The organism is Shinella granuli (genome assembly GCF_004341885.1).
GTDB lineage: Bacteria > Pseudomonadota > Alphaproteobacteria > Rhizobiales > Rhizobiaceae > Shinella > Shinella granuli.
The window spans coordinates 55,521-170,863 of the sequence record NZ_SLVX01000012.1 but is presented as its reverse complement, the minus strand read 5'-3'; the positions used below and the strand labels follow the sequence as shown (position 1 = coordinate 170,863).

Sequence of the window (115,343 nt, the reverse complement as noted above, 5' to 3'; positions counted from 1 at the left end):
GACGACAACCTGGCCGGCGATTGCGATGGTGGCTGCCGGCGGGTCGATGTGGACCGCGATGTCGGACGGGGGAACATCCTCGCGGAATAGGAGGTCCGCAACTGCCTGATCGAACCGCGTGCCTTCGCCGTCGGCCAATGCGGCGAAGGTCGACGTAGTTGTCGCGGCTGCGCCGAGGCTCGTTTCGGTGATGGCCGCGACAAACAAAATGACGATCTCGTCGTGGCTGATGTCGTCCGGATATCGCCGGCTACCCTCGGTTTTCGAAAGAAGCCCGGCATCCTGCAGGCGGGCGGCTATGGTCTGTATGCGGCCAGGGCCGCGGCGAAGATGATGCGTGATGAGTTGCGCGGCTTCGTGAAGGCGCATTGTTGCTCCTGAATATTTGAAGGTTGGGGAATGGACCGGTAAAAAAAAGACCGCTCTGCCTGCGGCCAAGTGCGGGCAGAGCGGTCAGATGATCGCGGCCTGTCTGAGAAACCGCGATCCACGGAGATCGGCCCGGTGCGCGGTGACGCGCACACGGGGAGATCGCGCCGGGGAGAAGAGGCCCGGCGCGATTGGAATAAGAAGGGCCGCTGGGGGCGGCAAAGAGCTCGAGGGCTTGGCGCCTGCTGTGTCCGTGTGGAGGCTGCGCGTTCTGCCCTCTACCTGTATTGCCGCCCAGATGCATTTTGGGGACTAGGCGGCAGCAAGTTTTTTAAGATTGTCGTTGGCGGCCTTCAAGATGCGCTTGCCGAACCGTTCGGCCGTCTTCTCTTTCTTGCCGAACACCTCCCCGACTTCCTGCAGATTCGCCGCAGTGGTGGCGAGGTTTAGAGCCTTCCGCTCGTTCGCCGGAAGGGCTGCTGCCCAGCGCTTGAATTCGCCCTGCCGAGCCAACTCGTCGGAGATGTCCTCCCAACGTTCGGCTGGTTGCTTGCCTTTCGGGTTGGAAATCCATCCGCCAACGAAGGAGGCACTGATGTCCTCTGACCCGAGAGGCAGGCCGTCCGGGTAGCGCGTGACCGGCGGTCGCGGACCAGCCAGAAGTACGGCATGGTCCTCTGCCGTGAATCGAACCTTCCGGCGCATCTTGCCGCGCGGGAGGAATCGTAATTTCTCGCTGCCGTCTTCGCCGGTCTCGACCACGGACGAACGGTCGACCTTGTAAAGAGATGACCAGTACGACGCAGCGCGCACCTTCTCGGCGGGGTTCGGCTCAGGGCCTAGCATCTCGCCAAACTTGTCGTCCTGCCACAGGATGGTTCCGGCCTCGGCGCGCACCATCTTGATTTTAGTCTTGCCCGCCTCGATGCTCTTAGTTTGAATTTTAGTGTTGCCGTTTGCAATCCTGAGCTTGCCGGCACGCACGACGGTTCGGTGGAGCTTGCCGGCATCGTCCGGCACCGTTTGCATGGTGACGTCGGTCGGCTCGACCTCCCAGGCGCCCCCACCGCCGAGGCGAGCGTGCTTCCGAACTCCCAACGGCCCGGCCTTCTCGATGTAAGATTTCAATTCGGCATCGCTGGAGCCGGGGCGCATTCGCCGCTGAAGATTCGAAGCAGGCCGGTCTTCACCTTCGGCGTAGTTGTCGTTGTCGTGCCGCATCCAGTTAGTGCCGTCGAGATCGAGGGGCTTCCGCATCCTGGCCCACGTCAACAGCATGCCTAAGTCACTCGCGAGGTGGCCGTTCTTCGGCTTTTCCGTCGAAGCAGCGCGGTCGAAGATATCGGAATCGTTTGCCGGCAGGGTGGCCCAAATAGCCATAGCGCGAGCGAGCCATGCGGTTGTCGGCCCGTCGTTCTCCATGGGCACGGGGGAGCCTTGAAGGCGAACGTACCGTGAAGGCACTATGAGGCCGTCGCGGATGGCAGTAAAATGGAGGGCGATGCCGAAAAGGCGGCGCAGGCGTTCGGATATGGAAACATACCGACCGGACTCGGCGACGTTGTCTCCGTCGACGAGCAGGTCCAAAAATCGCTCTGGAATCCATGGCGCGTTCTCGGCTTCCGGGGAGAGTGGAAGCGGCTTTTCAAGTTTGGCAAGAGGCTGCTTGCCGGCCAGCCAAAGAGCTGTGGCGCGGTCGCTGTAAAGGCGTTGCCCCGGAAGAATATGGTCGCGACGGTTCCAGCGGTCCGCGGCAGTGCCGCGGGCGGTCGAAGATGTCATATGGATTTTCCCCAGTGTGCCCAAACGGGCGAAGTTGGCCTCAAGGCCATGGTGACGCGCCGCCGGTTCTCGGTCTTGCGCAATGCCGTCGAAGCGGCGAGCTTGATGTGGAATCGCGGCCATCAAACCGCTATTCTAAATGTAGTACCGTTTTACAAATTTGTCAAGATTTTTCTATTGACATCTGCGGAAAAGTATGATCGCGATCATCGGTCGATGCTTTGGAACCAAAATCACAACAAGACGTTTTCGGCCGCGGAGGTGCCCATGGACAACAGGGAAGATCGAATTCGACGTCGCGCGTACGAGCTGTGGCAAGCCGCAGGATCGCCCCGAGGAGATGGCGAGGAGTTTTGGCTCCAAGCTGAAGCGGAGGTCGCGCAAACCGATCCGATTATAGATCAGAATGCCCCGGACGCCGCTGCACGCCGCGAGATCGAGCGCGAGAAGCCGGAGACGGTGGTGAAGGTTGGCGATGGCAAGCGGAAGGTGGGTGGGCGATGATGCGGGTGTAGGCGAGGAGGTCCAGCCACTATCCGACCGCTCAAAGGCGGAGCTAGTCTTTATCTTTTCGGACTACTTTGTTGGATATGTAAACCTGCTGACCTCGTTCCGTCAGGGTGAGAAATTCTGCCATCTTGCCGTCTGTCGTCTTTGAGACTCGCGCGGAGATTAAGCCCAGCGCAATGAATTGAATCTTGATCGTCGCCCTATCTGTTGAATTTATTCGAAACGGAGTCCGCTCCCCCTTTTGTTCTGTCGCCATCGTCAAAGCATCGAGTATGATTCCCTCAGTGCGCGGCGTCGAGAGATTGCTGGCGAGACCTAAGAACAATTCTCTCCAGGTAAATTTCGCATTAGTATCAGGATACCGAATGCCTGAAGAGCTCTTATATTTGTAAGAATATCTGATCACTACCTCATCATCTAAGTCCGCTATGTCCGGAAATCTCTCTGTCGGTTCTGCTCTCATTTTTGCCAGTTCAGCTCTGAGACGGACGTTCTCCTGGAGAGCGGCGTTGGCCTGTTCCAGAGTTTCTTGATTGGCTGCGGCATTACCACGGATCCAGCCAGTTTGCGGATATGCGGTGAACGAATGCATGAGGGATTTGAGTACGGCGAGCTGCAAATCCTGCCGGTTGGTCCACTGACGAACTAGCCGTCCGCTCATCACCTTCTCCCTGAACGCGTTCAGGGAAGCGGCGAGCTTGGGCTTCACATCACTATTCTGGACCGAAATCGCACCAGGTTCGCCATGCACAAACGCGATGACAAACTTGCCCGTTTCGACTGCGTAGTCGTATTCTCTTTCCGTAAAGCTGATGCCCTCGGCATCAAGTGAGCCATATCTTCCACCCACGATAAGCAAGTAATAGTCACATTCATCGATAACTTTCTTGATGTACGTAAGTTGCTCGACGTCAGCGGCCGGAAACAGCTCCATTCCCGCGGGGATATGGTTTAGGTCGAGAATGTTCCTGATTGTATCCTGCCGCTCCTCAACGAGATCCCGGAACGTCGACGAGACGAAAACCTGATACTTCTTGTCAACCATGTCCAACCCTGCATTGCGTGAAATGCGATGTAAACTCGCGAGCACAGATGATGCAAGTCAGGGCGTGGAATTCCACCCCGGTCCCAGCCGGGGGTGGGTGTTCCACCCCCCAGGGGGTTATAGGGGGTGGAAGGAACAGGGGGGTGGTATAGGGGTGGTAGTAGGGTGGAACAGGGGGTGGTAGACTACGCGGCATGCCTATCGGAACCGAAGTCTTCCGATGCCAGTACGAGCCGCTGACGTGACTTCGAAGGCGGACCTTCCATCACGACCTTTACCTCACCGGACGAAAGCATCGCGTGCATGGCGGCTTCGAGCGCTTTCACAGTTACGCCGGCGCCCTCTGGCCGCGCTGCGATAATCTTTGGCGCATAGTTCACTCCCTTGGTTCGGGCAACGCGGTCGCCGGTCCGATTGATGGCGGAGAGAGCGTCGCGAAACACGCGTTCAGCTTGCGCTTGAACCATCACCGACGCCGCCGTTGGTTTCCCGTCATCCAACACGAATGCCCCATCCTTCCAGCGCAGCTTGATCTCGCCGCCCTTCCGGCCATAGTTTGCCTTCATCGTGGACAGGACGCGGAGGTCCGGGTCGTCCTTGTCGGCCGTGAGGTAGAGGCGGCTGCGGACACTGTTGTTCCACGCCGTCGATCCCGATGACCCCGTGCCAGATTGCATCCCCTGAAGCGACGGGTGAGCCAGAAGCACCACGGCGCAATCAAACCCAATTGCGATCTGCCGAAGGGCGCTGATGAACTGCCGGACCTGGCCGCGTTTGATTTCGTCGCCGCCGTAAAGGTCGGCCGCCGTGTCGAGCACGATGAGCCGCGGCCGGAAGTCGGCGGCGGCCTCGATGACTTTCTCCATCAACGGCGTCGGCTTCATATTGCCCGCCCGGTCCGGAACGAAGAGAAGCGCATCACGATCGGCAAGCGGAACGAGTCGAAATTCGGACAGGTCTCGAAGGCTTCTGCCGTGGGCCACGGTGATGTCCTCGAGCCGGCGCCAGAACTCCTCTTCCTCGTCTTCCGCGCCGACATAGAGCACGCGGCCGGCAACTGGACCTATGTCGAGCGTATCGACACCCATTGAACCAGCCGCCGCAATCTGAAGCGACAAAAGCGATTTCCCGACGCCGCCGTCCCCATTGACAATCGTGACTTGGCGGCTCGGGATGAGGTCCTCAGCGTACCATTCCCGTGTCGGAACGGGGCGGCCGAACCAGTCGGCGGGGTTGACCAGACGGAGCGCGCCCGGCACGTTGTCATTCGCCGGGATGGGCGGGAATAGTTCTTCCCGCAGCTTAGCCATCGATTCCGACAACGGCGTGGGTGCGCTTGCGATTGCGGGCGCGGCGCCGATATCGCGGCCGATGATGCGCATGGCGATGTCACCGTCGACCTCTGGGCCTGCGATCTGCTCCATGAAGGGATCCCCGAAGTCGCTGAAGAATACCAGCATGGACGTTGCTGGATCGCAGCCGTCGATTTCGTCAACTACGATACTGACGCGCTTCGCGTCCTGCGGATTGTCTGGCCAGATGTCGCCCGGCAGCATCTCCAGATTGGTGGGGTCGGCGTGTCCAAAGTCCGGTGATCCGTCCGGCAGCGCCGGCGCCAGAACGACGTTCACCGTAGCATGGCCGTGGTCGAGCAGACGGTCATAAACGCCGAAAACAATCTTCTCATGGCTGTCTGGGGCCGGGTTACTAAGCGGGGGAGGCATTCCCCGCAGTTCTTCGATGTTGGTATCAAGCTGCTTGGTAATTGGTGCCATTACGGTCTAACTCTCCCATGGCCAGCGCGATCAGCGCCGCTGATGTTTCGTGGGTGAAGGTAGCGACGGCGCTACCAAACGCGGACGGCGCGAACACACGCAGGCCGCAACCGGTCTGTTTCAGGGAGAGATTGTAGAGCCGCAGGCCGTCCATCTGGACATCTAGGCGAGCGACAAGCTTCCCGCTGCCTGGCGGCGCGGGTCTGAGCGATAAGATTTTCATGATGGTCCTTGTGTTAGGCGGCTTCGGAGCGCAACAACGAAACCCGGTCGCGCAGTCGTTCGAGCTTTGCGGTCGCTTGAAGTTGAGCCTCATTCAGGTATGCGTCAGGCGAGCCATCCGGATCGAGGCCGATCCGGCGCCACAGCTCTGCCTCGAAGGCGTCGAGGTCGGCTTCGGCTTGCACAAGTTCTTCTGTCATTTCTTCCTCCTAGATTGCGCACGAGGGCGCTACCGCCGAATGGGGCGGTGGGGGCGGTGGTGGTGATAGGGCGGGGTTAGATGGATGGTTAGGCGGCTTCCGGCTCGTCGGTCTTTATCTGCGCGATGCGCTTCAAGATGGAGGTGACGTCGTGCTCAGGCCTGTGCCGACGTAGTGGTCCCCGCTTCTCCTCGGGGAACATCTCTATCATTTCATCCTCTAACAGAAGAGCGGCCTCCAGCTCTGCCGTCCCGTACCCGCCCGACAAAACGCTCGCGAGGGCCTCGTCAAAGTGCCTTGCCGCCTTCGCCCTTCTTGTCAGAAACTCCAGCGCACCACGGATACCTCCGAAACCCGACACCGCGGACGGTTTCAACCCGGACGCCGAAAGCTTCATCAACCGCTGTGCCTTACGCTCGCCGACACCAGCGCGCTTAAGAAAAGGAAGCCATTCGCCGTGGCGGCATTCGGCTTTCGCGGCGATCAGCAGATGGCCGGCTTCGAGCGCTTTCTCGATGGACTGGCTGGCGAGGAGATCGGAGGCCTCGACAAGCTCGCGGACGGATTCGGCGGAGACGGATAGGGCGTTTGATGCGAGCTGGGTCATGCCACCGCCCTCGCGCCGGCTTCTTGCTCATCCAGCCACCGAGCAAGCGTTGACCGCCGGGCGGCGACGGTGCCCCCCAACTTGAAGTGTGGCAGCCCACATTCGTACACCAGCCGATACGCCTGGCGCTGCGTCACGCCGAGGTAGGTAGCGATGGCTTTTGCCCCCATCAGGATTGTCGGGTCATTATCGTTATCGTGCTTCATGTCGTCCCTCCATTTGGCGTGGGGAACCGCTCCCCACATTGAATATGTGCTACCATTAATCCACCTTTTATACATTAAACTTCTCTAATCTAATGGTACTCGCATGTTTCCATTAGCGAAATTAATTTGCGAGGCTTTCCTTGTTTTTCATCATGCTCCACGATATGGTGTGCGCCATATTATCAGTATAGAGTCAGGGCGATGGCGACAATCACTAAAAGGCGATGGACCACCAGCAAGGGAGAGGAGCGTGAGGCTTGGACACTGGCGTATACCGACCGGTCCGGAAAGCGACACAAAGAGCAGTTCCCCAAGAAGCGCGAAGCCGAAGCACGGCGCGTCGAGGTCGAGGGACAGATCAGCACTGGGGCGTTCCGCGCAGAAGCGGCAACCAAGACTGTCAAGGAGGCGATTGACGCCTACGTCATCCACCTCGAGAAGCGCCATGGTCGGGGCGAGCAGGTTACGACGATGTACCTGCGCAACACGAAGGGGCAGTTACGCACGCACGTCGAAACCGAGATCGGCGACACCAAGCTGGCCGAACTGACGGCCCGTACCGTCACCGATCTCGTCGACAGGTTGAAGGACAATGGCGTCGGTCTTCCGACGGTGCGCCGGGTTATCGGTGCACTGTCCCGTACCCTTCAGTTCGCCGTTGGGCAGGATCTCGTCGCATCAAACGTTGCAAAAGGTGTGCGCGTACTCGGCAAGCGTGGCGAGGGGTCTGAGAAGGTCGTCCCGCCATCCAAAGCCGTGCTTGCGAAGGTAATCAAAGCGGCAGCCGAGTACATGCCAGACGCCCCCAGAGGTTTTGGGCCGGAGGCCGAAGCGCGGTTTAGGAAGCGCGCGGCCGAGGCAAACGACTATGCTCTCCGCATAAAGTTCGCGGCGGCAACCGGCCTGCGGGCGAGCGAGCAATGGGCGCTTCGATGGAAGCATCTCGATCTGTCTGGCCGATCCGTGACCGTAGAAACCCGCCTCGACGCATTCGGGGAGTTCGACACTACCAAGTCTGGTGCCGGGCGGCGAACCGTCCCCCTCAGCCAAGCATTGTCCGATGAACTTGCGGCCCGTCGTAAGGTATCAAAATTCAACGGGGATGACGATTTTGTCTTTCCGGATTCCAACGGCGGCTTCACGCGGCATACGCAGTTCATGACGCGTCGCTTCAAGCCGATCCTTGCAAAGGCAGAAGCCCCTGCCCTCGGGTGGCACGCGCTGAGGCACTTCGCGGTTTCAACCTGGATCGAAGCTGGCCTGCAGCCCAAGGCCGTGCAGACACTTGCTGGACACGCGACATTCCAAATCACTATGTCGCGATACGGGCACATGTTTCCGTCCGATGATCACGGCGCGGCCATGGACAAGATCGCGTCACAGCTTTACGGCATTTGACAGGTCTTACGAGAATTCAATGGCGCATAAATGGCGCATGAAGCAATAAAGCGACTGATATTCCGGCATTCTCATAAAGCCTTTTAATCAGTAGGTCCAGGGTTCGAATCCCTGCGCGCTCACCACAGACGTCTCAATAAATTCGATGCGGTAAGCTGTAATACCAGGGACACGTTACCTGAATTTGCCGTCGCTTGCCGCGTTTTTGCGAGCATTTGCGGCACATGGCGCACGCATGAGAAACCGCCTGCCCCTCAAGTCAGGCGGTTTGATATTTCCTGTCCTCCGGTTGCGGTTCAATGCGTCGGATTCGCCGCAGCGGCCAAGCCGACCACCCCTGCCTGATCCCGACTCGCGGCTTCCGCCTCTTCTTCCTGGATTTCCCGTTCCGCCTGAAGCCAATGGCCCAGTGTGCGCCCGTCAGGCGACCCTTCCTGCTGCCATAGCTCGAAGGCGCGCGCCTTGATCCGCCTTTCGCGTTCGTCGTTCATGGCCGCTTACCTCAAGCCGAAGAAGGACAGGACGATCAGGACGATGACGACTAGTCCGACGATATAGATGATCCGGTTCATGGGAGCTCTCCTTTGCTGGGAGCGGAACTCTCACTGAAAACAGATGTTCCAACCGGATGCCGCCCACTCGGACCCTGAAGGCTAGAAATCCTCTGTTCCATCCATTGGGCTAGTGGGCCGGATCGGTCGGATCAAAGCGTCCGCACCAGATGCACGATGGTGATGCCGGCGCAGTATGCGGAAAACAGAACCACTTTTCATCAGATCACGACATGCGAGCCGAGTTCCACCACGCGGTTGGTCGGCAGGCGGAAATAGTCGGAGGGGTCGGTCGCGAGATTGGCGAGCCCGATGAACAGCCGGTCCTGCCACATGGGCATGCCCGACTGCGCATCGGGCACCAGCTTGCGGCGGCCGAGATAGAAGGAGGTGGACATGATGTCGAACTTGTGCCCCGCCTTGCGCATCAGGCCGAGCGCCTGGGAGACGTTCTGCATCTCCATGAAGCCGAAGCGCATCTCGATGCAGGAAAAGCGCTCCGAGATCTTCTCGACCGAGAAGCGCTCGGCCGGCATGACCCTCGGCGTGTTGGCGGTCCGCACCGTCAGGATGAAGTTCCGCTCGTGAAGCACATGATTGTGCTTGATGTTGTGCAGCAGCGCGGCGGGGGCGAAGTCCGGATCGCTGGTCAGGAAGATCGCGGTGCCGGATACCTGCACGGGCGCATGCGCCCCCTGCTTCTCCACGGATTTCACGAAGGCCGGCAGCGGCACTTCGATACGGCGCGTCTTCTCGCGCAGGATGCGCGTGCCGCGCGTCCAGGTCCACATGACGAGGACGACGGCGGCTGCGATCGCCACCGGCACATAGCCGCCGTCATGCACCTTCAGGAGGTTCGCGCCGAGGAAGGTGAGCTCCAGAAGGAAGAGCGGCAGCAGCACGGCGCCGGCGGCAAGCGGCGTCCAGCGCCAGCGCATGCGCAGGAACTCGAAGGCGAGCACGGTCGTCACCACCATCGCGCCCGTGACGGAAATGCCGTAGGCGGTCGCCAGCGCCTCCGAGGAGCCGAACAGGAAGACCAGCAGCATCACGCCGAAGAGCAGCACCGTGTTGACGGCCGGCAGATAGATCTGCCCGGTCTGGGTTTCCGACGTGTGATAGATCTCCATGCGCGGCAGGAAGCCGAGATGGATCGCCTGGCGCGTCAGCGAGAAGGCGCCGGTGATGACGGCCTGGCTGGCGATGATCGTCGCGGCGGTGGCAAGGATGACGACCGGCAGCAGCGCCCATTTCGGGAACATCAGGAAGAACGGATTGCCGATCGTCTCCGGATGGGCGAGCACCAGCGCGCCCTGGCCGAGATAGTTCAGCGTCAGCGCCGGAAAGACCAGGCAGAACCAGGCCCACTGGATCGGCCGGCGGCCGAAATGGCCGAGGTCGGCGTAAAGCGCCTCCGCGCCGGTGACCGTCAGGAAAACCGCGCCCAGCACGACGAGGCCGAGATAGCCCTCGTTATACATGAACATGATGGCGTAGTAGGGATTGAAGGCGGCGAGGATGCCGAGGTCGTCGCTGATATGGTTGAGGCCGGCAAGGCCCATGACGATGAACCAGATGGCGGTGATCGGTCCGAAGAACTTCGACACCGCTGCCGTGCCCCAGGACTGCACGGCAAACATCGCGACGAGGATGACGACGGAGATCGGCACCACGTAGTCGGCGAGTGTCGGCGTCACCAGCTTGGCACCCTCGACGGCCGAAAGCACCGAGAGCGCAGGCGTGATCATCGCATCGCCGATGAAGAGCGCGGCCCCGGCCGCCCCCAGGAAGAACAAGAGCGCCGTGCGGCCTTTCGTGGCTTTTGTCAGCAGGGCGAGGAGCGAGAGCGTGCCGCCCTCACCGTGGTTATCGGCGCGCAGCAGGAAGAGGACGTATTTGATCGTCACGATGACCGTCAGCGTCCAGATCATCAGCGAGATGAGGCCGACAACCTCCGTGCGCACGAGGCCGTTCTGCGAGATGGGGCGCAGCGCCTCGCGAAAAGCATAGAGCGGGCTCGTGCCGATGTCGCCATAGACGACGCCGACGGATCCGAGGGCGAGAAGGAACAGCGTGCGCGACCTGCTGCGGGAATGCGAGGCACTTGCGGCATGTGCTTGCATGGGCGTTCGGGCTCTAAAGCCAGCCTTTCAGCGGAAAAAGAAGAACGGGAGGATTGCCGACATCACGACAGCCCCCAGCGTGCGGGGGTGAGCGCAGGCGTTCTGCAGGACTCGAGCATCGACAGGCCCGGCAGGAAGTGCGCAAGCGCGAATGCGACATGAGGCTGTCGCAGGTCCTGGCGAGGAAAAACGGTGATCACCGGCGAATGGCTCCGCGGCGGACCATCGCTGACACTCCTGTTGGACGCCGCCCTTGAGCGGCCGGCCGCGCATATTGCGCGCCGCAACATAAAAAGCAAGGACCAGCTCTCCTTGTCCGCCATGGAAATGGAGACAGGACGCTCGTGGAAGCCGCCGGCAACCGGGGTGCCGTCTCAGCCGAAAGCGTCGATGACGACTTGAACATGGACAATCCGCCCCCCCCGAGCCGGGGTCTTTGCCCATGTACCGCTTCAGCGTGATTGAACAGACGTCGGCCGCGGCAGCGATGCCGTCGAGCGACTCCCGCCTGGCGAGCGCCTCTGGACAACCAGGTCTAGCGGTGAGAAGTTATTGCAATCAGAGGGAGGAAGAAATGTCGAACTACGTGGACGATATCGAGAGGGCGCTGGATCGCCTTGTTGAGGTACGACGCACACTCATTCCAAAGCTCGGAGACGACAAGGACGCATATGCCGAGCTGGCCGCCATCCAAAGTAGCCTGGTCCATTTGGTCAAGGCGCGTGACCAAGAGCGGAGCATCGCGAAGGGTTCGTCCGTGGCGCAGTCCATCGGGGTCGTGGCTTAGAAGCGGCGCCCGACGACATCGCCAGTCCGCACGCATTGCTGCGGGGTTGGATCGACTATGGTCGAAGAGCGCAACGAGGCCGTCATGGACAGGGAACGGTTCATTCTTCTGGTTCCGGTTGTCGCTTTCGCACGCGGCGCAGGCCTCGTGATCGGCGGCGCTGTCAGTAGACCGCGTATTTCAAAAGCCCGAGCGACCAGTTGACGCTGCGGTTTTCCGTGTCGCGGGTCCAGGTCTGCTGCAAGGTGCCGGCGATGTCCGCGATGGTGGTGCGGGCGTCGAGTTCCTTGGTCAGGCCGTAGTCGTTGGGGGCGACCTTGGTGAGGTCGACGTCGTCGGCGATGACGATGGCGACCAGCACGTTTTCGCTCGGGCCTTCCGCCTCGAAATCGAAGCCGTAATAATCGTCCGGAATGGTGAGCGGGGCATTGGCGGAGAGCGGCGTGATCTTGCGGGCCGCTTCGTTCGGGAAGATCTGGGTTGCCTTGCCCTCCTTGTCGACGTCGTAGAGGATGAGGTGCCCGCCCGTGCTGCTGGTCACGGTGATGCGGAAGACGTCGCCGGTCTTCAGGTACCCGGAGGAGAGCGCCACCTTGACGTCGCCGGTCTCGGCCTTGCCGAGGATATCGCCGACGGCATCCACCGGGTCGGCGGCGACATAGGCGGTCTGCTGGGTGTTCTCGACCTTCACCTCCTCGACCTTGCCGTAGTCGGGCGTCTGCTGCTGGGTGTCGCCGCCCGTCTGCGGCTGCTGGTATTGCTGGGCGTCGGCGGTCGGGGTGACGGCGCTGGCGCCGAGCAGGGCGTAGTTAACCTCCAGTTGCGGGTCGAGAGCCTGGCACTGGGTCTGCGCGGCGCAATAGGTCTGCGACTGCTTCTTCACATATTCGAGCAGTTCGGCATTGGAGACGATGCCGTTGCCGTTGCTGTCGCCCGCGGTGATCTCGTGGCCGTTCACATAGGAAAGCGTGAAGACGCCGTGGCGCTCGTCCGGCGGCAGGCGCGTGTCGTCCCAGGCGACCTGGTAGGAGGAGGCGGCGCTCCAGGCCTCCACCCCGTTCTGCTTGGCGATTTCGGGCTTGTCGACCACCGCGACGTCGATGCGCAGGCCGCGCGTCTTGACCGCCTCCACCGGCTTGGCGAAGGGGCGCGGCAGGAAGCGCGCGCTTTCCAGCACTTCGCCGACCTTGGGCGAGAGCGAGCGCGAGATCGTGCCCGAATGGCAGGCATCGATGACGATGGAGACGGCGCGGTCCTTGAGCTTGGCGAGCATCGCGTCGATCTCGTCGTCGAGGATGACATTGGTCCAGTCGCCGTCGCCGGCGGCGATGTCGAAGGTGGAGAGCGCCTCGTCCAGCCCGTCCTCCTCGTCGCCGCTCTGGTCCTTCACCTGCAGACCATGGCCGGAGAAGTAGAAGTAGACGCGGTCGCCGGGCTGGGTTCCGGCGATCAGCCATTCGTCGATGCTGGCGAGAATGGCGGCCCGGGTCGCATCCGCGTCACGCAGGATGCGGATCGATTCGGGGGCGAAACCCTGCTTCTCCTTGAGCAGCTTCTCGATCAGCGGCACGTCGTTCTTCGGGCCTTCGAGGAACATCTTCTCGGGCAGCGTGGCATAGGTGCCGATGCCGATCAGAAGCGCCCGGTCGGCCGCCTTGGCGCCGGAAACGAGGCAGAGCGAGAGGAGAAGAGCGGCGGCATAACGGATCATCAGAGCGTTTCCCGCGTATAGAGGGGCTGGATGGCGACGCTCGCCTCCTTGCCGTCGAGCCGGGTCAGGAGCGCCTTCAGCAGGGTTTCGGATGTCACGGCCTTGTCGGCGAGCACCGCGCCGATCGCGTCGACCGGTTCCGCGGTCCAGATCGTGATCAGGTGATCGGCGCCGAAGGGCTTGACCACCTCGACATCGGTCAGCTTGAACTGCGCGCTGGCGGTGCCGGCCACCTGCATGTCGAGGAACTGCACCTCGCCCGTATTGGCAAGGTTGAAGACCAGCATGTTGGGATAGCGGCCGGGCGGAGCGTCGAAGCGCAGGCGGTTTCCGGCAGCGTAGATGTCTTTCACCGGCGTCAGCGAGACGGAGCCGGGGTTCTGGCTGGCGAGCGCCTTCAGGAAGTCGAGCAGGACATATTTGTCGACCACCGCCTGGATGCGGTCCGCCCCGACATTTTCCGCCGCCACGTCGCCGTTCGGGGTGTAGAAGACGCCGCTCGCCACATCCCAGCGATAGGGCGTGCCGGCGCCGTCCGCGTTCTTCGGCCTGTCGGCGGTGCCGTCGATCTGGAGCGCGATGCTGCCCGTCCAGCCGAGGTCCTTGGCCGGCTTGATGGTTTTCTGCGTGACGGTTGCGGTGCTGCCGGTATCGGTGGTTGTGTCGGTCGTGTTGGCCGCAACGGGAATGCCGCGTGTCAGGGTGACGACGACCTCGCTCTCCGAGCGGGCGACCTGCGGCATGAAGTTCGGCACCTGCAGGGCTTCCGAGCGGTTCTTCACGTTGGAGAAGATGTAGTCCTCCAGCTCGATGCGGGTGATGACGCCGTTGCCGTCGCGGTCGGCGCTGCCTTCCACGGCGCGGGCGAAACTCCAGCTTAGCGCGCCGCGTGGCTCGCCGTCGATGATGACCTCCGGCGTCGGCTGGCTTTCCAGCGAGGCGGCCAGCACCGTTACCTGCTTGAAATCGATCTCCTTGAGGTTGGCGCCGGCCAGCGCCTCCTGCGAGGGCGGCGCGAGCTTGACCGTGACGGCGGGCGCAAGCCGGCTCTTGCCGGTGACGGAACGGCTCATGCCGCCGGAAAAGCAACTGTCGGACACGAAGAGCACATGCACGCCCTTGCTTTCCGCCTCGCCGAACCAGGCGTTCATCTCGTTGTCGACGATGATCTCGTTCGAGGTCTCCGCATAACGGTTGCGATCGAAGCCCGGCAGCTGGAGGAATTCGTCGAGCCCGTCGGCCTCGTCGCCGGCGACGAGCTCGGGCATCTGCGCGCCGTGGCCGGCATAGGTGAAGATGATCGTATCACCCGCCGCCGCCGCCGCGACCATATCGATCCAGGCCTTGCGGATATCGTCCTTGCGCGCCTCGGCATTGGTGAATTTCCGGACGGTGAAGCCCGCCGCGCTCATCGCGCGAGAGACGTCCTCCGCATCGCGCACCGCGCCGTCGAGGCTGACATCGTTGGGATACTGGTCGACCCCGACGACGAGCGCGTGGGTCTGCGCGGCAAAGGCCGGCACCGGCAGCGCGGCGGCAAGGGAAAGCGCAAAGGCGGCTCCGGCAAGGATGCAGCGCGGTCTTGCGCCCGGCCATGCGGGGAGCCGGGCGGTCAAGGCGCTCTCGCTCTTCGAGGAAAAGCGGGCATGCTCCGGCAGGGGAGGCAGCATCCTCATCACTCCACGTCCACTTCCACCCGGCGGTGCAACTGGTTCAGCGTTTCCGTGTCATAGGCACTGGCGTCGTCCGGCGTGAAGGGCTGGTCCTCGCCCTTGCCCACCACGGTGATCGCGCCGGCATAGCCGTTGCTGGAAAGATAGCCCTTCAGCGTCTCGGCGCGGGCGACGGACAGCCTGTAGTTGGCCTCCGCCGAGCCGACGGAGTCGGTATGGCCGATCAGCGTGATCGATGCGGGCTTGACCGCCTTCAGGCATTCCGCGAGGTCCTTCGCGGCCTCGACACCCTCCGGCGTGAAATCCGCCGTGCCGAAGACATAGCGCACGGGCGTCGACTTCTTCTTGATCTTCACGCCGCGGAAGGAGACCTTGCAGCCGCCGCGCATGGCAAGCTGCACGGGCCGCGGCGCGGCAAGGCGCATTTCGCTGGCGAGCTTGTCGAGGCGCAGGATGTACTGCTCGTCCGGCGCCATCCAGTCCGGCGTCATCGTCTCGTTCGAGCCGTCCTCCAAAGCGAGTTGGTAGAAGCGGGCGGCCTGTTCGTAATCCTTGCGCTCGCGCGCGAGATCGCCCAGCGCATCCAACACCTGCCAGGGACCGCCATACTGGCGCTGCAGCTCTTCCAGCGCCTGCTGGTGGTCGGAAAGCTTTCCGCCGGCGCCGACAGCGGCGACGATGCGGTTGAAGGTGACGAGCGACGCGACGCGGCCGGTGAGCGCGCGCTCGTTGGCGCTGCAATTGGCCGTGCTGGCCGTTTCGGCGAGCGCATGCGCCTTCTGTTCGTCCCCTGCATTGAGCGCCTCGACCACGCCGGTAAAGGAGTCGCAGGCCGCGGCAGCCGGAGCCGCTCCGGCCAGTACGAAAAGTGTCGCTGCAAGGGATCGCTTCAGCATTGTCGGTCCAGCCCTCATGTCCTCATGGAAGAAACGGACAGGGGCCCGAAGGCCCCTGCCCCATGCATCATTTGATCTCGAACGTCACCATCTGGACGCCGCTTGCCCCGTTGTCCTTCTCGGCCTGCTTGGCGAGATTGATGGCAAGACCCCGCGTCACCGGCTGCTTCGTGCTTGCGGCCAGTTCCTTGGCCTTCTCGGCCGTCAGCTTCTGGTCGCCAAGGCCGCCGATGCGGCAATAGGCGATCATCGTTTCGCCGGGCGACGGCGAATCGAAGGTGAGGTTGCCCGTGCCCGGCTGCGGGATCAGGCGGCGTTCCCCGGCATTCAGCGTCGTATTGCCGATCATCACGTCCGGAATGATCTCCACGTTGCCGGTATCCTCCACATACATCACCTGCAGCTCGCAGGCATGGTTGGTGCTCAGTTCGAAGGCAAGGTAATCCCCAACCTTCGCACTTGTCGATGCCACATGCACGGCAAGCTTCACCTTCTCGGCCTGCGCCTTGTCGTCCTGCTTGTAGGCCGGGACATAGGCCTTCTCCTCGGGCTTGGCATACTGGTCGCCGCCCGCAGCCTGGTCGGCCGGCTTCTGCTGGTAGTCGGTGCCGGAGGCCTGTTCCTGCTTCTGTTCCGGCTGCTGCTGGTAGGCATCGTTGCCGGCCGCCTGCTCCTGCTTCTGCTCCGGCTGCTGGTAGCCGGACTGCTGCTGTTGCTGCTGGTAGGCCGAATTGTCGGCCGACTGCTGGCCGGCATAGGCATCCGAATTGACGCCGCGCTTCAGCGGTTCGAGCTGGAGCAGCGGCTGCAGCATGTAGGCATATTGCTCTTCCACCTCGACGCGCGGGATGGTGGCGCCTGCTTCAAGCGTCGCGACCCAGTCGAGGCCGATGCGCAGCGCATTGACGTCGGTGAGGCGGCGGATGTCAGACGAGAACTCCTCCGGCGTCATGTCGAACTCGGCTGCAAGCTGCTCGAAATTCAGCTCGTCCTCGTACTTGTCGGCGAAGTAGGTGAAGATCTCCGCGCCGCCGGGGGCCTTCAGGCTGGTCTTGCCGCCGCCGGCCGTCGGTTCCGTGATGCCGAGGCGGTCGAGCGCGGCGACGAAGCGATCCGTGTCGCGCTTGTAGACCTCGTTCAGCTCCTCCTGCGGCACGTAGACGGCGAGCAGCTCGTCCTGCTGGTCCTTGGAGAACAGCGTCGACGTCTCGATATGCTCACGGATCTGATCCCGCTTGGAGAGAATGCCGTCGAAATGGCAGTCGAAGCACGAGCGCGCATTGATGATCTCGACGCCCTTGCCGATCGGCCGCTTGCGGAAGGAGACGATCGACGTCGGACCGACATCGAGCTGGTCGCCCTTGTTGGTCGACAGGTAGTAGCCCTGCATGCCGTTCGGGAGCGAGAAGATCATTTCGCCGCCGTCATGCTCGAAGGCCTGGAGGCCGGCCTTGAGGCGAACACCCTCCGGTCCTGCCGGGAAGCGCTTCAGCACCTGCCGGCCGACATCGCCGGCGAAGTCGTAGGACTTCCAGTAATAGCCGCCGAAGGGCATGTCGTGCCGTTCCAGCATGCGGTTGTGGTCGGAAACGCCGGACGAACCGTCGGCAAAGCCGGCGCGGACGATGCGGCGGCGCTCGATGTTCTGCTCGACGGGCACGCCGAAGCGCTTTTCCAGCTCGGCAATGTTCGTCGGCAGCTTCATGAGGCGGTTATAGACCTTCGGCCGGGCGCCGTTGCTCATGAACCAGTCGACGCGCATGATCGGCAGTTGCGTCTGCGTCGCCTTGGCAAGCGAGTGCAACTGGGCGTCGCTCACCGGATCGACGCCGTAGAAATACTCGTTGATCAGGAAGTCGTAGTCCTCCTGGCTCCATTCGAGATCGCGCAGGTCGACGCGCACGAGCAGGCCATCGGAGCCTGCCACCTCTTCCGGAAGCACCAGGTCCGGCCCGTAGGAGAGCGAGTTGAGCAGCTTCTTGAAACCGCCTGCCAGCACCCTCATGCGCTTCAGGAAGGTCTCGTGGCTCTCGCAGCTCATCATGCCGTTGTACTGGTCGCGATAGCTGAAGTAACGCATGAAGGGCTGGTCGTGCTCGTCGACCTTGGAGATGTCGCGCAGCGCCAGCTCGACGAAATCGAGATATTTCAGCATCGGCCGCGAGCGCTCGGTCTTCGTGGCGGAGACGGCCGTCGGGATGGCTTCCTTGTTCAGCGAGTTGATCCAGTTGGCAAGGCTCTGCACCTCCGCATCGTCCGGGCGCTTGCCGAGCGGCATGCGCCCGCTCGTGACGCTGGTGTAGAGCAGCGACTTGGCGGCATCGCCCGGCGTCACGAAGGCCGGATTGGCGGCGATCGAGGCAAGGTCACCCGCCGGGAACGAGCCCTGCGAGCTTTCGCCCGGGCCATGGCAGTTGCGGCAATATTTGCCGATGAAGGCATCGGCCGCCGAGGCGAATTCGGCGCTGCCGCCGCCGGCGGTCAGGGCGCTTTCGGCGGTCGCTTCACTGCAGACCGGCGCGGTGCTGGTCTCGACCGGCGTCACCTTCACCTCGCGGTCGGCGAGGAAGGCGTACATCGCTTGCTTGTCCTCGTCGGAGAGCGTCGAAAGGCCCTGCGCGATGCGGCGCATGACCGGGTCGGACAGCGGCGAACCGGAGAGCTTCTTGCCCTCGTTGATCAGGCCCCTGGTAAAGACCTCATGCGAGGCAAGGCCGCTCATGCGCGCCTTGGTGATATCGGGTGCGACGGCGCCGGTCAGGCCCTTCTCGCCCTCATAGGCGCGGGCGAGATCGAGGCCGTAGGTCGTGGTGCGCGGCGTGTGGCAATCGCCGCAGCCGCCGACATTCTCGATCAGGTAGCGGCCGCGCTCCATCTGCGTCTCCTCGCGCGGCTGGTAGGCCGGCACGGTGAAATGGCTGCGCTTCCAGAGCGTGATCGTCGTCTGGCGGCTGAACGGGAAGGCGATCTCGTGTTCCTTCGAGGCGGCGTCGGATTGCGGCAGCGTCTCGATATAGGCCTTGATATCCAGCACGTCCTCCGGCTTCATGCCGCCATAGGACGTGTAGGGCATGACCGGGTAGAGATTGTCGCCGTTCCTCTTGAGGCCGACCATCACGGCATTCAGGAAGTCCGCATTCGACCAGCCGCCGATGCCGTTCGGATGGGCGGAAATGTTCGGCGCGAAGAACTTGCCGATCGCCGTCTGCATCTCCATGCCGCCGGAGAGCAGCTCGATATTGTCGCCCGAGCCGTGGCAGGCGCCGCAGCCGGCGGCGTTGAACAGGAGCTTGCCGTTTTCCGCATCCGCCTTGTAGGTGCCGAAGGCATCCGGCGCGAACTGGTCGACGGCGAGCGCCCCGGTCGGACAGAATGCCGCCACGGCAAGGCCGAAGGCAGCGGCAAGCCGGGCGCCGGGGCTGAAGAATGATGTCCTGAACATGCGCATGGCTTGTTCCTTTCGCTCCATGGAGCCGGCGCACCGGCTGGAAATGCAATCCTTGAGACACAATTCCGAATGAGAAACCGCCTTGCAGTTTCCTCGGAAACTGTCCTAGCGAAATTCGAAACGCTCGAACTCGACACGGCGCGGTGCCTTGCCGAGTTCCTTCAAACCCTTTTCGATCGCCAGCCTGAGCGGCGGCGGACCGCAGAACCACAGATCGGCCTCGGCCGGGTTCATGCTGGTGCCGGAGACGAGCTTGGTCGCGTCGAAGCGCCCGTCCGTCGCCGAATTGTGCAGCACGAAGTTGAAGTTCTCGAGCTTTTCCGCCTGCGCCCGGAACGTGTCGAGGCCGATCGCCTCGGCCCCGTCGCGCACGCAGTAGACCATGTGGATGTCCTGCCCCTCGTCGCCCTTCAGCCGGCTCGCCATGGCGAGGAACGGCGTGACGCCGATGCCGCCGGCAAGCCAGATCTGCTTTTTGCCGCCGCGCCTGTGGTTGAAATGCCCGTAGCCGCCCTCCAGCGTCAGCGCATCGCCGATCGCCACCGCCTCGCGCAGCGCCTTGGTGTAGTCGCCGAGCGGCTTGATGGCGAAGCGCACCGAACCGTCGTCCTCGATGCCGGCGATGGTGAAGGGATGCGGCTCGCGCAGGCCCGGCTTGTCGACGCGGAAGAAACCGAACTGGCCGGGCATGGCCCTGAGCTTGCGGCCCGTCGGCTTCGCCGAGATGATCGTCGCCCCGTCATGGCGCTCGACATTCACCACCTCGTATTTGCGCGTGCGCAGCCAGGGCAGGAGCTGGGTATAGGCGTAGCTGAGGATGCCGAGCGCGGCGAAGAGGTTGAGATAGACCGCCAGCAGCACCGTGCCGTCATAGGGACGCTTGATGAGCATCTGGTGGAAGGCGACGAGCACGAAGAGCAGGCCGATGAAGCGGTGCGTGATGCGCCAGTACTGGTAGGGGATCTGGAAGCGCGTCTTGGGAATCACCTTCACCAGGCTGAGGACGAGCAGGAAGACGAAGCCGTAAAAGGCCCATTCGCCCGCCGTCCTGGCGAGCACGTTGAGGCCGCTCGTCACCGACAGGCCCTGGAAATCCGGCGCCACGAAATAGTGCACGAGGATGAGACAGAGCACCGCGATGCCGATCTTGCGATGGAACTGGTAGATGCGGTCGAGCCCGCCGAACAGCCTTTCGATGAAGGGCGGACGCGTCGCCATGAACTGCGCGATGCCCATGGCGACGAAGGCCATGGAGGAGGCCATCAGGGAGAAGGTGGTTCCCGCATTGGTATGGCTGACGGCCGGCACGGCCAGCAGCCCGGCAAAAATGATCAAGATCGTCGCGACGATGGAACCCGCAGTCAACGTATGCCCCCACAAATTCAACTGGCCCGGTCCGAAATCCAGGGGCATGCTGGCAAGGCCCATGACGTTCGTCAACCGCATTCCTCCTATCGACGGGCGGGCGCACGGCTTTATTCGGGATGGTTTATTAGGAAGGGGAAACATCTGGAAAGGGCGCATGGCGAATGCGCAAAGGGCGCCTTGCGGCGCCCCTTTTTCGGTCGGTCTTGCCGGTGCGGCTACCGGGCGATCCCTTTGATCTCCTCGCGCGCCCGGTCGGCAAGCGGATGGTCGGGATGGCGCCCGATGAACAGTTCCAGCGCCTCGCGCGTGCCCTTCGACTTCAGGTTTTCATATTCCGCCTGTACGGCCTTCTCGGGGTCCGAGGGTCTCGCCATGATGCCGCCGGTGCCCGCGGGCGCTTCGCCGGCCGCTGCCAGGACAAGACTTATGGTCGCCACCATGGATATCTTTGACAACAATTTTAACCTCCGGTCGAGTAGCATTCGGCAACAATCCATCCTGCGCCACGGGGCTTTCATTGCATCACGGAATGCGGACATGTTTCAAGCATTCACAGAATCAACCTGAATTGCGGTCTATCCAAGGCACGCATCCAAGACATCCAGCATACGAGGACAATGCGACATGACAGGCATCGGCAAGACCACCAAGACGATCAGCAAGACGGGCATAGCGATGATTGACGGCGTCCTGTCGGGAACCGCCTGGTCGGGTGCGGTGACCTATGCGTTTCCCACCTCCTCATCCGCCTACACCTATGCAGGCGAAAAGGACAACGGCTTCGGCACGATCTCCTCGATGCAGCAATCGGCCGCCCGCTTCGCGCTCGACACGAGCTTCGGCAACAAGGCCAATGACGGCTTTTCGGTGGAAGGCTTCACCGGCCTTTCCATTTCGCAGGGAAGCACCACGAGCGCCAACCTGCGCTTTGCCGAATCGAACGATCCGGACACGGCCTGGGCCTATTATCCCGGAAGGACCGACGGCGACGGCGACCTCTGGTTCGGCCGCGAGTACGACTACCGTTCTCCCGTCGCCGGCAACTATGCCTGGACGACCATGCTGCACGAGATCGGCCACGCGCTCGGCCTCAAGCACGGCCATGAATCCGAAAACGGCTTCTCCAGCCTGCCGGGCAACAAGGATTCGATGGAATATTCCCTCATGACCTACCGCTCAGAGGTGGGCGGCTCGGCGAGCGACGGCTACATGAACGGCGAGTTCGACTATGCCCAGAGCTTCATGATGGCCGATATCGCCGCCCTGCAGCGCATGTATGGCGCCGACTTCTCGACCAATTCCGGCAACACCGTCTACAAATGGACGCCGGGCAGCGGCGATACGCTCGTCAACGGCAAGGTCGCCATCGATGCCGGCGGCAACCGCATCTTCGCCACCATCTGGGACGGCGGCGGGAAGGACACCTATGACCTCTCCGCCTACAAGACCGGCGTCAGCGTCGACCTTCGCCCCGGACAGCATTCGAAATTCAGCGACGTCCAGCTTGCCCTCCTGAACTACGAGACGGACGCCTATGCCCGCGGCAACATCTTCAACGCGCTCCTCTTCAAGGGCGATGTGCGCTCGCTGATCGAGAACGCCAAGGGCGGCAGCGGCAACGACCTGCTGCGCGGCAACCAGGCGAACAACACGCTGCAGGGCAATGCCGGCAACGACAAGCTCTTCGGCATGGCCGGTAACGACAAGCTCGATGGCGGCGCTGGCAACGACGTGCTCACCGGTGGCGCGGGCGCTGACGACTTCGTCTTCAAGAAGGGCTACGGCCACGACACGATCACCGACTTCAAGGACAATGTCGACGATATCGACCTGCGCTCCTACAATTTCTCCACGGTGAGCAGCGTGCTCGGCAAGGCCTCGCAGGTCGGCGACGATGTGCATATCAAGCTCTCGGCCACCGACATCCTGATCCTCGACGACTTCAGGCTGAAGGATCTCGACGCGCGCGACTTCCTGCTCTGATTGCCAGCAGAATCCACGGACAGCACAGGCCGGAACCCCGGGTTCCGGCCTTTTTCATGTCATCTCCTCGCCCGTGCCATTCCTGATATATCAGGATAATGGACAAGCGCATCATGGCGTGCCACGGTGTGATATATCAATCAGGGACCTGACATGACGGAAAGCGCGGCCTCGCAAGCCCACCTCGCCTATCTCGCCCTCGAAGGGCTGATCGTCACGCTCAAGCTGAAGCCCGGTTCGCTCGTCACGGAACGCCAGCTCATCGCGCTTGCCGGCCATGGCCGCACGCCGGTGCGCGAGGCGATCCAGAAGCTGGAATGGCAGGGCCTGATCGCCGTGCGCCCGCGCGCCGGCCTGCAGATCACCGCGATCAGGCCCGAGGACCATGCCGAGGTGATGGCAACGCGCCGCCAGCTCGAACCGCTTGCCGCCGATCTCGTCGCCCGCCATGCCGGCGGGGCGCATCGCGAACAGCTCGTCGCCTGCGCGCAGGCGATGACCGCCTGCTCGATCCATTCCGACATGGAAGGCTTCCTGGCCGCCGACAAGGCATTCGACGAGATCATGGAGGCAGCCTGCCCTAACCGCTTCCTGACGGCCGCCCTCGCCCCGCTGCAGACCCATGCCCGCCGCCTCTGGTTCGCGCGCGCCGACAACCGGCAGATGGACCGCTCGGTGGACCTGCATGTGAAGGTGATCCGCGCCATCCGCAACGCCGACGGCCCGGCCGCCGCCGCAGCCATGGCGACCCTCATCGACGACCTCACCGGCTGAAACGAAAAGGGCGGCCCTGGGGCCGCCCGTCAATCCTCAAGGAACCGTTCGCTCAATCGACGAAGGCGCGCTCGATGACGAATTCGCCGGGCTTGTTGTTCGCGCCCTCGATGAGGCCTGCCTCTTCCAGCAGCGCCTTGGTTTCCTTCAGCATCGCCGATGAGCCGCAGATCATGCCGCGGTCGACCGCCGGGTCGAAATGCGGCACGCCGAGATCGGAAAACATCTTGCCGTTGCGGATGAGGTCGGTGATGCGGCCCTGGAACGGATAGTCCTCGCGCGTCACGGTCGCATAATGGCGCAGCTTGTTGCCGACGACTTCCGCCAGGAACTCGTGGTTGCGGATCTCCTCGACGAGGTCGAAGCCGTATTTCAGCTCGGCGACCTCGCGGCAGGTATGCGTCAGGATGACCTCGTCGAACTTCTCGTAGGTTTCCGGATCGCGGATGAGGCTGGCGAAGGGCGCGATGCCCGTGCCGGTCGAGAACATGTAGAGCCGCTTGCCCGGCGTCAGCGCGTCGAGCACCAGCGTGCCGGTCGGCTTCTTGCGCATCAGCACCGTGTCGCCCGGCTTGATCTGCTGGAGATGGGAGGTCAGCGGACCGTCCGGCACCTTGATCGAGAAGAACTCCAGTTCCTCGTCCCAGGAGGGGCTGGCGATCGAATAGGCGCGGTAGACGGGCTTGTCGCCGACCATCAGGCCGATCATCGCGAACTCGCCCGAGCGGAAGCGGAAGCTTTCCGGACGCGTCATGCGGAAGCGGAACAGGCGATCCGTATAGTGCTGCACGCTCGTCACCGTCTCGGCGAAAACGCCGGCGGGGATTGCGGAAGCGACAAAATCTTCGGTCTTGGCAGGTGCGTTCATTTCGGGATCGGTCCTGGCTTCGCGTCGAGAAAATTTGACGATAGGCAGATATTACAAGTCGAGCGGCAAAGGAAGGTATTCCGTTCCAATGCGCTGATTGGCCGCGCAATAGTTTGCCGTTCGCGCCGATTTTGCGCAAGGCCGGCCGCCCGGCCTTGATCTTGCGCAAACCTGCCACGAAATTGCGGCTATTCGCCGACCGGTCCCTGCCTTCAGGCCCGGCGGCGCCAGCTATAGGAGCCGACGTCCTCGGAAGGACGGGCGGTCGGCTGGTAGTGGTTGTCGATGCCCGGCAGGCGGTTTTCCGCAAGCCGCTTCAGCGCCGTCGCATTGGTGACGGCAAAGCTGTCGATGCCACAGCGCAGCATGAGCGGGATCTGGTCGATCAGCACGTCGCCGACCGCCCTCACCTCGCCCTTGAAGCCGAGGCGCGCGCGCAGCAGCGAGGCATGGCTGAAGGCCCGCCCGTCGTTGAAGGCCGGGAAGGCGACCGCGACCAGCGCGATGCGGCCCTGATGGCCTTCGAGCTTGCGCACGTCGTCCGCCGGATTGATCAGCACGCCGAGGCCGGTCTCGTCGGTCTCGGAGACCTTGGCAAGGAAGTCGCCGAGGCCGAGGATCGCCTTCTCGTTCGAGCCCGCCTTGGTCTCTTCGCTTTCGATCACCCAGGGATCGTCGGTCACGAAACCGGTTTCGTTCCAGATTTTCGTCATCACCGGTCTCCTCAGGCTGCCGCGGCGGTCTTGTCGCCGTAGAGCGCATCCTTGAACGGCTGCGGCCCGACGCGGCGATAGGCCGTCAGGAAGGTCTCGGAGGGATCGAGGCGGAGGCCGAGATAGGTATCGACAATCACCTCGATCGCGTCCGTCACCTTCTCCGGCTCGAAGCCGCGGCCGATGATCTCGCCGATCGACGTGTTCTCGTCGCCGGAGCCGCCGAGGGTGATCTGGTAAAGCTCCTCGCCCTTCTTCTCCACGCCGAGCAGGCCGATATGGCCGACATGATGGTGGCCGCAGGCATTGATGCAGCCGGAGATCTTGATCTTCAGCTCGCCGATCTCGGCCTGGCGCTCGGGCGAGCCGAAGCGGGTGGAGATCTCCTGCGCGACCGGGATCGAGCGGGCATTGGCCAGCGCGCAGTAGTCCAGCCCCGGACAGGCGATGATATCCGTGATGAGGCCGGCATTGGCGGTTTCGAGCCCGGCGGCGACGAGGCCGCGATAGATCGGTTCGAGGTCGGCCAGCGCCACATGCGGCAGGATGAGGTTCTGCTCGTGGCTGACGCGGATCTCGTCGAAGGCGTATTCCTCCGCGATATCGGCGACGGCCTCCATCTGCGCATCCGTCGCATCGCCCGGAATGCCGCCGATCGGCTTCAGCGAGATCGTCACGCTGGCATAGTCGGGGTGCTTGTGCGGATGCACGTTGTGCTGCACCCAGCGGGCGAAGTCGGCATCGGCCTTCTTCCACTGCGCAAGGCTCGCCCAGCCTTCGGCGCGGGCGGCAAGCGCCGGCGGCGCGAAATAGGCGGTGATGGCGGCGATGTCCTTTTCCGGCAGCTTCAGCTCGGTGTTCCTGAGCTCGGCGAACTCGACCTCCACCTGCCGCGCAAGTTCCTCCGCGCCCGTCTCGTGCACGAGGATCTTGATGCGCGCCTTGTACTTGTTGTCGCGCCGGCCGTGCAGGTTATACACGCGCATGATCGCGGTCGTGTAGGACAAGAGGTCCTCTTCCGGCAGGAAGTCGCGGATCTTCTTGGCGACCATCGGCGTGCGGCCCTGCCCGCCGCCGACATAGACGGCAAAGCCGATCTCGCCGTTGTCGTTCTTCTTCAGATGCAGGCCGATGTCGTGCACCTGGATCGCCGCGCGGTCGCGCTCGGCGCCGGTGACGGCGATCTTGAACTTGCGCGGCAGGAAGGAGAATTCCGGATGCACGGAGGACCACTGGCGCAGGATTTCCGCATAGGGACGCGGATCGGCGACCTCATCGGCCGCAGCGCCGGCGAAGTGGTCGGCCGTGACGTTGCGGATGCAGTTGCCCGAGGTCTGCAGCGCATGCATCTCGACCGTCGCGAGATCGGCCAGCGCGTCCGGCAGTTCCGACAGCTTCGGCCAGTTGTACTGGATGTTCTGGCGCGTGGTGAAATGGCCGTAGCCGCGATCGTACTTGCGGGCGATATAGGCGAGCATGCGCATCTGGCGCGCATTCAGCGTGCCATAGGGAATGGCGACGCGCAGCATGTAGGCATGAAGCTGCAGATAGACGCCGTTCATCAGGCGCAGCGGCTTGAAGGCATCCTCGGCCAGCTCGCCGGAGAGGCGACGGCCGACCTGATCGCGGAACTGCTCCACCCGGCTGGAAACAAAGGCGTGATCGAATTCGTCGTAGCGATACATAAGCGTTCCTCAGGCGGCCGGTACGGCCGTCGCAGTCAGGCCGGCATAACCGGCGGCATAGGCAATGGTCGGGCCGGCGGCGCGGATGCGCTCGCGCATGCGCAGCGGCCGCAGCACGCCATCCACTTCTTCGACGTCGACGACGTTGACGTCAACCACCTTGTTGTCGGCAAAAGCCTGCTTGCCGGTGGCTTCCAACGCGTCGACGGCTTCCTTGTGGCGCGCGACGAAGGCGGCCTGGAGGGATTCGTTCCAGTTGCCGGCGGCGTCCAGCCAGACGGAGATGCCGTCGGAAAGGCGGTTGGCTGTCAGAACCTTGTCGGCCATGTCATGCTCCCAATGCTGCTGTGTCGCGAACCGGCTCGTGCACGGCGAGCGGTTCGGAATGTTCGAAATTGGCGCCGGCGACGGCATCGCCGATGATCACCATGACGGGACCGGTCAGTTCGTCGCGATGCTCCAGGCCCGGCAGGTCCTTCAGCGTGCCGTGCAGCAGCCGCTTTTCCCGCCGGCTGGCATTCTCCACGACGGCCACCGTCGTCTCGGCCGGCAGGCCCGCCTCCATCAGCCCGGCGGCGACGGAGGCCGCGACCGTGCGCCCCATATAGACGGCGACGGTGGCGCCGGAAATCGCAAGCCGCGCCCAATCCGGCAGGACCGAGCCCGTCAGGTCGTGGCCCGTCGTGAAGACGAGCGAGGAGGCGACGCCGCGCAGCGTCAGCGGCAGTTCGAAATCGGCGGCCGCGGCGAAGGCGGAGGTGATGCCGGGCACGACCTCGTAGGTGACGCCCGCCTGGCGGAGCGCCGCCATTTCCTCGCCGGCGCGGCCGTAGACCAAGGGATCGCCGGATTTCAGGCGCACGACGCGCTTTCCCGCCTTGCCGAGTTCGACGATGAGGTCGTTGATCTCTTCCTGCGACTTGGAGTGACAGCCCTTGCGCTTGCCGACGGAAAGGCGCTCGGCATCGCGGCGCCCCATGTCGACGATGGCCTGCGGCACGAGCGCATCGAAGACGATGACATCGGCTTCCATCATCACGCGCTGGGCGCGCAGCGTCAGGAGATCCTCCGCGCCCGGGCCGGCGCCGACCAGCCAGACATGGCCGGCGGCCCTGCCCTGCGAGGTCAGGAGCGAATCGGCGGTGCGGTGCGCGAGATCGATATCGCCATTGTTGACGGCATCGGCCACGGCGCCCTGGAAGAAGCGGCGCCAGAAGACGCGGCGCGTCACGCCGCGCGGCAGGAGGCGATCGACGGCCTCGCGGTAGCCGTTGGCAAGGCTGGCGAGCCGGCCGAGCGAGGGCGAAAGGATCTGGTCGACCTGCGCGCGGATCATCTGCGCCAGAACGGGGCCTGCGCCCTCCGTGCCGATGGCGACGGCGACGGGCGCCCGGTTGACGAGCGCCGGCGTGAAGAAATCGCAATGGTCCGGCTGGTCGACGGCATTGACCGGAATGCGCAGCGCCCGGGCCGCGGCGGAGATCGCACGGTCGGCGGCGGCATCCCCCGTCGCGGCGAAGACGAGCGCCGCATCGGCGATGGCATCGCTGGAAAAGGGCGCACGCACCAGCTCCAGCCCCTTGTCAGCGATGAAGCGGGCGAAATCGGCCTCCGGCGCCTCGGCGAGCACGACGATCCGGGCATCCGTGTTGAACAGCAGCCGGGCCTTGGCGAAAGCCTCGTCGCCCTCGCCCACGACAACGACCGTCCGGCCGCTGACGCGGAAGAACGCCGGGAATGTCGAAAGCTTCTGGTTTGCTGCGGTCATGGTGTGGTCCGGTTGAAGTGTGCGCACTATCGCGAAAAATAGCCAGGAACAAAAGAAACAGAAATTCCAATGGCTCCGGGGGCGCGTATTGTTTTGCTCGCACCTCCCGCATTTTGAGCATAAGTCACCGGCCGCCCTTGCCTGCCCACCGCGGCGACCGCTAAGGAGGCATCATCACGCCAAAGGGGATTCCCATCATGGACCAGTCCGCCCTCGCAAAGCGCCTCCTCGACGTCATCGAAGCCGATATCCTGCCGCTGACGCGCGACGGCGTCGCCGCCGGCAACAAGGTTTTCGGCGCGGCGATCCTCAACAAGTCCGACCTTTCGCTGGTCCTCGCCGAAACGAACAACGAGACGGAAAACCCGCTCTGGCACGGCGAGGTGCACACGCTGAAACGCCTCTACGAACGCATCGAGAAGCCGGATACCAGGGATTACGTCTTCCTCTCCACGCACGAGCCCTGCTCCATGTGCCTTTCGGCCATCACCTGGGCCGGCTTCGACAACTTCTACTACTTGTTCAGCCACGAGGATTCGCGCGACAGTTTCGCGATCCCGCACGATCTGCGCATCCTCAAGGAGGTCTTCCGGCTCGATCCGGGCGGCTATGCCAGGACGAACGCCTTCTGGCACTCCGCCGCCATCGCCGATCTGATCGCCACGTCCGACGAACCCGCGAAGGCGACATTGAGGGCGCAGGACACGAGGATCCGCGCCGCCTATGACGACCTGTCGGGCGCCTACCAGTCCGGCAAGACCGGCAACAACATCCCGCTCAACTGAGAACCGCGATGGAACCGAGCCGCGACATCGAACGCCTGATCGAGATCATGGCCGCCCTGCGCCAGCCCGAGACCGGCTGCCCCTGGGACGTCGTCCAGACCTTCGAGACGATCAAGCCCTACACGATCGAGGAAGCCTACGAGGTCGCCGACGCCATCGAGCGCAACGACATGGACGACCTGTGCGAGGAGCTGGGCGACCTCCTCCTCCAGGTGGTCTTCCATGCCCGCATGGCGCAGGAGCGCGGCGAATTCGACTTCGGCAACGTGGTCGAAGCCGTCACGCGCAAGATGATCCGCCGCCATCCGCATGTCTTCGCCCGCTCGGATGCGGAAACGCCCGAGGCGGTGAAGCTGCAATGGGATGCGATCAAGCAGGCGGAAAAGCGCGAGCGCAAGGAGCGCCGCGCCAGGCGCGGCCTGCCGGAGGATCCGCTCCGCGGCCATCTCGGCTCCGTGCAGCGCTCCTTCCCGGCCCTCGTCGAGGCGCTGAAGCTCCAGGAACGCGCCGCCAAGGTGGGCTTCGACTGGTCCGAGCCGGCGCCGATCCTCGACAAGATCGAGGAGGAGGTCGGCGAGCTGCGCGAGGCGCTGCGCAACGACGACCAAAAGGCCGTCGCCGACGAGCTCGGCGACCTCATCTTCGCGCTGGTCAATATCGGCCGCCATGTCGGCGCCGACCCGGAAATGGCCCTGCGCGGCACGAATACGAAATTCCGCAACCGATTCTTGCATATCGAGGACAGCCTTGCCGCGAATGGCGAAAGCCTCGAAGGGGCAACGCTGGAGCGCATGGAGGCGCTTTGGCAGGCGGCAAAGCGGATCGAGCGGCAGCTGGAGACGTAAAGGGTCTCAAAGCCCCTCATCCCGCTGCCGCGACCTTCTCCCCGCAAGCGGGGAGAAGGGGCAAGACGAAAGGCCTTCTCTTCATCCGAGACGTTTCCGTTTGGGGAAACCGGCGCTGCATCCCCTTCGTCCCGCTTGCGGGGAGAAGGTGCCGGCAGGCGGATGAGGGGCTTTTCTGCAGACTTGCCGCCCCTTACCGCTCCCAATCCTCCCGCACCGCCTTCTGCCCGATGCCGAGCCGGCGGTCGAGTTCGGCGGCTTCCGTTTCGGTCAGCCGCAGGTCCAGCCGCACGGTGCCGTCCTCCAGGTCCTCGCGTCCATCGACGATCGAATGGTCGTAGACCCAGGGCAGAAGCTGCAGCAGCGTGACCGGCAGAATGACGTCGCGGTCGACCAGCACACCGGAAAGCCGCTGGTTGATCTCGGAAAGCAGCCTGTCGACGCCCTCGCCGGAGATGGCGGAGACGGCGATGACGTTCGGCTGGCCCTCGGCCTTCTGCACCAGCGCCGCGCGCGCTTCGGGCTCCAGCCGGTCGATCTTGTTCCAGACCTCGAGGATGCGCTCGGCGCCGTCCTTCTCGTCGATGCCGAGATCGGCGAGGATGCGCAGAACGTCCGAGGACTGCGCGCCGTTGTCAGGGTCTGACATGTCGCGCACATGCAGGATCAGGTCCGCCTCCAGCACCTCTTCCAGCGTCGCGCGGAAGGCGGCGACGAGGTGGGTCGGCAGGTCCGAGATGAAGCCCACGGTGTCGGACAGGATGACGGTGCGGCCCTGCGGCAGCTTCATGCGGCGCAGCGTCGGGTCGAGCGTGGCGAAGAGCATGTCCTCGGCCAGAACCCCTGCCCCGGTGATGCGGTTGAACAGCGTCGACTTGCCGGCGTTCGTATAGCCGACGAGCGCAACGATCGGATGCGGCACCTTCTTGCGCTTGGAGCGGTGCAACTGGCGGGTGCGGCGCACCTGCTCCAGCTCGCGCTCCAGCTTGACGATCTTGTCCTGCAGGAGCCGGCGGTCGGCCTCGATCTGCGTTTCGCCCGGGCCGCCCATGAAGCCGGCGCCGCCGCGCTGGCGCTCGAGGTGGGTCCAGCTGCGGACCAGCCGGCCCTTCTGGTAGTTGAGATGGGCGAGCTCGACCTGCAGCGTGCCTTCCTTGGTGGAGGCGCGCCGGCCGAAGATTTCGAGGATGAGGCCCGTGCGGTCGATGACCTTGGCGCCCCACTCCCTTTCGAGGTTGCGCTGCTGCACCGGCGTCAGCGGATGATCGACGATGACGAGGCCGGCATCGTGTTCGTCGAGCGCCGCCTTGATCTCCGCGATCTTGCCGGTGCCGAGCAGCGTGCCGGGCTTCGGCTGGCTGACGGGCACGATGGCCGAATGGGCGACGGTGAGGTCGATGGCGCGCGCAAGGCCGACGGCCTCTTCCAGCCGCGCCTCGTCGGACCGCGTGGTCACCGTCGGATCGGGTTTTCCGCGCGCGGCCTTCAGGACCGGCACGATGACGACGGCACGCATATCGTCCCGGTGCTTTTCAGCCTCCGGAACGATGGAATCCTTGCTTGTATCGGATTTTTTAATGATCTTGGGTCCTGTCAGGAGCCGCTTTCCTCGGTCTCGAACATCTGCAACGGCTGGCCGGGCATGATGGTCGAGATCGCGTGCTTGTACACGAGCTGCGAATGACCGTCGCGACGGAGCAGCACGCAGAAATTGTCGAAGGAGGTGACAACCCCGGTCAGTTTGACCCCGTTGATGAGAAAGATCGTCAGGGAAATCTTTTGCTTGCGAACGGTATTAAGAAAAAGATCCTGCAGGTTCTGAGAACGTTCCGCCATCGCGCCGCTTCTTTCTGATTGCCGGCCCTTGAGACCGGTTGACTAAAATAAAATGTCCCCATGCCCGACACGACGTGGCGGACCGTCGATTTTGGTATCAAATCGCGGTCTTCTCCGCAACGGCGAAAAAGGCCTCGCGGATTTTCTGTGCCGTCATGCCGGGATGGCCGTTGGCGATCGTGTGCCCGTCGATGGCGACGACCGGCAGGCAGATCGTCGTCGCCCCGGTCACGAACACTTCCCGCGCGTCCAGCATCTCCGCCACGGAAAACCGGCGCTCCTCGACGGCAAGCCCGAGCGTTCCGGCGACATCCATCAGCGTCGTGCGGGTGATGCCGTTGAGGATGCCGTGGTCGGCCGGCCGCGTGACGAGCGTTCCCGCCCTGTCGACGATCCAGAGATTCGTCGCGCCGCCCTCCGTGACATTGCCCTCCGCATCCACAAAAATCGCCTCCTGCGCGCCGGCCTCCTTCGCCTGCTGGCGGGCCAGGACGTTCGGCAGCAGGCCGACGGTCTTGATGTCCACCCGCCCCCAGCGGTTGTCGGCGACCGTGACCGCCTTGACGCCCGTCGCATACTTGGCGGCGTTCACCGCGGGGTCCAGGCTTTTCGCCGTGACGACCAGCGTGGGGCGCACCTCCGGCGAGGGAAAGACATGATCCCGCTTGGCGACGCCGCGCGTCACCTGAAGATAGACCATGCCGTTGGTCACGCGGTTGCGGCGCAGCACCTGCCGCAGGATGCCGGTCAGCGCCGCGCGCGGCATTGGCGGGCGGATGCGGATTTCCGCAAGCGACCGGTCGAGCCGGTCGAGATGACGCGACAGATCGACGATATGACCCTGCTGGACCTGGCAGACCTCGTAGACCGCATCGGCAAAGACGAAACCGCGATCCAGGATAGGCACCGCCGCATCGGCATGGCGGACATAACGGCCGTTGACATAGGCGATGCGCGGCATGGGGTTTCCTAGAAATACTGGATGCTGACGCGGAAGAGCTGCTCGACATGGCGTACGGCCGCGGCGGCGGCGAACAGCACGACGCGATCCTTCGCCTTGATCTTCGTGCTGCCGTCCGGCCGGATCACCGCCTTGTCGCGGTAGATCGCGCCGATGCGGATGCCGGGCGGCAGCTCGATCTCGCGCAGCGGCCGGCCGACGAGCGGCGAGGTCTCCAGCGCCTCCGCCTCGATCACCTCGGCAGAGCCCTTCTGCACCGCATAGACCGAGCGGATGCGGCCCTTGCGGACGTGCTGCAGGATGCCCGATATCGTCACCGCGCGCGGATTGATATGCGCGTCGATGCCGAGCGTCTTGGTGAAATCCTGGTACATCGGATCGTTGATCAGCACGAGGTTCTGCTTGCAGCCGAGACGCTTGGCCATCACGCTGCCTAGAATGTTGATCTGGTCGTTGTTGGTCAGCGCGACGATCAGGTCCGCATCCTGGATATCCGCCTGCAGCAGCATCTTCTGGTCGAGCGCCGAGCCGTGCAGCACGACGGTATTGCGCAGCTTGTCGGCGATCGCCACGGCGCGCTCGCGGTCGCTCTCGATGATCTTCAGACGCGTCTTCGCCTGGTAGTCCTCGATCGCCTTGGCGACGAAATAGCCGATATTGCCACCGCCGGCGATGACGATGCGCGCCGCCTCCTGCTCCTCATGGCCGAACAGCGCCAGCGTGCGCCGGACATGCTCCTTGTCGCAGACCACATAGGCAAGATCGCCCGAATGCAGCTGGTCGGTGGAGTTCGGCACGAACAGTTTTCCATTGGAAAAGATGCCGGTGACGGTGGCGTTGAGGTCCGGAAAGAGTTCGCTGAGCTGCTTCAGCGGCGTCTCGACGACCGGGCAATCCTCCATGCATTCGATCGCCACCATGACGATGCGGTCATCGGCAAAGCGCACCACGTCGGTCGCGCCCGGGAAGGAAATGCGCCGCAGCACCATCTTGCCCACCTCGATTTCCGGCGAGATGGTGACGTCGATCGGCATGTCGTCGCGGGAATAGAGGTCGGAATATTCCGGTGCGAGGTAGCTCTGCGAGCGGATGCGGGCGATCTTCGTCGGCACGTTGAACAGCGAATGGGCCACCTGACAGGCGACCATGTTGATCTCGTCGAACAGCGTGACGGCGATCAGCATGTCCGCCTGGTCGGCGCCGGCCTTGGCCAGCACCTCGGGATGCGCGCCATGGCCGACAATACCGCTGACATCGAGCGTCTCGGTGATGGCCGATATCAGCGAGGGCTGCGTGTCGATCACCGAAACATCGTTGCCCTCTTGCGAGAGCCGTTCCGCAATCCCGTAGCCGACGCGTCCCGCACCGCAGATGATGACCTTCATGCCCCAGAATCCCTCACGTCGCTCGGCGCCTTATACGCCAAGCGACTTCAGTTTGCGATGGAGCGCGGAGCGCTCCATGCCGACGAATTCGGCCGTGCGGGAAATGTTGCCGCCGAAGCGGTTGATCTGGGCGATGAGATAGTCCCGCTCGAACATTTCGCGCGCCTCGCGCAGCGGCAGCGTCATGATGTGCTGGTCGCCCTGCGTGGAGATCTTCGGCAGCATGTCGCCCACTTCCGTCGGAAGCATGTCGGCACTGATCGGCGTGTCCGGGCCGTCACTGCGGGCGAGGATCATCAGACGCTCGATATTGTTGCGCAACTGGCGGATATTGCCCGGCCAGTCGTGCGCCTGCAGCACCGCCAGCGCGTCGTCGCCGATCTTGCGGGAGCGGATGCCCGCCTGCTCGCTGATCTGGCGCATGAACATGTCGACGAGGAAGGGAATGTCCTCGCGCCGCTCGGCAAGCGGCGGCACGCGCACGGGCACGACCGCGAGCCGATGATAGAGGTCCTCGCGAAAACCGCCCTCGGCGATCAGGCTTTCGAGATTGTAGGCGGTGGAGGAAATGATGCGCACATCCACCTTCACCCGCTTGGAGCCGCCGACGCGCTCGAACTGCTGGTCGACGAGCACGCGCAGGATCTTGTTCTGCGTCTCGCGCGGCATTTCGCCGATCTCGTCGAGATAGAGGATGCCGCCATGCGCCTCTTCCAGCGCCCCGGTCTTGCGCGGCTGGCCGGGCGTGCCCTCCGTGCCGAACAGCGCGATCTCCATGCGCTCGGGCGTGATCGCCGCCGCGTTCAGCACGACGAACGGGCCGTTCGCGCGGCTCGACTTGCGGTGGATCATGCGCGCCACCAGCTCCTTGCCGGAACCGGAGGGGCCAAGGATCATGATGCGGCTGTTGGTCGGCGAGACCTTCTCGATGTTCTGGCGCAACTGCGAGACGGCGACGGAGGTGCCGATCAGCTCCACCGGATCGCCGGAGCGCTTCTTCAGCTCCGTCACCTCGCGGCGCAGCTTGGAATTCTCCAGCGCCCGCTCGGCGATGAGGATCAGCCGGTCCGCCTTGAACGGCTTCTCGATGAAATCATAGGCGCCGCGGCGGATGGCCGAGACGGCCGTCTCGATATTGCCGTGGCCGGAGATCATCACGACAGGCAGGTCCGGATGGCGGCTCTTGATCTCGTCGAGCAGCGCAAGGCCGTCGAGCTTGCTGCCCTGCATCCAGATGTCGAGGAAGACGAGGCGCGGCACGCGGTCGCTGATGGCGGCGAGCGCGCTGTCGCTGTCATAGGCGGTGCGCGTCTCGTGCCCCTCGTCCGAAAGAATGCCGGAGACGATCTCGCGGATGTCCTCTTCGTCATCCACCACAAGAATATCAGACGCCATGGCTCACTTCCTTGCTCTTCTTGTCCGCATCGACGGCCGCCGTTTCCTCGTAGGGCAGGATCACGCGGATCATCGCCCCCTGGCCGTTGTCGAAATCCGCGGGGGCGTCATGCAGTTCCAGTTGCCCACCGTGGTCCTCGATGATCTTCTTCACAATGGCGAGGCCGAGCCCCGTGCCCTTCTCGCGCATCGTCATGTAGGGTTCGAGAATCCGGTGCCGGTTCTCCGTCGGCAAACCCCTGCCGTTGTCAATCACGTCAACGACGAACCGCCGTCCTGCGTCATCGGGCGTCGCCCGCACGAGGATCTTCCGCTCCTCGCGCGCCACGTCCGGAGGAAGCGCCTCGATGGCCTCCACCGCATTCTTGATGAGATTGCCGAAGGCCTGGCCGAGCATGCGCGTGTCGAACAGCCCCTCCAGCGGCACCTCGCCGAGATCCTTGCGGAAATCGACATGGGTATTGCCCATCTCGCGCAGGAAGACCGCGTCCTTCAGGATGTTGCGCAGGTCCGAACGCTCCTTCGTCGGCTTCGGCATGCGCGCGAAGGCGGAGAATTCGTCGACCATGCGGCCGATGTCCTCGACCTGTCGCACGATCGTGTCCGTACACTGGTCGAAGACCGCGCGATCCTCGGGATCGATCTGCTTGCCGTAGCGACGGCGGATGCGTTCGGCGGAAAGCTGGATCGGCGTCAGCGGGTTCTTGATCTCGTGGGCGATGCGCCGCGCCACGTCCGCCCAGGCGGTGGAGCGCTGCGCGATGACGAGATCGGTGATGTCGTCGATGGTGACGACATAGGATTCCTTTGCATCCTTCGCCTCCTCGCGCGTCACCTGCACGTTCAGCGTCCGCTCCTTCCCGCCGTGCATGATGTTGATCTGCTTGCGGTAATTGTTGCGGTGGCGGGTGGAGCCCTCGGCCAGCACCGCCGCAATCTCCGGCGCCACCTCGGTCAACGGCTTGCCGATCAGCTCACTCGCGTTGCGCCCGAGCAGGATCTCGGCCGAAAGATTGGCGATGGTCACGCGCCCGTCCTCTTCCACGCCAATGACCGCCGCCGTCACGCCCGACAGCACCGCCTCGATGAAACGACGGCGGTGATCGACCTCGTCCTTCGCATCGAGGATCTGCTCCTGCTGCGCGCGGATTTCCGCGATCATCTTGTTGAAGGTGCGCGAGAGGTTGCCGACGTCGCCATCGACCGTGCGCACCGGCACGCTGACGTCGAGATTGCCCGAGGCGACACTGTCGGCCGCGCCGATGAGCTGGCGGATCGGCCGGACGATGCGGTCGGCGACGGCGATCGCCGTCCAGATCGCGGCGAGCAGCACGATGAGGGCAAAACCGAGATAGAGCACGCCGAAGGCGATCTGCAGCGTCGTGCGCCCCGCCTCCAGCGCCCGGTACTCCGCCGTGTTCTCCTCCATCAGTCGCATGGAGCGCATGACCTCGGGGTCGACGGTGCGGATCGTATAGAGGAAGGCGTCGGAAATGTTGTCGAGCTTGATGATGGCGCCGACGAGATTCGTCGTGCCCGGCGGTATCAGCGTCGGCTGGCCGGCGGCAGAGGCCTTTAGCGCATCCTCCGGCACGGCCGGCAGCGGGTTCTCGATCTGGATATTGGCCTGCAGGATGGTCGAGCCGTCGGCACGCAGGAGGAAGGCGCCGAGCATGCCGCGCCCGCGCGCCTGCCGCGTCATCAGGTCGACGAAACCGGTGCGGTCGAGGCTGTAGAGCTGGCGGTTGCGGTCGAGGTCATTCGCCATCGAGGCGGTCTGGCCCTGCAGGTAGCTCGCATTCTCCAGCACATAGGCCTGCGCCACGTTGAGCGAGGAACTGACGATCGACTGGGTGCGGATGGAGAACCAGCGATCGAGGCCGACATCGAGCGTGATGGAGGCGAAGATGGCGACGAGTACCGCCGGGGTGATCGCGACGATGGAGAACAGCGCCACGATGCGCACATGCAGGCGCGCGGCGGCGCGGCCGCGGCGACGGGCGCGCAACAGGCGCAGGATCTCGCGGCCGATCAGGAACACAAGGCCGACGATGAAGACCGCATTGATCGCCGCCGAGGCGATGACGACATTGGCCTCCGGCTTGATCGGCGTCAGGCCGAGCAGGATGAAAAGCGAGATCGTCGCGGCGACGAGGGCGCCGCCGGCCAGCACCAGGCCGGGCAAGGCGAAGGAAGCGCGCCGGTCGCCGCCCGCTCCCCTTCCATTTTCGCTCGAAAGCAGGCTCACGCCGTCCGTCATCTGCCGCATCGCTTCCCCGGCCGGGCATCCCGAAAGGCGCCGGCGTTCTTCTCGTGTTTTCCGGAGTAGCGCCGACCGCGCGAGGGACCGGCCGCATTCGCACCCGCATCCATGACGATCGGGCACGCGGACCTATTCGGCCGCAAACCCCTCTGTTACCCTCAAGCAACAGATTGTGGCCAAAATGCAACGCCTGCGGCCATCAAGTCAAGCGGAGCGCGAACTTCTGTATACGGACACACCCAGTTCGCGAATTTTCTTGCGCAGCGTGTTGCGGTTGAGGCCGAGCAGGTCGGCCGCCTTGATCTGGTTGCCGCGGGTGGCAGTGAGCGCGGCGAGAATCAGCGGATATTCCACCTCGGCGAGCACGCGGTCGTAAAGCCCGGTCGGCGGCAGGCCGTCGCCGAAGCTGGCGAAATACTGCCGCATGTTCTCCTCCACCGCCTGGGAGATGGACAGAGAGCCGCTGCGCACCACGGTCTTCTCGATCGGGCTGTCCGGGATATCGGCGCGCAGCTCCGTCTCGATGATCTCGCGGGTGATGACGTCCTGCGGATAGAGCGCGGTGAGGCGGCGCACGACGTTTTCCAGCTCGCGCACATTGCCCGGCCAGGGATGCGCCTTCATCAGCTCCAGCGCCTCCTGGTCGAAGCGCTTGGCGTCGAGCCCTTCCTTTTCCGCCTGCTGCACGAAATGGCGCACGAGGTCCGGAATGTCCTCCGCCCGGTCGCGCAGCGGCGGCAGGCGCAGCGGCACGACGTTAAGGCGATAGTAGAGGTCTTCCCGGAAAAGCCCTTGATTTATCGACTGTTTCAGATCCTTGTTGGTCGCCGCGACAATGCGCACGTCGGTGCGGATCGGCGTGCGGCCGCCGACGGTGGTATATTCCCCCTGCTGGAGCACGCGCAGAAGCCGGGTCTGCGCATCCATCGGCATGTCGCCGATCTCGTCGAGGAACAGCGTGCCGCCCTCGGCCTGCTCGAAGCGGCCGGTCGAGCGGTTCTGCGCGCCGGTGAAGGCGCCCTTCTCATGGCCGAACAGTTCGGATTCGATGAGGTCGCGCGGAATGGCCGCCATGTTGATGGCGACGAAGGGGCCGTTGCGGCGCTTGCCGTAGTCGTGCAGCGCGCGGGCCACCAGCTCTTTGCCGGTGCCCGATTCGCCGGTGATCATCAGCGTCAGGTCCGTCTGCATCAGCCGGGCGAGCACGCGGTAGATCTCCTGCATCGCCGCCGATCGGCCGACCAGCGGCATGCCGTCCTGCGTGTCGTCGTCGAGCCGCGCGGGCTTGCGCTTCGGCTCGGACAGCGCCCGGCCGATGATCGCGATCAGTTCGGTGAGGTCGAAGGGTTTCGGCAGGTAGTCGTAGGCGCCCTTCTCCGAGGCCTTGATCGCCGTCATGAAGGTGTTCTGCGCGCTCATCACGAGCACTGGCAGGTCCGGCCGCGCCTTCTTGATGCGCGGCAGGAGGTCGAAGGCGTTCTCGTCCGGCATCACCACGTCGGTGACGACGATGTCGCCCTCGCCGGCGGCGATCCAGCGCCACAGCGTCGCCGCATTGGAGGTGATGCGCACGTCATAACCCGCGCGGCTGAGAGCCTGGTTGAGAACCGTGCGGATCGCGGCATCGTCATCGGCAACGAGGACTGTGGCGCCTGTCATCAATCATGTCCTTTGGTCTTGGGAAAGTCGTCGTCTTCGCTGACGCCGCGCGAGGCCGGCATCAGCACGCGGAAGGTGGTCCGGGATCCCTGGCTGTCGCATTCGACGATGCCGCCATGCCCGCCGATGATCTTCGCCACCAGCGCGAGGCCGAGGCCCGAGCCGTTGGTCTTGGTGGTGATGAAGGGATCGAAAAGATGCGGCAGGAGGTCCGCCGGCACGCCCGGCCCGTTGTCGTGCACGCAGAATTCCAGCGGCAGCGAAATCTTCTCCCGCGTGCCGGCGACGGAGAGGCGGATGCCCGGGCGGTAGGCGGTCGTCAGCTGGATTTCGCCGTCCGGCCGGTCGCCGATCGCCTCGGAGGCGTTCTTGATGAGGTTGAGGAACACCTGCACCAGTTGGTCGCGATTGGCGAAGACCGGCGGCAGCGACGGGTCGTAGAGCTCGGTGATCTTGATGTTGCGCGCAAAACCCGCCTTGGCGACGATCTTCACATGGTCGAGCACGGAGTGGATGTTGAGCGGCACGCGGTCGACCGGCCGCTCGTCGGAAAACACCTCCATGCGATCGACCAGCGAGACGATGCGGTCCGTCTCGTCGCAGATGAGCCGCGTCAGCGCCCGGTCCTCGTCGCCGACGGACGTTTCGAGAAGCTGCGCGGCGCCGCGGATGCCGGAGAGCGGATTCTTGATCTCGTGCGCCAGCATGGAGGCAAGCCCCGTCACCGAGCGGGCCGCACCGCGATGGGTGAGCTGCCGGTCGATCTTGTCCGCCATCGAGCGCTCCTGGATGACGACCACCACCGACCCCGGCTCGGTCGTCACGGGCGCGACATAGATATCGACGAGCTTTTCCGCGCCGAGCCGCGGCGAACTCAAGTCCACGCGGTATTCACTGACCGGCGCCTTGCGCTCGCGCACCTGGTCGATCAGCGTCAGGAGCGGGCTGCCGAAGGGAATGAAGGTGGAAATGTCGTGCCGGGCGAGATAGCCGGCGCTCGCCCCGAAGAAGGATTCCGCCTCCCAGTTGGCAAAGGCGATCAGCCCGCCCGCATCGACGAGGATGACCGGGTTCTGGATGGCGTTGAGCACGGCGAGCGCCAGGTCCGGCGCCTTCGCGGCATTGGGGTCGACCGGCTTGCCTGTCATGCCGCTTCTCCGAGTGCCGGCGCCGCGCCGGCGAGCAGCGCCTCGGCCAATCTGTCAGCGACGAAATCGCTGTCGCGCGCCGTCATGAGCTCGGCCTTGGCCGGGCCGGTGAAGCCGGGGGCGAAGCGCTCCAGATACCAGCCGAGATGTTTTCGCGCATGGCGCAGCCCCGCCTCGGCGCCGTAGAAATCGAGCATCATGCGATAGTGCTCCACCGCAAGGACGGCGATCTCCGCCGTCGAGGGATGCGTGCAGGCGCCGGCCAGCACCGCCGGATGCCACGGCCGGCCCTGCGCCGAGCGCCCGACCATCACCGCATCGGCGCCGGAACGCCGCAGGATGTCTTCGGCATCCTGCGCGGTATCGACATCGCCGTTGGCCACCAGCGGAATGGAGAGCACGTCGCGCACCGCGCGGATCGCGTCCCAATCGGCCCTGCCCTCGTAGAACTGCATGCGCGTGCGCCCGTGCACGGTGATCATCGCCGCTCCCGCCACCTCGGCGCGGGCCGCGATATGCGGCGCATTGATCGAATCGTGATCCCAGCCGAGCCGCATCTTCACCGTCACCGGCACCTTCACCGCCTTGACGGTCGCCTCGATCAGGCCGAGCGCATGGTCGGGATCGCGCATCAGCGCCGAGCCGGAATAGCCGCCGATCACCTTCTTGGCGGGGCAGCCCATATTGATGTCGATGATGTCGGCGCCTTCGCCTTCGGCGATCCTCGCCGCCTCGGCCATCCAGTGCGCCTCGCGGCCGGCAAGCTGCACCATGTGCGGGCGGATGCCGCAATTGCGGATGCGCGACCAGCTTTCCCGCGCGTTCAGCGCCAGTTCCCGGCTCGCCACCATCTCGGTGACCACCAGCCCCGCGCCAAAACGCCAGGCGAGATCGCGGAACGGCAGGTCCGTGACGCCGGACATCGGCGCCAGAACCACCCGGTTGCGAAGGCTCCGGCCGCCGACATCGAGCGGCGCTGACAGGGAGGGGATCGTCAAATGCTCATCTTTCAAGCAAGTCATGTCTGTGCACTATTTTTAGCCATTCTTGTCGTTCTTGCCAAGCCGCAATCACATGCCGCCGCAATTTTCCAAAGGACGCTGGAATTGCGCCATCCTTCCGGCTAAACCACCTCAAAACGCTTTGAACCGGGAGGTGCGAGACCGAAATGCTGGCGGAAAATGCGCTATCCTGCGGTGTGGTGATCGTCGCCGCCGGGCGAGGCGAACGGGCCGGCAGCCATGCCGAAGGCCCCAAGCAGTACCGGCGCATCGGCGGAAGGCCGGTCATCTCCCATACGCTCGATCTCTTTGTCAATTGGCCGCACGCCCGGCATATCGTGGTCGTGATACACCCCGATGACGCGGCCCTGTTCGAAACGGCCCGCGCCGCCGCCCTTCCCGCCGGGGAGCGCCTCACCGTCGTCCATGGCGGCCCGACGCGCCAGCAGTCCGTGCTTGCCGGCCTGGAGGCCCTTCCGGCGGGCGAGGTCAGCCACGTCCTCATCCAGGATGCGGTGCGCCCCTTCGTCGAGCCCGCCATCCTGGAGCGTACCCTCACCGCCTTCCAGCACGGCGCCCGTGCCGTGCTGCCGGCCGTCGCGGTGGCCGACACGCTGAAGCGGGCGGACGCCAACGGCAATGTCGCCGAGACCGTCTCACGTTCCGGCCTCTTCGCCGCCCAGACGCCGCAATCCTTCCACCTCGCCACCATCCTGGAGGCCCACCGCCGCGCCAGCGCCTCCGGCCGCACCGATTTCACCGACGACGCCTCGATCGCCGAATGGGCGGGCGTTCGCGTGCATCTCGTCGAGGGCAGCGCCGGCAACGTCAAGCTCACCTTGCAGAAGGATATCGCCATGGCCGACCAGCGCCTTTCCCACGGCCTGCCGGACGTTCGCACCGGCAACGGCTATGACGTGCACCAGCTCGTGGAAGGCGACGGCGTCACGCTCTGCGGCCTCTTCATTGCGCACGACCAGAAGCTCTCCGGCCATTCCGACGCCGACGTCGCGCTGCATGCGCTGACGGACGCGCTGCTCGCCACCTGCGGGGCGGGCGATATCGGCGATCATTTCCCGCCCTCCGATCCGCAATGGAAGGGCGCGGCCTCGCGCATCTTCCTCGAACATGCCGCCGGCATCGTGCGCGCGAAGGGCGGCACGATCATGAACGCCGACGTCTCGCTGATCGCCGAGGCGCCCAAGGTCGGCCCGCACCGCGAGGCGATGCGCCGCAACCTTGCCGATTTCCTCGGCATCTCCATCGACCGTTGCTCGGTCAAGGCGACGACCAACGAGAAGATCGGCTTCATCGGCCGCCGCGAGGGCATCGCCGCCATCGCCACCGCCACCGTCGTCTACGGGGGAACCGACGCATGAGCCTCTGGTCAAGGGACATCGAAGACATCGCGCGAAAAATCGTCGCCGATTTCACGGAGCGCGGCCTGTTGATCGCCACCGCCGAATCCTGCACCGCCGGCCTCATCGCCGGCGCAATCACCGAGATATCGGGCTCGTCGAACGTCTTCGACCGCGGCTTCGTGACCTATTCCAACGAAGCGAAGCGGGAGATGATCGGCGTCGCCAATGCCACGCTGAAGGCGCACGGCGCCGTCTCCCGCCCGACCGCCATCGAGATGGCCGAAGGCGCCATCGGCAATTCCGCCGCGAACATCTCGGTTGCCGTGACCGGCATCGCCGGCCCCGGCGGCGGTTCGGAGGAAAAGCCGGTCGGCCTCGTCCACCTCGCCGCCGCCCGCAGGGGGCATGAAACGCTGCACCGGGAAATGCGCTACGGCGATATCGGCCGCAGCGCCGTGCGCCTTGCAACGGTGCGAACGGCGCTCGAAATGCTGATAGAATTGTCGGAAGCGGACTGAGCTATTTCGCCGCTCCCGGCAGACAGAGCCCGGTAACGTTGAGCAAGGCCTCCATGCGGACCGCCGCGTCGTCCTGCTCCCACCAGGGAACGCCCGTCGCCAGGTATTCCTTGGCCATCCAGGCATCGTTCGTCTCATGCTCGCGGCGAACGGCGTCCTGATATTCCTTGCCGGCGCGCTTCTCCGCCATGCATGTGGCGTAGTCGTCGCCCGCAAGCACGCGGCTGGCATAGATGCCCTCGAAATCCCCCGTGCTGCCGGCCTTGCCGGTCTCGATGTCGACGACGCGCGCCGCCTGCTCGCGGGAAATGTCGAGGTCGAGGGTCTCGATATAGACCCGTCGTCCCCAGTCCATCTCCTTGTTCGCCGGATCCACCGGCGCGATCTCGTAGATCCGGCTGAGGAGCTTTGCACCGGCCATCGCCTCGGAGATGACAGCGACGGTGGTGAGCCTGTAGGTGAGGCTTCGCGCCTCGGCCTTTCCCGCCAGTTGCCCCATCGGCTCGAACCTGCGCGTCACCGTCGCCGTCTCGCCGACGGGCACGGCCCTGATGTCCGGCGTCACGGTCTCCTTCCCGTTGAGGAACAGATACATGTTGGCAACGCGGCCGGGCGGAAAATCCTGGTCGCTGTAGACAAGCGGCTCGGGATAGGATCCGGGATTGCGCGACCGCGTGCTCACCTTCAGCCCTTCGGAGAGCCAGTAATTGCCGGCGATCGGGCGTTTGTCGGCATCGAGCAGCAGCACGTAGCTTCCCGGCTTGCGCAGGAGCGCGAGGTCCGGCTCGGCGGAGGCGCCATGAGCCGCGCATATCGAAGACGCCAATAGAAAACAGCGCAAACGTCCCATCGCCCGCCTCCCGGCCGTTGACCTTCGGGTGGATGACGGATGACCGGGGCTTTTTGTTCAGCCGCCGTAGATCGTCGAGGCGCGTTTCTCGAAGGCGTCGGTGAACATGCGGAAGGCACGGTCGAACATCGAGCCCATCAGCGCGCCGAGAATGCGGCTCTTGAACTCGTAGTCGATGAAGAAATGCACCGAGCAGCCGCCGTCGGGCAGCGCCTCGAAGCGCCAGCGGTTGTCGAGATAGCGGAACGGCCCGTCGATATATTTGACGTCGATCGCCCGCTCGGCGCGGTTGAGCAGGACCTGGGTGGTGAAGGTCTCGCGGATCGCCTTGTAGCCGACGGTCATGTCGGCGACCAGGAGCTCCTTGCCGTCGCGCTCCTTGCGCGAACGAACGGTCAGCGCCTCGCAGAGCGGCAGGAATTCCGGATAGCGCTCGACATCGGCGACGAGGTCGTACATCTGTTCTGGCGTGTGGGGAACCGGACGGCGGGTTTCGAACTGGGGCATGGCCGAGAGCTAATATTGCCGCGCGAGGATGGCAAGTAGCCGGCGGTTCTCCGCCTTGGATTTCAACACGCAAACCGGCACATCAGGGCCATATGCCGCAAGGTTCTCCTCGATTTCCGGGCTCTGCGTCTTCTCGAAGTTCCAGATATAGGTGAGGAATTCGCGCGTCATCCGCTCCGGGCAGCCATCGGCCATTTCCGGCCGCGACCGGCCGCGGAATTTCAGCCAGCGCGAGAGCACGCCGTAAAGCGACGTCCAGCGCGGCGGGCGAAGCCAGAGGACGAGATGCGTGCGCGGCAGGCGCAGTTCGAGCGTGCCGGGGCTGGTGCCGTCGATGATCCAGCGCTCCTCCGCCAGGATCGCCCGCAGGCGCGCCAGGGCTTCCGCACGCGGACGCACCGTCCAGCCCGGCAGCCAGAAGATCTCGCGGTCCATCGAGACATAGGGCAGGCCCAGCCGCGCGCCGAGCTTTCGCGCCAGCGTCGACTTACCGCTGCCCGAGCACCCGATGACCAGCACGCGCTGCGCGGTCTTCAGCCGTTCGGCCGCGTCCTCCATCGTGATCGAAACCGTCATCGCCGTCCCCGAAACGAAAAACCCCGCCGTCGGGCAGGACGGCGGGGCTTAAAGGAAGGCGGCGAAAAAGTCTATTCCGCGGCAGCAAGAAGTTTGCGCTCGCGCGCCGCCCGAAGCCGGGCGAAGTCATCGCCGGCATGGTGCGAGGAGCGCGTCAGCGGGCTGGAGGAGACCATCAGGAAGCCCTTGCTGTAGGCGACCGTCTCATAGGACTTGAACTCGTCCGGCGTCACGAAGCGGTCGACCTTGTGATGTTTGCGGGTCGGCTGGAGATACTGGCCGATGGTCAGGAAGTCGACATCGGCGGTCCTGAGGTCGTCCATCAACTGAAGCACTTCGTTGCGCTCTTCGCCGAGGCCCACCATGATGCCCGACTTGGTGAACATGGTCGGATCCAGCTCCTTCACGCGCTGCAAGAGGCGCACGGAGTGGAAGTAGCGCGCGCCAGGGCGCACCGTGAGATAGTTGCCCGGCACGGTCTCCATGTTGTGGTTGAAGACGTCCGGCTTGGCCGCGACGACGCGCTCCAATGCCCCCGGCTTCTTCAAAAAGTCCGGCGTCAGGATCTCGATCGTCGTCGAGGGCGAAGCCGCGCGGATCGCCCAGATCACCTTTTCGAAGTGCTCCGCGCCGCCATCGGCAAGGTCGTCGCGGTCGACGGAGGTGATGACGACATGCGACAGGCCCATCTGCCTGACGGCCTTGGCGACGTTTTCCGGCTCGTCCTGGTCCAGTGCATTCGGCTTGCCCGTCGCCACATTGCAGAAGGCGCAGGCGCGCGTACAGATCTCGCCCATGATCATGAAGGTCGCGTGCTTCTTGTCCCAGCACTCGCCGATATTCGGGCAGCCCGCCTCCTCGCACACCGTCACCAGCTTGTGCGAGCGCACGAGGTCGCGCGTTTCCTGATAGCCCTTGGAAACCGGCGCCTTGACGCGGATCCATTCCGGCTTGCGCAGCACTTCCGTGTCCGGCCGATGGGCCTTTTCCGGATGGCGCACCCGCGGAGCGTTGGGATCGAGATTGGTGCGGTCGAGAATGGTGACCATGTCGTTTCCACTTTCCTGGCGGGCGGCGTCGCGCCCATCCTGCGGACCGAAAATAGGAGCCCGCCTCATGTGGAGGCGGGCTTTAGCACGTTCAAGCGTTCAGTGCACGCCCATAGGCATCGAGCACGCTTTCCTTCAGCGTTTCCGAAATGGTCGGGTGCGGGAAGATCGTGTGCATCAGCTCTTCCTCGGTCGTCTCGAGGTTCATGGCGATGACGAAGCCCTGGATAAGCTCGGTCACTTCCGCCCCGACGAGGTGCGCGCCCAGAAGTTCGCCCGTCTTCTTGTCGAAGATCGTCTTGACGAGGCCCTGGTCCTCGCCGAGCGCGATGGCCTTGCCGTTGGCGACGAAGGGGAAGCGGCCGACGCGGATGTCGCGGCCCTGCTCCTTGGCCTTGGCTTCCGTCAGGCCGACGGAGGCGACCTGCGGGTGGCAATAGGTGCAGCCCGGGATCTTCGCCTTGTCCATCGGATGCACGTTCGGCAGGCCGGCGATCTTCTCGATGCAGATGACGGCCTCGTGCTCGGCCTTGTGGGCGAGCATCGGGGGACCTGCGACGTCGCCGATCGCGTAGATGCCCGGCACGTTCGTCTTGCCGTAGCCGTCGATGGCGATGAAGCCGCGGTCGGTCTTCACGCCGATGGCTTCAAGGCCGATATTCTCGATGTTCGCCTGCACGCCGACGGCCGAGATCATGCGGTCGGCGGTGATCTTCTCGACCTTGCCGTCCTTCATCTCGACATGGGCGGTGATGGAGTTGGCGCCCTTCTCCACCTTGGCGACCTTGGCCTCCAGATGGATCTTCATGCCCTGCTTCTCGAACTGCTTCTTGGCGAGCGCCGAGATTTCCGCATCCTCGACCGGCATCACCGTCTTCATCACCTCGACAACGGTCACATCGACACCGAGCGTGCGGTAGAAGGAGGCGAACTCGATGCCGATGGCGCCCGAGCCCATGACGAGCAGCGACTTCGGCATTTCCTCCGGCTTCATCGCTTCAAAGTAGGTCCAGATCAGCTTGCCGTCCGGCTCGATGCCCGGCAGCGCGCGCGGACGGGCGCCGGTGGCAATCACGATGTGCTTGGCCTTGTAGGTGCCCTCCGGCAGGACGTTCTTCGGCAGCGGCGCCTGCGGCTGCTGGATCGCCTTGGTCGTCTTGGAGACGACGATCTCGCCGGGCTTGGTGAGCTTGGCTTCGCCCCAGATGATGTCGACCTTGTTCTTCTTCATCAGGAAGCCGACGCCGCCGTTCATGCGGCTTGCGATGCCGCGCGAGCGGGCGACGATCGCCTTCAGGTCCGGCGTCACCGTGCCCTCGATCTTCACGCCGTAATCACCCGGATGCTGGGCATAGTGGAAGATCTCGGCCGAGCGCAGCAGCGCCTTGGTCGGGATGCAGCCCCAGTTGGAGCAGATGCCGGCGAGATGCTCGCGCTCGACGATGGCCGTCTTCAGGCCCAATTGCGCGGCGCGGATCGCGGCGATGTAGCCGCCCGGACCCGAACCGATAACGATGACGTCGTAGGCATTCGACATGAGCGCTTCCACTCCTCTGTTGTTCTTCTGCGCCCGCGGTCGACTGGCGCCGCCGCGGCCTTGACGAGGAGCGGAAGCACTCCGCCCCTCAGGGAAGCTCGTCGACCTTTTCCGGCCGCGTCAGCATCCCGTAGATTTCATCCTTGAGCCGCATCCTTTCTTTCCGCATGTCGGCCATGTGGAAGTCATCGACCGGCTCGATATCCGTCTCGGCGCGGTGGATCGCGAGATTCACCGCCTGGTATTCCTCGGAAATCCGGTGGAAGTGGCCATCGATCTCGCGCAGGTGGCGGATCTTGGCCAGATGCTCCGGAAATTCCTCTGCCAGTTGGTGCGGGGTGTTCGGCATGTCCATCTCCTTCTTCTGATGATGGTGACAGCCTAGCGCGCCCGCGCCTTCCCTCCTTGATCCCGGTCAAAGCCCGAGCATCATGCGCACGACCGGCTCCAGCCCCTTGCCGATCGCCCGCGTGTTCCGCGCGTCGAGATGCACGCCGTCGAGCGGCGTCGTCTCGGCCACCGAGCCCGCATCGAAAAAGCCGCAGCCGCGCTCGTCCGCCAGGTCCGCATAGAGCGTCGCCAGCATCGCCGATTGCTCCACGCCGCCGGCGAACATGGCCGCGAAGGCGGTGTTCGCCGTTTCGCAGAGCGGCGGCGGCGAGACGATCAGCACCTCCGGCCCTTCCGCCGCGTCGAACGACCAGGCGTGGTGGCGCACCAGCTCCACCAGCCGCTCCATGCCCTGCACCGCGCCGAAGGCCGTGCCGCAGATGGCGGGCTTCATGTCGTTGGCGCCGAGGAACAGGATGACGAGGTCGATCGGGTCGTGGCTGTGCAGGATCGTCGGCAGGATGCGCGCACCGTTGCGGTCGCAATCCGCCAGATGGTCGTCATAGGCGGTGGTGCGGCCGTTGAGGCCCTCCGCGATCACGGTGACGCCGGGCCCGAGGGCCTTGGCGAGCACGCTCGGCCAGCGATCCTCGAAGGCGTGCCGGTCGAGCGTTTCCGCATTGTAGCCCCAGGTCAGGCTGTCGCCGTAGCAGAGAATGGTTTTCACAGCATCCCCCCGGGATATTCCCCTCCCCCTTGCGGGGAGGGGTCAGGGGTGGGGGTGGTTCCGCGGAGTTCCATGGCGATCCTTCTGAGGACAGACGTCATATCCAGCATCACTTCGCGGTTCTGGAAACGAATGACGCGAAAATTCTGTTCACGAAGATAAGCCTCCCGCTCGACATCTCGTCTTTTCCGTCCCGCATCGGCATGGATTTCACCGTCGACCTCGATAACGAGCCTCCTGCCCAGACATACGAAATCCGCGACGTAACGACCGATTGGCACTTGTCGACGGAAATGAGTTCCCGGAATGCCCGGCAATTCCTTGCGAAGCGCGGCCCAAAGGCGGCGTTCCGCATCCGTCATCGAGCGGCGAAGGCGCGGCGCATTCATCGCCGCTTCACGACTGGGCGGATTCGATTTTTCGCGATTCCAGACCATGTTCACCGTTCCTGCCCCAATCGGCACCCCCACCCGTCCGCTGCGCGGACACCCTCCCCGCAAGGGGGAGGGAAAGCGTCTCAGACGAGCATCCCCATCGGGTTCTCGATATAGCGCTTGAAGGCCCCGAGCAGCTCGGCGCCGAGCGCCCCATCGACGCAGCGGTGGTCGGTGGAGAGCGTGACCGTCATCGCGTTGACGATGACCATCTCCCCCTTCTTGACCACGACCCGCTCCGTGCCCGCGCCGACCGCCAGGATCGTCGCATGCGGCGGGTTGACGACGGCGGCGAAGTTCGAGACGCCCATCATGCCCATGTTGGAGACCGCGGTCGTGCCGCCCTGGTACTCCTCGGGCTTCAGCTTGCGTTCCTTGGCGCGCTTGCCGAGGTCCTTCATCTCGTTGGAGATGGCCGACAGGGTCTTCAGCTCCGCCTTGCGGATGATCGGTGTGATCAGGCCGCCCGGAATGGAGACGGCGACGCCGACATCCGCATGCTTGTGCTTGACCATGTTCGTATCGGTCCAGGAGACGTTGGCGTCCGGCACGTCGCGCAGCGCGAGCGCCATGGCCTTGATCACCATGTCGTTGACCGAAAGCTTGTAGGCCGGCTTGTCTTCCTTGCGCGGCGACGAATCGTTGAGCTGGGCGCGCAGCGCCAGCAGCGCGTCAAGCTCCACGTCGACCGACACGTAGAAGTGCGGGATCGTCTGCTTGGATTCCTGCAGGCGCTTGGCGATGGTCTTGCGCATGCCGTCATGCGGCACGAGCTCGTAGGAGCCCTCGTCGAAGAGCTTCAGCACGGCATCGTCCGACATGCCCTTCGGCGCGGCGGCCGGGGCGGCGGCTGCGGCAGCAGCCGGCGCTGCGGCGGCAGCGGGCTTGGCACCGCCGGAGGCCGCTGCCTTCTCGACGTCGCTCTTGACCACGCGGCCGTGCGGGCCGGATCCGGAAACCGCCGAAATGTCGATGCCGGCTTCCTTGGCGAGGCGGCGGGCAAGCGGCGAGGAGAACACGCGGTTGCCATCCTTGGCCGGAGCCGGACCTGCGGATGCGGTGGCAGCCGGGGCCGCAGCAGCCGGCTTTTCCGCGTCCTTCGGCGCTTCGGCCTTGGCCTCGACCGGCTTGGCTTCGGCGGGCTTGGCATCCGCCTTGGGCGCCGAACCGCCGCCGGCAGCGGCGGCGCTCACATCCTCGCCATCGGCGGCGAGGATGGCGATCAGGCTGTTGACCTTCACGCCTTCCGTGCCGGCGGGAACGACGATCTTGGCGACCGTGCCCTCGTCGACGGCCTCGACCTCCATCGTCGCCTTGTCGGTCTCGATCTCGGCGATGACGTCACCGGATTTCACGGTGTCGCCTTCCTTGACCAGCCACTTGGCGAGGTTGCCCTCTTCCATGGTGGGCGAGAGGGCGGGCATCGTAATGTTGATCGGCATTTCGGCGCCCTCCCCTTATTTGTAGCAGACGGTTTTGACCGCCTGGACGACTTCGCCGACATTCGGCAGCGCCAGCTTTTCGAGATTGGCGGCATAGGGCATCGGAACGTCCTTGCCGGCGATCGTCAGGATCGGCGCATCGAGATAGTCGAAGGCCTGCTGCATGACGCGGGTCGCGATCTCGGTGCCGACGGAGGACTGCGGATAGCCCTCTTCGACGACGACGAGGCGGCCGGTCTTCCTGACGGATTCGATGATCGTCGGCAGGTCCATCGGGCGGATGGTGCGAAGGTCGATCAATTCGACGTCGATGCCGTCCTTCTCCAGTTCCGCGATCGCCTTGATGGCATAGGTCATGCCGATGCCGAAGGAGACGACGGTGGCGTCGTTGCCCTTCTTGTGCACGCGCGCCTTGCCGATCGGCAGCACGAAATCGTCCATCTTCGGCACGTCGAAGCTCTGGCCGTAGAGGATTTCGTTTTCGAGGAAGATGACCGGGTTCGGATCGCGGATGGCCGCCTTCAGGAGGCCCTTCGCATCGGCCGCCGTGTAGGGCATGACCACCTTGAGGCCCGGAATATGGCTGTACCAGGCGGCATAGCACTGCGAGTGCTGGGCAGCGACGCGCGCCGCCGCGCCGTTCGGGCCGCGGAAGACGATCGGCGCGCCCATCTGGCCGCCCGACATGTAGAGCGTCTTGGCGGCGGAGTTGATGATCTGGTCGATCGCCTGCATGGCGAAGTTGAAGGTCATGAACTCGACGATCGGCTTGAGGCCCGTCATCGCCGCGCCGACGCCGACGCCGGCAAAGCCGTGTTCGGTGATCGGGGTGTCGATGACGCGGCGGGCGCCGAATTCCTGCAGCAGCCCTTGCGTGATCTTGTAGGCGCCCTGGTATTCGGCGACTTCCTCGCCCATGACGAAGACGTCGTCGTCGCGGCGCATCTCTTCCGCCATGGCGTCGCGCAGCGCTTCGCGCACCGTCGTCGGGACCATTTCGGTGCCGGCCGGGATATCCGGGTCGGCGGCGATTTCACCCTTCGGCGCTGCCGGAACGGGGGCGGAAGCAGAACCCTGTTCGGTCGGCTTTTCCGCCTCCTCGACCTTCGGCGCGGCGGCTTCGGCCTGCTTTTCGGCGGCCTTCGGCGCAGCCATCGCATCGGCGCTCTCGCCGTCCTGCAACAGCACGGCGATCGCCGTGTTGACCTTGACGCCTTCCGTGCCGGCCGGGATCAGGATCTTGCCGATCACGCCTTCGTCGACGGCCTCGACTTCCATCGTCGCCTTGTCGGTTTCGATTTCGGCGATCACGTCGCCAGACTTGACGGTGTCACCCTCGTTCTTGACCCATTTGGAGAGCGTGCCCTCTTCCATGGTCGGAGACAGGGCGGGCATGAGAATCTCGATTGGCATTGGTGTCCCTCCCCGGATTACAGCAGGATGTCGGTGTAGAGTTCGGATGCATCCGGCTCCGGATCGGCCTGCGCGAAATCGGCGCTGTCGGCGACGATGTCACGGACGTCCTTGTCGATCTGCTTGAGATCGTCCTCGCTTGCCCATTTGTTTTCCAGAAGGCGGGCGCGCACCTGCTCGATCGGGTCGTGCTCGGACCGCATCTTCTGCACCTCGTCCTTCGAGCGGTACTTCGCCGGGTCGGACATGGAGTGGCCGCGGTAGCGGTAGGTCTGCATTTCGAGGATGATCGGCCCCTTGCCGGAGCGGCAGTGCTCGACGGCCTCGTCGGCAGCGGCCTTGACCGCGCGCACATCCATGCCGTCGACCTGGAAGCCCGGGATGTTGAAGGAGGCGCCGCGCTGGGAGAAGTCCGTCTGGGCCGAGGCGCGCGAGACGGCGGTGCCCATGGCGTAGCGGTTGTTCTCGATGATGTAGATGACCGGCAGCTTCCAGAGCGCGGCCATGTTGAAGCTTTCGTAGACCTGGCCCTGGTTGGCCGCGCCGTCGCCGAAATAGGCGAGCGAGACATTGTCGTTGCCGCGGTACTTGTTGGCGAAGGCGAGGCCCGTGCCGAGCGAGACCTGGGCACCGACGATGCCGTGGCCGCCGTAGAAATGCTTCTCCTTGGAGAACATGTGCATGGAGCCGCCCTTGCCCTTGGAAAGGCCGCCGCGACGTCCGGTCAGTTCCGCCATCACGCCGCGCGCGCTCATGCCGCAAGCGAGCATGTGGCCGTGGTCGCGGTAACCGGTGATGACCTGGTCACCTTCCTTCAGCGCCAGTTGCATGCCGACGACGACCGCTTCCTGGCCGATATAGAGGTGACAGAAGCCGCCGATAAAGCCCATGCCGTAGAGCTGGCCGGCCTTTTCCTCGAAACGCCGGATCAGCAGCATCTCGCGATAGGCCTTCAGGTCGTCTTCCTTGGAGAAATCGGCGATGGTGCCGCCGGTGAAGTCTTTCTTTGCAGGCTTTGCCGCCGTTTTGCGGCTGGACGTGGACGCGGTTTTACGCGGAGCCATTCGTTCCTCCCTATGTTTGCCTCTTGGGGGAAACCATAGGGGAGAAAGTCCGCCTCAGCAATGCCATAAATGCATGGCTTATATTCTTCGCAAGCCCCTGATTAGTAAGGCATATTTACGATTAACCAGATTTCGGTTAATCCACTCTCTCAATGGAAAATCACGATTTCGTCGGCTCTGGACATGTTGAGATAGGAGCGTGCTTTTTCGTCGAGCATGTCGCGCTCGAGCGAGCCATCGCTCATCAGGGCCACCTCTTTTTCCAGGATCTGGCGCTGCCGCACGAGGACGTCCAGGCGCGCCTGGCGCGTCACTCTCTGCCGTTCGAACTCCTCCATCCCCCTGAGACCGAAGTCGCCATGGACGGAATGATAGCCGAAGTAGGACAGGAATGCGACTGTAATTACCGGCAACGTCAGCCGGCCGAATTTCCGCTTCTTATGGTGTTTGGTCCACATGCAAGGTCGCCCCGATACGCAATACGGGTTCGACACTAGCGGCAAGCGGTTAACCGACCATTGACCATGATCGACGGGCAAGGAAAAACCGCACCTGCCGATACGTTCAGCTTGATGACAAACTCACTCCCAATACTCCGTCATCCTCGAGCTTGCCCCGAGGATCCATTCTTTTCAACGGTTGTGGATGGTCGGGTCAAGCCCGACCATGACGAAGGAAAGGTTTGCGGACGTTGTCAGCGGCTTGGCCGCATCCGCCCCGACGCGGTCTTCATTTTCCTTGCGTGGCGGCGGTGCCGTCGTGCGCTCTGCCCCCGGGGCGTACGGCGAGCGGGAAGGCGTTCAGGCGTCGAGCATTTCCCGCACGGCCTCGGCGAGCTGCTTCAGCGAGAACGGCTTGGGCAGGAAACCGAACTTGGCGTCCGCCGGCAGGTTGCGGGCGAAGGCGTCCTCGGCGTAACCGGAGACGAAGATGAACTTGAGGTCCGGATAGGACTTGCGCAGCTCGCGCAGCAGCGACGGGCCGTCCATCTCGGGCATGACCACGTCGGAGACGACGATGTCGACGGCGCCGTTCAGCTCTTCCATGATGTCGAGCGCCTCGACGCCGGAACCGGCCTCGTGCACGGTATAGCCGCGGGTCTCCAGCATGCGCTTGCCGCCGCGCCGCACGGCCTCCTCGTCCTCGACGAGCAGCACCACGGCCGAACCGCCGGTAAGGTCGCGCGGCTCCTTGTCCGCCGCCTGCGTCGCCGCAGACTGGCCGCCGGCCTGCGGCAGCGCATGTGCCGTGCCCGTCGCCTCCGCCGGCACCGCCTCTTCGGTGTGGCGCGGCATGAGGATGCGGAAGGTCGTGCCCCGGCCGACCTCGGAATCGAGATAGATGTAGCCGCCGGACTGCTTGACGATGCCGTAGACCATGGAGAGGCCAAGCCCGGTGCCCTTGCCGACCTCCTTCGTGGTGAAGAAGGGCTCGAAGATCTTGTCGATGATCTCGGGCGGAATGCCGGTGCCCTGGTCGGCCACTTCCACTTCCACATAGTCGCCCGGCGGCAGGTCGCGCAGGTTCCGCGCCGCCGCCTCCTCGGCCTCCACATTGCGGGTGCGGAAGGTGATCGTTCCCCCTTCCGGCATGGCGTCGCGCGCGTTCACCGCAAGGTTGATCAGCACCTGCTCGAACTGGCCGAGATCGGTCTTCACCGGCCAGAGGTCGCGGCCGTATTCGACGTCGATCTTGACGTTCGTTCCGGTCATGCGGTCGACGAGCATGCGCAGGTCGCCGATGACGTCGGTGAGGTTCAGGACGGTCGGGCGCATCGTCTGCTTGCGCGAGAAGGCGAGAAGCTGGCGCACCAGCACGGCCGCCCGGTTGGCATTGCGCTTGATCTCCATGAGATCGGCAAAGCTCGCATCGGACGGGCGGGCGGACAGAAGCAGGTGGTCGGAGGAGAGCAGGATCGCCGTCAGCACGTTGTTGAAATCGTGCGCGATGCCGCCGGCGAGCGTGCCGACCGCGTTCATCTTCTGCGTCTGCGCCATCTGCGTCTCGAGCGCCTTCTGCTCGGTGATCTCGACGGCATAGACGATGGCCGCCTCCTCCGGCGCCTCGTCGCTCTGGTCGATGACGGCGTTCACATAGAAGCGGAAATGCCGGCCGTCATCGGCCGGATGCAGCGAATCGAGCGGCGCGATGTCGCCCTGCCGGTCCTTCGCCGCGTCGAGCGCCGATTGCAGGCGCAGGCGGTCCGTCTCGTGCACGATGGTCTCGAGCTTGGCGCCGCGATCGATATCGTCGCGCGAGACGACGCCCGAAAAGAGTTTCAGGAACGGCGCATTGGTGCGCAGGATCCGGCCGTCGCCGTCGACGGAAGCGATCGCCATCGGCGTGTTGTTGAAGAAGCGCGTGAAGCGCATGGAGGCGATCGAGGCGGACTGGTCGTTCGTGCTGCCCTCCTCGCGCGCGAGAACAATGGTGCGGCTTTCGCCCGGCGCCCCGTCGCGCGTCGTGGAGACGCGGTGCACGATGCGCACCGGCAGGCTCTGGCCGTTGGTCTTGCGCAGGTCGAGGTCGAGCATTTCCGTGCGCTTCAGGCCGGGCTCGGCCTGCACGGACTGGATGAGGGCCAGCCCCTCGCCCGCCACCACCTCGGCGATCGACAGCGAGCCGGGATGGAATTTTGCAAGGTCGATGCCGAGCCATTCGGCGAGCGTCGCGTTCAGGTAGACGATCTCGCCCTTGCGGCCGGCGGAGAAGAAGCCGGCCGGCGCGTGGTCGAGATAGTCGATGGCGTTCTGCAATTCCTTGAAGAAGCGCTCCTGGTCGTCCCGCTCGGAGGTGATGTTGGAGATCTGCCAGATGTAGAGCGGCTGCTTCGGCTTGTCGCGGTTCGGCAGGATGCGCGCCTTGAGGCGGTACCACTGCGCGCCGGAACCGCCCGCGGCAGCCGGGTTGAGCGATTTCTGGACGCGGAACTCCTCCGCCCCCTCCTTGCCCTCGTGCAGGCCGTTCGTCAGGCGGTAGACGGCTTCGGTCGCGTCGCGATTGCGCGACAGCAGGGTTTCGAGCGTCTGCACCTCGGCAGCGCCGTTCGCCCCGGTCAGCGCGCCATAGGCGGCATTGGCATAGACGATGCGGCCCTTGCGGTCGGTGACGACCGTGCCGTCCGGATGGGAATCGAGAAAGGCGCGCGCCAGCTCGTCCGAGCGCGCCGCCTGCGGCATGACCTCGATGAAGCCGATCAGCGCGGAGACGACGAAGAAGATGCCGGCCATGGCGAGGACGCCGAGAACGCCGAGCACGAGCTCGTTGTCGAGCTGGTTCTTGAAGACGATGAACGCCCCGGCCGAAGCCGCCAGCACGATCGCGAGCAGCACGACGCGCAGCGCCACCGCCGGCCGCACCCCGCGGTCCACGATCGGCACATTATCCCCGTCCGGCCGCTTCATCGTCGTCATCAATCCCTCGTCTGCAACAGTCAGGGCCTTGCGCTGGACCCGAACCCGATGCCAGAATCATGTTTATCCGCACGAGGGAAGCGCAAAAAGCCGTCGAGGGGAAGCAAGGCCGCGAATTCACAGGGAATATTCCCGGCTCATACATCGCAATTTCCCTAACCTGCCATACTTACGCGACGATGACGACGGCAATACACGCTGGACAACCGGTGCGCCGCGCTTGTAGGACCCCGGGGAAAGCCGTCAAATGCAGCCAGTCGGCCCGAGAGGCCAAGCTGCCGAGCCAAACTGCTGAGAAGGAGTGACCGCGCCATGTTCCAGGAGATTCTCGCAGAGAACGGCACGAAGTTCGTCATCGCCGCGGTGGTGGTGCTGCTCGGCCTTCTCTGCCTCGCGCTGGTGCTCTGGATCATCCGGGGCCGTCCCTCCTCGCCCTTCATCCGCGGCGGCCGCAACCGCGCGCCGCGCCTTGCCGTGCTCGATGCCGCCGCGATCGACACGCGCCGCCGGCTCGTGCTGGTGCGCCGGGACGACGTGGAACACCTCCTGATGATCGGCGGCCCGACCGACATCGTCATCGAGACGCGCATCGCCCCCGCATCGGCCGAAAGTGCCCAGCCCGCCACGACTGCCCAACCGGCTGAAAGGGCCGTCCACAAGACCGAGCGCGCCGAACCTGCGCCGATGCTGCAGGAAACACCGGTGAAGGCGGCAGAGACCGCGGTCGCGGCCCGCACCGCCGCCTCGGCCGGCGCGGTCGCGGCGACCAGCGGCACCGCGGAACGCCGGCCCGCAGCAACGCCGGAGGGCGTCTCGGCCATGGCCAAGGTGCTCTATGCCGGAGACGAAGACGCCGCCCCCCGCACCACACCCGTGCAGACCGTCGCCCAGCCGGTCCAGACGACCCAGCAGGTGCAGACGGGAACGCAGCAGCGCACGCCGGAGCGTCGTATCGAAGACGTCCTCGAACAGAACCGCCAGCGCGTCCTGCCCCAATCCACGGCGACGACCACCGCGCAAGCGACCGCCGGCCAGCCGGTGCAGCGCCCGATGGCCACCCCGATGCTCGCCAAGCCGACGCCCCAGCTCGCCGACAATCCGGCCCTGGTCAGCGAATTCGAAAAGATCCTGGAAGCCGAAATGGCCAGCAATGCCGCAGCCGGCACCAACGCCCGCACGGCCGGCCAGCCGACGCTCAACCCGACGCAGACCGCCGCAACGATCGGCCACGGGCAGCCCGTCGCGAAAAGCCGCGAGGAAACGGAAGCGGAAATGGCGCGCCTGCTCGGTGAAATCGCCGCCAGCCGCAAGGCATAAGATAGCCTCACCCGAACCGGACAAGAAAAAAGCCGCTGGAAACGCGCGGGTTTCCAGCGGCTTAATTTTGGTCTTGCCAGTACCGGGCAGCACGAAACCTGCCAGCACCGGAAACATCCGGTGTTCGATCACCGCGAACCCTGCCTCGGACCTCCTCGGATCCGCGGAAAGGCCTACTCGTCGCGATACACCTTTTCCCGACGCTCATGGCGCTCCTGCGCCTCGATCGAAAGCGTGGCGATCGGACGGGCGTCGAGACGCTTGAGGCCGATCGGTTCGCCCGTTTCCTCGCAGTAGCCGTAGGTGCCTTCGTCGAGACGCTGCAGCGCCGCATCGATCTTGGAGATCAGCTTGCGCTGGCGGTCGCGTGCCCGAAGTTCGATGGCACGGTCGGTTTCCGAAGACGCCCGGTCCGCAAGATCCGGATGGTTGGCGCTTTCTTCTGCCAGGTGGTCGAGGGTTTCGCGCGCTTCGCGCAGGATGTCGTTTTTCCAGGCGTTCAGCTTCGCTCGAAAGTAAGCCCGCTGGTTTGCATTCATGAATTCATCGTCCTCGTCGAGGACGAAATTGCTAAGATCGATCTTCTCACTCAACGCGATTCTCCTGAAGAACATCTCAAGGCGCGCTGTATATCCCCACGGGTAACGTGTTTCAAGCCTGCAGAAACTTACCCACGGTTTTTCGCGCTTGCCTCTAATTTGAACCTTGCCTGACTAATATTTCATCAAGATTACAACGAGATGGCAAAACCGACCGCCGGATCGCCGGCCGTATCGCCCGCCTGCCGCTCCGTCCTGCCCCCAATATAGGTACGGACTCGCGATTGAGGATGGATGATAGGACGATTTTCTTTCGCGAACCTGTTGCGCCCGTGGATTCAGACTTATTTTAGCAACTCATGCTTCTCTCTTTCCGCAAGGGCAGGAGCACGCGCATCGATGTTCAGCAGGACGAAGGCCATTCTTTCGATCGAATCCGGCAATCCGGAGCTCGTCCAGGCGCAGCTTGCCGCCTTTACCAAGCAGGTGCCGCTGCTCTACTTCATGCTCGTGACGAATACTGTCGCCCTCACCATCACCCATTTCGGCGCGGCCCCCGCCTATCTCACCCTTTACGTTCCCGGCGCCCTCTATGCCGTCAGCCTGTTTCGCCTCGTGCACTGGTGGTTCAGCCGCAACCGGCGTTACACCCATGAGGAAGCGATCGGCCGGCTGCGCTCGACCTATCGCCTGACCGCTCTGCTCGGCGCCGGCTTCTGCGCCTGGTCGCTCAGCCTCTATCCCTACGGCGACGCCTACCAGCAGTCCCATGTCGCCTTCTACATTGCCAACACGGTCGTCGGCTGCATCTTCTGCCTGATGCACCTGCGCGCCGCCGCGCTGGCGCTGACGGCCATCGTGCTCGGGCCGTTCACGATCTTCTTCGGCACCTCGGGCAACCCGGTCTTCACCGCGCTCGCCCTCAACGTCGCGCTCGTCACCGTCGCCATGGTGTTCATCCTCTTCACCTACTACCGGGATTTCGGCGCCCTCATCCGGTCGCAGAAGGAGCTGACGGCGCGCCAGGCGGAAACCCAGCGCCTCAGCGACGAGAACCATCGCCTTGCCAATCTCGACAGCCTGACCAACCTGCCCAACCGCCGCCAGTTCCGCGCCGAGCTCGAAACACGGATCGCACGGGCGGAGAAAAACGGCACCGGCCTTGCCCTCGGCCTCATCGACCTCGACGGTTTCAAGCCGGTCAACGACACGTTCGGCCACGGCATCGGCGACAAGCTGCTCATGGAGGTCGGCGAACGGCTCACCGCCTTTGCCGGCCAGGGCCTGTTTCCAGCCCGCCTCGGCGGCGACGAATTCGGCATCCTCTTCGAGGCAGGCGCCTGTGCGGAGCGGCTCCATGCGCTCGGCGAGGAGATCTGCGCCGCGCTCCAGGAGCCCTATGTCTTCAACGGCCAGACGGCGCGGGTCTCTGGTTCGCTCGGCATCTCCATCCTCGGCGAGGCCGGCACCACGGCCGACCGGCTGTTCGACCGCGCCGACTTCGCCCTCTACCTCGCCAAGCAGAATTTTCGCGGCACGGCGGTCGTCTTCTCCGCCGAGCACGAGGCCGAGATCAACGAACAGGGCCGCATCCAGCAGGCATTGCGCGCCGCCGACTTCGAGAAGGAGATGCACCTCGTCTTCCAGCCGATGGTCGATGCGGACACGAACGGCATTTTCGCCTACGAGGCGCTGGCCCGCTGGGAAAGCCCGGTCCTCGGCAACGTGTCGCCCGGCGTCTTCATCCGTGCTGCCGAGCGGACGGGCATCATCGGCCGCCTGACCGAGACCCTGATGCAGAAGGCGCTGGAGGCCGCGCAGAGCTGGCCGGATCACATCCGCCTCTCCGTCAACCTGTCGACCCGCGACGTCGTCTCCAACAGGACGGTCGATGCGCTGCTCGAGATCATCGCGCGAAGCGGCATAGATCCCGCCCGTCTCGACATCGAGGTGACGGAGACGGCCGTCATGCGCAATTTCGCGCTCGCCGCGGACAATATCCGCCGTCTGGCCGAACGCGGCATCGGCATCGCGCTCGACGATTTCGGCACGGGCCATTCCAGCCTCAGCTATGTGCACAGGCTGCCGCTCACCAAGATCAAGATCGACCGCAGCTTCATCGTCGATATCGCCACGAACGAACTCAGCCGCAGCATCGTCAAGACGATCGTCGACCTTTCCCGCAACATCGGCTGCGTCTGCATCGTCGAGGGCATGGAGACCCATGAGCAGGTGGCGGCGCTGCGCGGCCTCGGCTGCCGCATGATGCAGGGCTACTATTTCGCAAGGCCCGAGCGGCTGGAGGACACGCTGGCCTACCGGGCGCCATCCGACACGATCGTGAACGTGCCCGCGCGCAAAACCGGTTGATCTTTCCGGCAAGGACAGACATGAAGTCGGAACGCGGCTCGGATCGCTTGCCGCAGGTGGATGGAGGACACACTTGGCATCTCTCGGCACGCCGGCCTTCCGGCTCTACATCCTTCGTCACGCCCGCGCCGCCTGGGCCGAGCCCGGCCAGTCGGATTTCGACCGCGCGCTCGACGACGACGGCTTTGCCGAAGCCGAGGTGATCGCCGAGGAGGCGGCCGACCAGGGCTACCGGCCGGACCTCATCATCTCCTCCACCGCCACGCGCTGCCGCCAGACGGCCGAGCCCTTCCACCGCTCGGTCAGCGAGGACCTGACGATCGACTATGTCGATTCCCTCTATTCCGGCTCGGTCGATACCTATGCCGAACTCGCCTTCGCGGAGCGGCAGGAGAGCGCCGTGATGATCGTCGGCCACAATCCGATGATCGAGGAATTCTTCCATCGCCTCGTCGGCAAGGAGATCGCCGAGACCGCTGCGCCCTTCGGCTATCCGACGGCCGGCCTCGCCATCCTCGATTTTGACGAACGCCCGACCGAGGACGATTATCGCGGCGCCTGCCTTGCCGGCTTCATGACGCCGCGCCCGGCGCACTGACGCGCATCGCGATCTTCCAGGCGGGCACCTTGATTTTCCGCATCGCATTGGCGCAAAACCGCTGCAGACGTGCGCGCGACATGATTTGAGCGAAAGGGCCGGCCTCTTTTTCCGCCGGATTTCGTTTCCTATATCGCCTTCGATGCTGGAAAGAGACCTTGCCCCCTAGCCTGACCACCCTGACCGACGAAGCCCTGCTCGCGCTCGACGCGCTGACCGGCCGCGCCACCAATCTCGTCAACCCGTCGATCCGCCTTGGCGTGACGGGCCTGTCGCGCGCCGGCAAGACGGTGTTCATCTCCTCGCTCGTGCACAATCTCCTCAACGGCGGCCGCCTGCCGCTGTTCGAGGCGGGGCGCTCGGGGCGCGTGTCAAAAATCCGGCTGGAGCCGCAGCCGGACGACGCCGTGCCGCGCTTCCAGTACGAGGACCATATCCGCGCGCTGGTCGCCGACCGCCTCTGGCCGGATTCGACCCGCGCCATCTCGCAATTGCGCCTGACGCTCGACTATGAGAGCGCCTCCGGCTGGGGCCGCCTCTTCTCGCCCGGACGGCTGTCGATCGACATCGTCGACTATCCCGGCGAATGGCTGCTCGACCTGCCGCTGCTCGCGCAGGATTTCCGCGCCTTCAGCGCGAACACCGTGGCGCTGGCGCAGTCCGGCATCCGCGCGGAGCTGGCGCGCGACTGGCTGGCGCTGTCGGCCACCATGGATCCTGCCGCCGAAGCCGAGGAAGCGACGGCGCGCACGCTGGCGGAAGCGTTCACCGCCTATCTGAAGGCCTGCAAGTCCGACGAGCGCTCGCTCTCCACCCTGCCGCCCGGCCGTTTCCTGATGCCCGGCGATCTCGAAGGCTCGCCCGCCCTCACCTTCGCGCCGCTGCCGAACCTTCAGGAAGGCCGCCCCGCCAGGGGATCGCTGCATGCCATGATGGAGCGCCGCTACGAGGCCTACAAGACGCATGTGGTGCGCCCGTTCTTCCGCGAGCACTTCGCCCGGCTCGACCGGCAGATCGTGCTGATCGACGCCCTGCAGGCAATCAACCGCGGCGCCGAGGCCGTGCACGACCTGGAGCGCGCGCTGGGCGACGTACTCGATTGCTTCCGCGCCGGAACGAACAGCTTCCTCTCCTCCTTCGTGACGCGCCGCATCGACCGCATCGTGATTGCCGCCACCAAGGCCGACCACCTGCACCACGAGAGCCATGCGCGGCTCGAAGCCGTCACCCGCCGCCTTGTCGAGCGCGCCATCGAGCGCATCGGCATGAGCGGCGCCGGCATCGAGGTGATGGCGCTCGCCTCCGTGCGCGCCACCCGCGAGGCGACCGTCAAGCACGACGGCGAGGAGCTGCCGGTCATCGTCGGCGTGCCCATGGCCGGTGAGCGGATCAATGGCGAGGTCTTCGACGGCGAACGGAAAACAGCCATATTTCCCGGGGACTTGCCGAAGGATCCGGATTCGCTTTTCAAGGAACTTGAATCCTTGCCTCAAGGCGAGGCGCCGCATCTCTTGAACTTCGTGCGCTTCCGCCCGCCGCATATCGAGGAGACGGGCGGCGGCCTGAAGCTTTCCGTGCCGCACATCCGCCTCGACCGCGCGCTGCAATACCTGATCGGAGACCGGCTCGCATGAACGACCGCCCGCGCAAGCCCGCCGCCTTCTCGCTGCCCGGCGGCTCCCCGCAGCCGCCCGAGCGCACGAGGCCCCGTGCTCCCGCCGCCTTCGACGACGCCGTCACGTTGACGCCGGATGCCGAGGATCCCTTCATCGCCACCACCGCCGACCTGCCGGACCTGGCGCCGCCGGTCGCAACCCCGCGCAAGCGCCGCCTGACGCTCGGCCGCATCGCCCTCGGCGCGCTCGGGCTCCTCGTCTCGCTCGCCATCGGCCTCTGGGTCGATGCGCTGATCCGCGACCTCTTCAGCCGCAACGACTGGCTGGGCTATCTCGCGGTCGCCGCCGCCGCCATCGCCGTTCTCGCCGTGCTCGGCCTCGTCGTGCGCGAGCTGATCGGCCTGCGCCGCCTCGCCGCCGTGCAGGACCTCAAGCGCGACGTCGCCGAGGCCGCCCTCTCGCCGAGCCCGTCGGTCGGCCGCGCCATCCTCGCCCGCCTCGTGCATCTCGCCGCCGCCCGGCCGCAGACGGCGCGCGGGCGCGCACGCCTTGCCGAGACCGAAGGCGAGATCATCGACGCGGCCCACCTCGTCGACCTTGCCGAGCGCGAGCTGATGACCCCGCTCGACCGCGAGGCGCGCGCGCTGATCCTCGGCGCCGCCAAGCGGGTCTCCATCGTCACCGCCGTCAGCCCGCGCGCGCTGGTCGATCTCGGCTATGTCATCTACGAGAGCAGCCGGCTGGTGCGCGGCATGGCGGAGCTCTACGGCGGGCGCCCCGGCAAGATCGGCATGCTGCGGCTGATGCGCGACGTCATCGCCCATCTCGCCGTCACCGGCTCCATCGCCATGGGCGACAGCCTGGTGCAGCAGGTGCTGGGCCATGGGCTCGCCTCGAAACTCTCCGCCCGGCTCGGCGAAGGCGTCATCAACGGCCTGATGACGGCGCGAATCGGCATCGCCGCCATGGACCTCTGCCGGCCCATGCCCTTCCGCGCGCTGAAACGGCCCGGCATCGGCGATTTCATCGGGGACCTGACACCGAACATGGCGGGCGGCCGGCGCGAGGAGGCGTGACCTGCCGCGCCACGGTTCAATCACGACGCGCAAAGGACGCTGCAGAACTGTGGACTCGTTGCAACACCCCGGTTTTCCGGGCCTGCACCGCAGGTAAATGACGAAGGGCAAGACGGGCGGAAACCGTCCATTAACCATTTTCGCGCAAATCTCGTCGCACACAAGCAGGCCGGATGGCCGTCGCCCATCAAGGATCGTTCATGTACTCGCGCACTTCTTTGATCGCCCGCGTCTCCGTAGCGGCCTTCCTCGCAGCCACCGCCGTCGCCCTTCCGGCCTCCGCCGGCTCGCGCGACAAGGCCTTCTTCGAGCAGGTCACCGGCAGTTGGCAGGGCAAGGGCGAGATCGTCGCCGGCAAGTACAAGGGCACCAAGTTCGCCTGCGACCTGACGGGCGATACCGCGCCGGCCAAGGGCGCCGGCATCCAGCTCGACGGCTTCTGCCGCGTCGGCGTCTTCAAGCAGCCGATGTCCGCCCTCATCACCCGGTCGGGCAGCACCTACAAGGGCAAGTTCCTCGACGGCGCCGCCGGCAAGGGGCTCGACATCACCTCCGGCCAGGTCAACGGCAACAAGGTGGTCGTCGGCATCAACCGGCAGAAGCTGAACGGCGCGATGATCGCGCGCCTGGACGGCGACAACAAGATGAACATCACCATCTCGGTGAAGGTCGAGGACAAGATGGTGCCGGTCATCGGCGTCTCGCTCGACCGCAATCTCGACGACATCGCCGTCGGCTCGATCAAGTAGCCTTCCACCATTCCGGGCCGGCGCTCGCCGGCTCGATGCCCGAGACATCCGCATCCTCCAGCCACGAGGCCACCGTGCGTCCCTCGACCGCGAGGTCGGGCGCCACGTCCGCGAGCGGCATCAGCACGAAGCCGCGCCCCGTCATGCGCGGATGCGGCAGCTCCAGCCGCCCGCCGGATTGCGCCACGCCCTCATAGGTCAGGACATCGATGTCGATGGTGCGCGGCCCCCAGCGCTCCTTGCGCTCGCGCTTCATGTCGCGCTCGATGGCAAGACAGGTGTCGAGCAACGGCTCGGGCGCGAGCGTCGTCTCCACCAGCGCACAGGCGTTGAAGAACCAGTCCTGGTCGGTCTTTCCCCAGGGCGGCGTGCGGTAGAGCCGCGAGACGGCCGTCACGCGGCAATCGTTCCGCGCGTCCAGCGCCCGCAGCGCCTCGGCCATGGCGCGCACGGGATCGCCGATATTGCCGCCGAGGCCGAGCGCGGCCTGGCGGAAGGGCTCAAACGGCATGATCGACCGTCACCTGCACATGGTCCAGCACACCGGGCACCGGCGCATTCGGCTTGCGCACCGTGATGCGCGCGCGCGAAATCTGCGGGAAGCGGGCACAGAGCACGGTGGCGATCTCCTGCGCCAGCGCCTCGATGAGATAGCGGCGCTGGCCGGTGACGATCTTCTCGATTTCCTGGAAGGCGACGCCGTAATCGACGGTCGATTCGATCGCATCGTCGGAGAGCGGGCGCAGCGGCTTGACCTCCAGCTCCGCGTCGACGAAGAACCGCTGGCCGAGGAATTCCTCGGCATCGTGCAGGCCGTGGCGGGCGAAGAAGGCGCAGTTCTTGAGCGTGATCGTGTAGGTGGTGGTCATGGTCTTTCCTGTCTGGCTGCCTGTCAGGTGCGCGCCTCGCGCGCCGTCACCTTGCGCCCCGCGGCGAGCATAGCATCCGCCATCGCCAGCGCATCCCTGTTGATTGCGACATCGTGCACCCTGAAGACCGCCGCGCCGGCGGCCCGCAGCAGCGCGGTGGTGGCGGCCGTGCCGGCATCGCGGCCTTCCGCCTCGCGCCCCGTGACGGCGCCGACGAAGCGCTTGCGCGAGGTGCCGGCCAGGATGGGCAGTTCGAAGCCGTAAAGCTCGCCGAAACGCGCCATCAGTTCGAGGTTTTCGTCCGTATCCTTGGCAAAGCCGAAGCCGGGATCGAGCACCATCGCCTCGCGCGCGACGCCCGCCGTCCGGGCGATCTCCAGCGAGCGGCCGAGGAAGAGATACTGGTCCTCCACCACATCCGGCCGCTTCTGGCGGTCGCGGCCGGTATGCATGATGCAGAGCCCCGCCCCGGTCCCGGCGGCAACGCCGGCAATGTCGGGTTCGCGCTGCAGGCCGTGCACGTCGTTGACGATATGGGCGCCGGCCGCAACGGCAAGCCGCGCCGTCTCGGCCCGGTAGGTATCGACCGAGATGAGCGCGTCCGTCGTGCCCGCAAGCGCCTCGATGACCGGCAGGATGCGGTCCTGCTCCTCCGCCGCCGACACGGGAGCCGCGCCGGGGCGCGTCGATTCCCCGCCGATATCGACGATCTCCGCCCCCTCTTCGAGACAGAGGACGGCCTGCGCCACCGCCTTGTCCGCGCTGTCGAACCGGCCGCCGTCGGAAAAGGAATCCGGCGTGACGTTGACGATCGCCATCAGGATGCCGCGGGGGCCCAGCTCCAGCGACCGGCCATGGGCGAGCGCCCAGCGAAAAGGTTCGAATGGCGAGAACATGGCGGTTTCCTTCCGCAGTCAGCGACGGCGCCGCACGCCAGGGACGCTATGACGATACTTTGAATCTTCTCGGCACCCTTAGCTTTAAATCAACGGGTTTGAAGCTAAGGGTACTAAGCGGCGTCCCGCAAAGGGTGTTGCGCTCGCCGAGCCTATGCCCCAAGCTTGGGGGAAGTTCAACCGGCGCCTTCAGCCGGCCTGTGTATCGGATCATCCGGTGGCGAAAGGAAAGCTGACTGAATGACGACCATCGCCCGCCTGATGGCCCTTGCCGCCCTCGCCTGCCTCGCGCTCCAGCCGGCCCGCGCCGAGACCATCACCTCCAAGACCTTCGCCTATTTTTCCGTCGGCGGGCGCACGGCGGCCGAACTCGACGAGGAGCTGTCGAAGCGCGGCCCGGTCATGAAACACAGCGGCGCGCGCCATCCCGGCGCCACCCGGATCAAATGGGGCGGCTCGGTGACCTATGTGCGCCGCGGCAACCGCTGCGCGGTCGGCGAGGCGCGGGTGACGCTCTCCACCGAGATCATCCTGCCGCGCTGGAAGCACCGCAAGCGCGCCACCCCGTCGCTCGCGCTCATCTGGGACACGCTTTCGAGCGACATCAAGCGCCACGAGGAACGCCACGCCGAAATCGCCCGCACCCACGCCCGCAACCTGGAACGCACGCTGAAGACGCTGCGCCCCGAGGCCGACTGCGAGCGCATGCAGGCGCGCGTCGACCGGGCGACGGCCGATGCCGTGTCGAAGCACGACGCCGACCAGGCACGCTTCGACCGCATCGAATCGAAGAACTTCAACGACCGGATGATGCGCCTGCTCGTACACCGGCTGAAGAGCCGCGCCGAGTAGACACGCCACCCCGGCAGGTATTTCTTGAAAGAGCTTTAATGGAACGGGACCGGGCCAAGGCCCGCGCGCATTCCCATGCATGAAATGACTGGTTAGTTTTAGCGATAGCGCAATTCCGCAAATCACCGTATTTTCATACCAACAGTGAACGGGAAGACGATTTTCCTTCCCGAAGTTGCATGAAACGGTTTGTAACAGGTTCTCCTGGCGCGTCCCAATCAAAGCAGCAGGTGTCTCCTCCCTCTCCTGTCTGCGATGCGCCCTCCTGGCCTCGCTCGTCCTGACCGACCGGCGAGGCTCTTTTTTTGTTCTTCTATTCTTCCGATCCCGCAGAACTTCGCGATCTCTTCTTCATGCGGAAAGAAGAGACGACAAGGCCGAAACCGGATCGGGTTCGGCCAGCGCTTCAGTCAGTCTGAAGGAAAAGATGTCAGGCCTGGCGTTCGGGAACGTGGACCACGAGCCCGTCGAGCGCATCCGACATCTTGATCTGACAGGAGAGCCGCGAGGTGGGACGCACCTCGTAGGCGAAGTCCAGCATGTCCTCTTCCATCGCTTCCGGCGGCCCGACGATCGCGCTCCAGGCGTCGTCGACATAGACATGACAGGTCGCGCAGGCGCAGGCGCCGCCGCACTCGGCCTCGATGCCGGGCACGGAGTTGCGCACGGCGTTTTCCATGACCGTGGAGCCGTTGGCGACATCCAGTTCGTGGCGCGTGCCGTCGAAGGCGACGATGGTGAGTTTGCTCATGATGGCTTCCGGATCCTCAAGACTGCCCGGGCGGGCGAACGAACGGCCGGCGGAAGGATGGTCGAACGCGCCGGTTTTCCGCGGACGTTTCCAACAAAACCCCTCCCCAGTCAACATCGCGCGCCCGGCGGGTTCCGGATGGTCCGGGCGCGGCGTCGGCTTTTCCCGCCGCGCCAGGGAAGACACGGCGGGGCCTGCGGCGATCAGCGGCAGAGCTTCAGGATGAAGTTTTCCGCCTCGACCACGGCGGCGGCAACGCCGGCAAGGGCGATGGCGTCGCCCGGATTGTCCTCGAGCGCGGCGGCCGTCCTGCTGACGGCGGTGGCGCCGACGGACTGGGCGGAACCCTTGAGGCGATGGGCGACGGCAGCGCGGGCGGCGCCCTCGCAGGTCGCCAGTTCCTTCATGCTTGCGCGCGCCTGGCGCGCGAACATCTGCAGCACGTCCAGTTCCAGCCCCTTGTCGCCCATGGTCTGGCGGGCAAGGTGTACCAGATCGATCGGCTTTTCCCCGGAATGGGACATGCCGCCTGCATTGTCGGGCGCCTCGAATGCGATGTTGAGCGCTGCCATTTGCCAATATCCTTATAGACGCGATGTACGCTTGTTTCCTTGTGGTGCACGCAGATGTCTGTGCGGCACGGATGTATCCGTCGTTCCGCACAGGGACATGGGACCGTCATTCTGCGCGGCCGGCGCGCCTATCCGATTAAAAGACGGCGCAAAATGGGCATGAATCGCAAACTATGGTTAACGGCTGAAAAATAGCCATTTTCGCAGGTTTTCCATCGCGATACAGAATCGCCCGATATTAACTTCCTGTTAAGTTTCGGGCGAAGGGAGATGGCAATGAATTGTGTGATACAGGCTAATGTGTCACTACGATACGGCCGGATAGTCCCGGTGGATAAGCCGTGGGCGGAGATACACCGCTTCGCCTTTTCGGTCTATCGAGCGAATTTGGAATGAACGGCGGCCCGGACGCTGCATGCCATGAGGGTATGCAGCAAGACCGGCCACCAACCGGACCGGTTCGAATGCGCCTGAGCAGCGGCAGCGCGCATGAAGCCCGATCCCGGACATGGTAACGAGGCGTATCCGCATGGCGACGAACAAGCCCACCGAGTCGATCGACGACAAGGCCTTCCAGGCCCTGGAAGAAGCACTGAAGATCGACTTTGATGATCTGGCGCCGGAGACGCCCTCGAAGAAGGACGCTTCGGAGGCCCATGTGTCTGAACCAGCAAGCCGCGCTCCCAACAAGACGCAGGAAAAACCTGCCAATCGCCCTGCATCCGGCGAAGCCGCACGCGGCCTCAGCCCCGAGCAGGCGCCGAAAACCCCGGCCTTCACGCCCGCCAATGACGGCTCGCGCAAGACGCCCGCCGCGATCCTGAAGTCGCTCGACGTGCGCTCCGGCCGCGCCTCGATCCGCATGGCCATCCTGATGTCCGTTCTCTGGGTCATCGGCGGGCTCGGTGTCGCCAATCTGCTCTATGCGCCCGAGATCTGGCAGATCCGCTCGGTCGCCGACCTCGTGGCGCTGCCCGGCGCCATCGGCATGGTCGTCGCCATCGTCATGCCGATCATGCTGTTCTTCGCCTTCGCGATCATGATTTCCCGCGCCCAGGAACTGCGCAGCGCCGCCCGTTCCATGGCGGAAGTCGCGCTCCGCCTTTCCGAGCCGGAAACCGTCGCCAGCGACCGCATCATGACCGTCGGCCAGGCCGTGCGCCGCGAAGTCTCCGCGATGAACGAGGGCATCGAGCGCACCATCGCCCGCGCCACCGAGCTCGAAACACTCGTGCATTCGGAAGTCAACGCCCTCGAGCGCAGCTATTCCGACAACGAGATGCGCGTGCGCACCCTCGTCCAGGAGCTCGGTGCCGAGCGTGAAGCCATCGTCAGCCACGCCGAGCGCATCCGCTCGTCGATCTCGGGCGCGCACGAGCAACTGAAGGACGAGCTGGCCAGCGCCGGCGACAACATCACCCAGCGCCTCGCCACGTCGGGCGAAGCCTTCGCCTCCATGCTCGACACCCGCGCCGCCATGCTGATGGAAAAATCCGACAGCGCGACGCAGACGATCGGCGCCATGCTGTCGGCCCGCACCGACAGCCTGCTGTCGACGCTGAGCTCGTCGGGCCTGGCCCTCGCCAACGAGTTCGACAGCCGCCTCGACCATCTCACCAAGACCCTCGATTCGCGCGGCCGTGACCTCTTGCAGCAATTCGAGACCCGCGCCACCTCGCTCGACACGAACACCGAAAAGCTGAATGCCGCGCTGAACGAGCGCGCCAAGCAGCTCAACGAGACGCTGATCGCCCGCACCCGCGAGATCAGCGAAAGCCTGTCGATCGGCCAGCAGGCCGTCACCGGCGGCCTCGACCACGTTCTCCAGTCGATGAACGCCGCGCTCGACGAGAAGGGCGCGCAGTTCCGCCAGAGCCTCAAGAACGCCGCCGACGACACGGTCATGGACCTCGACCTGCGCACCGGCTTCTTCGACGAGCGCATGCAGGCGACCGTCGGCCAGATCGCCAGCGCCTTCGACCACCGCGTCGAGGAATTCGCACAGGCCTTCGACCAGCGCGCCGGCTCGCTCGACAGCAAGCTGATGGAGAGCCTCGCCCGCATCAACGAAACGGTCGCCAGCGGCCGCGACGCGATGGACGGCATCCTCACCTCCAGCATCGATCGCCTCGGCAGCACGCTCACCGACCAGTCCTTCGCCCTGGCGACGACGCTCGCCACCAGCCAGGAGGTCATCGAAAGCGCCGTCTCCGGCCATGCCGACGCCATCTCCAATGCCGTCAGCGGTGCGCATGAGCGCATGGGCGCGGTCCTCTCGGAAAAGTCCGCCGCGCTTCTCGGCGGCCTCGCCGAGGTGCAGAACCGCATCGAAAGCGGCTTCGGCACCCGTGCGGATGCGCTGGCGGAAAGCATTTCGAGCAGCGAACGCCGCCTGACGGACGCGCTCGATTCCCGCGGCTCGGCCATCGCCACCGATATCGAGGCCGCGCAGGCCCGCATGGAAGAGGCGCTCGGCGCCCGCGCCAGCGCGCTGGTGGAAAGCATCTCCGGCAGCGAACGCCGCCTGACGGAGGCACTCGATTCCCGCGGCACCTCGATCGCCAGCGGCATCGAGGCCGCCCAGGCCCGCATGGAAGAGGCGCTCGGCACCCGCGCCGACGAGATCGCATCGACGATCGCCGCCAGCCACAACCGCATCGACAGCGCGCTTTCCGAGCGCACCGCCGCCCTCTCCTCCATGCTGAACGAGACGGGCAGCCAGCTCGAACAGTCCGTCGGCACCGCCGCCAGCCGTGTCGAGAACGCCCTGACGGGCGCCGCCCGCCAGATCGACGACGCCATCACGGGCCGCACGGCCAACCTCGCCTCGGTCCTGTCCAACAGCGCCGGCGCCATGCAGTCCGCCATCGATGCGGCGGCAGAGCGCGTCGAGACGGTCCTGTCCGAAGGCAACCAGCAGCTCACGGGCGTCCTGCACGGCCAGGCCGCCGAGTTCGCCGAAGCCTTCTCCGGCCGCGCCGCCACCATTGCCGAGCAGCTTTCGGGCCGCGCCTCGGAACTCGCCGGCTCGCTCGTCTCTACCCATGAGCAGATCCGCGCGACGCTCGACGACCGCATCGACGCGATCAACCTCGCCATCACCGAGGGCCGCAACCAGCTCACCGAGACGCTGAACGACCAGGTCACCTCCATCGGCACCTCGATCGCCACCAGCACCGGCATGCTGGAACTGTCGATGGAACAGCTCTCGGACCGCGCCTCCGCGCTCACCGGCTCGCTCGTCACCACCCATGACGAGATCCGCGCGACGCTCGACGACCGCATCAATGCGATCAACCTCGCCATCACCGAGGGCCGCAACCATCTCACCGAGACGCTGAACGACCAGGTGACCACGATCGGCACCTCGATCGCCACCAGCGCCGGCATGCTGGAACTGTCCATGGAGCAGCACGAGGAAGCGCTGCGCCGCACCATCGACGGCAGCGGCGCCCTGCTCGACCAGCGCGTGCGCGAAAGCGTCGGCGCCGTCGCCGAACGCCTCGTCGAAACCTCGGCGAAGATCGTCCAGGCGGCCGATACCTTCGGCAACCGCATGGAGCAGACGGTCGACAGCGTCGCCAATCGCTTCGACACGACCGGCAGCCGCCTGGAGGAAAACCTCGGCAAGCTCGAATCCCGCATCGAGTACAGCGTCGACCACGTCTCCGGCCTCGTCGACACGGCCGCCTCGCGCATTTCCGACACGCTGTCGGAACGCCTCACCGATCTCGACCGCGTGGGCGGCGACGTATCGCTGCGCGTGTCCGAAGCCCTCTCCCGGCCGATGGCCGAGGTCGAGCGCATCGGCGACGAGACGACGGCGCGCATCGCGGCCGCCCTTGCCGGCCGCGTCACCGACATCGAGCGCCTCGGCGCCAGCGCGGCCGAGCGCATCGAAGGCGCCCTTTCCGGCCGCCTCACCGATATCGAGCGCGTCACCGGCGAAGCCGCCGAGCGCATCGACGGTACGCTGGCAAGCCGTGCCGACCAGATCGCCCGCATTGCCGGGGAAGCGGCGGACCGCATCGACGACACGCTGATTGCCCGCGCCACCCAGATCGAGATGACCGTCGGCAACGTCGCCGAGCGCATCGACGACACGCTGCTGGCCCGCGCAACGCAGATCGAACTGACGGTCGACAATGCTGCCGAGCGCATCGACGGCGCCCTTGTCGGCCGTGTCGACGAGATCAGCCGCACCGTCGGCGAGGCCGCCGAACGCCTCGACGGCACGCTCCTCAACCGGGCAAGCCAGATCGAGCGGTCCGTCGGCAATGCCGCCGAACGCATCGATGGCGCCCTCGTCAATCGCGCCGACGAGATCAGCCGCGCCGTCGGCGAGGCCGCCGAGCGCATCGACGGCACGCTGGCAAGCCGCGCCAGCGACATCGCCCGCATTGCCGGGGAAGCCGCCGAACGCATCGACGGCACGCTCACGGCCCGCACCGGCGACATCGAACGCATCACGGGCGAAGCCGCCGAGCGCATCGCCGGCACGATCGACGAGAAGACCGGCCGCATCGAGGAACGCCTCGGCACGATGGACCGGGCCCTGACCATCGGTCTCGACAGCGTCAACCGCACGATCGACGGCAAGGCCGCCGGCCTCGCCGCAACCCTGCGCGAAGCGGTTTCGCAGGCCGCCCAGGACATGGACGCCGAAGCGATCCGCTCCGCCCAGTCGCTCGCCAAGACCGGCGAGGAATTCGCCAGCCTCAGCTCGTCGCTGCGCGGCGCGGTTTCCCGCGCGGCCCAGGAAATGGGGGCCGAAGCCCAGCGCGCCGCCGAAAACATCGCCCGCACGGGCGAGGAATTCGCCGGCAATCTTTCGGCCCGCAACGAAGCCTTCACCCGCGCCGTCGAGGAGACCACCGCGACCGCTGTTGCCCGCTTCGCCGAGACGGAAAACCGCCTCGCCGACCAGGCCCAGTCGCTGCGCGCCGGCCTCGGCGACGTCGAGAAGGCCCTGGAAGCCCGTGGCGCCTCCATCCGCTCGACGCTCGACGAGCGCACCCGCGAGCTCAACTCCATGCTGGCAAGCCGCACGGAAGAGCTTGCCCGCCTGATCGACGAGGAGGCCCGTCCGGTCATCGACAGCTATGCCGCCGTCGGCCGCGAGGCTGCCGAGGGCATCGGGGGTGTCGCCCGTGACGCTGCCGAGCGCATCAGCGGCGTCGCCCGCGAAAGCGCCGAACGCCTGCGCAACGAGAACGCCGCGCTCATCAACGCGATCTCCGCCCGCACGGCCGACACGCTCGCCGCCATCACCAGCCGCACGGAAGAAGCCGCCGGCACGATGCGCGAGATCGAAAGCGGCCTTGCGGCCAATGTCGAAAGCCTGATCGCCCGCCTTTCGGAAAGCAACGGCGCGATTGCCGGCATCGTCGATGCGGCCAGCCAGACGCTCGGCGCCATCGACAGCCGTCTGATGAGCACGGCCGAGCGCTTCTCCACCTCCGCCGAGCGCGCCTCCGACATGGTGTCCACCACGTCGCGCCTGCTCGAGGGCAAGGTGGACCGCCTGTCCGACATCTCGTCCGGCACGCTGTCGCAGATCGGCGGCATCGTCGGGCGCTTCGAGGACCACTCGAAGATCCTGTCGCAGGCCTCCGACCTGCTCGCCGCCGCCCAGTCGAACCTCGTCTCGACGCTGGAAGAGCGCCAGGACGCGCTACGTTCGCTCTCCGTCGGCCTCGTGCAGCGCTCGGAGGAGATCGAGAAGACCATGCAGTCGCTCGAAGGCATGGTCGAGGGCGTCTTCAGCCGCGCCGAGGAGCGTTCGAACCTCATCGCCGGCAACCTGCGCGGCGGCATCCAGACCTCCTTCGCCGAAGTCGGCCGCATTCTCGGCGAGACCGAGAAACGCGCCGAGGCCGCGGCCAATATGTTGCGCGAGCAACTGGTCAAGGCCGGCGAGGAAGCGGGCCAGTCGGTCGAGGGCTCCTTCGCCCGTGCCGAGGAGCGGACCAGGGAAGTGGCGAACCGCCTGCGCGGCAGCGTCGGCGCCTCGCTTTCCGATGTCGATCGCATGCTTGCCGAAAGCGGCAAGAAGTCCGAGGCCGCCACGACCGTCATGCGCGAAACGCTGCGCGAAGCCGTCGAGGAAGCCGTCGGCAAGTTCTCCGGCGCGACCGAGGAAATCCGCCGCGCCGCCGCCGATATCCGCAAGGAGCTCGACCAGACCCGCGGCGAGCTGAAGCGCGGCGCCTTCGACCTGCCGGAAGAAGCCAAGGAAAGCGCCGCCCAGATGCGCCGCGCCGTCAGCGAGCAGATCAAGGCCCTGCAGGACCTGTCCGACATCATCGGCAAGTCCTCCTCGGCGCTGGAAGTCTCCCGCCCGGCCGTGGTCCAGGCCAGGGTCGTCCAGCAGGCACAGCCGGTGCAGGAAACCCGCGCCGAGCCCCGCCGCGAGGAACCGGCCCAACTGCGCGGCAGCCTCGGCCTGGAGCGTGCCGCGACGGCCACCGTGCCGCAGCGCGCACAGCCCCTGCCCGCGGAAGCCGAAGCCAGGACCACCGGTGGCGAAGGCGGCTGGATGCGGGATCTTCTGCGCGGCGCCGTCTCGCGCGAGGAGGCCCAGTTCGGCCAGCCGCGCACCGACGGCCAGGCCGCCCGCCCGGACAACCGCAACCCGCGCCATGTCGTCGAATCGCTGAACTCGCTTTCGGTCGACATCGCCCGCGCGATCGACCACGATGCCTCGGTCGACCTGTGGCGCCGCTACCAGCGCGGCGAGCGCGACGTCTTCACGCGCCGCCTCTACACGCTGAAGGGCCAGCAGACCTTCGACGAGATCAAGCGCAAGTACGAGCGCGAGCCGGAATTCCGCACCGCGGTCGACCGCTACATCTCGGACTTCGAGAAGCTGCTCGCCGATGTGGCCCGCAACGACCGCGACAAGGTGATGACGCAGACCTACCTCACCTCGGACACCGGCAAGGTCTACACCATGCTGGCCCATGCCGCGGGCCGCTTCAGCTAAGCGAACCGGACAGAAGGGATCGAACGGCCGCCCGCAAGGCGGCCGTTCTGCGTTGAGGCTTCTGGCTGAAGCGCCGATAACGCACCTTTGATGACGCCGACCGTCCCGGCCCGCCGATTTCCGGCCGCATAACCTTAAAATCCGGGCCGCCAGCCGCTATATGCGGTCCGTCGCGCCACAAGGCGCATGGGAAGAGAGACGGAAATGATCTTTATACAAGGCTTTGGACGCATTCTGGCGACGCTTGCGGTCGCGGTGATGGTGATGATGACGGTGGTGGACGTGGCGGAGGCCCGCCGTGCCGGCGGCGGTTTCGGCAGCCGCGGCAGCCGCACCTTCTCGACGCCCTCGACGACGCGCACCGCACCGACGGATGCCCAGCCGATCGACCGCACCATGACGCGCCAGCAGTCGGCCCAGCCCTCCGCCGGCCGCAACGCCACGGCCACCAATCCGCGCCCCGGCCTCTTCGGCGGATTCGGCGGCACGCTGCTCGGCGGCCTGATGCTCGGCGGCCTCGTCGGCATGCTGCTCGGCCAGGGCCTCGGCGGCGGCATCGGCTTCCTCGGCCTGATCCTGCAGATGCTGCTGATCGCCGGCCTCTTCCTGTTCCTGCGCCGCATGTTCGCGCAGAAGAACGCGCCCGCCTATGCCGGCGCCGCCCATGCCCGCAACGCCGCACCGAACAGCGGCCCGGACTTCAAGATCCCGAGCATCGGCGGCGGCAGCCGCCAGGCCGCGCCGCAGCCGAAGGGCGGCGACGAGATCGGCATCAAGCAGGCCGATCTCGAGCAGTTCGAGAGCATGCTGAAGGAGCTGCAGGCGGCCTATGCGGCAGAGGATTTCCGCACGCTGCGCCAGATCACCACGCCGGAGGCGATGTCCTATCTCGCCGAGGAGCTCGGCGACAACGCCACCCAGGGCCTGAAGAACGAGGTGCGCGACATCCATCTCGTGCAGGGCGACATTGCCGAAGCCTGGCGCGAAGGCGCCGACGAATACGCCACCGTCGCCATGCGCTACGAAAGCATCGACGTGATGCGCGACCGCGCGACCGGCGCGCTCGTTTCCGGCGATCCGGACAACCTGACGGAAGCCGTCGAGATCTGGACCTTCGTGCGCCGCAACGGCAGCGACTGGAAGGTCTCGGCCATCCAGGGCGTCGAGAACGCCTGACGGGACGGGCTGCGCGTCGACGTGCGGCCCCTCATCCGTCTGCCGGCACCTTCTCCCCGCAAGCGGGGCGAAGGGGGAGCGCCCTGTGGGTTTCCCCAAACAAATGACGTCGCGCTGATTTGGAAAGCCATGCCACTTGCCCCTTCTCCCCGCCTGCGGGGAGAAGGTCGCGGCAGCGGGATGAGGGGCTTTAGCACCCCCCCCGCATCACCAACTGAACGCAATCAAGAAAATCAGATCGTGCCGAGCGTCCAGCCGACGATATCGGCCGTGACCGCGGCGAAGGCCGCGTCGAGCGCCTTCACGAAGGCCGGGTTGCCGGTTCCGCCGACCGGAACCGTCGCGCGAAACACCTTCTGCGCCCGCACCGTGCCGTTGCGGTCGTTGAGCAGCTTTGCGGAGATCTCCACCACCGCCGCATCGGCGCCGGCCGTCTGCACCTCGAAGGCACGTATGTCGGTGACGATCTGGTAGTCGATCGCGAGGCCCTGCCCCGGCATGCCGACGCCGCCGAGGCGGCCGGTGTTCTCGAAGGCCTGCACGAGCTTGGCCTGCACCATCTTGCTCAGGCTGTCGCTCCACTGGGCGCCCGCGAGATACTGGATTTCGGAGGCGGACGGGCGGATGACGATCTGCTCGCCGTCGAGCGCCTTCAGCGCCGAGGGCTGCGGCACGAGGATCTGCCGGCTCCTGACCGAAGGACCGTCGGCGGTGGCGACGGAGGTGAGCGCGAACGTATCGTTCCTGGCCTGCGTGCTGCCGCAGGCGGCGAGCATTGTCGCCAGAACGGCAACGAGCGCGGCGCGCGCCGCAGTCCCGTTCCGCAACAAACCCATACCCGAACCCGTCATGTCGTCCTCAAACCCGTGTACCGGCCTGTGTAGCAGCGGTACGGCATGCTGTCACCGCCGCGCGGACGGACAAATCTGCCATGAACCACCAGCGGCTGGCGGTTGTGGGGATAGGGCCACACCTTGCGGCCGGATCAGCGCCGGTTGCGGCCGTCATACTGCTTGACCGTCTCCCCGCCGAAGAGCAGGCGCTGCGGGTTGCGCTCGAAACCGGAGATCGCGCTGTCGAGATTCTGGATCGTGCGGCGCGTGTCGAGCACCAGCGCCTCGACGTCGCGCAGGCCCGAGCCGGAGAATCGCTGCAGCCCGTCGGCGATCGGCCCGATCCGGCCGTTCAGCGTGTCAGCCGCCTGCTTGATCGATTGCAGCGTCGCCTTGGCCTCGGCGAAGAGCGATTCGGAATCCCCCTCGCCGAGGAAGCCGTCGAGCTTGGCGAGCACGCCGTCGACGCGCGTGGAGGCCGCGTTCAGCTTGTTGCTCATCTGCTGCACGTCGGTGATGATCTGGTCGATATCCTCCTCCCGCGCGCCGATGCGGTTGGCGACGCCGGTGACGGAGGCGATGGCCTTGCGGGCATCGGCGGTCGCGACCGAAATGTCGTCGATCGCGCCGCCGACCTTCTGCGTATCGACCGCGGCGACGAGGCTGTCGACCTTGTCGAGCGTCACCGTCGCCTGCTTGCCGAAGGTATCGAAGGTCTCCGCCGTCTTGCGGAAGCCTTCGACGGTCGCCTTGATGTCGCCGGAGGCATCGGCGATATCCCTGCTGACCTTGTCGACATTGCCGACGAAATCCTCGACCTTCTTCGGATCGACCGCCTTGATCAGCGCGTCGACCGAGGCGAGCGTCGAATCGAGCTGGCCGGAAAGATTGCGGAAGGTCTCCGAAAGCCCCCCAACGCTCTGCAGGAATTGATCCACCTTCTCGCCGTTGCGGGCGAGCGCGCCGGAGAACTGCTCGGCATTCTGGATCGTCGTCGTCAGCGGGCCGCGCGCATCGGCGACGAAGCCCTGGATGTCGGTGATCGCGGCATCGGCGCGCTTCAGGATCTTGTCGGCGGTGGACAGGATGTTCGTCACGCTCGACTGTTCCGCCTGCAGCACGGCCGGAACCTCGTTGTCGACGGCCTGGCGCAGGATGTTCGGATCGCCCGCGCTGCCGCCGGAAAGCTCGATATAGGCCGCCCCCGTCAGGCCCTGCACTTCAAGGACCGCGGTCGTGCTCTGCTTGACCGGCGCGCTGGTCGAGACCTCCGTCATGGCGACGGAGAAGCGCGGGTCGTCGGCATCGATGGCAAGGCTGCGCACGGAGCCGACCGGAATGCCGTTGAAGCGCACGGGCGAGCCGATGCTGAGGCCGTTCGCCGAACCGGGAATGCGGATCGCCAGCTGCGCCATCTCGCCGCCACGGCCATATTGCGACATCCAGTAGACGAAGACGAAGGCGGCAGCCATGACGAGGACGGTGAAGAAACCGACGAGGGCGTAATTGGCTTTGGTTTCCATGCTTCGGGCTATCCTGCTCGCAGTTCCATCCGCCAGGGCCTGCCGGCCCCGGACACGTCCTCACGTTTTCCGCACGATCGATCGCGCGCGCTTGCCCCGGAAATAGGACTGCACCCAGGGATCGTCAAAGGCCAGCATGTCCTCGATCGTGCCTTCGACCATGACCTTCTTCTGCCCGAGAACGGCGATGCGATCGCAAACCGAAAACAGGCTGTCGAGGTCGTGAGTCACCATATACACGGTCAATCCGAGGGTGTCGCGCAGTTTGGCGATCAGCTCGTCGAATTCCGCCGCACCGATGGGGTCGAGGCCCGAGGTCGGCTCGTCGAGGAAGACGAGGGCCGGGTCGAGCGCCAGCGCGCGGGCCAGCGCCGCGCGCTTGATCATGCCGCCCGAAAGCTCGGACGGGTATTTGTTCGCCGCCTCCGGGGCAAGGCCCACCAGCTCGATCTTCAGCCGCGCCAGCTCGTCCATCATCGCCTGCGGCAGGTCGAGATATTCGCGCATCGGCACCTGGATGTTCTCCTTGACCGTCAGCGAGGAGAACAGCGCGCCATGCTGGAAGAGCACGCCGAGCTTCATGTCGAGCGCCAGGCGCTCCGCCTCGCTCGCCTTGTCGAAATCCAAGCCGAAGATGCGGATCGTACCCGAGCGGCGGCGCAAGAGGCGCAGCACCGTGCGCATCAGCACCGACTTGCCCGTGCCGGAGGCGCCGACGAAGCCGAGGATCTCGCCGCGGTAGATGTCAAGATTGAGCTTGTCGAGCACGATGTTGCTGCCGAAGCCGACGGTCAGGTCCTTGACCGAAAGCATCACGTCATCCGCCTTTGCCGAAACCTGCTCCATGGATGTCCTCAGAAATCGATCGCGGCGTAGAACATGGCGAAGAGCCCATCGACGAGAATGACGACGAAGATGGACTTCACCACGGCGGCGGTGACGTGGCGGCCGAGCGATTCGGCGCTGCCGCCCACCTTCAGCCCCTCGACCGAGGCAACGATGCCGATGATCAGCGCCATGAACGGCGCCTTGATCATGCCGGACACCACGGTCGACAGGTCGATCGCCTCGCGAAGGCGCGACAGGAAGGTATCGAAGGTGATGCCGGAATAGGACCAGGCGACGAAGGCGGCCCCGCCGAGGGCGGCAAAGTTGGCGATGATGGTGAGCAGCGGCAGCGCGACCGTCAGCGCCACGAGCCGCGGGAAGACGAGCACGCCGATGGGGCTGAGGCCCATGACCTTCAGCGCATCGATCTCCTCGCGCATCTTCATCGAGCCGATCTCGGCCGTGATCGCGCTGCCCGATCGGCCGGCGATCATGATGGCGGTGAGCAGCACGCCGACCTCGCGCAACTGAAGGATGCCGACGAGGTCGACGACGAAGACCTCGGCGCCGAAGTAACGTAGCTGGAAGGCGCCCTGCTGGGCGATGATCGCGCCGATGAGGAAGGACATCAGCAGGATGATCGGCACGGCGCGCACGCCCATATGGTCGATCTGGTGCACGATCGCCGAGGGCGACACGCCGCTGCGGCGGCCAAGCTTCAACTGGGCCCCGCGCACCGCCGAGCCGAGGATGAACATGGCGGCGACCGCATCGTCCCAGATATCCACCACGGTGCGGCCGACGGGCTCGAAGATGCGCTCGAACAGCGTGCCTTTCCCGCCGCCCTCATCGCGCGGCTCGGCAAGCTTTTCCGGCAATGCCGAAATCAGGTCGGCATAGTGCGTACCCTCGCGGTCGGTGAGGCTCACCGCGCCGCCGCCGCCCTGCCGTTCGGTGATGGCCCGGCGCAGCAGCCAGGCCCCGGCGGTATCCATGGCTGTAACGCCGCCGAGGTCGATTTCCAGCACGCCGCCCTGCCCGCGGCCGATATCCGCAAGCCGCTTGCTCGCGGCAACCGCGGTCGTGTTCACCCATTCGCCGGAAAGGCGCCAGACCTCCCCGTCCTTGCCGGGCAGCTTTTCGATCGCGATGTCGAGGGGGGAACGGGCGCCGGTCAAGTCTCTTGCATCTTCCCGTGCTTGGGACAACATGCGCCTGTCTTACCGGCTCGCCGCCCGTCTGTCACCGAACGAACCCGCAAAAGCCCCTTCCCGCCACGATTTTTTCAAGCCTGCCAGGATCAGTCCCATGCGCCGCACAATGCTCGCCACCGCCGAAAGCTTCCCGATTGCCGGCACCTTCACCATTTCCCGCGGCGCCAAGACGACGGCCGAGGTGGTGACCTGCACGATCGGCGGTTCCGGCCTTTCCGGACGCGGCGAATGCGTTCCCTATGCGCGCTACGGCGAATCGGTCGCCGGCGTGCTTGCCGCCATCGAGGACATGCGCGGCGCCGTAGAGGATGGCATGGGCCGCGAGGAACTGGCGCGGATCATGCCCGCGGGCGCGGCGCGCAACGCCATCGACTGCGCGCTGTGGGACCTCGAAGCGAAGCTGTCCGGCGTGCCGACCTGGCAGGTGATCAACGCCGCGCCGCCGCAGGAGCTCGTCACCGCCTACACGCTCTCCCTCGGCGAGCCCGAGGCGATGCAGCGGCAGGCGGCGCAGGAGGCGGGCCGGCCCCTGCTCAAGGTCAAGGTCGGCACGGCGGACGATGCCGCCCGCATCCGCGCGGTGCGCGCCGGCGCGCCGGAAAGCGCCATCATCCTCGATGCCAACGAGGGCTGGACGCCGGAAAACCTCGCCCATCACCTCGCCCTGTGCGCCGAGGCGCGCATCGCCCTCGTCGAGCAGCCGCTTCCGGCCGGAAACGATTCGGCGCTGCGCGACCTTGCCCGCCCCGTCCCGATCTGCGCCGACGAGAGCGTGCACCGCACGCAGGACGTCAAGAGCCTCATCGACCGCTATGACGCGATCAACATCAAGCTCGACAAGGCCGGCGGGCTGACGGAGGCGCTGGCGCTGCGCGAGGCGGCGAAGGAGCACGGGCTGAAGATCATGGTGGGCTGCATGGTCGGCACGTCGCTCGGCATGGCGCCGGCCGTGCTGCTCGCGCAGGGCGCCGATTTCGTCGATCTCGACGGCCCGCTGCTGCTTGCCCGCGACCGCGAGCCGGGCCTCCGCTACGAAGGCTCGACCGTCTATCCGCCGGACGCCGCGCTCTGGGGCTGAGCGCGCGGCGCGACGACGCGCCCGGCAATGACCGAGAGGAGGCCGGCCGCGGCGACGAGCGACATCAGGTAGAAGCCCTGGACGCCGTACCAGCTATAAGCATAGCCCGAAACGAAGGTGGCGAGCGCGGTGAAGACGCCTGTATAGAAGAAATAGAGCCCCTGCGCGGCCGCCTCCTGCTCCTCCGCCACGCGCTCCACGAGCCGGCTCTGCGCGCTCATATGGATGAGCGCATAGGTGAAGGCGTGCAGACATTGCAGCGCGAAATAGCCGGCGAAGGACATGTCCATCGGAAAGAGAACCCAGCGGCCGACCGCCACGGCGCCGCCGACCATCATCATGGACCAGAGATCGAAGCGCCGCCGCAACTGGACGGCGAAGAGGAAGAAGACCACCTCGGCCAGCACGCCGGCGCTCCACAGGATGCCGACGTCCACGCCGCTGAACCCCATCTTCTGCCAGTAGATCGCCGAGAAGGCGAACAGCATGGCGTGGCTCGCATTGACGAGCGAGACGCCGATCAGCATGAGCTGCACATCCGCCTGCCGCAGCGTGCTCTTCGTCGGCATGGTGGCGATCGCAGCGATCGGCGACGGGCGGCGCGGCTTGCCGATCCGCGGCGCGATCACCGCGCCGAGCACGGTCAGAACGAAGGCGGCGGCCATGGCCGGCAGCACCATGTCGCCGCCGTAGAGGCCGGCAAGCCAACCGCCGATCATGGTCGCGACGATGAAGGCGAGCGAGCCCCAGAGACGCATCTTGCCATAGTCGAAATTCCAGCGCCGCACGCCGGACAGCATGATCGCCTCGGTGATCGGCACATAGGGCGAATAGACCGCGCCCTGCAGCGTATAGAGCAGCAGCACCGGCCAGAAGGACCCGGTCGCAAAGAGCGCGAGCGCCGTCAGAAGCGACAGCAGCGCCGACCAGAGCAGCACGATGGAACGCTCGCCGATCCGGTCCGCGATGATGCCGGCCACCGGCGCCGTGAAGACGCGCACGAACATCGGCACGGCGAGGACGATGCCGATCTGGAAATCGCTCATTGACAGCGTTTCCAGCCAGACCGGAAAGAACGGCAGGGCAATGCCGTTGACCATCATCGGCGCGCAGAAGACGAGAGCGATGCGCGCAGCAAAGAACGGCGGCGCGCCGGCGGTCACGGTAAAACCGGAGGGGGCATTCATTGGCGGGGAACCTGCATTGGAACGCCATCCGCTCTATCATGCCGATGTACGTACGCCAATCCGCTATTTCTGCCCGCCGGCGGGAATGCCGGATTTGTGAAAGCCGGCTAAGCGCATAGCTTCGCATCTTGCGCGCCGGCTCCCTGCCTGTGCCCATGTCGTTGCCGCAAAACCGCCATGCACTCTGCGCGGCAGGCTCAGGCGGCCTCCGGCTCCCGGGTCTCGATCGCCAGCATCCGGCGCGAGACCGGAACCACCTCGGCGGGATTGGCCGCGAGCTTCTGCCAGGTGATCAGTTCCATCTCGCCGTCATGGTGCTCGGCGATCGCCGTGCAGCTTTCCACCCAGTCGCCGCTGTTGATGTAGCGGATGCCGTCGATCTCGGTGATGACGGCATGGTGGATGTGGCCGCAGATCACGCCGTCGGCATCATGGCGCCGCGCCTCGTCGACGACGACCTTCTGGAACTCGCCGATGAAGTTCACCGCCGTCTTCACCTGCTGCTTGGCCCAGGAGGAGAAGGACCAGTACGGCAGGCCGAGCCGGCGGCGGATGGCGGCGAAGACGACGTTGATGGCGATGGCCGCGTCATAGGCCCAGTCGCCGAGATAGGCGACGACGCGGGCATGGCGCACGACGACGTCGAACTCGTCGCCATGCAGCACGAGGTAGCGCTTGCCGTCGGCCGCCTCGTGGATGATGCGGTCGGCCACTTCCACGCCGCCGAAATGGGTGCCGGGAAAGTCGCGCAGGAATTCGTCGTGGTTGCCGGGAATGTAGATGATGCGCGTGCCCTTGCGCGCCTTGCGCAGGAGCTTCTGCGTGACGTCGTTGAAGGCCTGCGGCCAATACCAGTTGCGCTTCAGGCGCCAGCCGTCGACGATGTCGCCGACGAGCACGATCGTCTCGGCTTCATGATGCCGCAGGAAGTCGATCAGGAAGTCCGCCTTGGCCGCCTTCGATCCCAGATGCACGTCCGAGATGAACAGCGTGCGGAAGTGGCGGACATTGGGGTCGGCAAGGGTCGCAGTCATGCGTCTTTCTCCGGGTGGCCGGCCGCCGCGGTGGTCGTCGGAAAGGGCGGCTTTCATCCCGTTGAAAACCAGACTCCTGTTTCAGATTGATGACACACCTATGCCTTTTTCGACGGCAAATAGGCATTGCACAGGCCGCTGATTGCGGCTTTATGGAAGACTCGGAAAACCTCACGTCGCGGCGTTTCGCAGAGCGAAGGGCCGCAACGAAAACAGCATATGGCAGGGAGCATCATGAGCACGGGTGACAAATCGCGGACGCAGGACGGTCCGGCAAGCGGCGACATCGACCAGCAGGCCCTCTTCTTCCACCGCCACCCCCGCCCCGGCAAGCTCGAGATCAACCCGACCAAGCCGCTCGGCAACCAGCGCGACCTGGCGCTCGCCTATTCGCCGGGTGTCGCCGCCCCCTGCATCGCCATCCGCGACGATCCACAGACCGCCGCCGACTACACGGCCCGCGCCAACCTCGTCGCCGTCGTCTCCAACGGCACGGCCGTGCTCGGCCTCGGCAATATCGGCCCGCTCGCCTCCAAGCCCGTGATGGAGGGCAAGGCGGTGCTCTTCAAGAAGTTCGCCGGCATCGACGTCTTCGACATCGAGATCGACGCCCCGACCGTCGGCGAGATGGTGAATGTCGTCTCCGCGCTGGAGCCGACCTTCGGCGGCATCAACCTCGAAGACATCAAGGCGCCGGAATGTTTCGAGGTGGAGCGCCAGTTGCGCGAGAAGATGGACATCCCCGTCTTCCACGACGACCAGCACGGCACGGCGATCATCGTCGCCGCCGCGGTCCTCAACGGACTGGAGCTCGCCGGCAAGGCGCTGTCGGACGCCAAGATCGTCGCCTCGGGCGCGGGCGCGGCCGCGCTCGCCTGCCTCAACCAGCTCGTCTCGCTCGGCGCGAAGGTCGAGAACATCTGGGTGCACGACATCGAAGGCGTGGTCTACAAGGGCCGCGAGGCCCTGATGGACCAGTGGAAGAGCGTCTATGCGCAGGAGACGGACAAGCGCCAGCTCTCCGAGACCATCGACGGCGCCGACGTCTTCCTCGGCCTTTCGGCCGCCGGCGTCCTGAAACCGGAGCTGCTCGCCCGCATGGCGGAAAAGCCGCTGATCATGGCGCTTGCCAACCCGACGCCGGAGATCATGCCCGAGGAGGCGCGCGCCGCCCGCCCGGACGCGATGATCTGCACCGGCCGCTCCGACTTCCCCAACCAGGTCAACAACGTCCTCTGCTTCCCCTACATCTTCCGCGGCGCGCTCGATTGCGGCGCGCGCACGATCAACGAGGAGATGAAGATGGCCGCCGTGCGCGCCATCGCCTCCCTCGCCCGCGAGGAAGTGTCCGACGTCGCCGCCCGCGCCTATTCCGGCGAAACGCCGAGCTTCGGGCCGAACTACCTCATCCCCTCGCCCTTCGACCAGCGCCTCATCCTGCGCATCGCGCCGGCCGTCGCGCGCGCGGCGGCGGAAACCAGCGTGGCGACGCGCCCGATCACCGATTTCGACGCCTATCTCGACCAGCTCAACCGCTTCGTCTGGCGCTCTGGCTTCATCATGAAGCCGATCTTCGCCGCCGCGAAGAACGCCGCCAAGAAGCGCGTGATCTTTGCCGAAGGCGAGGACGAGCGCGTGCTGCGCGCCGCCCAGGTGCTGCTGGAGGAGGACATCGCCAAGCCGATCCTCATCGGCCGCCCGCAGATCATCGAAACGCGCCTCAAGCGCTACGGCCTGCGCATCCGCCCGCAGGCGGACTTCGAGGTGGTGAACCCCGAGGACGATCCGCGCTACCGCGACTATGTCGACGACTATTTCCGCATCGTCGGCCGCCGCGGCGTCATTCCGGAAGCCGCGCGCACCATCGTGCGCACCAACCAGACCGTCATCGGCGCGCTCGCCCTCAAGCGTGGCGAGGCCGATGCGCTGATCTGCGGCGTCGAGGGGCGTTATGCCAAGCACCTGCGCGATGTCAGCCAGATCATCGGCAAGAAGGAGGGCGTGCTCGATTTCTCCGCGCTCAGCCTGCTGATCTCGCAGCGCGGCGCCACCTTCTTCACCGACACCTATGTCACCTTCGACCCGACGGCCGAGGAAGTGGCGCAGATGACGGTGATGGCCGCGCAGGAGATCCGCCGCTTCGGCATCACGCCCCGCGCCGCCCTCGTCTCCCATTCGAACTTCGGCTCGCGCGATTCCGACAGCGCCTTCAAGATGCGCCGCGCCATGGAGATGGTGCACGAGATGGACCCGACGCTGGAGGCGGACGGCGAAATGCACGGCGACGCCGCGATTTCCGAGGCCCTGCGCCAGCGCGTCATGCCGAATTCGACGCTGTCCGGCGAAGCCAACCTCCTGGTCTTCCCCAATCTCGATGCCGCCAACATCACGCTCGGCGTCGTCAAGACCATGACGGACAGCCTGCATGTCGGCCCGATCCTGCTCGGCGCCGCCATGCCCGCCCATATCCTCTCGCCATCGGTCACCTCGCGCGGCGTGGTGAACATGGCCGCGCTTGCCGTGGTGGAAGCCTCCAACCCGGCCTGACCGGTCCCTAGAGCAATTCCAGCAAAAGTGCGTAGCGGTTTTGCGTCCGGAATTGCGTAAAAACAAACAGATAGAGCGTTTTCGCGATTCGAAGGAAAGCGGAAATGCTCTAGCCTTACGAAACGGCCGCCGCCTCGGCGGCCGTCTTCATTTGCGGCGCCGGGCGCCTGGCATCCCGCGCCTCCCACCAGTCGCCGAGCGCATCGACCAGCGGCAGCAGCGTCAGGCCGGATGGCGTGAGGTCGTATTCGACCCGCAGCGGATAGCCGTCGAACACCGTCCGCCGCACGATGCCGGCCTTTTCCAGCTTGCGCAGTTCCAGCGTCAGGATGCGGTGCGAGACGGTCGGGTTGTCGCGCCTGAGGTCGCTGAAGCGCTTCGTGCCGTCCTTCAGGTAGTAGATCAGCAGGGTCGGCCAGCGGCCGCTCAGCACCTGCATGACCTCCTCGATCGGGCAGCGGGAAACGAGATCCTTCATGGCGGGCTCCGGCGTGGTGACAAAAATGTGCGTAATTTACATGGGGGCCGGCAAGGCTTAGGTCCAGTGTCGCTGCGCAGCGTGGTCAACAGAAATCACGGAGAAGAACATTGGAACCGATCCTCATCTACGGCTTCCCCGCCGGAAGCTCCATGGGCCTCGTCGCCGCGCTGGAATGGCTGGGAAAGCCCTACCGCCTCTGCCGCGTCGACATGCTGGGCGAAATGCGCGACCCTTCCTATGCCCGCATCAACGCCCGGCACGAAACGCCCGCCCTCGTCACCGATGACGGCCGGGTGATCACCGAGACCATGGCCATCGCCCACTGGATCGCCGCGCGCGACACGGAACGGCGCGTCAGCTTCGATCCCGCAACGCCGGAGGCCGACCGCATGGTCCAGCTCATGGCCTATCTCAACACCGGCTTCACCGGCGCCTTCAGCCCCCTCTGGGCGGCGCTCGAACTGGAGACGCCGGACCCGGTGCTGGAGGATTCGCTCCGCCGCTGGGGCCGCAAGGGCGTCATCGAGCGGCACGACAAGCTGGAGGCGATGCTCGGCGACACGCCTTACCTTGCCGGCGACCGCCCGACGCTGGCGGACGGCGTGCTCATCGGCGTCGCCCGCTGGCTCGATTACCACGCGGTCGCCCCGGCGAGCCGCTGGCCCCGCATCGCGGCCATCCGCGGCCGGCTGGAGGCCGACCCCGCCGTCGTGTTCGCCACCGCGGTGGAAAGCGGCGAGACGCCGGCCGGCTCCGGCGCCTTCAAGGGCCACGTGCCGCTTGCCGATGTCATCGCGCGCTACGGCAAGGCTTGAAGACGAAAGGCCGGGCGGCAAGCCCGGCCTCCCTATTGTCCCGCCGAAAGCGCCAGCCGGCGCGTCATGCCGATCGCCGCAAGAAACGCCTCGTCGTGGCTGACGACGAGGAGCGCGCCGTCATAGGCCCGCAGCCCCGCCTCCACCGCCTCGATCGAATCGATGTCCAGATGGTTCGTCGGCTCGTCGAGGATCAGCAGCGCCGGCGGCGTGGCTCCGCCGAGCACGCAGGCAAGGCCGGCGCGCAGGAGCTGCCCGCCCGAAAGGCTGCCGGTGACCTGCAGGGCGGCATCCGCGCGGAACATGAACCGCGCCAGCGCCGCCCGGCAGGCATTCTCGCCGGCCTCGGGATTGATCCGGCGAAAATTGTCGCGGATCGACAGGGCCGGGTCGAGCAGGCTCACCTTCTGGTCGAGCATGGCGGCGTCCGCAAGGAGGCGCACGCTGCCCTGCCAGGGGGCGAGCGCGCCGGTGACGAGCGCCAGCAAGGTCGTCTTGCCCGAACCGTTCGGCCCCGTCACGGCCACCCGCTCCGGCCCGGTCATTGTGAAGGACAGGTCGCGGATGACCGGTCGCTCTGGCCGGTAGCCGGCGGTGACGCCGTCGATCCGGAGCACCGTCCTGCCGGCGGCCAGATGCGTCGGCGGCACGGCGACGGTCAGCGGCTGGAGGATCTCGATGCGCTCGCGCGCCGCCGCCACCGCCTCGCCCGCCTGCGCCTGCCGGTTTTCCGCCAGCCGCGCATTGGCGCCGCCCGTCAGCTCGCTGCGCTCCTTCATGGCGCCCAGCATGATGCGCGGAATGTCGCCGCGCGCCTTCTTGCGGCGGCCGGCGCTGTCCTTGCGCGCCTTGCGCTCGGCGACGACCTGCATGGTGCGCGCCACCTCGGCGGCATGTTTTTCCGCATCCGCAAGGTCGCGATGGGCGGCGGCAAGCTCCAGCGCCTTGCGTTCGCGATAGGCGCTCCAGTTGCCGCCATAGCGGGTCGCGCCGAGCGTCGTCAGCTCGACGATGGCATCCATGGTCTCCAGCAGCGCGCGGTCGTGGCTGACGACGATCGCCCCCGCCCGCCAGCCGGCGAGCAGGTCGATGACCGCCTGCCGCCCGTCCCGGTCGAGATTGTTCGTCGGCTCGTCGAGCAGCAGGAAGTCGGGCTCGCGGAAGATGAGGGCGGCGAGCGCCGCGCGGGTGCGCTGTCCGCCGGAAAGCGCGGCAAGCGGCGTCTGCGGCTCCGCCTCCAGCCCGACGCGGGCAAGCGCGGCGGCAAGCCGCGCCTCCAGCGTCCAGTCCGCATCGGCAAGGGCGTCGGCATCCGCCTCCCCGCGCGCGGCGCGGGAAAGCAGGTCGAGCGCCTCGACGATGCCGAACAGGCTGGCAACGGTTTCCTGCGGGGTAACCTGCACGCTCTGGCGCAGGAGCCCGAGCGTGCCGTTCACGGTGACGCTGCCGGTCTGCGGCACCAGCGCGCCGGTGACGAGCTTCAGCAGCGTCGTCTTGCCGACGCCGTTGCGGCCGATGAGGCCGGCGCGCTCGGCGCCGAAGGTCAGGTCGAGATCGGAAAGGAGAGTGTGGCCGTCAGGCGTGGACCACCGGATTTTCGAAAGGGTAATGGAATGCGGCATGGATACGGATTTCCCCGAGGACAAAACGAAGTCGGTTTGCGGTCGGGTTGAAATCCATGGTGCACCATCCGGTCGGCATTGCGTTGCCGGAAATCTAGGGACGAACCGGCCGCGTTGCAAGGGCGGCGACCGGTTCATCCTGTCTTGAGGCTCAGGCCGAGGGCTGTTTCAGCCGCTTCGACCACTCATCGGCCTTGCCCCTGCCGGCATCCTTCCAGGGCGAGCCCTTGAGGCCGAGTTTGCCGCGCAGGCCCATGGCCGAGATGATCAGCCGGTTCATGCCGGAGGCGATGAAGGGCAGCGAGGCGATGTGCAGGCCGGTGAACGGCAGGAAGGGATTGCGACGCAGCGAGCCGTAGATCTCGATGCGCGTCGTCGTCTTGTAGCTCGGGCTGCGGGCATGGAAGCCGTGCGTGTCGGCGACGATCAAGGTGTTCGCCTTCACCGTCATCTTGACCGGCTGGCCGTAGCCCAGCGCCGTCAGCTCGTCCGGCATGATGCGCAGCGAACCGCGCGCGGAATACTTGTTCTCGATCGCATCGGCATTCTCGCTGATGCGGCGCTCCCAGGCGAGGCGCTGCGGCGTCATCTCGTGCGAGCCCGGCACATAGGCGAACGGACCGTCCTCTTCGCCGACATCGCGCAGGAAGAGCCACGCCTTGGCCGTCGGCTGGAACGTGTCGCTGTGCAGCGCGGTCTGCGGATCGGTCGAGCCCTGCGTGACGACGGACGGCAGCGCCATCACCACCTGCACGACGAGCAGCGGCTGGCCGGCATGGGACGAGACGTAGCGCAGGAGGTTTGTGATGCGCGGATCGTTGCGCGCCGCCTTGAAGCCCGGCAGGCTTTCGAGGTCGCTGTCATCGATGATCGCGCGGCGCGTGACGGTATCGCCCTGCAGCATGTCGTAGCGCTCGAAATCCCGCTCGGCGATCTCGCGGGTGACCGCCTCGAAGATCTCCGGCGACAGGAAGTTCTCGATCTTCACGAAGCCGTTCTCGGCATATTGCCGGCGGTATTCCGGGGCGACGAGGTTCTCCAGCTTCCTGCGGCGCCAGGCGGCCATGCGCATGGCGAGCGAGACGCGCTTTTCGTGCAGGCCCTTCCGGTTCAGCCATTTGCTGCCGATGATGGGATTGTCCGCGAAGGACTTTGCGCCGGACGCGAGCTGGAGCGCGTACCAGGGGCTGAGCAAGATGGAGGAAATCCGCATGAGTACCTGCCTGCAAGGGCCGGTTCCGCCCGGGGCGGTGCGCGGCAAGGGCGCAGACCGGCTGTTGAGTTTGCCGAGAGTGCTACACCAAGGCCCAGGGGAGATCAATTGCGGGGCACGGCCAAAAAGATGAATACGCAACTCATATTTTGTGCCCGGCGTTAATCACAAATCCGGGAGCACGTTGCGCTTCCCCCGCCACGGCCTATGATATGGGCTGAACATGCGGCCGGATCGCGGCCCATCCACATTCACGGGATCGATGATTTGAAAGGGCCTGTCCGCCTCCTCCTTGCCATTGCGACCGGGCTGACGCTCACGTTTTCGGGCGGCACGGCGGCGGCGGGCGTGTGCGAGCGGCTGCAGGCGGAGCTTGCCAACCTGCCCAAGGTGGTTGTCGATACCGCAAGCGCCCGCAAATATGCCGGCGCCATCGCCCGCCAGAACATCCAGCTTCGCAAGGCCCGGAGCGACCAGCGCCGCCTCGGCTGCTCGAGCGGCAGCATCCTCGTCATCGGCGGCGCGAATGCCGAGGCCTGCGACACGCTCGCCACGGTCATAGGCAAGATGGAGCGCAACCTCGACATCCTCGACAGGAAGCGGCGCGAATTTGCCGGCGGCACGTCCTCGCAGGGCAAGCGCAACCGCCTCACCGCCCTGCTCAAGAACAACGGCTGCGGCGACGAGGCGAGGGTCATGCCGGTCGCGGCGACCGAGACGCTGCGCGCGCTCGACGAAAAGCGCACCCTGCCGCTCGGCACCACGCCGGAAGGCAGCGAGCGGCTGCAATTGCGCTCACTCGGCGGCAGCAACGGCCATGGCAACCTGCGCACCGTCTGCGTGCGCACCTGCGACGGCGGCTTCTTCCCCATCTCGTCGGGCGCGACGCCGCTCGACTTCCGGCGCGACCAGAAGGTCTGCGCGATGATGTGCCCGCAGACCGAGACGGAACTGTTCTACCAGTCGATGACCAGCGGCCAGGAAACCGAGCAGATGACCTCCACCGTCACCGGCCGGCCCTATTACGAGATGCCGAACGCCTTCTCCTACCGCACGCGCGACCTCTCCAAGCCCGGCACCTGCGGCTGCAATCTTACGGCCTATTACCAGGAGATGATCAAGCGCGAGAAGGCACTGAAGGGCGAGGGCGAAACGGCGCGCGCCGGCGCGGGAGACGACGCGGAGACCGGCTCGATCACCACCATCCGCACCCTGCCGAAGAAGGAAGAGACCCCGGTCAAGCTGCCGGCGAAGGTCGAGGAACGGGACTACGACCCGGCCAGCAGCAAGGTGCGCACGGTCGGCCCGGTCTTCCTGCCGGCCAACGAATCCGCCATCGACCTCGGCCGCCCGGTGGATGCCGGCGTCAACTGACGCCCTCCCCCGACCAGCGCTCCTCGAACACCAGCTCTTCCAGCGGCAGGCGCTGCCGCCATCCCTTCACCGCCAGTTCCGGCTCGCCATAGAGCCGGTCGACGAAGCCGACGCAGAGCCAGGCGACGATCTCGACATGCCCGGGGATGCCGAGGATCGAACGGATGTCGCTGTCGTGGAAGATGCTGACCCAGCCGACGCCCACGCCTTCCGCCCGCGCCGCCAGCCACAGGTTCTGCACGGCGCAGACCGTGGAATAGACGTCCATGCGCGGATTGTGCGTGCGCCCGAGCACCACGCCGCCGCCGCGGGTCGGATCGCAGGTGACGCAGATCGACAGCGGCGCCTTCAGGATGCCCTCGAGCTTCAGCGCGCGATACTGCGCCTGCCGCTCGCCTTCGAACATCGCCACCGCCTCGGCATTGGCCTTCAGGAAGGCCGCATGCACCGCCCGCCGTGTCTCTACGCCGCGCACCAGCAGGAAGTTCCACGGCTGCATGAAGCCGACGGACGGGGCGTTGTGGGCGGCCTGTAGCAGGCGGCCGACGAGATCGTCCGGCAGCGGATCGGGCAGGAACTGGTCGCGCACGTCGCGGCGCGTTTCGATGGCACGGTAGACGGCCTGCCTTTCCTCACGGGAAAAGGCGCCCGCCCGGACCAGAGGGTCCAAGGGTTCGCTTCGCATCGTCATCTCCCCAACAATGCGTCACAACCTGCCGCCGTCCGCGCGGTTCGGTCTATCGTGCCAGGCCGGTCTTCTGACTTCGGGTCACGCGGCCTGCACCTGCCTTCCCGGTTGAAAAACCAGTGGCAAAAGCCTGAATCGATTCAGGCTTTCATGGCGCAGACCATCCCCGTCACAGCGTTGGGCACGTTCCGGACCTGGGCCTTCCGCCCGCACCGGATTCCCGATTCTCCCGCCGAAGCGGGCACCTGACGCGAAGGATATGCGCACGACGCGCGGGCGCGATCAAGCCCGCCCGCGCCACACGTCGCCGCATTTGCGCCTCAGAGCGGTGCCTCCCGGATGGGGCGAACCATCATAGGCACCCAAAGACCGGCCTTGCCGGAAAGCCTATGGAAACAGGGCGCTGGGGAATTTCGGCACAGGCGGGTGCGAGCGGCCTCAAGCGGCGCGCGCCGCGCCGGCCTCGGCAACCGCCTCGCTGCCCATGTCGCCGGCATGGACGGCGCGGTTGCGACCGCCATTCTTGGCCGCATAGAGCGCCGCATCCGCCATCACCATCACGTCATGCAGGCTGCCGCCGTGGTCGGGGAACTGGGCGATGCCCGCGCTGCCGCCGATGGCCAGCAACTGCCCGTCATGGGCGATCGGCACTTGCGCATCGCGCACGAGGCCCTCGGCGAGTTCGAGGAGCGCCTCCCGGCTGAAGGCGCCGGTGAGCAGCACGGAAAACTCGTCGCCGCCGAGACGCGCGACCGAGCCGAGCGTGCCGATGCGCTCGGAAAAGCGCCGGGCGACGGCCTGCAGCACCGCATCGCCTGCCGCATGGCCGTGCCGGTCGTTGACGGCCTTGAACCGGTCGAGGTCGAGCGCGAGGATCGAGAAGGGCTGGCTCTCGCCCTTGCGGACGGCGCGGCGCACCTCCTCGTCGAAACCGCTGCGGTTCTTCAGCCCCGTCAGCGGATCGTGCCGCGCGAGGAAGGCGTTCTGCGCCTCGCTGCGCTGCAGCGCCTTGACGAGCGCGGAAAAGCGCAGCGTGACGAAGAGCATGACGCCGGCGAAGACCAGCACGAACATCGCGATCTGCGGCAGCGCCGATTTCCACACGAAGGTGCCTGGCATGTTCGGCCGCCAGGAGGCGACCATCGGATTGTAGCTGTCCGCGCCGACCGGCGTCATCACCAGCCCCGGCTCCTGCGTCACGATGGGCGTGAAGCCGAGATCGTGCACGCCGAGCCGCCGCTCGGTATTGGCCAGCATCTTCTGCGAAACGGGCTTGACGGTGATCAGCAGCGTCGGCTGCATCCGGCTGGCGGGAACGTAGAGCGACTTCGGAATGACGGCCTGCACGACGACGATGCTCATGACCCGGTCGATGAGGCGCATGCCCGAGACATGGATTTCCGGCAGCGCCGGCGTCAGGAGATCGGGATCCTCCTTGGCGCCCTTGACCTGCCAGCCGCCGCGATCGGGCGACAGCGCCTCGCGGTAGGCGCGCTCGGCCTTGAGGGTAAGGTCGCTCACCCAATGCAGCTTTTCGCGCGCCTTGCGTTCGGAGACCTTCTCGCCGCGATGGACGCCGAGCACCTTCTCGCCGCCCGGCGTGGTGAAGATCATCCAGGAGAAACCGAAATCGGCCCACATCCAGTCGCGGATATGGTCCCTTACGAAGGCATCGCCCGGCATGCCGTCCTTCAGTTCGGCGAAGGTCTTGTCCCAGAAGGACAACTGGCTCTGATACTGCACCACCTGGTCGATCTGGTGGCTGAACTCGTTGCGCACCAGCGTGCGCTCGGTCTCGGCGACAAAACTGTCGGCCCGCTCGATCGCATAGTCGAGGACGAGATAATTCGCGACGCCGAACAGGAGGACGATCATCACCGCCGCCGTCCGGATCGCCAAACCAACCCCGCGTCGCCGCCTCGCGCGGCCCCCTTGTGCCTTGCCCGTCATCGTTTCCCTGCCTGTCCCCCGCCGGTTTTCCCGGCTTTGTTGAACGAAGGCTAGTTGAGAGACGGCAAAATTCGCTTAAGCGGGCTGGTGAGCGAAAACTTAACTCCGGCTGGCCGGATCTGGGAAGCCCGCCGGCTCCGTCTCCTCGCCCGCCGAGAGTTTCCGGCAGATCGACTGCATCAGCACGAGATCGCGCTGGTCACGCCAGGTGGTGACGAAACCCCAGGCGAGGAGGAGCAGGATGCAGAGGAAGGCGACGCCGAGGACGACGAAGCCGCCGGTGGCAAGGCCGTAGAGGCCGAAAACCGCCGGCGTCGCGAAATAGGCGATCTGCGCCGAAAGCTGCCGTCCGGCCGAAAGGTCGCTCAGCGACCACAGCCGGATCAGCCGCATTTCCTCCTCGGTGAAGGCCGGGCGCGCGCCCGGCGCGTCGGCAGGCCCGTCCACGCCCTACCCCCGGTCGCGATAGCGGTTGGTGATCGGGTAGCGCCGGTCGCGGCCGAAATTCTTCCTGGTGATCTTCACGCCCGGGGCGGACTGGCGGCGCTTGTATTCGGCGATGTAGAGCAGGTGCTCGACCCGGTGCACCGTCGCCGCGTCGTGCCCGCGGGCGACGATCTCCTCGGTGCTCATCTCCAGCTCCACCAGGCATTCGAGGATGTCGTCGAGCACCGGATAGGGCGGCAGCGAATCCTGGTCGGTCTGGTTGGGGCGCAGCTCCGCGGACGGCGCCTTGTCGATGATGTTCTGCGGGATCACCTCCCCCGTCGGCCCGAGCGCGCCCGGCGGCACATGCGCGTTGCGCCAGCGCGAAATGGCGTAGACCTGCATCTTGTAGAGGTCCTTGATCGGGTTGAAGCCGCCGTTCATGTCGCCGTAGAGCGTCGCATAGCCGACCGACATTTCCGACTTGTTGCCGGTCGTGACGACCATCGAGCCAAACTTGTTGGAGACCGCCATGAGGATGGTTCCGCGCGCGCGGCTCTGGAGGTTCTCCTCGGTGATGCCTTCCTCTGTGCCTTCGAAGAGCTCCGAAAGCGAGGAGAGGAAGCCGGTCACCGGCGCCTCGATCGGCACGATGTCGTAGCGGCAGCCGAGTAGCCGGGCGCAATCGGCCGCGTCCTTCAGCGAATCCTTCGACGTATAGCGGTAGGGCATCATGATGCAGCGCACCCGCTCCTCGCCGAGCGCGTCGACGGCGATCGCCGCGCAGATCGCCGAATCGATGCCGCCGGACAGGCCGAGCACGACGTTCTTGAAGCCGTTCTTGTTGACGTAGTCGCGGAAGCCGAGCAGGCAGGCGCGGTAGTCCGCCTCCTCCTTCTCGGGAATGCGCGACGTCGGCCCGCTGTCGCAGATCCAGCCGTCCGCACGCTTCTTCCAGGTGGTGAGCGCGACCGTCTCCTCGAACTGGCTCATCTGGAAGGCGAGCGACTTGTCCGCGTTGAAGGCGAAGCTGGCGCCGTCGAAGACCAGCTCGTCCTGGCCGCCGAGCTGGTTGGCGTAGAGCAGCGGCAGGCCGGTCTCGATGACCTGCTTCAGGGCGACCTGGTGGCGGATGTCGACCTTGCCGCGATAATAGGGCGAGCCGTTCGGCGACAGCAGGATTTCCGCGCCGCTCTCGGCCAGCGTTTCGCAGACGCCGAGCTCGCCCCAGATGTCCTCGCAGATCGGGATGCCGAGGCGAACGCCGCGGAAATTGACGGGACCGGGCATCGCGCCCTGGTCGAAGACACGCTTTTCGTCGAATTCGCCATAGTTCGGCAGGTCCACCTTGTCGCGCACCGCGATCACCTTGCCGCCGTCGATGACGGCGACGGCGTTGTAGCGCCCCGTCTCGTCCTGCCGTGGAAAGCCGACGATGACGCCGGGACCGCCCCCGGCGGTGTCGGCGGCGAGATCGTCGACGGCGCGCCGGCAGGCCTTCAGGAAGGCCGGCTTCAGCACGAGGTCTTCCGGCGGATAGCCGGAGATGAAGAGTTCGGTCAGCAGCAAAAGGTCGGCGCCCTGCCGGGCGGCGTCCTCGCGGGCGGCGCGCGCCTTGGCGAGGTTGCCGGCGACGTCGCCGACGGTCGGGTTCAATTGCGCAACCGCGATGCGCAGCGTCGCCCTGCCCTGATCGGAGGTCATGTCTTGATCGGAAGTCATGTCTGCGGACCCATCTCCTGCTGGTGTCCGAGCCTGCGGCCGCGCGTCGCTGTCGCACTCTCGAACGGTCGACAAGCTCTTTAGAGCATGACGGGCGCTTTGGGAATGAAGGGCGGAACCTTTGCCGGCGCTTTCGGCGGAAATGTCCGGTTTTCAAGGGGTTCGACGCGCCACCGCGGCCCTGCGGCGCAGGAACCAAAACAGGGGAAGAACGTTGCAGAAAACGTTCATCTCCTGTTCAAGATGACAACCGTATGACAGATACACGAAACTTTCATGAAATCTGGAGACGGCCTTGGCCCTGCTCACCTCCGCCACCGTGGCGATCAATGCAAGCGAAGAGATCGCCGTCGAGGCAGGCTTCTTCGCGCGCCACGCCAAGGCGCTCGCCGTCCTGCGTTCGCTTGCCGTTTCCGGGCTTCTCGCGCTCCTCACCGTCGTCGTCGTCGAACTCGTCACGCGCGGCTCGCTCGACCAGACTTGGATCTATTTCACCAGCCTCGGCCGGCCGGCCTGGACCACGACCGGCGTCTTCTTCCTGCTCTATCTCGCCATCGACGCCCTGATCGGCCGCCAGCACAAGGCCGTCCTGCTCGTCTCGCCGCTCGTCGTGCTGATGGGCGTGATCTCCCAGCAGAAGCAGGTCTTCCTCACCGACCCGCTCTATCCGACGGACCTGCTCTTCGGCCGCCAGATCCTGGAGCTGATGCCCGTTCTCGTGCAGGACCGCCCGTGGACGGCCGCCCTCATGGCGGTCGCCGTGCTCGCCTCCGTCGTCGGCCTCGTCAGCCTCTGGGTCTTCGCCTGGCGCCGTTTCCGGCCGCTGACGAAGAAGGAACGCCTGACGCGGCTTGCCATCGCGCTGCCGCTTCTCGCCGGCTTCGTGTCCATCATGGACTACAACCAGTTCTCCTGGGTCCGCGACCGGCTGAAGATCTTCCCGATCATGTGGGACCAGGCGGAGAACTATCGTCACAACGGCTTCGTCATGGCCTTCGCCATCAACCTGCCGATGGCCAATGTACAGACGCCCGCCGGCTACATGATCGACGCGATCGACAAGATCCCCTCCAAGCCCGTGCCGGCCGGCACGAGCCATCGCAGCAAGCCCGATGTCATCGTCGTCATGAGCGAATCGCTGTGGGATCCGACACGCCTCGAAACCGTGAAGCTCTCGGCCGACCCGATGCCCGTCATCCGCGAGAACCAGGGCGGCAGCGTCTTCTCCCCGGAATTCGGCGGCCTCACCGCCAATGTCGAGTTCGAGGCGCTGACGGGCTTTTCCAACGCCTTCCTGCCGACGGGCTCGATCCCCTACCAGCAATATGTGCGCAAGCCGATCCCCTCGCTCGCCACCTTCTTCCGGGCGGAAGGCTATACGGCACGCGCCATCCACCCGTTCTCCGGCTGGTTCTGGAACCGCACGAGCGTCTACAAGGCCTTCGGCTTCGAGACCTTCAAGGACGTCGAGAAGATGCCGCCGCTGGCAAAGCGCGGCAACTTCACCTCGGACGAGGCGCTGACGCGGGAGCTCATCCGCCAGGCGGACATGCAGGAGGACCCGTTCTTCTTCTTCACCGTCACGCTGCAGGGTCACGGCCCCTATGACGATGGTCGCTACGCCAAGACCGACATCGATGTCGACGGCCAGCTCGACGCCCGCAGCAACCGCATGCTGGCGAGCTACGCCCAGGGCGTGAAGGAAGCCGACAGCAGCCTGAAGATGCTGATGGACTGGGCGAAGACGCGCGACCGCGAGACGATCATCGTCGTCTTCGGCGACCACCTTCCGCCGCTCAACACGGTCTACAAGAATTCCGGCTACATGAAGGGGGTCACCGCCTCGCGCAAGGGCTCTCCCGAGCAGATGAAGAAGGAGCACGAGACCCCGCTCGTCATCTGGTCGAACAAGTCCGGCGCGCAAAAGGAGATCGGCACGATCAGCCCGGCGTTCCTCTCCTACTACGTCCTCAAGGAAGCCGGCTTCGAGCATCCCTATTACACCGGCTTCCTCGGCGCGGTGCACGACAGGCTGCGCGTCATCGACCGCTACATGCTGATCGACGCCAAGGGCAACGGCACGGCCGACTGGGCGCGCAAGAAGACGATCGATCCGCTGGTGCGCGACTTCCGCTTCCTGCAGCACGACATCATGTTCGGCAAGCAGTACGGCCTGGAACGCTTCTTCAATTCCCATGCGGAACTGATGGCCGCGGGCTCCTGATTTTTCCGAAGCGACAGCACGCCCGAGTTCCGGCTCCCCTGCCGGAGCCTGTCGAGCCGATGGCGCAACGCCGGAGGAAATGACAACCGGGCAAAGATCAGAGGTTGCATGTTTTCAAGAAAATCAATCTATAGAAGAAATTAAGACTCTGGGCGCACGATAAAGCTGCATCCATCGGGATGCACAACAGCCTTGTCGTCGGACAATCCCAAGAAGGAGATGTCATGTACGCCCTGTCCCGTCTGTCGAAGGATCGCGCCGGCACGTCGGCGCTGGAATTCGCGATCATCGCCCCTCTCTTCTTCCTCATCCTCTTCACGCTGATCGCCTACGGCATCTATCTCAGCGTCACCCATGCCGTGCAGCAGGTGGCCGCGGATGCCGCCCGCACGGCGGTCGCCGGCCTCAACCAGACCGAGCGCGTCTCGCTGGTCAACCGCTATCTCGACGCCTCGCGGTTCGACTATGCCTTCCTCAACCGGACGAAGATGCGGGTCGTCGTTACCGACGATCCGGCCAATCCGGAACAATTCACCGTCACGATCACCTATGATTCGGGCGATCTGCCGATCTGGAACCTCTTCACCTTTGCCCTGCCGAGCCCGACGATCGAACGGTATTCCACCGTGCGCGTGGGAGGGCTGTGAGCATGAAACGCCCCCGCAGCCTTCTTCGCGAGCGCGACGGCAATATCGGCACGCTCGCCGCCATCAGCCTGCCGCTGCTCATCTTCTCGCTCGCCCTCGGCGTCGACTACGGCTACCTCACCGTGCAGCAGCGCGCGTTGCAGGCCGCGGCCGACCTTGCCGCCATCGCCGCCGCTGCCAATGTCGGAGAAGCGGAGAAATCCGCCGCCGGCTATTTCGCGCTGAACAACCTGCCCGTCACGGTGACGGGCAAGAACGGCACCACCATCCCGGCCGTGATCACGGCGGTCAATTCCAGGGTGACGCCGGCGACCGCCCTCGTCGAGCGTGGGCGCTACACCGCCGATCCGGACATCGCACCGGAAGAACGCTTCAAACCGGCGAGCGCCGATGCGGACGCCGCTCGGGTGACGCTCTCCCGCACCTCGGACCTCTTCGTCGCCGCCCTCTTCACGCCCAGATCGCCGCTTCTCTCGGCGACCGGCGCGGCCGCCCGCTCCAAGACGGCGGCCTTTTCCATCGGCACGCGCCTCGCCAGCCTCAACGACGGCATCCTGAATGCGCTTCTGGGCAAGCTGCTCGGCACCAACCTCTCGCTCAACGTCATGGACTACCGGGCGCTGGTCGATACCGACATCTCCGTTCAGCCGTTCCTGAAGGCGGTCGCCACGAAGCTCGACCTGACGGCGGGCACCTACGAGGACGTGCTGAATGCCGGCATCACCATGCCCCAGCTCCTCGCCTCCATGCGTGCCGTCGAAGGCCTTTCCGGCCCCGTGCGCTCGGCGCTCCATCTCATCGAGCAGGCAACCGCCGCCAGCAAGGCGAAGCTGCCGCTCTCGCGCATCCTCAACCTCGACCCGAAGAAGGGCCTTGCGGTGGCGACCGGCGGCGACTGGAAGATGTCGATCAACGCGCTGCAGATGATCACGTCCGCGGCGGCGCTCGCCAACGGCGCGAACCAGGTGGCGCTCGATGTCGGCGCCGTCGTGCCCGGCCTTGCCGCGGTGAAGGTGAACCTTGCGATCGGCGAACCGCCGGTGGAAACGCCGGCACATCGGCTCGGCGCGCCGGGCAGCGCGGTGCGCAGCGCCCAGACGCGGCTTTCCGTGGAACTGGGCATCGACGGCCTTGCCGCGCTCGCCGGCCTGCGCATCAAGCTGCCGCTCTATGTCGAGGTCGCGGCCTCGGAGGCGAAGCTCAGCGATATCCGCTGCTTCGGCGGCTCGCCAGTGAACGCCAATGTGGTGATCGAGGCGGTTCCCGGCGTCGCCGAGGTCGCCGTCGGCAAGGTCGACCCGTCCGTCCTCTCGGATTTTTCCGACAAGGCGCGCGTGCAGAAGGCCCGGATCGTCGATTCCGCCCTTCTCAGCATCGACGCCATCGCCCATGCCGAGGTGAAGAATCTCGGCCGGACCCGCCTCACCTATACGCCGACGGAGATCGCCGCCGGAACGACGAAATCCGTCTCGACGCGGGACACGCTCACCTCCACGGTCCGCACCCTCTTCGGCAATCTCGACGTCGACATCAACGTCAAGCTGCTCGGCCTGTCGATCGGCATCCCGGGCATCACGTCGGCACTCGGCAGCACGCTCGGCGCCGTAACGCCCGCCATCGACGAACTGCTCTACAACCTCCTGATCCTCGCGGGCGTCCGGGTCGGCGAGGCGGATATCCGCGTCACGGGTGTGCGCTGCCAGCGCCCGGCATTGGTTCAGTAGAGCGGGAAAAGCGGCAAGACAGGAAAAAAGCGCGCCTCAATGGCCCTGCGCATATTGCGGCGCGCCGTCCTCGATCTCGTAATAGTCGCCCTTGTCGGCGCAGAAGATGTGCTTGCCGATAACCAGTCCGGTCGGCTGGTCGAAGATGCCGGCCATGATCGAGGTATAATCCGTATTGTCGCCCTTCCAAAACAGGGCCGAACCGCAGATGCGGCAGAACCCCCGCCCCGCCGTGTCGCTCGCCCGGTACCAGGTGACATTCTCCCCGCCCTCGACCGCCATCGCATCGTCGCGCACATTGGTCGCGGCATAGAAATGCCCGGTCTGGCGCCGGCACTGGCTGCAATGGCAGGCGATCACCTCGCGCAGCGGCCCGCGGGTGCGAAAGCGCACCGCGCCGCAAAGGCAATGCCCCGTATGCTCTTCACTCATGCATTCCCCCAAACGAAAACCGGGCCAGCTTTGCGAGCCGGCCCGGTCCTGTCAAATTCACATTCCTGAATGTTTGCATCAGTTCCGCTAATCTACGGGACCGAAGCATGAACGGATGGCGATCAGCCGTTCACAACCATACGTTTTTCATCACGGCCGCCCTTCATGCGCTCGGCAAGAAGGAAGGCGAGCTCCAGCGCCTGGTCGGCATTGAGGCGCGGGTCGCAGTGCGTGTGGTAGCGGTCGGCGAGGTCGTCGCCCGACAGCGCCCGCGCGCCACCCGTGCATTCCGTCACGTCGTTGCCGGTCATCTCGACATGGATTCCGCCCGGATGCGTGCCTTCCGCGCGGTGGATCTGGAAGAAGCTTTCCACTTCCGACAGGATCCGCTCGAACGGGCGGGTCTTGTAGTTGTTGAGCGTGATCGTGTTGCCATGCATCGGATCGCAGGACCAGACGACCTTCTTGCCTTCCCGCTCGACGGCGCGGATGAGCTTCGGCAGGTTCTCGGCCACCTTGTCATGGCCGAAGCGGCAGATCAGCGTCAGGCGGCCCGCCTCGTTCTGCGGGTTGAGCAGGTCGATCAGTTCCAGCAGGTTGTCGGCGGTCAGCGACGGGCCGCACTTGAGGCCGAGCGGGTTCTTGATGCCGCGGCAATATTCGACATGCGCATGGTCGGCCTGGCGCGTGCGGTCGCCGATCCAGATCATGTGGCCGGAGGTCGCGTACCAGTCGCCCGAGGTCGAATCGACGCGGGTCAGCGCCTGCTCGTAGCCGAGCAGCAGCGCCTCATGGCTGGTGAAGAAATCGGTCTCGCGCAGGCCCGGATGGTTTTCCGCGCTGATGCCGATCGCCTTCATGAAATCCATGGTCTCGGAAATCCGGTCGGCGAGCTTGCGGTAGCGCTCGGCCTGCGGCGAGTCCTTGACGAAGCCGAGCATCCACTGGTGCACGTTCTCCAGGTTGGCATAGCCGCCCATCGCGAAGGCGCGCAGGAGGTTCAGCGTCGCGGCAGACTGGCGATAGGCCATGATCTGGCGTTCCGGGCTCGGCACGCGGGCCTCTTCCGTGAACTCGATGCCGTTGATGATGTCGCCGCGGTAGGACGGCAGCGTCACGTCGCCCTGCTTCTCGATGCCCGAGGAGCGCGGCTTGGCGAACTGGCCGGCGATGCGGCCGACCTTCACGACGGGCTGCTGGGCGCCGAAGGTCAGCACAACGGCCATCTGGAGGAAGGCGCGGAAGAAGTCGCGGATCGTGTCGGCACCGTGTTCGGCGAAGCTTTCGGCACAGTCGCCGCCCTGCAGCAGGAAGCCGTTGCCTTCCGCCACGCTGGCGAGCGAAGCCTTCAGGCGCCGTGCTTCGCCGGCGAAGACGAGCGGCGGAAACTTCGAAAGGCGCTCTTCTGTCGCCGCCAATGCGGCGAGATCGGGATAGTCCGGAACCTGCTGGATGGGCTTGTGCCGCCAGCTACTCGGGGTCCAATTCTCTGCCATGATGCTCACCTGTCCTGATGCGCCCGCAATGACCGGGGGCGCCACGTCCGTTTGAAGATGCGGGCTTATAAACCGTTAGATGGGTCTTGCATAGCCGCAGTTCCAGCAGCAAAGACGCATTTGCGACGGTTGCGCCCTCCGCTCCGGGACAGGCTGTAGAGTACCGGGGGCGACGGGTCTGGCCTAGAAGCGACGCAGGATTGCACGCGAGGCAACGCCCCGGTCCGGCAGGACCCGTCGCCTGCCCCTTGGCTCCGGTCGGCCGCGACCGTTGAGGAGACGCGAAAGAAGCGCGCTCACCGCCTCCAGACCCCGCCAGGCTTCCGCTTCCAGCGGATCGGACAAGGGATCCATCCGGCGCCTTCGCATATCCGTCTCCGCCCTGTCGAGGGCGATCATCCATTCCGGGCTCATGATGGCCTCCTGTTTCGGTATCCTTCCCGAGATAGCGACCGCTTCGCGGTAAGCGTAGAGGCGGAAATGAAACGCCCGTTTCACGGATGAGCGATGCCGGCCGGCGGCTTTTTGCGCTAGAAAGGAGCATTCAACGGGAGCGATGCATGTCGGAAGTCGACTGGAGCGATCTGCAGCTTTTCTTCCATGTCGCGGCGGAGGGCGGGCTTGCCGGCGCCGCGGCGATCACGGGCGCCAGCGCGCCGACGATCGGCCGGCGCATGCTGGCGCTGGAGCGGGCCATGGGCCGCACGCTCTTCATCCGCAGCCAGCAGGGCTACCGGCTGGCGCCGGACGGCATGGTGCTGTTCGAGCATGTCCAGACGATCCGCCGCACGACCGCCGACATCACCCGCTGGCACGGCGACGCCTTCGCGCTGCCCATCGTCGCCATTGCCGGCGATATCTGGCTCATGGGATTCGTTGCAGAGAACACGAGCGAGTTGCGCGGCCCCGCCGACAGCTTCCGCCTCTGCTGCAAGCAATTGCCGGCGGGCGGGGACCTGACCTATCGCCACGGCATGATCGCCCTCTTCCACAGCGCGCCCAAGTCCGGCAATGTCGCCGTGCGCAAGTCGGTGACCGTTGCCTATGCGGTCTATCGCGCCGCGAACCTCGCCTTCGAGGCGGACCTGCCCTGGGTCTCGATCGGCACGGAGGTCGCCGTTTCCGATGCGGAAAAATGGGTCTTCCGCAACCACGAGCCGCAGATCCACACCTGGACGAACGCGCCGGCCGTGCTCGCCCGGCTGATCGCAAGCGGCGCCGGGCGCGGCGTGCTGCCGACCTTCGTGGGCGATGCCATGCCGACGCTCGTGCGCGAAGGCGAACCGATCGAGGCGCTCGCCCATCCGCTCTGGCTCGCCGTCAACGACGACGACCGCCACCGGCCGGAAATGCGGCTTGTCCTCGATCGCCTCGCAAGCCTCTTCAAGCGCCACGAGGATCGCTTCGCCGGCCGGCTGGCCGACGAGAAAGAACCGTCCGTCAGACCCGCTGTCCGTTCCTGACCCGGTAGCTCGGCTGGTACATGGTCACTAGCTCCTCCGATGCCGTCGGGTGCACCGCCATGGTGCGGTCGAAATCGTCCTTGGTGACGCCGGCCTTCAGCGAGATGCCGAGGAGCTGCGCCATCTCGCCGGCCTCGTGGCCGAGAATATGGGCACCCACCACCCTGCGGTCGGCCGCATTGACGATGAGCTTCATGATCGTCTTCTCCTGCCGGCCGGAAAGCGTCGCCTTCATCGGTCGGAACTCGGCGCGATAGACCTCCAGTTCATCGAAGGCTTTTGCCGCCGCCTCCTCGCTGAGGCCGACGGTGCCGATCTCCGGCTGGGAGAAGACCGCGGTGGCGATGAGGTCGTGGTCCGGCGAAACGGGGTTGCCGCGGAACTCCGTCTCGATGAAGCACATCGCCTCGTGGATCGCGACGGGGGTGAGCTGCACGCGGTCCGTCACATCGCCGAGCGCGAAGATGCCCGGCACGTTGGTGCGGGAATAGGCGTCGACGACGACCGCTCCCCGCTCGTCCATCGCCACGCCCGCCGTCTCCAGGCCGAGGCTGCCGGTGTTCGGCACCCGGCCGAGCGCCAGCATCACCTGGTCGACGGCAAGCGTCTCGCCCGCCTTGGTCGTGACGGTGCGCCCGCCGCCCGCCGCCTCGCTCACGCTGGTGATGATGTCCTCGCAGAGGATGCGGATGCCCTTGGCGATCATCGCCGCCTGCACGCCCTGGCGCATGTCCTGGTCGAACCGCGACAGGATCTGCCTGCCGCGGTAGATCAGCGTGGTCTCGACGCCGAGGCCATGGAAAATGTTGGCGAACTCGACGGCGATATAGCCGCCGCCGGAAATCAGGATGGATTTCGGCAGCTCCGGCAGGTCGAAGGCCTCGTTGGAGCTGATGCAGAGCTCATGGCCGGGAAGGTCGGCATGCGGCGTCGGATGGCCGCCGACGGCGATCAGGATGCGTTCGGCCGTCACCAGCTCGTCCGTCGCCGTCAGGCGCAGGGTGTTCGGCCCGACGAGCACGGCACGGGTCGCAAGGATCGTCGCCCCGGCATTGTCGAGGCCCTTGCGGTAGAGGCCCTCCAGGCGGGTGATCTCCTTCTCCTTGGCGGCAACGAGCGTCTGCCAGTCGAAGCGCGTCTCGCCGACCTGCCAGCCGAAGCCGGCGGCATCCTCGAAATGCTCGGGGAACTGCGAGGCATAGACGTAGAGCTTCTTCGGCACGCAGCCGCGGATCACGCAGGTGCCGCCGAAGCGGAATTCCTCGGCGATACCCACCTTCTTGCCCATGCTGGCGGCAAGACGCGCGCTGCGCACGCCGCCGGAGCCTCCGCCGATGACGAAGAGGTCGTAGTCGAATGTCGGCATGGTGATCTCCTGCGGGCAAGCCTGGCCGGACGGCCGTCTGACGGGGGCCGGCGCTCGCGAATCCGTCGCCGGGCGCTACACATATAGGAACAGCCGGGCCAAAAGGGAAAGACCACGTCGCCGCAGCCCGGCATGCCGGCTTTCCCTCCCCTTCGCGTCGCCAGAAGCGCGGCTCGGGCGCGACCGGCAGGAGATCGCTCAGCGCCGGAGACGGGGCGGCACAACGGAAAAGGGCGGCTTGCGCCGCCCTTTCGTCATTCGATCACTGCTGCGCAGGCTGCGCTTCGCCGCCCTCGGCCGGCGCGGCGGCGCCGAGGATCGGGTTGAGCTTCTTGGCGCTTTCGGCGCGCAGGTCGCGGTCGACGCCGACGGCCCAGATCTCGGCGGCCTTCATGACTTCGCGCGTGGCGATCGGGCCGTCCGAGAGCAGCTTCTTGCCGACGGGCGAGCTGTAGAAGTCGGCGATCGCCTTCAGCTCTTCCTGGGTGAAGGTCTTGGCATAGATCGTCGCGGCCTCCCGCTCCAGGTCGGCGCGGCGCGGCGCGAGCGCGAGCGCCTGCTCGTCGACGGTGGCGTTGATTTCCGTTTCGTGGTTCGGCGAGGCCTGGACGAGCGTCGCCTTGATGCGAACGGCAAGGCCCGGCAGGATGTTGTCGAAACCGTTCGTCGCGCCGATCGCGTCGATGGCGGCGCGGGCGGCCTTGACCTGCTCGTCGGTGACGTCCTGCGCCTTGGCGGCGCCGGCAAGCGCTGCCGAAACGATGAGGGTCGCCGCGAGGGTCCGGCCGAAACCAGCAAATTTGATCATGTCGGTCTGTGCTCCTGTCTAGTCTTTTGCCGTCAGCGTGCGCGCACCCGCGGGTCCCGCGATGATGGCCAGCGACGCCATGTTGATGAAGAGTCCGTGTTCGACGACACCGGGAATGTCATTGAGGCTGCTTGCGAGCGCATCTGCATCAGGAATGCGGCCAAAAGATGCGTCGAGAATGTAGTGTCCGCCATCGGTCATGAAGGTGCCGTCGCCCGAGGCGCGCAGCGCGATCGCCCCGGAAAGCCCGAGGCGGGCCGCCGTCTTCTCGATGGCGATGCGGGTGGCGGTGAGGCCGAAGGGATTGACCTCGATCGGCAGCTTGAAGGCGCCGAGCGTCTCGACCACCTTGCTCTCGTCGGCAATGACGATCATGCGCGTCGAGGCGCTGGCGACGATCTTCTCGCGCAGCAGCGCGCCGCCACCGCCCTTGATGAGGCGCAACCTGCCGTCGACTTCGTCGGCGCCGTCGATGGTGAGATCGAGTTCCGGCAATTCGTCGAGCGATTTCAGCGGCACGCCGAGCTCGACGCAGAGCCGCGCCGTGCGCTCGGAGGTGGGCACGCCCTCGACCTTCAGGCCGTCGGCGACCTTCTCGGCGAGGAGCCGCACGAATTCCTCGGCGGTCGATCCGGTGCCGATACCGAGGCGCATGCCGTCCTCGACATGGGTGAGCGCGACCTCTGCGGCCTTGATCTTCATTTCCCGGGCGTCCATGGCCCAAAACTCCTTGAATGGTCGTAGGCCGGCGCCGAAGCGGCCGGATTTCCGGTGAGACACTTACACGCCCCCGCCGGCAAACGAAAGCCAAAATCGCCGCCCGTCCCGCGCCGGCCGGGGCGGAGAAGGCGATTGCAAATGCCGCCGCCATCGCATACCGGAAGGGCCTGCCCGCCTCCTCCCCATACAAGGTTTTCCCATGTCCGCTTCTCTCGTAGTCTTCGATCTCGACGGTACGCTCATCGATACGGCGCACGATCTCGTGGCAAGCCTCAACCACACGATCGGCCTCGAAGGCCTCGATCCCGTCGGTTACGGCGACCTTACCTATCTCGTCGGCCATGGCGGCCAGGTGATGATCAAGCGTGCCTTCGCGCTGCGCGGGCGGGAAATCTCGAATGAGGAGCTGCAGCGCATGCTTGCCGCCTTCGTCGAGCACTATTCCGAAGCCATGCCCGGCGTCTCCGTGCCCTATCCGGGCCTTGTCGACGCCATGGACCGCCTTGCCGGCGCCGGCTACCGCCTCGCCGTCTGCACCAACAAGCTGGAAGGCCTCGCCCGGCGCCTGCTCGACGGCCTCGCCCTCACCCCGCGCTTTGCCGCGATCACCGGCGGCGACACCTTTGCCGTGCGCAAGCCCGATGCCGAGCACCTGCTGGGCACCGTCCGTCTCGCCGAGGCCGACCCGAAACGCACGGTGATGATCGGCGACAGCCTCAACGACATGCTCGTCGCGCGCAATGCCGGCGTGCCCTCGATCGGCGTGCCCTTCGGCTATTCGGACGTGCCCGTCGCCGCGCTTGAGCCGAACCACGTCATCAGCCATTTCGACGAACTGACGCCCGACCTGATCGAGCGTCTCATCGCCCGCTGAAACGGCGAAGGCGACGCATCCAGAGGATACGTCGCCTTTTTTCCGGCCGGCTTACGCGGGATCGAAAACCCTCAGCCCTCGATCTGCCGCGCCTTCTGCGTGGCGGCAAAGGCCTTGCGCATGTAGCTGTCGCGATCATAGACGTCGTCGAAATACTCGACCACGCCGTCCTTGTTCGGCCAGGCGGTGAAGTAGGCGATGTAGATCGGGATATCGGCCTTGACGTTCAGCGCCTTGTTCTTGCCGGCGGCGATTTCCCTGCCGACCTCCTCCTCGCTGATGCCCAGCACGGCGGCCGCCATCTTGCGCGGCTCGGCAAGGCGCACGCAGCCATGGCTCAGCGCCCGCATGTCCTTCTTGAAGAAGCTCTTCGACGGCGTGTCGTGCATGTAGATGGCATGGCTGTTCGGGAACAGGATCTTCAGTTCCCCCAGCGCATTGTCGCCGCTCGGCGGCTGGCGCACGGAGACGCCCGCGGTCGAGCCGTACCAGTTGACCGAGGAGGACGCCACCGCGCGACCGCCGACGGCGACCTCGTAGCCCATGCGGTCGAGATAGGACGGGTCGTTCCTCAGCTTCGGCAGCATCTCGTTGATGATGATCGACTGCGGCACGCCCCAATAGGGATTCACCTCGACGGTCTGCACCTTGTCCTCGAAGAAATAGGTCTGGTTCGACTTCGAGCCGACCACCGTGCGCATCGAGAACTTTTCCGCACCGTCCTCGTAGTAATAGACCTGGAAGGCCGGCTGGTTGATGAAGACGTGGCGCGCGCCGAGATCGACCGGCAGCCAGCGCGCCTGTTCCAGCGCCACTTCCAGCTTGGCGATCTTGTCGGCGACCGAATCGCCGCCCGTGAGCTTGCGGATCGACGCCTTGCCGACGACGCCGTCCGGCTTCAGCCCGTTCTCCTTCTGGAAGGCTTCGACCAGCGCGACCAGCTCGGGCGTGTATTCCGGCGTGTCCTTGTAGGTGGCAATGGCAAGCGAATGATCGGTCTTCAGCGCATCCGAGCCGTGCTTGACGATGCCCTTGACGACATTGGCAAGCTCCGGATTGCTCTGGCCCGGCTTCAGCAGCGTGTCCTCGGCGATGACGACGCGGTCATCGCCCGTCGTCTCGGCCTTCAGCTTGGCGAGCTCCGCCTTCAGCGCCTGGAAATCGGCGCTCGCCGGCGAGCGGCTTTCGAGATAGCCCCTGACATTGCTGCTCATCGCCACGTTCTTCAGCGCCGCGACGAGGTTGACGTCCTTGCGCTTGAAATCGTGGTAGCCGGAAATCCGGTTCGGATCGATGCGGCCGCGCACGGCGTCCTGCACATAGGTGGCAACGGCGGCGGAAAGGCCGACCTCGAAGGCGGCAAGCTCGCTGTAGCGCGCGCTCATGTCGGCGCCGTCGAAGCTTTCCGCCGGAATCTTGACCGCATAGTCCCAGGGGTCGAGGCCGACGGAGGCCGCGTCGGCCAGCACGGCGATGGCGGTCTTCGCCTTGTCGTTGATGCCGGTACCGTCGATCCAGACGAATTTCTTCTGCGTGCCGTAGAAGGTCTCGACCGCCTTGGCGGCATCAGGCGTCGCACGCACGTCGATGCTGGAGAAGGCGGCGCGCACGCCGGCATCGCCGGCCGGCGCGACATCGGCCGAGATGGAGCTGGTGACGACCGGGTCGGCCAGCTTGTCGACGGCGACGCGCTTCAGGGCGTCCGCCTTGTAGGTGTAGTAGCGCGGGCCGGTGACGCGCGGCAGCGGCTTGGCCTCCTGCTTCACCTCGGCGCCGGGCAGTGCAATGCCGGTCGTGACGCCCGGAAGCGGCTCGGACTTCTGCTTCTTCTTGCCGTTCAGCCATTCCATCACGGTCAGGGCGTTGGCGGGTGTCGCATGGAGCGAAACGGCGGCGCAGGAAAGAGCCAGCGTGGCGGCCAGCACGGCAGTCTTGGTAAGCTTCATCTATATTCCATTCCCCGAATGAACCGTACGTCACGGTCTCTGGCGGCGCCCGAACCAGCAGGCCGGTAAGTTATAGGAAAGGATGGTTGATGAAAAGGAAACGCCCCTTCCCGCAGCCCCCGCAAAACCTCACGAATCCGTGACGCCAGCCCCTGGCAAGCCAGACGGACGAGGCCCCGTAAAAATTTGAATTGCCGTCGATTTTTTCTGCAGGAAACGCAAATCGGGAAAATTCCGCCTGGCAGGCGTGAAAAAACAAGCGGACGATTGTGATGGAAAAGGCACAGCGTCGAAAGCCCGGCCGGACCGTCGGCGGCCATGCGCCGGCCTAATCGATTTTAACCGAAAGTCTCGTCCCGCAGGATCATTCCGCCCCTTGCAACCCCGTCGCAGATGGGCCAGAGATTTGCGCGATTTTTTCGCGCCAGCGCGCAGCCCCGGGGGGCACGCGCGTTCCCGGCCTGCCGCCTCCCATGCGGCGGCATCGCCGGCGGCTCACCGAAGCGCATGGGTATTTAGCGGGAAGCACAATGACATCGACGCGCACGGAAACGGATACATTCGGCCCCATCGAGGTGGACAACAGCCGCTATTGGGGCGCGCAGGCCCAGCGCTCGCTCGGCAACTTCAAGATCGGCTGGGAAAAGCAGCCGCTGTCGGTCGTGCGCGCGCTCGGCATCGTCAAGCAGGCCGCCGCCCGCGCCAACATGGAGCTGAACCGCCTCGACCCCGAGATCGGCAAGGCGATCACGGAAGCCGCCCAGGAAGTCATCGACGGCAAGCTGAACGATCACTTCCCGCTCGTCGTCTGGCAGACGGGCTCGGGCACCCAGTCGAACATGAACGCCAACGAGGTGATCTCCAACCGCGCGATCGAGATGCTCGGCGGCGTCATGGGCTCGAAGAAGCCGGTGCACCCGAACGACCACGTCAACATGAGCCAGTCGTCGAACGACACCTACCCGACGGCCATGCACATCGCCTGCGCCGAGCGCATCGTCCATGACCTCCTGCCGGCGCTGAAGCACCTGCATGCGGCCCTGGAAGCGAAGGTCAAGGCCTTCGACCACATCATCAAGATCGGCCGCACGCACACGCAGGACGCCACCCCGCTGACGCTCGGCCAGGAATTCTCCGGCTACGCCGCGCAGGTCGCCTCCTCCATCAAGCGCATCGAACTGACGCTGCCGGGCCTGTGCGAGCTCGCCCAGGGCGGCACGGCCGTCGGCACGGGCCTCAATGCCCCGGTCGGCTTCGCCGAAAAGGTCGCCGAGCACATCGCCACGATCACCGGCATCGCCTTCAAGACCGCGCCGAACAAGTTCGAGGCGCTGGCCGCCCACGATTCCATGGTCTTCTCGCATGGCGCGATCAACGCGGCCGCCGCCGCGCTGTTCAAGATCGCCAACGACATTCGCTTCCTCGGCTCCGGCCCGCGCTCGGGCCTCGGCGAGCTGGCGCTGCCGGAAAACGAGCCCGGCTCGTCCATCATGCCCGGCAAGGTCAACCCGACCCAGTGCGAGGCGCTGACCCAGGTCTGCGCCCAGGTCTTCGGCAACCATGCCTCCCTCACCTTCGCCGGCAGCCAGGGCCATTTCGAGCTGAACGTCTTCAACCCGCTGATGGCCTACAACTTCCTGCAATCCGTCCAGCTCCTCTCCGACGCCGCGATCTCCTTCACCGACAATTGCGTCACCGGCATCGAGGCCCGCGAGGACAACATCAAGGCGGCGCTCGACCGCTCGCTGATGCTCGTCACTGCGCTCGCCCCGAAGATCGGCTACGACAACGCCGCCAAGATCGCCAAGACCGCCCACAAGAACGGCACGACGCTGCGCGAGGAAGCCGTCGGCGGCGGCTACGTCACCAACGAGGAATTCGACGCGGTTGTGCGTCCGGAAAAAATGATTATGCCGGGTTGAGGCAGAATTTTCGAACATTCTTCTACACGGGCCGCAGATCATTGAATCTGCGGCCTTTTTTACTGCCTGCTTTCCCCTGCGGCATCTACAACCGTTAATAATTCCCAAAGCATTTTAGTCTTATTTTGCGGGTCGGGAGCCAACGAAGGAAATCAGGAGCAGCCGACATGAACACGGCCGTTGCGCAAAAGGTCCAGGTGCCGGATATCGCCGCGCAAGTGACCTATGCGATGCGCATAATGGGTGTTTCGCCCATTCCGCGAAACTACGAGCTGTTCTATGAGGCCTATATCGGCTCCAATCCCAAGCTGACGCGGGAACTGGCGGCGCTCGGCAGCAAGGCCTCCCAGGAGGAACTGGACGAGATCGGCGCGCAATATTTCGGCCACCACCACGGGGCCAACGCCATCGACGGCGCGCATACCCGGATCGTCGGCGAGCTCGAAGGCCTGCTGCGCCTCCTCAAGCAGGAGCAGACCTCGCTCGAAAGCTACAACAAGCTGCTCGACGAGACCTTCGTGCGCATCACCGGCAAGAACGCCACCAGCGTCGACATCATCAAGAGCGTCATCGGCGTTCTGACGGAAGCGACCGGCGACACCATCAACCAGGGCAAGGAGATGGTGCAGAACGTCGCGCAGAAATCGATCGAGATGGACAATGTGCGCAAGGAGCTCGACGAGTACAAGCGCATCGCCAACACAGATTCGCTGACGCAGCTTTCCAACCGCCGCGCCTTCGACGACAAGCTCTCCGCCATCTACAATTCGACGATGTCGCGCAACGTGACCGCGCTGATCCTCGCCGACATCGATCATTTCAAGAAGATCAACGACACCTACGGCCACCCGGTCGGCGACAAGATCCTCGCCTCCGTCGGCAGCCTGATCCGCGCGAACGTGCGCAAGGACATCCTCGTCGCCCGCACCGGCGGCGAGGAATTCGCCATGATCGTCGAGGGCAATACCGAGGAAGAGGCGATGGCCATCGCCGAGCGCATCCGCGTCGCGCTGGAGCACACGCCCTTCAAGAATTCCAAGACCGGCGTCAATTACGGCCCGATCACCATCTCGCTCGGCTTCTGCATGGCCTCCTGGGCGGACGGCCCGGGCGAACTCTACTCCAAGGCCGACATCGCCCTTTATTGCGCCAAGAACGGCGGGCGCAACCGCACCATGCCGTTCGAGGACGGCATGAAGAAGGATTTCACGAAGAGCTGGCTGATCTACCGCAAGTAAGCGGGCCTGTTCCCCTCGAAAACGGCGCCTGCGGGCGCCGTTCTGCATTTTGCCTCCGGCGGGAACCATGATGGCGCCCGCGCGTTCCGGGCGTGGGAGGATCGTGCCATGCAAACCGGATTTTTCGAACTGACGATGATCGCCGCGCTGATGCTGAGCAGCCTCGTCTGGATCCAGCCGTTCTGACGAACCTGTTCCCGCCGGAACATCGTGGCCGGCAGCGCTGTCCTACAACGTCCCTATCAGAACAAGGCGCCGGGCATGAAGCTACGGCCGACGACAGGGACCAGGACAATGAAAACGCTCGCCATCGCATTTATCGCAGGCCTCCTTTCCACCGCAGGCGCCGCCGTCGCCGCCGACAAGGCGGTCGATCCGGTCGAGGTCGCCTCGCTCTCCTCCTCCGCCCACAAGACGGGCTGGCTGCAGGTGCTCTCGGGCGGCACGCCGGTCAAGTCGGAGAAGAAGATCGCCGCCGTCTCCCGCGCGCCGATCGCCCGCGAACTCGTCGCCTTCAACGAGAAGGTCGCGCCGGGCACGATCATCGTCGACAATTCTGAACGCCGCCTCTACCACGTCCTCGGCTCCGGCCTTGCCATGAAATACGCCGTCAGCGTCGGC

General features: G+C 65.4%; 100 protein-coding genes and 1 riboswitch (2 of these 101 cut by a window edge). Of the genes, 32 read left to right on the top strand and 68 right to left on the bottom strand.

Going from position 1 to position 115,343, the window contains the following annotated elements:
- Positions 1–369, bottom strand: partial view of a hypothetical protein gene (locus EV665_RS19075; protein WP_133035292.1) — the 5' portion only. Its footprint begins 99 nt before the window's first position; only the first 369 of its 468 coding nucleotides appear in the window; it begins with the start codon at positions 367–369; the stop codon falls past the left edge of the window.
- A 312-nt stretch (positions 370–681) separates the two neighbouring features.
- Entirely contained in the window at positions 682–2,151 is a 1,470-nt protein-coding gene (locus tag EV665_RS19070; protein WP_133035291.1) for a hypothetical protein, read from the bottom strand.
- On the opposite strand from EV665_RS19070, the gene EV665_RS32870 reads away from it, so the two are divergent.
- Complete coding sequence (locus EV665_RS32870) at positions 2,152–2,655, top strand: DUF2934 domain-containing protein (protein ID WP_245507762.1); 504 nt, start codon at positions 2,152–2,154, stop codon at positions 2,653–2,655. It begins immediately after the preceding gene.
- Positions 2,656–2,707: 52 nt separating this feature from the next.
- On the opposite strand, the gene EV665_RS19060 is transcribed toward EV665_RS32870, so the two are convergent.
- From EV665_RS19060 to EV665_RS19035, 6 genes are all read right to left on the bottom strand, one after another.
- Positions 2,708–3,706 (bottom strand): DUF4062 domain-containing protein, encoded by a 999-nt coding sequence (locus EV665_RS19060; RefSeq protein ID WP_133035290.1) that lies wholly within the window; start codon positions 3,704–3,706, stop codon positions 2,708–2,710.
- Positions 3,707–3,891: 185 nt separating this feature from the next.
- On the bottom strand, positions 3,892–5,481 hold the full coding sequence (locus tag EV665_RS19055; protein WP_133035289.1) for an AAA family ATPase: 1,590 nt from the start codon (positions 5,479–5,481) through the stop codon (positions 3,892–3,894).
- Positions 5,456–5,635, bottom strand: coding sequence for a hypothetical protein (locus EV665_RS19050; protein WP_133035288.1), 180 nt, complete (start codon positions 5,633–5,635; stop codon positions 5,456–5,458). Before EV665_RS19050 ends, EV665_RS19055 begins: the two co-directional genes overlap by 26 nt.
- An 82-nt stretch (positions 5,636–5,717) precedes the next feature.
- On the bottom strand, positions 5,718–5,903 hold the full coding sequence (locus tag EV665_RS19045) for a hypothetical protein (RefSeq protein ID WP_133035287.1): 186 nt from the start codon (positions 5,901–5,903) through the stop codon (positions 5,718–5,720).
- Between the two features lie 88 nt (positions 5,904–5,991).
- Positions 5,992–6,510 (bottom strand): hypothetical protein, encoded by a 519-nt coding sequence (locus EV665_RS19040; protein WP_133035286.1) that lies wholly within the window; start codon positions 6,508–6,510, stop codon positions 5,992–5,994.
- A complete protein-coding gene (locus EV665_RS19035; protein WP_133035285.1) occupies positions 6,507–6,716 on the bottom strand; it encodes a helix-turn-helix transcriptional regulator in 210 nt (69 codons plus the stop codon). The genes EV665_RS19040 and EV665_RS19035 overlap by 4 nt, the downstream gene beginning before the upstream one ends.
- Positions 6,717–6,917: 201 nt before the next feature.
- Here EV665_RS19035 and EV665_RS19030 point away from each other — a divergent pair, with 201 nt between their 5' ends.
- A complete protein-coding gene (locus EV665_RS19030; RefSeq protein WP_133035284.1) occupies positions 6,918–8,114 on the top strand; it encodes a tyrosine-type recombinase/integrase in 1,197 nt (398 codons plus the stop codon).
- 296 nt (positions 8,115–8,410) lie between these two features.
- Here EV665_RS19030 and EV665_RS19025 read toward each other — a convergent pair whose 3' ends face one another.
- Entirely contained in the window at positions 8,411–8,605 is a 195-nt protein-coding gene (locus tag EV665_RS19025; RefSeq protein WP_133035283.1) for a DUF2934 domain-containing protein, read from the bottom strand.
- 281 nt (positions 8,606–8,886) lie between these two features.
- Positions 8,887–10,788 (bottom strand): potassium transporter Kup, encoded by a 1,902-nt coding sequence (locus tag EV665_RS19020; protein WP_133035282.1) that lies wholly within the window; start codon positions 10,786–10,788, stop codon positions 8,887–8,889.
- Between the two features lie 192 nt (positions 10,789–10,980).
- On the opposite strand from EV665_RS19020, the gene EV665_RS19015 reads away from it, so the two are divergent.
- Complete coding sequence (locus tag EV665_RS19015) at positions 10,981–11,190, top strand: hypothetical protein (protein ID WP_133035281.1); 210 nt, start codon at positions 10,981–10,983, stop codon at positions 11,188–11,190.
- Between the two features lie 172 nt (positions 11,191–11,362).
- On the top strand, positions 11,363–11,575 hold the full coding sequence (locus EV665_RS19010; protein ID WP_133035280.1) for a hypothetical protein: 213 nt from the start codon (positions 11,363–11,365) through the stop codon (positions 11,573–11,575).
- Positions 11,576–11,738: 163 nt separating this feature from the next.
- Here the strand turns inward: EV665_RS19010 and EV665_RS19005 are convergent, their stop codons facing one another.
- The 6 genes from EV665_RS19005 to EV665_RS18980 form a co-directional block, all read right to left on the bottom strand.
- The gene (locus tag EV665_RS19005; RefSeq protein WP_064330192.1) at positions 11,739–13,286 is read right to left on the bottom strand and encodes a caspase family protein; all 1,548 of its coding nucleotides are present in this window, start codon (positions 13,284–13,286) and stop codon (positions 11,739–11,741) included.
- A complete protein-coding gene (locus EV665_RS19000) occupies positions 13,286–14,956 on the bottom strand; it encodes a caspase family protein (RefSeq protein ID WP_162853104.1) in 1,671 nt (556 codons plus the stop codon). Before EV665_RS19000 ends, EV665_RS19005 begins: the two co-directional genes overlap by 1 nt.
- A gap of 5 nt (positions 14,957–14,961) precedes the next feature.
- Complete coding sequence (locus EV665_RS18995) at positions 14,962–15,855, bottom strand: OmpA family protein (RefSeq protein ID WP_162853103.1); 894 nt, start codon at positions 15,853–15,855, stop codon at positions 14,962–14,964.
- A gap of 67 nt (positions 15,856–15,922) precedes the next feature.
- Entirely contained in the window at positions 15,923–19,303 is a 3,381-nt protein-coding gene (locus tag EV665_RS18990; protein ID WP_162853102.1) for a c-type cytochrome, read from the bottom strand.
- A 105-nt stretch (positions 19,304–19,408) separates the two neighbouring features.
- Positions 19,409–20,743 (bottom strand): ferredoxin reductase family protein, encoded by a 1,335-nt coding sequence (locus tag EV665_RS18985; protein WP_245507761.1) that lies wholly within the window; start codon positions 20,741–20,743, stop codon positions 19,409–19,411.
- Positions 20,744–20,886: 143 nt separating this feature from the next.
- Positions 20,887–21,126, bottom strand: a complete 240-nt coding sequence (locus tag EV665_RS18980) for a hypothetical protein (RefSeq protein WP_133035276.1) — start codon at positions 21,124–21,126, stop codon at positions 20,887–20,889.
- A 169-nt stretch (positions 21,127–21,295) separates the two neighbouring features.
- Here EV665_RS18980 and EV665_RS18975 point away from each other — a divergent pair, with 169 nt between their 5' ends.
- Together EV665_RS18975 and EV665_RS18970 are read left to right on the top strand one after the other, a co-directional pair.
- Positions 21,296–22,654, top strand: coding sequence for a M10 family metallopeptidase (locus tag EV665_RS18975; RefSeq protein WP_133035275.1), 1,359 nt, complete (start codon positions 21,296–21,298; stop codon positions 22,652–22,654).
- A gap of 153 nt (positions 22,655–22,807) precedes the next feature.
- On the top strand, positions 22,808–23,428 hold the full coding sequence (locus EV665_RS18970) for a GntR family transcriptional regulator (protein WP_064330198.1): 621 nt from the start codon (positions 22,808–22,810) through the stop codon (positions 23,426–23,428).
- A gap of 52 nt (positions 23,429–23,480) precedes the next feature.
- Here the strand turns inward: EV665_RS18970 and EV665_RS18965 are convergent, their stop codons facing one another.
- The 5 genes from EV665_RS18965 to cysG all read right to left on the bottom strand — a co-directional run bounded on the left by EV665_RS18965 (position 23,481) and on the right by cysG (position 28,462).
- Entirely contained in the window at positions 23,481–24,296 is an 816-nt protein-coding gene (locus tag EV665_RS18965) for a ferredoxin--NADP reductase (protein ID WP_064330199.1), read from the bottom strand.
- A 212-nt stretch (positions 24,297–24,508) separates the two neighbouring features.
- Positions 24,509–25,009 (bottom strand): DUF934 domain-containing protein, encoded by a 501-nt coding sequence (locus EV665_RS18960; protein WP_064330200.1) that lies wholly within the window; start codon positions 25,007–25,009, stop codon positions 24,509–24,511.
- 11 nt (positions 25,010–25,020) lie between these two features.
- A complete protein-coding gene (locus tag EV665_RS18955) occupies positions 25,021–26,694 on the bottom strand; it encodes a nitrite/sulfite reductase (protein WP_133035274.1) in 1,674 nt (557 codons plus the stop codon).
- A 9-nt stretch (positions 26,695–26,703) separates the two neighbouring features.
- On the bottom strand, positions 26,704–27,021 hold the full coding sequence (locus EV665_RS18950; RefSeq protein ID WP_064330202.1) for a DUF2849 domain-containing protein: 318 nt from the start codon (positions 27,019–27,021) through the stop codon (positions 26,704–26,706).
- 1 nt (position 27,022) lies between these two features.
- Positions 27,023–28,462 (bottom strand): siroheme synthase CysG, encoded by a 1,440-nt coding sequence (gene cysG / locus EV665_RS18945; RefSeq protein ID WP_133035273.1) that lies wholly within the window; start codon positions 28,460–28,462, stop codon positions 27,023–27,025.
- A gap of 197 nt (positions 28,463–28,659) precedes the next feature.
- Between cysG and EV665_RS18940 the strand changes: the two genes are divergently transcribed.
- Together EV665_RS18940 and mazG are read left to right on the top strand one after the other, a co-directional pair.
- On the top strand, positions 28,660–29,247 hold the full coding sequence (locus EV665_RS18940; protein ID WP_133035272.1) for a deaminase: 588 nt from the start codon (positions 28,660–28,662) through the stop codon (positions 29,245–29,247).
- 8 nt (positions 29,248–29,255) lie between these two features.
- The gene (gene mazG / locus EV665_RS18935; RefSeq protein WP_133035271.1) at positions 29,256–30,092 is read left to right on the top strand and encodes a nucleoside triphosphate pyrophosphohydrolase; all 837 of its coding nucleotides are present in this window, start codon (positions 29,256–29,258) and stop codon (positions 30,090–30,092) included.
- A gap of 193 nt (positions 30,093–30,285) precedes the next feature.
- On the opposite strand, the gene hflX is transcribed toward mazG, so the two are convergent.
- The 9 genes from hflX to dusB form a co-directional block, all read right to left on the bottom strand.
- Entirely contained in the window at positions 30,286–31,608 is a 1,323-nt protein-coding gene (gene hflX / locus EV665_RS18930) for a GTPase HflX (protein WP_133035270.1), read from the bottom strand.
- Between the two features lie 77 nt (positions 31,609–31,685).
- Positions 31,686–31,928 (bottom strand): RNA chaperone Hfq, encoded by a 243-nt coding sequence (gene hfq / locus EV665_RS18925; protein ID WP_023514954.1) that lies wholly within the window; start codon positions 31,926–31,928, stop codon positions 31,686–31,688.
- A 97-nt stretch (positions 31,929–32,025) separates the two neighbouring features.
- Entirely contained in the window at positions 32,026–32,889 is an 864-nt protein-coding gene (locus EV665_RS18920) for a D-amino-acid transaminase (RefSeq protein WP_133035269.1), read from the bottom strand.
- Between the two features lie 8 nt (positions 32,890–32,897).
- Positions 32,898–34,274: a Trk system potassium transporter TrkA gene (gene trkA, locus EV665_RS18915; RefSeq protein WP_064330208.1), complete on the bottom strand. Its 1,377-nt coding sequence runs from the start codon at positions 34,272–34,274 to the stop codon at positions 32,898–32,900.
- A 30-nt stretch (positions 34,275–34,304) separates the two neighbouring features.
- Positions 34,305–35,669 (bottom strand): nitrogen assimilation response regulator NtrX, encoded by a 1,365-nt coding sequence (ntrX, locus tag EV665_RS18910; RefSeq protein ID WP_064330209.1) that lies wholly within the window; start codon positions 35,667–35,669, stop codon positions 34,305–34,307.
- A complete protein-coding gene (locus EV665_RS18905; RefSeq protein WP_133035311.1) occupies positions 35,659–37,929 on the bottom strand; it encodes a sensor histidine kinase NtrY-like in 2,271 nt (756 codons plus the stop codon). Before EV665_RS18905 ends, ntrX begins: the two co-directional genes overlap by 11 nt.
- A 207-nt stretch (positions 37,930–38,136) precedes the next feature.
- Positions 38,137–39,591, bottom strand: coding sequence for a nitrogen regulation protein NR(I) (gene ntrC / locus EV665_RS18900; RefSeq protein WP_064330210.1), 1,455 nt, complete (start codon positions 39,589–39,591; stop codon positions 38,137–38,139).
- Entirely contained in the window at positions 39,591–40,739 is a 1,149-nt protein-coding gene (locus EV665_RS18895) for a two-component system sensor histidine kinase NtrB (RefSeq protein ID WP_064330211.1), read from the bottom strand. The genes ntrC and EV665_RS18895 overlap by 1 nt, the downstream gene beginning before the upstream one ends.
- Entirely contained in the window at positions 40,736–41,761 is a 1,026-nt protein-coding gene (gene dusB, locus EV665_RS18890; RefSeq protein WP_133035268.1) for a tRNA dihydrouridine synthase DusB, read from the bottom strand. The genes EV665_RS18895 and dusB overlap by 4 nt, the downstream gene beginning before the upstream one ends.
- Positions 41,762–41,907: 146 nt before the next feature.
- Between dusB and EV665_RS18885 the strand changes: the two genes are divergently transcribed.
- Complete coding sequence (locus EV665_RS18885; protein WP_133035267.1) at positions 41,908–43,119, top strand: bifunctional 2-C-methyl-D-erythritol 4-phosphate cytidylyltransferase/2-C-methyl-D-erythritol 2,4-cyclodiphosphate synthase; 1,212 nt, start codon at positions 41,908–41,910, stop codon at positions 43,117–43,119.
- The gene (locus EV665_RS18880) at positions 43,116–43,619 is read left to right on the top strand and encodes a CinA family protein (RefSeq protein WP_133035266.1); all 504 of its coding nucleotides are present in this window, start codon (positions 43,116–43,118) and stop codon (positions 43,617–43,619) included. The genes EV665_RS18885 and EV665_RS18880 overlap by 4 nt, the downstream gene beginning before the upstream one ends.
- A 1-nt stretch (position 43,620) precedes the next feature.
- Here the strand turns inward: EV665_RS18880 and EV665_RS18875 are convergent, their stop codons facing one another.
- From EV665_RS18875 to cckA, 13 genes are all read right to left on the bottom strand, one after another.
- Positions 43,621–44,469, bottom strand: coding sequence for a hypothetical protein (locus EV665_RS18875; RefSeq protein ID WP_133035265.1), 849 nt, complete (start codon positions 44,467–44,469; stop codon positions 43,621–43,623).
- Between the two features lie 57 nt (positions 44,470–44,526).
- Positions 44,527–44,976 (bottom strand): type II toxin-antitoxin system RatA family toxin, encoded by a 450-nt coding sequence (locus EV665_RS18870; protein ID WP_133035264.1) that lies wholly within the window; start codon positions 44,974–44,976, stop codon positions 44,527–44,529.
- A gap of 9 nt (positions 44,977–44,985) precedes the next feature.
- Positions 44,986–45,552, bottom strand: coding sequence for a P-loop NTPase family protein (locus tag EV665_RS18865; protein WP_133035263.1), 567 nt, complete (start codon positions 45,550–45,552; stop codon positions 44,986–44,988).
- Positions 45,553–45,623: 71 nt separating this feature from the next.
- Positions 45,624–46,601: a lipoyl synthase gene (gene lipA, locus EV665_RS18860; RefSeq protein ID WP_064330218.1), complete on the bottom strand. Its 978-nt coding sequence runs from the start codon at positions 46,599–46,601 to the stop codon at positions 45,624–45,626.
- Positions 46,602–46,692: 91 nt separating this feature from the next.
- The gene (gene lpdA, locus EV665_RS18855; RefSeq protein WP_133035262.1) at positions 46,693–48,138 is read right to left on the bottom strand and encodes a dihydrolipoyl dehydrogenase; all 1,446 of its coding nucleotides are present in this window, start codon (positions 48,136–48,138) and stop codon (positions 46,693–46,695) included.
- 88 nt (positions 48,139–48,226) lie between these two features.
- Positions 48,227–48,487 carry an HP1242/YdcH family protein gene (locus EV665_RS18850; RefSeq protein ID WP_064332518.1) on the bottom strand — a complete coding sequence of 87 codons (261 nt, stop codon included), beginning with the start codon at positions 48,485–48,487 and terminating at the stop codon, positions 48,227–48,229.
- 66 nt (positions 48,488–48,553) lie between these two features.
- Positions 48,554–49,195 carry an SGNH/GDSL hydrolase family protein gene (locus EV665_RS18845; RefSeq protein WP_064330220.1) on the bottom strand — a complete coding sequence of 214 codons (642 nt, stop codon included), beginning with the start codon at positions 49,193–49,195 and terminating at the stop codon, positions 48,554–48,556.
- Positions 49,192–49,632 (bottom strand): endonuclease domain-containing protein, encoded by a 441-nt coding sequence (locus EV665_RS18840; RefSeq protein WP_133035261.1) that lies wholly within the window; start codon positions 49,630–49,632, stop codon positions 49,192–49,194. The genes EV665_RS18845 and EV665_RS18840 overlap by 4 nt, the downstream gene beginning before the upstream one ends.
- An 80-nt stretch (positions 49,633–49,712) precedes the next feature.
- On the bottom strand, positions 49,713–51,071 hold the full coding sequence (locus EV665_RS18835) for a pyruvate dehydrogenase complex dihydrolipoamide acetyltransferase (RefSeq protein WP_133035260.1): 1,359 nt from the start codon (positions 51,069–51,071) through the stop codon (positions 49,713–49,715).
- Between the two features lie 15 nt (positions 51,072–51,086).
- A complete protein-coding gene (locus EV665_RS18830) occupies positions 51,087–52,484 on the bottom strand; it encodes a pyruvate dehydrogenase complex E1 component subunit beta (RefSeq protein ID WP_133035259.1) in 1,398 nt (465 codons plus the stop codon).
- A gap of 17 nt (positions 52,485–52,501) precedes the next feature.
- On the bottom strand, positions 52,502–53,548 hold the full coding sequence (gene pdhA, locus EV665_RS18825; protein WP_064330224.1) for a pyruvate dehydrogenase (acetyl-transferring) E1 component subunit alpha: 1,047 nt from the start codon (positions 53,546–53,548) through the stop codon (positions 52,502–52,504).
- Between the two features lie 149 nt (positions 53,549–53,697).
- Positions 53,698–54,006, bottom strand: a complete 309-nt coding sequence (locus tag EV665_RS18820; protein WP_133035258.1) for an FtsB family cell division protein — start codon at positions 54,004–54,006, stop codon at positions 53,698–53,700.
- Positions 54,007–54,348: 342 nt separating this feature from the next.
- Positions 54,349–56,961, bottom strand: a complete 2,613-nt coding sequence (cckA, locus tag EV665_RS18815) for a cell cycle histidine kinase CckA (RefSeq protein WP_133035257.1) — start codon at positions 56,959–56,961, stop codon at positions 54,349–54,351.
- 312 nt (positions 56,962–57,273) lie between these two features.
- On the opposite strand from cckA, the gene EV665_RS18810 reads away from it, so the two are divergent.
- Positions 57,274–58,278: a flagellar biosynthetic protein FliO gene (locus EV665_RS18810; protein WP_133035256.1), complete on the top strand. Its 1,005-nt coding sequence runs from the start codon at positions 57,274–57,276 to the stop codon at positions 58,276–58,278.
- Between the two features lie 173 nt (positions 58,279–58,451).
- Here EV665_RS18810 and dksA read toward each other — a convergent pair whose 3' ends face one another.
- Positions 58,452–58,871: an RNA polymerase-binding protein DksA gene (gene dksA, locus EV665_RS18805; RefSeq protein ID WP_064330228.1), complete on the bottom strand. Its 420-nt coding sequence runs from the start codon at positions 58,869–58,871 to the stop codon at positions 58,452–58,454.
- A gap of 345 nt (positions 58,872–59,216) precedes the next feature.
- On the opposite strand from dksA, the gene EV665_RS18800 reads away from it, so the two are divergent.
- The 5 genes from EV665_RS18800 (at position 59,217) to EV665_RS18780 (ending at position 65,226) form a co-directional block, all read left to right on the top strand.
- The gene (locus tag EV665_RS18800; protein WP_133035255.1) at positions 59,217–61,187 is read left to right on the top strand and encodes a putative bifunctional diguanylate cyclase/phosphodiesterase; all 1,971 of its coding nucleotides are present in this window, start codon (positions 59,217–59,219) and stop codon (positions 61,185–61,187) included.
- 73 nt (positions 61,188–61,260) lie between these two features.
- Positions 61,261–61,785, top strand: coding sequence for a SixA phosphatase family protein (locus tag EV665_RS18795; RefSeq protein WP_064330230.1), 525 nt, complete (start codon positions 61,261–61,263; stop codon positions 61,783–61,785).
- Between the two features lie 158 nt (positions 61,786–61,943).
- A complete protein-coding gene (locus EV665_RS18790) occupies positions 61,944–63,419 on the top strand; it encodes a YcjX family GTP-binding protein (RefSeq protein ID WP_133035254.1) in 1,476 nt (491 codons plus the stop codon).
- On the top strand, positions 63,416–64,477 hold the full coding sequence (locus EV665_RS18785; RefSeq protein ID WP_133035253.1) for a YcjF family protein: 1,062 nt from the start codon (positions 63,416–63,418) through the stop codon (positions 64,475–64,477). Before EV665_RS18790 ends, EV665_RS18785 begins: the two co-directional genes overlap by 4 nt.
- 200 nt (positions 64,478–64,677) lie before the next feature.
- A complete protein-coding gene (locus EV665_RS18780; protein ID WP_064330233.1) occupies positions 64,678–65,226 on the top strand; it encodes a hypothetical protein in 549 nt (182 codons plus the stop codon).
- On the opposite strand, the gene folK is transcribed toward EV665_RS18780, so the two are convergent.
- The 3 genes from folK to folP are packed head-to-tail and all read right to left on the bottom strand — an operon-like array spanning position 65,219 to position 66,991.
- A complete protein-coding gene (folK, locus tag EV665_RS18775; RefSeq protein WP_133035252.1) occupies positions 65,219–65,737 on the bottom strand; it encodes a 2-amino-4-hydroxy-6-hydroxymethyldihydropteridine diphosphokinase in 519 nt (172 codons plus the stop codon). The two genes, EV665_RS18780 and folK, sit on opposite strands and share 8 nt — an antisense overlap.
- A complete protein-coding gene (gene folB / locus EV665_RS18770) occupies positions 65,727–66,095 on the bottom strand; it encodes a dihydroneopterin aldolase (protein ID WP_133035251.1) in 369 nt (122 codons plus the stop codon). Before folB ends, folK begins: the two co-directional genes overlap by 11 nt.
- Positions 66,096–66,118: 23 nt before the next feature.
- Positions 66,119–66,991, bottom strand: coding sequence for a dihydropteroate synthase (gene folP / locus EV665_RS18765; RefSeq protein WP_133035250.1), 873 nt, complete (start codon positions 66,989–66,991; stop codon positions 66,119–66,121).
- A gap of 240 nt (positions 66,992–67,231) precedes the next feature.
- On the opposite strand from folP, the gene EV665_RS18760 reads away from it, so the two are divergent.
- Positions 67,232–67,843, top strand: coding sequence for a DUF922 domain-containing Zn-dependent protease (locus tag EV665_RS18760; protein WP_133035249.1), 612 nt, complete (start codon positions 67,232–67,234; stop codon positions 67,841–67,843).
- A gap of 430 nt (positions 67,844–68,273) precedes the next feature.
- Here the strand turns inward: EV665_RS18760 and EV665_RS18755 are convergent, their stop codons facing one another.
- Both EV665_RS18755 and EV665_RS18750 read right to left on the bottom strand, forming a co-directional pair.
- Entirely contained in the window at positions 68,274–68,594 is a 321-nt protein-coding gene (locus EV665_RS18755; protein ID WP_064330238.1) for a 2Fe-2S iron-sulfur cluster-binding protein, read from the bottom strand.
- A gap of 203 nt (positions 68,595–68,797) precedes the next feature.
- Positions 68,798–69,166 (bottom strand): Hpt domain-containing protein, encoded by a 369-nt coding sequence (locus EV665_RS18750; RefSeq protein ID WP_133035248.1) that lies wholly within the window; start codon positions 69,164–69,166, stop codon positions 68,798–68,800.
- Positions 69,167–69,695: 529 nt separating this feature from the next.
- Here EV665_RS18750 and EV665_RS18745 point away from each other — a divergent pair.
- Positions 69,696–76,151: an apolipoprotein A-IV repeat region-like domain-containing protein gene (locus EV665_RS18745; protein ID WP_133035247.1), complete on the top strand. Its 6,456-nt coding sequence runs from the start codon at positions 69,696–69,698 to the stop codon at positions 76,149–76,151.
- 204 nt (positions 76,152–76,355) lie between these two features.
- Positions 76,356–77,327, top strand: a complete 972-nt coding sequence (locus tag EV665_RS18740; RefSeq protein ID WP_162853100.1) for a Tim44 domain-containing protein — start codon at positions 76,356–76,358, stop codon at positions 77,325–77,327.
- A gap of 233 nt (positions 77,328–77,560) precedes the next feature.
- Here the strand turns inward: EV665_RS18740 and EV665_RS18735 are convergent, their stop codons facing one another.
- The 4 genes from EV665_RS18735 to EV665_RS18720 all read right to left on the bottom strand — a co-directional run bounded on the left by EV665_RS18735 (position 77,561) and on the right by EV665_RS18720 (position 81,722).
- On the bottom strand, positions 77,561–78,163 hold the full coding sequence (locus EV665_RS18735) for an ABC-type transport auxiliary lipoprotein family protein (protein WP_162853105.1): 603 nt from the start codon (positions 78,161–78,163) through the stop codon (positions 77,561–77,563).
- Between the two features lie 149 nt (positions 78,164–78,312).
- Complete coding sequence (locus tag EV665_RS18730; protein WP_064330242.1) at positions 78,313–79,683, bottom strand: MlaD family protein; 1,371 nt, start codon at positions 79,681–79,683, stop codon at positions 78,313–78,315.
- A gap of 60 nt (positions 79,684–79,743) precedes the next feature.
- A complete protein-coding gene (locus tag EV665_RS18725) occupies positions 79,744–80,529 on the bottom strand; it encodes an ABC transporter ATP-binding protein (RefSeq protein ID WP_064330243.1) in 786 nt (261 codons plus the stop codon).
- A gap of 8 nt (positions 80,530–80,537) precedes the next feature.
- Positions 80,538–81,722 carry an ABC transporter permease gene (locus EV665_RS18720; protein ID WP_133035245.1) on the bottom strand — a complete coding sequence of 395 codons (1,185 nt, stop codon included), beginning with the start codon at positions 81,720–81,722 and terminating at the stop codon, positions 80,538–80,540.
- 97 nt (positions 81,723–81,819) lie between these two features.
- Between EV665_RS18720 and dgcA the strand changes: the two genes are divergently transcribed.
- The gene (gene dgcA, locus EV665_RS18715; RefSeq protein WP_133035244.1) at positions 81,820–82,803 is read left to right on the top strand and encodes an N-acetyl-D-Glu racemase DgcA; all 984 of its coding nucleotides are present in this window, start codon (positions 81,820–81,822) and stop codon (positions 82,801–82,803) included.
- On the opposite strand, the gene EV665_RS18710 is transcribed toward dgcA, so the two are convergent.
- Positions 82,773–83,906 (bottom strand): MFS transporter, encoded by a 1,134-nt coding sequence (locus EV665_RS18710; RefSeq protein WP_245507765.1) that lies wholly within the window; start codon positions 83,904–83,906, stop codon positions 82,773–82,775. The two genes, dgcA and EV665_RS18710, sit on opposite strands and share 31 nt — an antisense overlap.
- Between EV665_RS18710 and EV665_RS32865 the strand changes: the two genes are divergently transcribed.
- On the top strand, positions 83,827–84,090 hold the full coding sequence (locus EV665_RS32865) for a hypothetical protein (protein ID WP_245507767.1): 264 nt from the start codon (positions 83,827–83,829) through the stop codon (positions 84,088–84,090). The genes EV665_RS18710 and EV665_RS32865 overlap by 80 nt on opposite strands.
- A gap of 97 nt (positions 84,091–84,187) precedes the next feature.
- Here the strand turns inward: EV665_RS32865 and EV665_RS18705 are convergent, their stop codons facing one another.
- Positions 84,188–85,024: a UDP-2,3-diacylglucosamine diphosphatase gene (locus tag EV665_RS18705; RefSeq protein WP_064330247.1), complete on the bottom strand. Its 837-nt coding sequence runs from the start codon at positions 85,022–85,024 to the stop codon at positions 84,188–84,190.
- 234 nt (positions 85,025–85,258) lie between these two features.
- Here EV665_RS18705 and EV665_RS18700 point away from each other — a divergent pair, with 234 nt between their 5' ends.
- Entirely contained in the window at positions 85,259–87,571 is a 2,313-nt protein-coding gene (locus EV665_RS18700) for an NADP-dependent malic enzyme (RefSeq protein ID WP_133035242.1), read from the top strand.
- A 115-nt stretch (positions 87,572–87,686) separates the two neighbouring features.
- Here EV665_RS18700 and EV665_RS18695 read toward each other — a convergent pair whose 3' ends face one another.
- A complete protein-coding gene (locus tag EV665_RS18695) occupies positions 87,687–88,049 on the bottom strand; it encodes a winged helix-turn-helix transcriptional regulator (protein WP_064330248.1) in 363 nt (120 codons plus the stop codon).
- Between the two features lie 110 nt (positions 88,050–88,159).
- On the opposite strand from EV665_RS18695, the gene EV665_RS18690 reads away from it, so the two are divergent.
- On the top strand, positions 88,160–88,867 hold the full coding sequence (locus EV665_RS18690; RefSeq protein WP_133035241.1) for a glutathione S-transferase family protein: 708 nt from the start codon (positions 88,160–88,162) through the stop codon (positions 88,865–88,867).
- 32 nt (positions 88,868–88,899) lie between these two features.
- Here EV665_RS18690 and EV665_RS18685 read toward each other — a convergent pair whose 3' ends face one another.
- Positions 88,900–90,489 (bottom strand): ABC-F family ATP-binding cassette domain-containing protein, encoded by a 1,590-nt coding sequence (locus EV665_RS18685; protein ID WP_133035240.1) that lies wholly within the window; start codon positions 90,487–90,489, stop codon positions 88,900–88,902.
- 151 nt (positions 90,490–90,640) lie between these two features.
- Positions 90,641–91,702 (bottom strand): phytanoyl-CoA dioxygenase family protein, encoded by a 1,062-nt coding sequence (locus EV665_RS18680; RefSeq protein WP_133035239.1) that lies wholly within the window; start codon positions 91,700–91,702, stop codon positions 90,641–90,643.
- Positions 91,703–91,969: 267 nt separating this feature from the next.
- On the opposite strand from EV665_RS18680, the gene EV665_RS18675 reads away from it, so the two are divergent.
- Positions 91,970–93,076 (top strand): DUF2865 domain-containing protein, encoded by a 1,107-nt coding sequence (locus EV665_RS18675; protein WP_162853099.1) that lies wholly within the window; start codon positions 91,970–91,972, stop codon positions 93,074–93,076.
- Here EV665_RS18675 and bluB read toward each other — a convergent pair.
- The 4 genes from bluB to EV665_RS18655 all read right to left on the bottom strand — a co-directional run bounded on the left by bluB (position 93,069) and on the right by EV665_RS18655 (position 97,844).
- Complete coding sequence (bluB, locus tag EV665_RS18670) at positions 93,069–93,761, bottom strand: 5,6-dimethylbenzimidazole synthase (protein ID WP_133035237.1); 693 nt, start codon at positions 93,759–93,761, stop codon at positions 93,069–93,071. The genes EV665_RS18675 and bluB overlap by 8 nt on opposite strands.
- 46 nt (positions 93,762–93,807) lie before the next feature.
- Positions 93,808–94,028: riboswitch (cobalamin riboswitch) on the bottom strand.
- Between the two features lie 174 nt (positions 94,029–94,202).
- A complete protein-coding gene (locus tag EV665_RS18665) occupies positions 94,203–95,639 on the bottom strand; it encodes a sensor domain-containing diguanylate cyclase (RefSeq protein ID WP_245507764.1) in 1,437 nt (478 codons plus the stop codon).
- Between the two features lie 174 nt (positions 95,640–95,813).
- Positions 95,814–96,161: an ammonium transporter gene (locus EV665_RS18660; protein WP_133035235.1), complete on the bottom strand. Its 348-nt coding sequence runs from the start codon at positions 96,159–96,161 to the stop codon at positions 95,814–95,816.
- A 3-nt stretch (positions 96,162–96,164) separates the two neighbouring features.
- Positions 96,165–97,844 (bottom strand): NAD+ synthase, encoded by a 1,680-nt coding sequence (locus tag EV665_RS18655; protein ID WP_133035309.1) that lies wholly within the window; start codon positions 97,842–97,844, stop codon positions 96,165–96,167.
- Positions 97,845–98,157: 313 nt separating this feature from the next.
- Here EV665_RS18655 and EV665_RS18650 point away from each other — a divergent pair, with 313 nt between their 5' ends.
- The 3 genes from EV665_RS18650 (at position 98,158) to EV665_RS18640 (ending at position 102,457) form a co-directional block, all read left to right on the top strand.
- Complete coding sequence (locus EV665_RS18650; RefSeq protein WP_084437901.1) at positions 98,158–100,086, top strand: LTA synthase family protein; 1,929 nt, start codon at positions 98,158–98,160, stop codon at positions 100,084–100,086.
- 224 nt (positions 100,087–100,310) lie between these two features.
- The gene (locus EV665_RS18645) at positions 100,311–100,733 is read left to right on the top strand and encodes a TadE/TadG family type IV pilus assembly protein (protein ID WP_064330255.1); all 423 of its coding nucleotides are present in this window, start codon (positions 100,311–100,313) and stop codon (positions 100,731–100,733) included.
- 2 nt (positions 100,734–100,735) lie between these two features.
- On the top strand, positions 100,736–102,457 hold the full coding sequence (locus tag EV665_RS18640; protein WP_133035234.1) for a pilus assembly protein TadG-related protein: 1,722 nt from the start codon (positions 100,736–100,738) through the stop codon (positions 102,455–102,457).
- A gap of 36 nt (positions 102,458–102,493) precedes the next feature.
- Here the strand turns inward: EV665_RS18640 and EV665_RS18635 are convergent, their stop codons facing one another.
- On the bottom strand, positions 102,494–102,889 hold the full coding sequence (locus tag EV665_RS18635) for a GFA family protein (RefSeq protein ID WP_133035233.1): 396 nt from the start codon (positions 102,887–102,889) through the stop codon (positions 102,494–102,496).
- 122 nt (positions 102,890–103,011) lie between these two features.
- Positions 103,012–104,385, bottom strand: coding sequence for a class II 3-deoxy-7-phosphoheptulonate synthase (locus EV665_RS18630; RefSeq protein ID WP_064330258.1), 1,374 nt, complete (start codon positions 104,383–104,385; stop codon positions 103,012–103,014).
- 560 nt (positions 104,386–104,945) lie between these two features.
- On the opposite strand from EV665_RS18630, the gene EV665_RS18625 reads away from it, so the two are divergent.
- A complete protein-coding gene (locus EV665_RS18625) occupies positions 104,946–105,848 on the top strand; it encodes a LysR family transcriptional regulator (RefSeq protein WP_133035232.1) in 903 nt (300 codons plus the stop codon).
- Here EV665_RS18625 and gor read toward each other — a convergent pair.
- The 3 genes from gor to rpiA all read right to left on the bottom strand — a co-directional run bounded on the left by gor (position 105,826) and on the right by rpiA (position 108,739).
- Positions 105,826–107,214 (bottom strand): glutathione-disulfide reductase, encoded by a 1,389-nt coding sequence (gor, locus tag EV665_RS18620; RefSeq protein ID WP_133035231.1) that lies wholly within the window; start codon positions 107,212–107,214, stop codon positions 105,826–105,828. The two genes, EV665_RS18625 and gor, sit on opposite strands and share 23 nt — an antisense overlap.
- Before the next feature lie 262 nt (positions 107,215–107,476).
- A complete protein-coding gene (locus tag EV665_RS18615) occupies positions 107,477–108,022 on the bottom strand; it encodes a DUF2059 domain-containing protein (RefSeq protein WP_064330262.1) in 546 nt (181 codons plus the stop codon).
- Positions 108,023–108,040: 18 nt separating this feature from the next.
- Positions 108,041–108,739 (bottom strand): ribose-5-phosphate isomerase RpiA, encoded by a 699-nt coding sequence (gene rpiA / locus EV665_RS18610; RefSeq protein ID WP_064330263.1) that lies wholly within the window; start codon positions 108,737–108,739, stop codon positions 108,041–108,043.
- A 202-nt stretch (positions 108,740–108,941) separates the two neighbouring features.
- Here rpiA and EV665_RS18605 point away from each other — a divergent pair, with 202 nt between their 5' ends.
- A complete protein-coding gene (locus tag EV665_RS18605) occupies positions 108,942–109,616 on the top strand; it encodes an HAD family hydrolase (protein ID WP_133035230.1) in 675 nt (224 codons plus the stop codon).
- Between the two features lie 71 nt (positions 109,617–109,687).
- Here the strand turns inward: EV665_RS18605 and EV665_RS18600 are convergent, their stop codons facing one another.
- Positions 109,688–111,562, bottom strand: coding sequence for a L,D-transpeptidase family protein (locus tag EV665_RS18600; protein WP_133035229.1), 1,875 nt, complete (start codon positions 111,560–111,562; stop codon positions 109,688–109,690).
- Positions 111,563–112,035: 473 nt separating this feature from the next.
- Here EV665_RS18600 and fumC point away from each other — a divergent pair, with 473 nt between their 5' ends.
- The 3 genes from fumC to EV665_RS18585 all read left to right on the top strand — a co-directional run.
- Entirely contained in the window at positions 112,036–113,484 is a 1,449-nt protein-coding gene (fumC, locus tag EV665_RS18595; RefSeq protein ID WP_342636224.1) for a class II fumarate hydratase, read from the top strand.
- Between the two features lie 167 nt (positions 113,485–113,651).
- Entirely contained in the window at positions 113,652–114,722 is a 1,071-nt protein-coding gene (locus tag EV665_RS18590; protein WP_064330267.1) for a GGDEF domain-containing protein, read from the top strand.
- A 294-nt stretch (positions 114,723–115,016) separates the two neighbouring features.
- A protein-coding gene (locus EV665_RS18585) for a L,D-transpeptidase (RefSeq protein WP_133035227.1) crosses the window boundary here: on the top strand, positions 115,017–115,343 show its 5' portion. The gene runs 321 nt beyond the window's last position; only the first 327 of its 648 coding nucleotides appear in the window; the start codon lies at positions 115,017–115,019; its stop codon lies off the right edge, out of view.

Bases quoted from the DNA above. Each gene is read 5' to 3' on its own strand.
- EV665_RS19070 (WP_133035291.1), bottom strand. From the start codon at position 2,151: ATGACATCTTCGACCGCCCGCGGCACTGCCGCGGACCGCTGGAACCGT.
- EV665_RS32870 (WP_245507762.1), top strand. From the start codon at position 2,152: ATGGATTTTCCCCAGTGTGCCCAAACGGGCGAAGTTGGCCTCAAGGCC.
- EV665_RS19060 (WP_133035290.1), bottom strand. From the start codon at position 3,706: ATGGTTGACAAGAAGTATCAGGTTTTCGTCTCGTCGACGTTCCGGGAT.
- EV665_RS19055 (WP_133035289.1), bottom strand. From the start codon at position 5,481: ATGGCACCAATTACCAAGCAGCTTGATACCAACATCGAAGAACTGCGG.
- EV665_RS19050 (WP_133035288.1), bottom strand. From the start codon at position 5,635: ATGGACGGCCTGCGGCTCTACAATCTCTCCCTGAAACAGACCGGTTGC.
- EV665_RS19045 (WP_133035287.1), bottom strand. From the start codon at position 5,903: ATGACAGAAGAACTTGTGCAAGCCGAAGCCGACCTCGACGCCTTCGAG.
- EV665_RS19040 (WP_133035286.1), bottom strand. From the start codon at position 6,510: ATGACCCAGCTCGCATCAAACGCCCTATCCGTCTCCGCCGAATCCGTC.
- EV665_RS19035 (WP_133035285.1), bottom strand. From the start codon at position 6,716: ATGAAGCACGATAACGATAATGACCCGACAATCCTGATGGGGGCAAAA.
- EV665_RS19030 (WP_133035284.1), top strand. From the start codon at position 6,918: ATGGCGACAATCACTAAAAGGCGATGGACCACCAGCAAGGGAGAGGAG.
- EV665_RS19025 (WP_133035283.1), bottom strand. From the start codon at position 8,605: ATGAACGACGAACGCGAAAGGCGGATCAAGGCGCGCGCCTTCGAGCTA.
- EV665_RS19020 (WP_133035282.1), bottom strand. From the start codon at position 10,788: ATGCAAGCACATGCCGCAAGTGCCTCGCATTCCCGCAGCAGGTCGCGC.
- EV665_RS19010 (WP_133035280.1), top strand. From the start codon at position 11,363: ATGTCGAACTACGTGGACGATATCGAGAGGGCGCTGGATCGCCTTGTT.
- EV665_RS19005 (WP_064330192.1), bottom strand. From the start codon at position 13,286: ATGATCCGTTATGCCGCCGCTCTTCTCCTCTCGCTCTGCCTCGTTTCC.
- EV665_RS19000 (WP_162853104.1), bottom strand. From the start codon at position 14,956: ATGCTGCCTCCCCTGCCGGAGCATGCCCGCTTTTCCTCGAAGAGCGAG.
- EV665_RS18995 (WP_162853103.1), bottom strand. From the start codon at position 15,855: ATGCTGAAGCGATCCCTTGCAGCGACACTTTTCGTACTGGCCGGAGCG.
- EV665_RS18990 (WP_162853102.1), bottom strand. From the start codon at position 19,303: ATGCGCATGTTCAGGACATCATTCTTCAGCCCCGGCGCCCGGCTTGCC.
- EV665_RS18975 (WP_133035275.1), top strand. From the start codon at position 21,296: ATGACAGGCATCGGCAAGACCACCAAGACGATCAGCAAGACGGGCATA.
- EV665_RS18970 (WP_064330198.1), top strand. From the start codon at position 22,808: ATGACGGAAAGCGCGGCCTCGCAAGCCCACCTCGCCTATCTCGCCCTC.
- EV665_RS18965 (WP_064330199.1), bottom strand. From the start codon at position 24,296: ATGAACGCACCTGCCAAGACCGAAGATTTTGTCGCTTCCGCAATCCCC.
- EV665_RS18960 (WP_064330200.1), bottom strand. From the start codon at position 25,009: ATGACGAAAATCTGGAACGAAACCGGTTTCGTGACCGACGATCCCTGG.
- EV665_RS18955 (WP_133035274.1), bottom strand. From the start codon at position 26,694: ATGTATCGCTACGACGAATTCGATCACGCCTTTGTTTCCAGCCGGGTG.
- EV665_RS18950 (WP_064330202.1), bottom strand. From the start codon at position 27,021: ATGGCCGACAAGGTTCTGACAGCCAACCGCCTTTCCGACGGCATCTCC.
- cysG (WP_133035273.1), bottom strand. From the start codon at position 28,462: ATGACCGCAGCAAACCAGAAGCTTTCGACATTCCCGGCGTTCTTCCGC.
- EV665_RS18940 (WP_133035272.1), top strand. From the start codon at position 28,660: ATGGACCAGTCCGCCCTCGCAAAGCGCCTCCTCGACGTCATCGAAGCC.
- mazG (WP_133035271.1), top strand. From the start codon at position 29,256: ATGGAACCGAGCCGCGACATCGAACGCCTGATCGAGATCATGGCCGCC.
- hflX (WP_133035270.1), bottom strand. From the start codon at position 31,608: ATGCGTGCCGTCGTCATCGTGCCGGTCCTGAAGGCCGCGCGCGGAAAA.
- hfq (WP_023514954.1), bottom strand. From the start codon at position 31,928: ATGGCGGAACGTTCTCAGAACCTGCAGGATCTTTTTCTTAATACCGTT.
- EV665_RS18920 (WP_133035269.1), bottom strand. From the start codon at position 32,889: ATGCCGCGCATCGCCTATGTCAACGGCCGTTATGTCCGCCATGCCGAT.
- trkA (WP_064330208.1), bottom strand. From the start codon at position 34,274: ATGAAGGTCATCATCTGCGGTGCGGGACGCGTCGGCTACGGGATTGCG.
- ntrX (WP_064330209.1), bottom strand. From the start codon at position 35,669: ATGGCGTCTGATATTCTTGTGGTGGATGACGAAGAGGACATCCGCGAG.
- EV665_RS18905 (WP_133035311.1), bottom strand. From the start codon at position 37,929: ATGACGGACGGCGTGAGCCTGCTTTCGAGCGAAAATGGAAGGGGAGCG.
- ntrC (WP_064330210.1), bottom strand. From the start codon at position 39,591: ATGACAGGCGCCACAGTCCTCGTTGCCGATGACGATGCCGCGATCCGC.
- EV665_RS18895 (WP_064330211.1), bottom strand. From the start codon at position 40,739: ATGACAGGCAAGCCGGTCGACCCCAATGCCGCGAAGGCGCCGGACCTG.
- dusB (WP_133035268.1), bottom strand. From the start codon at position 41,761: ATGACTTGCTTGAAAGATGAGCATTTGACGATCCCCTCCCTGTCAGCG.
- EV665_RS18885 (WP_133035267.1), top strand. From the start codon at position 41,908: ATGCTGGCGGAAAATGCGCTATCCTGCGGTGTGGTGATCGTCGCCGCC.
- EV665_RS18880 (WP_133035266.1), top strand. From the start codon at position 43,116: ATGAGCCTCTGGTCAAGGGACATCGAAGACATCGCGCGAAAAATCGTC.
- EV665_RS18875 (WP_133035265.1), bottom strand. From the start codon at position 44,469: ATGGGACGTTTGCGCTGTTTTCTATTGGCGTCTTCGATATGCGCGGCT.
- EV665_RS18870 (WP_133035264.1), bottom strand. From the start codon at position 44,976: ATGCCCCAGTTCGAAACCCGCCGTCCGGTTCCCCACACGCCAGAACAG.
- EV665_RS18865 (WP_133035263.1), bottom strand. From the start codon at position 45,552: ATGACGGTTTCGATCACGATGGAGGACGCGGCCGAACGGCTGAAGACC.
- lipA (WP_064330218.1), bottom strand. From the start codon at position 46,601: ATGGTCACCATTCTCGACCGCACCAATCTCGATCCCAACGCTCCGCGG.
- lpdA (WP_133035262.1), bottom strand. From the start codon at position 48,138: ATGTCGAATGCCTACGACGTCATCGTTATCGGTTCGGGTCCGGGCGGC.
- EV665_RS18850 (WP_064332518.1), bottom strand. From the start codon at position 48,487: ATGCCGAACACCCCGCACCAACTGGCAGAGGAATTTCCGGAGCATCTG.
- EV665_RS18840 (WP_133035261.1), bottom strand. From the start codon at position 49,632: ATGGTCTGGAATCGCGAAAAATCGAATCCGCCCAGTCGTGAAGCGGCG.
- EV665_RS18835 (WP_133035260.1), bottom strand. From the start codon at position 51,071: ATGCCGATCAACATTACGATGCCCGCCCTCTCGCCCACCATGGAAGAG.
- EV665_RS18830 (WP_133035259.1), bottom strand. From the start codon at position 52,484: ATGCCAATCGAGATTCTCATGCCCGCCCTGTCTCCGACCATGGAAGAG.
- pdhA (WP_064330224.1), bottom strand. From the start codon at position 53,548: ATGGCTCCGCGTAAAACCGCGTCCACGTCCAGCCGCAAAACGGCGGCA.
- EV665_RS18820 (WP_133035258.1), bottom strand. From the start codon at position 54,006: ATGTGGACCAAACACCATAAGAAGCGGAAATTCGGCCGGCTGACGTTG.
- cckA (WP_133035257.1), bottom strand. From the start codon at position 56,961: ATGACGACGATGAAGCGGCCGGACGGGGATAATGTGCCGATCGTGGAC.
- EV665_RS18810 (WP_133035256.1), top strand. From the start codon at position 57,274: ATGTTCCAGGAGATTCTCGCAGAGAACGGCACGAAGTTCGTCATCGCC.
- EV665_RS18800 (WP_133035255.1), top strand. From the start codon at position 59,217: ATGTTCAGCAGGACGAAGGCCATTCTTTCGATCGAATCCGGCAATCCG.
- EV665_RS18785 (WP_133035253.1), top strand. From the start codon at position 63,416: ATGAACGACCGCCCGCGCAAGCCCGCCGCCTTCTCGCTGCCCGGCGGC.
- EV665_RS18780 (WP_064330233.1), top strand. From the start codon at position 64,678: ATGTACTCGCGCACTTCTTTGATCGCCCGCGTCTCCGTAGCGGCCTTC.
- folK (WP_133035252.1), bottom strand. From the start codon at position 65,737: ATGCCGTTTGAGCCCTTCCGCCAGGCCGCGCTCGGCCTCGGCGGCAAT.
- folB (WP_133035251.1), bottom strand. From the start codon at position 66,095: ATGACCACCACCTACACGATCACGCTCAAGAACTGCGCCTTCTTCGCC.
- folP (WP_133035250.1), bottom strand. From the start codon at position 66,991: ATGTTCTCGCCATTCGAACCTTTTCGCTGGGCGCTCGCCCATGGCCGG.
- EV665_RS18760 (WP_133035249.1), top strand. From the start codon at position 67,232: ATGACGACCATCGCCCGCCTGATGGCCCTTGCCGCCCTCGCCTGCCTC.
- EV665_RS18755 (WP_064330238.1), bottom strand. From the start codon at position 68,594: ATGAGCAAACTCACCATCGTCGCCTTCGACGGCACGCGCCACGAACTG.
- EV665_RS18750 (WP_133035248.1), bottom strand. From the start codon at position 69,166: ATGGCAGCGCTCAACATCGCATTCGAGGCGCCCGACAATGCAGGCGGC.
- EV665_RS18745 (WP_133035247.1), top strand. From the start codon at position 69,696: ATGGCGACGAACAAGCCCACCGAGTCGATCGACGACAAGGCCTTCCAG.
- EV665_RS18740 (WP_162853100.1), top strand. From the start codon at position 76,356: ATGATCTTTATACAAGGCTTTGGACGCATTCTGGCGACGCTTGCGGTC.
- EV665_RS18735 (WP_162853105.1), bottom strand. From the start codon at position 78,163: ATGGGTTTGTTGCGGAACGGGACTGCGGCGCGCGCCGCGCTCGTTGCC.
- EV665_RS18730 (WP_064330242.1), bottom strand. From the start codon at position 79,683: ATGGAAACCAAAGCCAATTACGCCCTCGTCGGTTTCTTCACCGTCCTC.
- EV665_RS18725 (WP_064330243.1), bottom strand. From the start codon at position 80,529: ATGGAGCAGGTTTCGGCAAAGGCGGATGACGTGATGCTTTCGGTCAAG.
- EV665_RS18720 (WP_133035245.1), bottom strand. From the start codon at position 81,722: ATGTTGTCCCAAGCACGGGAAGATGCAAGAGACTTGACCGGCGCCCGT.
- dgcA (WP_133035244.1), top strand. From the start codon at position 81,820: ATGCGCCGCACAATGCTCGCCACCGCCGAAAGCTTCCCGATTGCCGGC.
- EV665_RS32865 (WP_245507767.1), top strand. From the start codon at position 83,827: ATGCCGATCTGGAAATCGCTCATTGACAGCGTTTCCAGCCAGACCGGA.
- EV665_RS18710 (WP_245507765.1), bottom strand. From the start codon at position 83,906: ATGATGGTCAACGGCATTGCCCTGCCGTTCTTTCCGGTCTGGCTGGAA.
- EV665_RS18705 (WP_064330247.1), bottom strand. From the start codon at position 85,024: ATGACTGCGACCCTTGCCGACCCCAATGTCCGCCACTTCCGCACGCTG.
- EV665_RS18700 (WP_133035242.1), top strand. From the start codon at position 85,259: ATGAGCACGGGTGACAAATCGCGGACGCAGGACGGTCCGGCAAGCGGC.
- EV665_RS18695 (WP_064330248.1), bottom strand. From the start codon at position 88,049: ATGAAGGATCTCGTTTCCCGCTGCCCGATCGAGGAGGTCATGCAGGTG.
- EV665_RS18685 (WP_133035240.1), bottom strand. From the start codon at position 90,489: ATGCCGCATTCCATTACCCTTTCGAAAATCCGGTGGTCCACGCCTGAC.
- EV665_RS18680 (WP_133035239.1), bottom strand. From the start codon at position 91,702: ATGCGGATTTCCTCCATCTTGCTCAGCCCCTGGTACGCGCTCCAGCTC.
- bluB (WP_133035237.1), bottom strand. From the start codon at position 93,761: ATGCGAAGCGAACCCTTGGACCCTCTGGTCCGGGCGGGCGCCTTTTCC.
- EV665_RS18665 (WP_245507764.1), bottom strand. From the start codon at position 95,639: ATGATCGTCCTCCTGTTCGGCGTCGCGAATTATCTCGTCCTCGACTAT.
- EV665_RS18655 (WP_133035309.1), bottom strand. From the start codon at position 97,844: ATGACCTCCGATCAGGGCAGGGCGACGCTGCGCATCGCGGTTGCGCAA.
- EV665_RS18645 (WP_064330255.1), top strand. From the start codon at position 100,311: ATGTACGCCCTGTCCCGTCTGTCGAAGGATCGCGCCGGCACGTCGGCG.
- EV665_RS18640 (WP_133035234.1), top strand. From the start codon at position 100,736: ATGAAACGCCCCCGCAGCCTTCTTCGCGAGCGCGACGGCAATATCGGC.
- EV665_RS18635 (WP_133035233.1), bottom strand. From the start codon at position 102,889: ATGAGTGAAGAGCATACGGGGCATTGCCTTTGCGGCGCGGTGCGCTTT.
- EV665_RS18630 (WP_064330258.1), bottom strand. From the start codon at position 104,385: ATGGCAGAGAATTGGACCCCGAGTAGCTGGCGGCACAAGCCCATCCAG.
- EV665_RS18625 (WP_133035232.1), top strand. From the start codon at position 104,946: ATGTCGGAAGTCGACTGGAGCGATCTGCAGCTTTTCTTCCATGTCGCG.
- gor (WP_133035231.1), bottom strand. From the start codon at position 107,214: ATGCCGACATTCGACTACGACCTCTTCGTCATCGGCGGAGGCTCCGGC.
- EV665_RS18615 (WP_064330262.1), bottom strand. From the start codon at position 108,022: ATGATCAAATTTGCTGGTTTCGGCCGGACCCTCGCGGCGACCCTCATC.
- rpiA (WP_064330263.1), bottom strand. From the start codon at position 108,739: ATGGACGCCCGGGAAATGAAGATCAAGGCCGCAGAGGTCGCGCTCACC.
- EV665_RS18605 (WP_133035230.1), top strand. From the start codon at position 108,942: ATGTCCGCTTCTCTCGTAGTCTTCGATCTCGACGGTACGCTCATCGAT.
- EV665_RS18600 (WP_133035229.1), bottom strand. From the start codon at position 111,562: ATGAAGCTTACCAAGACTGCCGTGCTGGCCGCCACGCTGGCTCTTTCC.
- fumC (WP_342636224.1), top strand. From the start codon at position 112,036: ATGCGGCGGCATCGCCGGCGGCTCACCGAAGCGCATGGGTATTTAGCG.
- EV665_RS18590 (WP_064330267.1), top strand. From the start codon at position 113,652: ATGAACACGGCCGTTGCGCAAAAGGTCCAGGTGCCGGATATCGCCGCG.